At 64.0% G+C, this 115343-nt stretch carries 93 protein-coding genes, 2 tRNA genes and 14 pseudogenes (2 of these 109 only partly in view); 48 read left to right on the top strand and 61 right to left on the bottom strand.

What is annotated here, in order from left to right; genetic code table 11:
- The 7 genes and pseudogenes from fdhF to mobB all read right to left on the bottom strand — a co-directional run.
- A pseudogene (gene fdhF, locus ACVWW3_RS38935) lies at positions 1-2252 on the bottom strand (formate dehydrogenase subunit alpha) (it extends 518 nt beyond the left edge of the window).
- Positions 2249-3958 (bottom strand): NADH-ubiquinone oxidoreductase-F iron-sulfur binding region domain-containing protein, encoded by a 1710-nt coding sequence (locus ACVWW3_RS38930; protein ID WP_456651196.1) that lies wholly within the window; start codon positions 3956-3958, stop codon positions 2249-2251. The pseudogene fdhF and the gene ACVWW3_RS38930 overlap by 4 nt, the downstream one beginning before the upstream one ends.
- A gap of 236 nt (positions 3959-4194) precedes the next feature.
- Positions 4195-4479, bottom strand: a complete 285-nt coding sequence (locus ACVWW3_RS38925) for a hypothetical protein (RefSeq protein ID WP_456651197.1) — start codon at positions 4477-4479, stop codon at positions 4195-4197.
- A 91-nt stretch (positions 4480-4570) separates the two neighbouring features.
- Positions 4571-6223: an OFA family MFS transporter gene (locus tag ACVWW3_RS38920; protein ID WP_456651198.1), complete on the bottom strand. Its 1653-nt coding sequence runs from the start codon at positions 6221-6223 to the stop codon at positions 4571-4573.
- 317 nt (positions 6224-6540) lie between these two features.
- Positions 6541-6804 (bottom strand): sulfurtransferase TusA family protein, encoded by a 264-nt coding sequence (locus ACVWW3_RS38915; RefSeq protein ID WP_456651199.1) that lies wholly within the window; start codon positions 6802-6804, stop codon positions 6541-6543.
- A 77-nt stretch (positions 6805-6881) separates the two neighbouring features.
- Complete coding sequence (locus ACVWW3_RS38910; RefSeq protein ID WP_456651200.1) at positions 6882-8138, bottom strand: molybdopterin molybdotransferase MoeA; 1257 nt, start codon at positions 8136-8138, stop codon at positions 6882-6884.
- A 9-nt stretch (positions 8139-8147) separates the two neighbouring features.
- A complete protein-coding gene (gene mobB, locus ACVWW3_RS38905; protein ID WP_247347475.1) occupies positions 8148-8675 on the bottom strand; it encodes a molybdopterin-guanine dinucleotide biosynthesis protein B in 528 nt (175 codons plus the stop codon).
- A 118-nt stretch (positions 8676-8793) separates the two neighbouring features.
- Between mobB and fdhD the strand changes: the two genes are divergently transcribed.
- Both fdhD and mobA read left to right on the top strand, forming a co-directional pair.
- A complete protein-coding gene (gene fdhD / locus ACVWW3_RS38900) occupies positions 8794-9684 on the top strand; it encodes a formate dehydrogenase accessory sulfurtransferase FdhD (protein WP_456651201.1) in 891 nt (296 codons plus the stop codon).
- Positions 9671-10306 carry a molybdenum cofactor guanylyltransferase MobA gene (mobA, locus tag ACVWW3_RS38895; RefSeq protein WP_456651202.1) on the top strand — a complete coding sequence of 212 codons (636 nt, stop codon included), beginning with the start codon at positions 9671-9673 and terminating at the stop codon, positions 10304-10306. The genes fdhD and mobA overlap by 14 nt, the downstream gene beginning before the upstream one ends.
- A 7-nt stretch (positions 10307-10313) precedes the next feature.
- On the opposite strand, the gene ACVWW3_RS38890 is transcribed toward mobA, so the two are convergent.
- The 3 genes from ACVWW3_RS38890 to ACVWW3_RS38880 are packed head-to-tail and all read right to left on the bottom strand — an operon-like array spanning position 10314 to position 14271.
- The gene (locus tag ACVWW3_RS38890; protein WP_456651203.1) at positions 10314-12263 is read right to left on the bottom strand and encodes a molybdopterin biosynthesis protein; all 1950 of its coding nucleotides are present in this window, start codon (positions 12261-12263) and stop codon (positions 10314-10316) included.
- 13 nt (positions 12264-12276) lie between these two features.
- The gene (locus ACVWW3_RS38885) at positions 12277-13383 is read right to left on the bottom strand and encodes a molybdopterin-binding protein (RefSeq protein WP_456651204.1); all 1107 of its coding nucleotides are present in this window, start codon (positions 13381-13383) and stop codon (positions 12277-12279) included.
- 54 nt (positions 13384-13437) lie between these two features.
- Positions 13438-14271, bottom strand: a complete 834-nt coding sequence (locus ACVWW3_RS38880; protein WP_247347360.1) for a substrate-binding domain-containing protein — start codon at positions 14269-14271, stop codon at positions 13438-13440.
- 95 nt (positions 14272-14366) lie between these two features.
- Here ACVWW3_RS38880 and ACVWW3_RS38875 point away from each other — a divergent pair.
- A pseudogene (locus ACVWW3_RS38875) lies at positions 14367-14742 on the top strand (substrate-binding domain-containing protein); the annotation flags it as partial.
- A gap of 101 nt (positions 14743-14843) precedes the next feature.
- On the top strand, positions 14844-16073 hold the full coding sequence (locus tag ACVWW3_RS38870) for an ABC transporter substrate-binding protein (protein WP_354106906.1): 1230 nt from the start codon (positions 14844-14846) through the stop codon (positions 16071-16073).
- 125 nt (positions 16074-16198) lie between these two features.
- Here ACVWW3_RS38870 and ACVWW3_RS38865 read toward each other — a convergent pair whose 3' ends face one another.
- Positions 16199-17176 carry a TAXI family TRAP transporter solute-binding subunit gene (locus ACVWW3_RS38865; protein ID WP_456672379.1) on the bottom strand — a complete coding sequence of 326 codons (978 nt, stop codon included), beginning with the start codon at positions 17174-17176 and terminating at the stop codon, positions 16199-16201.
- 107 nt (positions 17177-17283) lie between these two features.
- Here ACVWW3_RS38865 and ACVWW3_RS38860 point away from each other — a divergent pair, with 107 nt between their 5' ends.
- Together ACVWW3_RS38860 and ACVWW3_RS38855 are read left to right on the top strand one after the other, a co-directional pair.
- A complete protein-coding gene (locus tag ACVWW3_RS38860) occupies positions 17284-18261 on the top strand; it encodes a Bug family tripartite tricarboxylate transporter substrate binding protein (RefSeq protein WP_456651205.1) in 978 nt (325 codons plus the stop codon).
- Positions 18262-18611: 350 nt separating this feature from the next.
- A tRNA-Ile gene (locus tag ACVWW3_RS38855) sits at positions 18612-18687 on the top strand.
- 208 nt (positions 18688-18895) lie between these two features.
- Here ACVWW3_RS38855 and ACVWW3_RS38850 read toward each other — a convergent pair.
- Positions 18896-19528 (bottom strand): TetR/AcrR family transcriptional regulator, encoded by a 633-nt coding sequence (locus ACVWW3_RS38850; RefSeq protein ID WP_354047461.1) that lies wholly within the window; start codon positions 19526-19528, stop codon positions 18896-18898.
- 370 nt (positions 19529-19898) lie between these two features.
- Between ACVWW3_RS38850 and ACVWW3_RS38845 the strand changes: the two genes are divergently transcribed.
- The 5 genes and pseudogenes from ACVWW3_RS38845 to ACVWW3_RS38825 form a co-directional block, all read left to right on the top strand.
- Complete coding sequence (locus ACVWW3_RS38845) at positions 19899-20519, top strand: isochorismatase family cysteine hydrolase (RefSeq protein WP_354047462.1); 621 nt, start codon at positions 19899-19901, stop codon at positions 20517-20519.
- Positions 20520-20587: 68 nt separating this feature from the next.
- A complete protein-coding gene (locus ACVWW3_RS38840) occupies positions 20588-21679 on the top strand; it encodes an HlyD family secretion protein (protein ID WP_354047464.1) in 1092 nt (363 codons plus the stop codon).
- Positions 21680-23268 (top strand): annotated as a pseudogene (locus ACVWW3_RS38835) (MFS transporter).
- Between the two features lie 44 nt (positions 23269-23312).
- Positions 23313-23933, top strand: a complete 621-nt coding sequence (locus ACVWW3_RS38830; RefSeq protein ID WP_354068809.1) for a cysteine hydrolase — start codon at positions 23313-23315, stop codon at positions 23931-23933.
- A gap of 251 nt (positions 23934-24184) precedes the next feature.
- A pseudogene (locus tag ACVWW3_RS38825) lies at positions 24185-24337 on the top strand (SOS response-associated peptidase); the annotation flags it as partial.
- 505 nt (positions 24338-24842) lie between these two features.
- On the opposite strand, the gene ACVWW3_RS38820 reads toward ACVWW3_RS38825, so the two are convergent.
- A complete protein-coding gene (locus ACVWW3_RS38820; protein ID WP_247441105.1) occupies positions 24843-25226 on the bottom strand; it encodes a PLDc N-terminal domain-containing protein in 384 nt (127 codons plus the stop codon).
- 155 nt (positions 25227-25381) lie between these two features.
- On the opposite strand from ACVWW3_RS38820, the gene ACVWW3_RS38815 reads away from it, so the two are divergent.
- Positions 25382-25507, top strand: coding sequence for a hypothetical protein (locus tag ACVWW3_RS38815; protein ID WP_256467604.1), 126 nt, complete (start codon positions 25382-25384; stop codon positions 25505-25507).
- Between the two features lie 131 nt (positions 25508-25638).
- Here the strand turns inward: ACVWW3_RS38815 and ACVWW3_RS38810 are convergent, their stop codons facing one another.
- The gene (locus tag ACVWW3_RS38810) at positions 25639-25848 is read right to left on the bottom strand and encodes a DUF3551 domain-containing protein (RefSeq protein ID WP_456652086.1); all 210 of its coding nucleotides are present in this window, start codon (positions 25846-25848) and stop codon (positions 25639-25641) included.
- A gap of 357 nt (positions 25849-26205) precedes the next feature.
- Between ACVWW3_RS38810 and ACVWW3_RS38805 the strand changes: the two are divergent.
- The 3 genes and pseudogenes from ACVWW3_RS38805 (at position 26206) to ACVWW3_RS38795 (ending at position 27224) form a co-directional block, all read left to right on the top strand.
- Positions 26206-26683 (top strand): annotated as a pseudogene (locus ACVWW3_RS38805) (universal stress protein).
- Positions 26684-26755: 72 nt separating this feature from the next.
- Positions 26756-26884, top strand: coding sequence for a hypothetical protein (locus ACVWW3_RS38800; RefSeq protein ID WP_007600646.1), 129 nt, complete (start codon positions 26756-26758; stop codon positions 26882-26884).
- Positions 26885-27029: 145 nt separating this feature from the next.
- Positions 27030-27224 carry a hypothetical protein gene (locus ACVWW3_RS38795; RefSeq protein ID WP_456672378.1) on the top strand — a complete coding sequence of 65 codons (195 nt, stop codon included), beginning with the start codon at positions 27030-27032 and terminating at the stop codon, positions 27222-27224.
- A 22-nt stretch (positions 27225-27246) separates the two neighbouring features.
- Here the strand turns inward: ACVWW3_RS38795 and ACVWW3_RS38790 are convergent, their stop codons facing one another.
- The 7 genes and pseudogenes from ACVWW3_RS38790 to ACVWW3_RS38760 all read right to left on the bottom strand — a co-directional run bounded on the left by ACVWW3_RS38790 (position 27247) and on the right by ACVWW3_RS38760 (position 33744).
- Entirely contained in the window at positions 27247-28044 is a 798-nt protein-coding gene (locus ACVWW3_RS38790) for an adenylate/guanylate cyclase domain-containing protein (protein ID WP_456651207.1), read from the bottom strand.
- Positions 28045-28203: 159 nt separating this feature from the next.
- Complete coding sequence (locus ACVWW3_RS38785) at positions 28204-29394, bottom strand: adenylate/guanylate cyclase domain-containing protein (protein ID WP_456651208.1); 1191 nt, start codon at positions 29392-29394, stop codon at positions 28204-28206.
- A gap of 114 nt (positions 29395-29508) precedes the next feature.
- Complete coding sequence (locus ACVWW3_RS38780; RefSeq protein WP_456651209.1) at positions 29509-30093, bottom strand: HutD/Ves family protein; 585 nt, start codon at positions 30091-30093, stop codon at positions 29509-29511.
- Positions 30094-30137: 44 nt separating this feature from the next.
- On the bottom strand, positions 30138-30653 hold the full coding sequence (locus ACVWW3_RS38775; RefSeq protein ID WP_456651210.1) for a hypothetical protein: 516 nt from the start codon (positions 30651-30653) through the stop codon (positions 30138-30140).
- 195 nt (positions 30654-30848) lie between these two features.
- Positions 30849-32003: an ABC transporter substrate-binding protein gene (locus ACVWW3_RS38770; protein ID WP_456651211.1), complete on the bottom strand. Its 1155-nt coding sequence runs from the start codon at positions 32001-32003 to the stop codon at positions 30849-30851.
- A 26-nt stretch (positions 32004-32029) separates the two neighbouring features.
- Positions 32030-32875 carry an amidohydrolase family protein gene (locus ACVWW3_RS38765; protein WP_456651212.1) on the bottom strand — a complete coding sequence of 282 codons (846 nt, stop codon included), beginning with the start codon at positions 32873-32875 and terminating at the stop codon, positions 32030-32032.
- 25 nt (positions 32876-32900) lie between these two features.
- Positions 32901-33744 (bottom strand): annotated as a pseudogene (locus tag ACVWW3_RS38760) (shikimate dehydrogenase).
- Here ACVWW3_RS38760 and ACVWW3_RS38755 point away from each other — a divergent pair.
- Entirely contained in the window at positions 33701-33925 is a 225-nt protein-coding gene (locus tag ACVWW3_RS38755; RefSeq protein ID WP_456672476.1) for a hypothetical protein, read from the top strand. The pseudogene ACVWW3_RS38760 and the gene ACVWW3_RS38755 overlap by 44 nt on opposite strands.
- 384 nt (positions 33926-34309) lie before the next feature.
- Positions 34310-34609 carry a hypothetical protein gene (locus tag ACVWW3_RS38750; protein ID WP_354047485.1) on the top strand — a complete coding sequence of 100 codons (300 nt, stop codon included), beginning with the start codon at positions 34310-34312 and terminating at the stop codon, positions 34607-34609.
- 60 nt (positions 34610-34669) lie between these two features.
- Here ACVWW3_RS38750 and ACVWW3_RS38745 read toward each other — a convergent pair whose 3' ends face one another.
- The 3 genes from ACVWW3_RS38745 to ACVWW3_RS38735 are packed head-to-tail and all read right to left on the bottom strand — an operon-like array spanning position 34670 to position 36756.
- Positions 34670-35515 (bottom strand): SDR family NAD(P)-dependent oxidoreductase, encoded by an 846-nt coding sequence (locus ACVWW3_RS38745; protein ID WP_456651214.1) that lies wholly within the window; start codon positions 35513-35515, stop codon positions 34670-34672.
- Between the two features lies 1 nt (position 35516).
- Positions 35517-36077 (bottom strand): carboxymuconolactone decarboxylase family protein, encoded by a 561-nt coding sequence (locus ACVWW3_RS38740; RefSeq protein WP_456651215.1) that lies wholly within the window; start codon positions 36075-36077, stop codon positions 35517-35519.
- Positions 36055-36756 carry a TetR/AcrR family transcriptional regulator gene (locus ACVWW3_RS38735; RefSeq protein WP_456651216.1) on the bottom strand — a complete coding sequence of 234 codons (702 nt, stop codon included), beginning with the start codon at positions 36754-36756 and terminating at the stop codon, positions 36055-36057. The genes ACVWW3_RS38740 and ACVWW3_RS38735 overlap by 23 nt, the downstream gene beginning before the upstream one ends.
- 106 nt (positions 36757-36862) lie before the next feature.
- On the opposite strand from ACVWW3_RS38735, the gene ACVWW3_RS38730 reads away from it, so the two are divergent.
- From ACVWW3_RS38730 to ACVWW3_RS38710, 5 genes and pseudogenes are all read left to right on the top strand, one after another.
- Positions 36863-38065, top strand: a complete 1203-nt coding sequence (locus tag ACVWW3_RS38730; RefSeq protein WP_354106927.1) for an ABC transporter substrate-binding protein — start codon at positions 36863-36865, stop codon at positions 38063-38065.
- Between the two features lie 4 nt (positions 38066-38069).
- Positions 38070-38963: an MBL fold metallo-hydrolase gene (locus ACVWW3_RS38725; protein ID WP_456651217.1), complete on the top strand. Its 894-nt coding sequence runs from the start codon at positions 38070-38072 to the stop codon at positions 38961-38963.
- Positions 38964-38973: 10 nt separating this feature from the next.
- Positions 38974-39942: a Bug family tripartite tricarboxylate transporter substrate binding protein gene (locus tag ACVWW3_RS38720; protein WP_354047495.1), complete on the top strand. Its 969-nt coding sequence runs from the start codon at positions 38974-38976 to the stop codon at positions 39940-39942.
- Positions 39943-40165: 223 nt separating this feature from the next.
- Positions 40166-40706 (top strand): annotated as a pseudogene (locus ACVWW3_RS38715) (VOC family protein).
- Positions 40707-40801: 95 nt separating this feature from the next.
- Entirely contained in the window at positions 40802-41614 is an 813-nt protein-coding gene (locus tag ACVWW3_RS38710) for a class I SAM-dependent methyltransferase (RefSeq protein ID WP_456651219.1), read from the top strand.
- Positions 41615-41639: 25 nt separating this feature from the next.
- Here the strand turns inward: ACVWW3_RS38710 and ACVWW3_RS38705 are convergent, their stop codons facing one another.
- Together ACVWW3_RS38705 and ACVWW3_RS38700 are read right to left on the bottom strand one after the other, a co-directional pair.
- A complete protein-coding gene (locus ACVWW3_RS38705; RefSeq protein WP_456651220.1) occupies positions 41640-43202 on the bottom strand; it encodes a L,D-transpeptidase family protein in 1563 nt (520 codons plus the stop codon).
- A gap of 283 nt (positions 43203-43485) precedes the next feature.
- Positions 43486-44922, bottom strand: a complete 1437-nt coding sequence (locus tag ACVWW3_RS38700; RefSeq protein WP_456651221.1) for a lipopolysaccharide biosynthesis protein — start codon at positions 44920-44922, stop codon at positions 43486-43488.
- A 320-nt stretch (positions 44923-45242) separates the two neighbouring features.
- Between ACVWW3_RS38700 and ACVWW3_RS38695 the strand changes: the two genes are divergently transcribed.
- Complete coding sequence (locus ACVWW3_RS38695; RefSeq protein WP_354047502.1) at positions 45243-46310, top strand: endo-1,4-beta-xylanase; 1068 nt, start codon at positions 45243-45245, stop codon at positions 46308-46310.
- A gap of 12 nt (positions 46311-46322) precedes the next feature.
- On the opposite strand, the gene ACVWW3_RS38690 is transcribed toward ACVWW3_RS38695, so the two are convergent.
- From ACVWW3_RS38690 to ACVWW3_RS38675, 4 genes and pseudogenes are all read right to left on the bottom strand, one after another.
- Positions 46323-47276 (bottom strand): DUF6492 family protein, encoded by a 954-nt coding sequence (locus ACVWW3_RS38690; protein WP_456651222.1) that lies wholly within the window; start codon positions 47274-47276, stop codon positions 46323-46325.
- A gap of 109 nt (positions 47277-47385) precedes the next feature.
- The gene (locus tag ACVWW3_RS38685; protein ID WP_247441127.1) at positions 47386-47988 is read right to left on the bottom strand and encodes a DUF6036 family nucleotidyltransferase; all 603 of its coding nucleotides are present in this window, start codon (positions 47986-47988) and stop codon (positions 47386-47388) included.
- A 472-nt stretch (positions 47989-48460) separates the two neighbouring features.
- A pseudogene (locus ACVWW3_RS38680) lies at positions 48461-49253 on the bottom strand (protein-L-isoaspartate O-methyltransferase family protein).
- Positions 49250-52721, bottom strand: a pseudogene (locus ACVWW3_RS38675) (ATP-binding protein). Before ACVWW3_RS38675 ends, ACVWW3_RS38680 begins: the two co-directional pseudogenes overlap by 4 nt.
- 142 nt (positions 52722-52863) lie before the next feature.
- Between ACVWW3_RS38675 and ACVWW3_RS38670 the strand changes: the two are divergent.
- The 4 genes from ACVWW3_RS38670 to ACVWW3_RS38655 all read left to right on the top strand — a co-directional run bounded on the left by ACVWW3_RS38670 (position 52864) and on the right by ACVWW3_RS38655 (position 61570).
- Entirely contained in the window at positions 52864-59316 is a 6453-nt protein-coding gene (locus tag ACVWW3_RS38670) for an amino acid adenylation domain-containing protein (RefSeq protein ID WP_456651225.1), read from the top strand.
- Between the two features lie 142 nt (positions 59317-59458).
- Entirely contained in the window at positions 59459-59629 is a 171-nt protein-coding gene (locus ACVWW3_RS38665; RefSeq protein WP_247348931.1) for a hypothetical protein, read from the top strand.
- A 232-nt stretch (positions 59630-59861) separates the two neighbouring features.
- Positions 59862-60593, top strand: coding sequence for a 4'-phosphopantetheinyl transferase family protein (locus tag ACVWW3_RS38660; RefSeq protein ID WP_456651226.1), 732 nt, complete (start codon positions 59862-59864; stop codon positions 60591-60593).
- A complete protein-coding gene (locus ACVWW3_RS38655; protein WP_456651227.1) occupies positions 60590-61570 on the top strand; it encodes an LLM class flavin-dependent oxidoreductase in 981 nt (326 codons plus the stop codon). Before ACVWW3_RS38660 ends, ACVWW3_RS38655 begins: the two co-directional genes overlap by 4 nt.
- Before the next feature lie 2 nt (positions 61571-61572).
- On the opposite strand, the gene ACVWW3_RS38650 is transcribed toward ACVWW3_RS38655, so the two are convergent.
- The 3 genes from ACVWW3_RS38650 to ACVWW3_RS38640 are packed head-to-tail and all read right to left on the bottom strand — an operon-like array spanning position 61573 to position 64622.
- A complete protein-coding gene (locus ACVWW3_RS38650; RefSeq protein ID WP_354047514.1) occupies positions 61573-62406 on the bottom strand; it encodes an ABC transporter ATP-binding protein in 834 nt (277 codons plus the stop codon).
- Positions 62407-62419: 13 nt separating this feature from the next.
- Positions 62420-63220 carry an ABC transporter permease gene (locus ACVWW3_RS38645; RefSeq protein WP_456651228.1) on the bottom strand — a complete coding sequence of 267 codons (801 nt, stop codon included), beginning with the start codon at positions 63218-63220 and terminating at the stop codon, positions 62420-62422.
- Positions 63221-63224: 4 nt separating this feature from the next.
- Positions 63225-64622 carry an ABC transporter substrate-binding protein gene (locus ACVWW3_RS38640; protein ID WP_456651229.1) on the bottom strand — a complete coding sequence of 466 codons (1398 nt, stop codon included), beginning with the start codon at positions 64620-64622 and terminating at the stop codon, positions 63225-63227.
- A 48-nt stretch (positions 64623-64670) separates the two neighbouring features.
- On the opposite strand from ACVWW3_RS38640, the gene ACVWW3_RS38635 reads away from it, so the two are divergent.
- The gene (locus ACVWW3_RS38635; protein ID WP_456651230.1) at positions 64671-64862 is read left to right on the top strand and encodes a hypothetical protein; all 192 of its coding nucleotides are present in this window, start codon (positions 64671-64673) and stop codon (positions 64860-64862) included.
- 88 nt (positions 64863-64950) lie between these two features.
- Positions 64951-65790 carry a Crp/Fnr family transcriptional regulator gene (locus ACVWW3_RS38630; protein ID WP_456651231.1) on the top strand — a complete coding sequence of 280 codons (840 nt, stop codon included), beginning with the start codon at positions 64951-64953 and terminating at the stop codon, positions 65788-65790.
- 12 nt (positions 65791-65802) lie between these two features.
- On the opposite strand, the gene ACVWW3_RS38625 is transcribed toward ACVWW3_RS38630, so the two are convergent.
- The 3 genes from ACVWW3_RS38625 to ACVWW3_RS38615 all read right to left on the bottom strand — a co-directional run bounded on the left by ACVWW3_RS38625 (position 65803) and on the right by ACVWW3_RS38615 (position 69925).
- Positions 65803-66828, bottom strand: a complete 1026-nt coding sequence (locus tag ACVWW3_RS38625) for a histone deacetylase family protein (protein ID WP_247348938.1) — start codon at positions 66826-66828, stop codon at positions 65803-65805.
- 126 nt (positions 66829-66954) lie between these two features.
- A complete protein-coding gene (locus ACVWW3_RS38620; protein WP_456651232.1) occupies positions 66955-67896 on the bottom strand; it encodes an SMP-30/gluconolactonase/LRE family protein in 942 nt (313 codons plus the stop codon).
- Entirely contained in the window at positions 67853-69925 is a 2073-nt protein-coding gene (locus tag ACVWW3_RS38615) for a PQQ-dependent sugar dehydrogenase (protein ID WP_456651233.1), read from the bottom strand. Before ACVWW3_RS38615 ends, ACVWW3_RS38620 begins: the two co-directional genes overlap by 44 nt.
- Before the next feature lie 205 nt (positions 69926-70130).
- On the opposite strand from ACVWW3_RS38615, the gene ACVWW3_RS38610 reads away from it, so the two are divergent.
- From ACVWW3_RS38610 to ACVWW3_RS38600, 3 genes are all read left to right on the top strand, one after another.
- Complete coding sequence (locus tag ACVWW3_RS38610; RefSeq protein ID WP_247348940.1) at positions 70131-70364, top strand: DUF6894 family protein; 234 nt, start codon at positions 70131-70133, stop codon at positions 70362-70364.
- Positions 70365-70373: 9 nt separating this feature from the next.
- The gene (locus ACVWW3_RS38605; protein ID WP_456651234.1) at positions 70374-70550 is read left to right on the top strand and encodes a hypothetical protein; all 177 of its coding nucleotides are present in this window, start codon (positions 70374-70376) and stop codon (positions 70548-70550) included.
- A gap of 268 nt (positions 70551-70818) precedes the next feature.
- Positions 70819-72408: a gamma-glutamyltransferase gene (locus ACVWW3_RS38600; protein WP_456651235.1), complete on the top strand. Its 1590-nt coding sequence runs from the start codon at positions 70819-70821 to the stop codon at positions 72406-72408.
- 2 nt (positions 72409-72410) lie between these two features.
- Here the strand turns inward: ACVWW3_RS38600 and ACVWW3_RS38595 are convergent, their stop codons facing one another.
- Genes ACVWW3_RS38595 through ACVWW3_RS38580 form a run of 4 tightly spaced genes read right to left on the bottom strand, consistent with a single transcriptional unit; the run spans position 72411 to position 75881 of the window.
- Positions 72411-73697 carry an NAD(P)/FAD-dependent oxidoreductase gene (locus tag ACVWW3_RS38595; RefSeq protein WP_456651236.1) on the bottom strand — a complete coding sequence of 429 codons (1287 nt, stop codon included), beginning with the start codon at positions 73695-73697 and terminating at the stop codon, positions 72411-72413.
- A 12-nt stretch (positions 73698-73709) separates the two neighbouring features.
- Positions 73710-74441, bottom strand: coding sequence for an amino acid ABC transporter ATP-binding protein (locus ACVWW3_RS38590; protein ID WP_456672377.1), 732 nt, complete (start codon positions 74439-74441; stop codon positions 73710-73712).
- Positions 74438-75091: an amino acid ABC transporter permease gene (locus tag ACVWW3_RS38585; RefSeq protein WP_247348947.1), complete on the bottom strand. Its 654-nt coding sequence runs from the start codon at positions 75089-75091 to the stop codon at positions 74438-74440. Before ACVWW3_RS38585 ends, ACVWW3_RS38590 begins: the two co-directional genes overlap by 4 nt.
- Before the next feature lie 31 nt (positions 75092-75122).
- Positions 75123-75881 (bottom strand): ABC transporter substrate-binding protein, encoded by a 759-nt coding sequence (locus ACVWW3_RS38580; RefSeq protein ID WP_247441150.1) that lies wholly within the window; start codon positions 75879-75881, stop codon positions 75123-75125.
- 181 nt (positions 75882-76062) lie between these two features.
- Between ACVWW3_RS38580 and ACVWW3_RS38575 the strand changes: the two are divergent.
- A pseudogene (locus ACVWW3_RS38575) lies at positions 76063-76720 on the top strand (helix-turn-helix domain-containing protein).
- 271 nt (positions 76721-76991) lie between these two features.
- Here ACVWW3_RS38575 and ACVWW3_RS38570 read toward each other — a convergent pair.
- Both ACVWW3_RS38570 and ACVWW3_RS38565 read right to left on the bottom strand, forming a co-directional pair.
- A complete protein-coding gene (locus ACVWW3_RS38570; RefSeq protein ID WP_456651238.1) occupies positions 76992-78257 on the bottom strand; it encodes a D-amino acid dehydrogenase in 1266 nt (421 codons plus the stop codon).
- Positions 78258-78327: 70 nt separating this feature from the next.
- The gene (locus ACVWW3_RS38565) at positions 78328-79662 is read right to left on the bottom strand and encodes an aminotransferase class III-fold pyridoxal phosphate-dependent enzyme (protein ID WP_456672376.1); all 1335 of its coding nucleotides are present in this window, start codon (positions 79660-79662) and stop codon (positions 78328-78330) included.
- A gap of 161 nt (positions 79663-79823) precedes the next feature.
- Between ACVWW3_RS38565 and ACVWW3_RS38560 the strand changes: the two genes are divergently transcribed.
- On the top strand, positions 79824-80372 hold the full coding sequence (locus ACVWW3_RS38560) for a cupin domain-containing protein (RefSeq protein ID WP_247348952.1): 549 nt from the start codon (positions 79824-79826) through the stop codon (positions 80370-80372).
- A gap of 140 nt (positions 80373-80512) precedes the next feature.
- Positions 80513-80665 (top strand): hypothetical protein, encoded by a 153-nt coding sequence (locus tag ACVWW3_RS38555; RefSeq protein WP_247348953.1) that lies wholly within the window; start codon positions 80513-80515, stop codon positions 80663-80665.
- Positions 80666-80703: 38 nt separating this feature from the next.
- On the opposite strand, the pseudogene ACVWW3_RS38550 reads toward ACVWW3_RS38555, so the two are convergent.
- The 3 genes and pseudogenes from ACVWW3_RS38550 to ACVWW3_RS38540 all read right to left on the bottom strand — a co-directional run bounded on the left by ACVWW3_RS38550 (position 80704) and on the right by ACVWW3_RS38540 (position 84513).
- Positions 80704-82970: pseudogene (locus tag ACVWW3_RS38550) on the bottom strand (xanthine dehydrogenase family protein molybdopterin-binding subunit).
- A pseudogene (locus ACVWW3_RS38545) lies at positions 82963-84019 on the bottom strand (FAD binding domain-containing protein). The pseudogenes ACVWW3_RS38550 and ACVWW3_RS38545 overlap by 8 nt, the downstream one beginning before the upstream one ends.
- Positions 84016-84513, bottom strand: a complete 498-nt coding sequence (locus tag ACVWW3_RS38540) for a (2Fe-2S)-binding protein (RefSeq protein ID WP_354106953.1) — start codon at positions 84511-84513, stop codon at positions 84016-84018. Before ACVWW3_RS38540 ends, ACVWW3_RS38545 begins: the two are co-directional and overlap by 4 nt.
- Before the next feature lie 240 nt (positions 84514-84753).
- On the opposite strand from ACVWW3_RS38540, the gene ACVWW3_RS38535 reads away from it, so the two are divergent.
- Both ACVWW3_RS38535 and ACVWW3_RS38530 read left to right on the top strand, forming a co-directional pair.
- The gene (locus ACVWW3_RS38535) at positions 84754-85392 is read left to right on the top strand and encodes a TetR/AcrR family transcriptional regulator (protein WP_456652087.1); all 639 of its coding nucleotides are present in this window, start codon (positions 84754-84756) and stop codon (positions 85390-85392) included.
- Between the two features lie 52 nt (positions 85393-85444).
- The gene (locus tag ACVWW3_RS38530; RefSeq protein WP_456651241.1) at positions 85445-85852 is read left to right on the top strand and encodes a DUF4864 domain-containing protein; all 408 of its coding nucleotides are present in this window, start codon (positions 85445-85447) and stop codon (positions 85850-85852) included.
- Here ACVWW3_RS38530 and ACVWW3_RS38525 read toward each other — a convergent pair.
- On the bottom strand, positions 85849-87036 hold the full coding sequence (locus ACVWW3_RS38525; protein ID WP_456651242.1) for an MFS transporter: 1188 nt from the start codon (positions 87034-87036) through the stop codon (positions 85849-85851). The genes ACVWW3_RS38530 and ACVWW3_RS38525 overlap by 4 nt on opposite strands.
- A 658-nt stretch (positions 87037-87694) precedes the next feature.
- Here ACVWW3_RS38525 and flhA point away from each other — a divergent pair.
- The gene (gene flhA, locus ACVWW3_RS38520; RefSeq protein ID WP_247441161.1) at positions 87695-89836 is read left to right on the top strand and encodes a flagellar biosynthesis protein FlhA; all 2142 of its coding nucleotides are present in this window, start codon (positions 87695-87697) and stop codon (positions 89834-89836) included.
- Positions 89837-90130: 294 nt separating this feature from the next.
- On the top strand, positions 90131-90331 hold the full coding sequence (locus ACVWW3_RS38515) for a hypothetical protein (RefSeq protein WP_247348961.1): 201 nt from the start codon (positions 90131-90133) through the stop codon (positions 90329-90331).
- Between the two features lie 979 nt (positions 90332-91310).
- Here the strand turns inward: ACVWW3_RS38515 and ACVWW3_RS38510 are convergent.
- The 6 genes from ACVWW3_RS38510 to fliI form a co-directional block, all read right to left on the bottom strand.
- Positions 91311-92531, bottom strand: coding sequence for an NAD(P)/FAD-dependent oxidoreductase (locus tag ACVWW3_RS38510; RefSeq protein ID WP_456651243.1), 1221 nt, complete (start codon positions 92529-92531; stop codon positions 91311-91313).
- A gap of 141 nt (positions 92532-92672) precedes the next feature.
- Complete coding sequence (locus tag ACVWW3_RS38505; RefSeq protein ID WP_456651244.1) at positions 92673-93632, bottom strand: AraC family transcriptional regulator; 960 nt, start codon at positions 93630-93632, stop codon at positions 92673-92675.
- A gap of 157 nt (positions 93633-93789) precedes the next feature.
- Positions 93790-94854 carry an anti-sigma factor gene (locus ACVWW3_RS38500; protein WP_456651245.1) on the bottom strand — a complete coding sequence of 355 codons (1065 nt, stop codon included), beginning with the start codon at positions 94852-94854 and terminating at the stop codon, positions 93790-93792.
- A gap of 81 nt (positions 94855-94935) precedes the next feature.
- On the bottom strand, positions 94936-95481 hold the full coding sequence (locus ACVWW3_RS38495) for a sigma-70 family RNA polymerase sigma factor (RefSeq protein ID WP_247348965.1): 546 nt from the start codon (positions 95479-95481) through the stop codon (positions 94936-94938).
- Positions 95482-95661: 180 nt separating this feature from the next.
- On the bottom strand, positions 95662-96081 hold the full coding sequence (gene fliJ / locus ACVWW3_RS38490; RefSeq protein WP_007606301.1) for a flagellar export protein FliJ: 420 nt from the start codon (positions 96079-96081) through the stop codon (positions 95662-95664).
- A 120-nt stretch (positions 96082-96201) separates the two neighbouring features.
- Complete coding sequence (gene fliI / locus ACVWW3_RS38485) at positions 96202-97527, bottom strand: flagellar protein export ATPase FliI (RefSeq protein WP_247348966.1); 1326 nt, start codon at positions 97525-97527, stop codon at positions 96202-96204.
- A 452-nt stretch (positions 97528-97979) separates the two neighbouring features.
- On the opposite strand from fliI, the gene ctrA reads away from it, so the two are divergent.
- The 4 genes from ctrA (at position 97980) to ACVWW3_RS38465 (ending at position 100820) form a co-directional block, all read left to right on the top strand.
- Complete coding sequence (gene ctrA, locus ACVWW3_RS38480) at positions 97980-98681, top strand: response regulator transcription factor CtrA (protein ID WP_007600544.1); 702 nt, start codon at positions 97980-97982, stop codon at positions 98679-98681.
- Positions 98682-98848: 167 nt separating this feature from the next.
- A complete protein-coding gene (locus ACVWW3_RS38475) occupies positions 98849-99253 on the top strand; it encodes a DUF350 domain-containing protein (RefSeq protein ID WP_456651246.1) in 405 nt (134 codons plus the stop codon).
- A 1-nt stretch (position 99254) separates the two neighbouring features.
- On the top strand, positions 99255-99656 hold the full coding sequence (locus ACVWW3_RS38470; protein WP_456651247.1) for a hypothetical protein: 402 nt from the start codon (positions 99255-99257) through the stop codon (positions 99654-99656).
- 3 nt (positions 99657-99659) lie between these two features.
- Positions 99660-100820, top strand: coding sequence for a glutathionylspermidine synthase family protein (locus ACVWW3_RS38465; protein WP_456651248.1), 1161 nt, complete (start codon positions 99660-99662; stop codon positions 100818-100820).
- A 43-nt stretch (positions 100821-100863) separates the two neighbouring features.
- Here the strand turns inward: ACVWW3_RS38465 and ACVWW3_RS38460 are convergent, their stop codons facing one another.
- From ACVWW3_RS38460 to chpT, 6 genes and pseudogenes are all read right to left on the bottom strand, one after another.
- Positions 100864-101736, bottom strand: coding sequence for a CheR family methyltransferase (locus tag ACVWW3_RS38460; RefSeq protein ID WP_456651249.1), 873 nt, complete (start codon positions 101734-101736; stop codon positions 100864-100866).
- Positions 101733-102932 (bottom strand): protein-glutamate methylesterase/protein-glutamine glutaminase, encoded by a 1200-nt coding sequence (locus ACVWW3_RS38455; RefSeq protein ID WP_456651250.1) that lies wholly within the window; start codon positions 102930-102932, stop codon positions 101733-101735. The genes ACVWW3_RS38460 and ACVWW3_RS38455 overlap by 4 nt, the downstream gene beginning before the upstream one ends.
- Positions 102933-103007: 75 nt before the next feature.
- Positions 103008-103374 (bottom strand): annotated as a pseudogene (locus tag ACVWW3_RS38450) (response regulator).
- A gap of 71 nt (positions 103375-103445) precedes the next feature.
- Entirely contained in the window at positions 103446-103916 is a 471-nt protein-coding gene (locus ACVWW3_RS38445; RefSeq protein WP_354047561.1) for a chemotaxis protein CheW, read from the bottom strand.
- A 108-nt stretch (positions 103917-104024) separates the two neighbouring features.
- Positions 104025-106845 (bottom strand): annotated as a pseudogene (locus tag ACVWW3_RS38440) (hybrid sensor histidine kinase/response regulator).
- 195 nt (positions 106846-107040) lie between these two features.
- Complete coding sequence (gene chpT / locus ACVWW3_RS38435) at positions 107041-107694, bottom strand: histidine phosphotransferase ChpT (RefSeq protein WP_247344761.1); 654 nt, start codon at positions 107692-107694, stop codon at positions 107041-107043.
- A 171-nt stretch (positions 107695-107865) separates the two neighbouring features.
- On the opposite strand from chpT, the gene ACVWW3_RS38430 reads away from it, so the two are divergent.
- Positions 107866-108699 carry a 3'(2'),5'-bisphosphate nucleotidase CysQ family protein gene (locus ACVWW3_RS38430; protein WP_456651252.1) on the top strand — a complete coding sequence of 278 codons (834 nt, stop codon included), beginning with the start codon at positions 107866-107868 and terminating at the stop codon, positions 108697-108699.
- On the opposite strand, the gene ACVWW3_RS38425 is transcribed toward ACVWW3_RS38430, so the two are convergent.
- Positions 108689-109174 (bottom strand): YHS domain-containing (seleno)protein, encoded by a 486-nt coding sequence (locus ACVWW3_RS38425; RefSeq protein WP_354107978.1) that lies wholly within the window; start codon positions 109172-109174, stop codon positions 108689-108691. The two genes, ACVWW3_RS38430 and ACVWW3_RS38425, sit on opposite strands and share 11 nt — an antisense overlap.
- A gap of 139 nt (positions 109175-109313) precedes the next feature.
- Between ACVWW3_RS38425 and ACVWW3_RS38420 the strand changes: the two genes are divergently transcribed.
- From ACVWW3_RS38420 to ACVWW3_RS38410, 3 genes are all read left to right on the top strand, one after another.
- Positions 109314-109919, top strand: coding sequence for a DUF1134 domain-containing protein (locus tag ACVWW3_RS38420; RefSeq protein WP_247344767.1), 606 nt, complete (start codon positions 109314-109316; stop codon positions 109917-109919).
- 118 nt (positions 109920-110037) lie between these two features.
- Entirely contained in the window at positions 110038-111336 is a 1299-nt protein-coding gene (locus ACVWW3_RS38415) for a hypothetical protein (RefSeq protein WP_456651253.1), read from the top strand.
- A gap of 166 nt (positions 111337-111502) precedes the next feature.
- Positions 111503-111577: transfer RNA gene (locus ACVWW3_RS38410), tRNA-Val, on the top strand.
- Between the two features lie 523 nt (positions 111578-112100).
- Here the strand turns inward: ACVWW3_RS38410 and ACVWW3_RS38405 are convergent.
- Positions 112101-113186, bottom strand: a complete 1086-nt coding sequence (locus ACVWW3_RS38405; RefSeq protein WP_456650221.1) for an IS5 family transposase — start codon at positions 113184-113186, stop codon at positions 112101-112103.
- Between the two features lie 215 nt (positions 113187-113401).
- Entirely contained in the window at positions 113402-113725 is a 324-nt protein-coding gene (locus ACVWW3_RS38400; RefSeq protein WP_456652088.1) for a glycosyltransferase, read from the bottom strand.
- Positions 113726-114608: 883 nt separating this feature from the next.
- Here ACVWW3_RS38400 and ACVWW3_RS38395 point away from each other — a divergent pair.
- Positions 114609-115343, top strand: partial view of a S8 family serine peptidase gene (locus ACVWW3_RS38395; protein ID WP_456651254.1) — the start only. It continues 1125 nt past the right edge of the window; only the first 735 of its 1860 coding nucleotides appear in the window; its start codon is at positions 114609-114611; its stop codon lies beyond the right edge, outside the window.

Here is a 115343-nt window from a genome sequence, read left to right as displayed (position 1 = left end):
CCAGCCGTTCCCAGCTGATGTTCTTGAGCGACGGCATCAGCTCCGCCATCTCGGTGTAGACGTCGCCGGGACCGGCGTAATTCCAGGGCAGGCCCATGCGCTTGCCGATCTCCTGGATGATCCAGAGATCCTGCCGCGCATCGCCCGGCGGCTTGATCACCTGGCGCGCCAGCTGCACGCGGCGATCGGTGTTGGTGAAGGAGCCGTCCTTCTCCGCGAAGGCCGAGGCCGGCAGGATGACGTCGGCGTGGAAAGCGGTCTCCGTGACGAAGAGATCCTGCACGACGAGATGATCGAGCATCGCGAGTGCTCCGCGCGCATGCTGCAGATCCGGATCGGACATCGCGGGGTTCTCGCCCTCGATATACATGCCCGTGATCTCGCCGGCATGGACCGCGTTCATGATCTCGACCACGGTCAGGCCGCGAACGGGATCGATCTCCTTCTGCCAGACCTTCTCGAAGTTCACGCGCAGATCGTCACGATCGACCGGCTGATAATCCGGCAGGAACATCGGGATCAGACCGGCGTCGGAGGCACCCTGCACGTTGTTCTGACCGCGCAGCGGATGCAGGCCGGTGCCGGGGCGGGCCGACCTGGCCGGTGATCAGCGCCAGCGCAATCAGGCAGCGCGCATTGTCGGTGCCGTGGACATGCTGGCTGATGCCCATGCCCCAGAAGATGATCGACGATTTCGCTCGCGCATAGGTTCGCGCGACCTCACGCAGGGTCTGCGCAGAGATGCCGCAGATCGCCTCCATCTTCTCCGGCGTGAACTCCTTGATCTTCTCCTTGAGGTCCTCAAAACCCTCAGTGTAGCCGGCGATGTATTGGTCGTCGGTCAGCCCCTCGGTGATGATCGTGTGGATCATCGCGTTCAGCATGGCGACGTCGGAGCCCGGCTTGAACTGCAGATGCTTGGTCGCATGGCGCGACAGCGACTGCCGGCGCGGGTCCATGACGATCAGCTTTGCGCCATTCTGCTTGACCGCATTCTTGATGAAGGTTGCGGCGACGGGATGATTCACAGTCGGGTTGGCGCCGATCACGATGATCACCTCGGCGTCCATCGCCGCCGAGAATGGCGCCGACACCGCGCCAGAGCTCAGGCCTTCGAACAGCGCCGCGACCGACGAGGCGTGGCACAGACGCGTGCAATGGTCGACATTGTTTGAACCGAAGCCGGTGCGCACCAGCTTCTGGAACAGATAGGCCTCCTCGTTGGAGCCCTTCGCCGAACCGAAGCCGGCCAGCGCCTTCACGCCCTTCTCGTCGCGGATCTTGACCAGGCCCTTGGCCGCGATGTCGAGCGCTTCTTCCCAACTCGCTTCGCGGAAATGCGTGAAGGGATTGGCCGGATCAACCTGGTCGTTGGAATCCTTCTTCGCGTTCGGCAGCCGCACCAGCGGCTTGGTCAGCCGATGCGGATGGTGGATGTAGTCGAAGCCGAAGCGGCCCTTGACGCAAAGACGGTTGCGGTTGGCCGGGCCGTCGCGGCCCTCGGCATAGATCACCTTCTCGTCCTTGACCTCATAGGTCACTTGGCAGCCGACGCCGCAGAACGGGCAGAGCGAATCCACTTTCTTGTCCGCATAGGTGACGCGGGTCTGCTTCTCGTCCAGCATTACGGCCGGCATCAGTGCCCCGGTCGGACAGGCCTGCACGCATTCGCCGCAGGCGACGCAAGTGGACTCGCCCATGGGATCGTCGAAGTCGAAGACGATTTTCGAACCATGGTTGCGATAGGCCATGCCGATGACGTCGTTGACCTGGACCTCGCGGCAAGCACGCACGCACAGGCCGCACTGGATGCAGGCATCGAGATTGACGCGCATCGCCGGATGGCTGGCATCGGTCGCCCAACGCTCGGCGGCGGGGAAGCGGCTTTCGGTGACGCCGGTGGCCTCGGCCCAGTGCCAGAATTTGGACTCCGGATCGTGCGAAGTCTCGCGCGCCGGCTGATCGGCGACCAGCAGCTCCATGACCATTCTTTGCGCGGAAACCGCGCGCGCGCTCTCGGTCTTCACCTTCATGCCGACCGACGGCGTGCGCTTGCAGGACGCCGCAAGCACGCGCTCGCCCTCGATCTCGACCATGCAGGCGCGGCAATTGCCGTCGGGGCGATAATCCGGTGCCGGCGTATAGCACAGATGCGGAATCTCGCGGCCCTGGCGTTTCGCGACCTGCCAGATCGTCTCGCCGGCGTTGGCCTCGACCTGCTTGCCGTCGAGCTCGAACGTAATCTTCGTCATTCGGCCGCTTCCTTGAACTCGTCAGGGAAATATTTGATCACGGTGGACAGCGGATTCGATGCCGCCTGACCGAGACCGCAGATCGAAGCATCGCGCATCGCCTGGCTCAATTCTTCCAGAAGGGCGCGGTTCCAGACCGGTTTCTGCATCAGCTGCACGGCCTTCTGGGTTCCGACGCGGCACGGCGTGCACTGGCCGCAGCTCTCGTCCTCGAAGAATTTCATGAGGTTCAACGCGGCCGCGCGCACGCTGTCCTTTTGCGACAGGATCACGATCGCGGCCGAGCCGATGAAGCAGCCGTATTTTTCAAGCGTGCCGAAGTCGAGCGGGATGTCGTCCATCGCCGCCGGCAGGATGCCGCCGGACGCACCGCCCGGCAGGTATGCGTAGAACTGATGGCCGTCGGCCATGCCGCCGCAATATTCGTCGATCAGCTCGCGCACGGTGATGCCAGCAGGCGCGAGCTTCATGCCGGGGTTCTTGACGCGGCCCGACACCGAGAAGCTGCGCAGGCCGTGCCGCTCATGGCGACCGTTGCCCTTCCACCAGTCGGCGCCCTTCTCGACGATGTCGCGCACCCACCACAACGTCTCGATGTTGTTGATCAGCGTCGGCAGGCCGAACAGGCCGACCTGGAACGGGTACGGCGGTTTGTGCCTGGGCAGGCCGCGCTTGCCCTCGATGCTTTCTAGCAGCGAGGATTCCTCACCGCAGATATAGGCGCCGGCGCCGCGGCGCATGTGCAGCGTCGGGCCGCCCGGCGGGAGCTTTGCGATCTCGCGCTCGATGATCTCGCGCGATGCCGGATATTCGTCGCGCAGGTAGATGTAGATATCCGAGGCCTGCACCACATGCGCACCGATCAGCATGCCCTCGAGGAAGCGATGCGGATCGCTTTCGAGATAGACGCGATCCTTGAACGTGCCGGGCTCGCCCTCGTCCCCGTTGATCGCCATCAGCCGCGGACCGGGCTCGCCGAGCACTGCGCGCCATTTGCGTCCCGTCGGGAAGCCGGCGCCGCCGAGACCGCGCAACGAGGCGTCATCGAGCGCCTTCAACAGATCGTCTGTCGGCAGTTCGCCCGAGCGCAAGCGGTTGAGCAGCTTGTAGCCGCCGTCCGCAACATAGGCGTCGTAGCCGATATATTTGGGCAGATGCGCGTGGGTGTCGCCGGCCTTCGCGGCCGCCATGACATTGGCGACGGTCGCGTGATCGACGAAGTTGTGGCCGACTTCCGCGGCCGGTGCGGTGTCACAACGGCCGACGCAGGGCGCACGCACCACGCGGATGCTGGGACCCGACGCGTCTTGCAAATCGGCGAGCAGCTTCTCGGCCCCGAGCATCGCGCAGGTCAGCGAATCGCAGACGCGGATCGTCAGCGGCGGGATGTCAGGCTCGCCTTCCTTCACCACGTCGAAATGCGCGTAGAACGTTGCGGTCTCGAACACTTCGGCGAACGCGAGCTTCATCTCGTCGGCGAGCGCGGCGAGATGCGCGGCCGAGATCTGGCGATACTTGTCCTGGATCAGATGCAGATATTCGATCAACAGGTCGCGCCGCCGCGGCTTGTCGCCGAGCAGCTGCTCGATCTCATGGGACGCGGTGGGATCGACCTGCCGTCCCTTGGGCGTGGATTTAGCGCGCTTCCGTCCCTGGCCGGGATGTTCGAACTCGCGAACCTTGTGAACGTCGTCGTTGCTGCTCATGGAGACGTCGCGTTCTCCTCAAATGCGCGATGAGTTTAGGCCAGATCGCCAATGCGATCCGCCTTCATTCCCGACTCGATCAGCGAAACCAGTTCCCGCTGACCAAGCCAAATTCGACTCAACTCTAATCTCTGGTATGCCAGATGCAAGACAATTTAGAACGTGCCTAGAATGATTTAGGAGGCAGGCGGTCGCCCGCCATGCCCCTTTACCCAAGCGCCAGGCGGAACCCGATCTCAGGTCTTGCTCATGCACTCTTCGATGTAGAACCAACGGTCGTCGCCAGCGAGGCCCTTGGACTTTACCTCGGCGCGGCAGGCCTTGAGCTTTGGCTTGTTGGCTGCCCATTTCGCCTTCATGTCTTTCAGCTTCTGCATGGAGAGCTTGATCTTGCCAGCCGGCTTGGCATTGGTCGTCGCGGCGGGCGCTGTGGTGGCAGGCGTCGTGGCGGTTTGCGCGGACGCGGTATGAAGGCTTGCGGCCAGCAGCATGGCGGCAAGGCCGATACGAGTGCTAAGCATAAAGAATCCCCCTAGATCCCATTCTTGACTTGAAAGACGAGCATCGCGGGATGCTGAGCAGTCAGCATCCCGCGACGATGTGGGTTTGCGATTACAGGATCTTAACCGCGCTCTCGAGCGTCTTGTACACGCCCCACGCCAGCGGGACGCCGACGAACAGCCAGAACAGCGCAGCCTTGATATCGAGGCCGCCGGTTCCGATCCCGAACGAGCCCGTCTGAACCGTATTGGCGCCGGCGCCCGCCGCCTGCAGCTTCGCGACTTCGGCTTCGCTCATGTACCATTTCGAGTCGACCGGCTTGATCAGGTAGTTGCAGATGATGCCGGCGATCAGCATCGCACAGAGAATGTACATGGTCGTGTTGTAGAGCTGGTCACGCGGCACGCCCGCTGCGAGCTGGAACTCGCGGATGTAGTTCACGACAACGGGGCCGATGATGCCCGCGGTGGACCACGCCGTCAGCAGCCGGCCGTGGATCGCGCCGACGAACTGAGTGCCGAACATATCGGCCAGATAGGCCGGCACCGTGGAGAAGCCGCCGCCATACATCGACAGGATGACGCCGAAGCCGAGCACGAAGAGCATCTTCGAGCCCATCGCCGCAAACGTCGGCGCCAGTGCGTAGAGCACGATGCCGAGGATAAAGAACGTGTAATACGTATTCTTGCGGCCGATATAGTCAGACAACGACGCCCAGACGAAGCGGCCGCCGATGTTGAACAGTGACAGCAGGCCCGCGAAGCCCGCCGCGATCCCGGCGATGACAGTCTTCTGCTCGACCGAGAGCTGACCAAAGGCGAGCTCCGGATGGCCGATCAGCTTGCCGGCGAAGATCTCCTGCAGCATCGGAGAGGCCATGCCGATCACGCCGATGCCGGCCGACACGTTCAGGCACAGCACCCACCAGATCAGCCAGAACTGCGGCGTCTTGTGCGCGTTGTCGAGATGGACGTGATGCTCGGAGATCATTGTCTTCTTCTCGCTCGGCGGCGTCCAGCCGTCAGGCTTCCAGCCGGCCGGCGTCACGCGGTAGGCGAAAGCGCCGATTGTCATGAAGACGAAATAGACGATGCCCATCACGAGGAAGGACTTCCACACGCCGACATCGGTCGGTGTCTTGAAGTAGTTGATCAGGATGTTGGCAAACGGTGCGCCGATCATGGCGCCGCCGCCGAAACCCATGATCGCCATGCCGGTCGCCATGCCGCGGCGATCGGGAAACCATTTGATCAGCGTGGACACAGGCGAGATGTAGCCGAGGCCAAGGCCGATGCCGCCGATCACGCCGGACCCCAGCCACATCAGCCAGAGCTGGTGGGTGTAGATTCCGATCGCACCGAGGAACAGGCCACCGCACCAGCAGATCGCCGCGACGAAACCGGCCTTGCGCGGACCAGCCCGTTCGAGCCAGCCGCCCCAGACAGCAGCGGAAACGCCGAGCACGACGAAGAACAGGGTGAACATCCAGCCAAGGCTTGCGACCTTCCAGTCGCAACTGGTGGTGAAGAGCTCCTGCCACAGCGACATGTCCGGACAGGCTTTCGGCGCCGTGATGCCGATCGCGCGCGACAGCGGCAGCCAGAACACCGAGAAGCCGTAGGCCATGCCGATGCAGAGATGAATGCACAGCGCGGCCGGCGGTACCAGCCAGCGATTGAAGCCGGCCTTGGCGATCGTGCGCTCGCGATCAAGAAAACCCGCGCCGGCGCCTGAAATCGTTCCAGCGCTCTCGATTGTCGTCATGCGTTCCTCCCCTGCGGACGCCCTTCTGAGCGGCCCGCCGCTAGATCCTGTTCCTCAGCCCATTGCGGTGCAGCCTGTCCCTGCTGCTCCGCACAATCACACGATGCGCGCCAGGATTGTCACGCACATCCAAACGTTAACCCCTCAACCCCGAGATCTATGCCCGACGCCGCGTTCAGGCTTCATGCGATGTCCCGTTGCTCCGCGTATCGCGGGCAAGACTCGACCTCCGCGTCTCGGCGGAGGAAGTCAATTGGGGCAGAAGTGATGAGCGATGTCGATAGACAAAAGGTAGGTATCAACTGCGTGACCGTTGGCTAAGTGGGCGGCGCACCATTAATTTTTTCTATCGGCCTATCGGTCTTCTCTATCAAAAACACGATGCGCGCGTCGTTGCGCTCCGTGATCTCCACCGTGCCGCCGGTCTCGCGGATCAGGTTCGGGATGTCAATCACCGACAATGGATCCGTGCAGTACACCTCGAGCTGATCGCCCGCCTGCAAGGGTTTCAACGCCCTGCGCGTCTTCAGGGCGGGGAGCGGGCATTTCAACCCGGTGAGATCGAGCGTCGTTCTGGTCATGGGCGCAACATGGAGGGCTGGGTTGATGGCGTCAACGCCAAGACAATGCCAAGACAACGCCAAGACAACGCCAAGCCTCAGAGCAGATCGGCATAGGATAGGAAACCTACACCCTGCCCCGGCTCGACCTGGGTGATGTCTTCGCCCAGTTCAATGAGACCGTCGGTCTCGACCAGCGACGACAACAGGCCGGCGCCTTCGCGCGGGAACTTGATAGCCTCGAGTGCGCCGTCCTGTCCGCGCCGCAAGGACGCCCGAACATATTCGCGCCGCCCGATCTTTTTCTTGTAGGTGAATGCCGCGCGCACCGGGATCGGCAACAGCGGCTCGGCCAGGCTGCCCGCGAGCGCCAGCACCGTCGGCCGCACCACATGCACGAAAGTCACGAAACTCGCGACGGGATTGCCCGGCAATCCGATCAGCGGCGTGCCCTCGATGATGCCCATCGCCACCGGCCGTCCCGGCTTGATCGCCATCCGCCACAACACCAGCGAGCCGATGCTTTCGACCGCCGCCTTGACGTGATCCTCCTCCCCGGTCGAGACGCCGCCGGTGGTGAGGATCAGGTCGTGGCTGCTTGCCACCTGCTTCAAGCCATTTGCGAGCGCGTTGCGCTCGTCGCGCAATATGCCGAGATCGCTGACCTCGCAGCCGAGCCGGCGCAGCATCGCCATCAGCATGAAGCGATTGGAGTCGAAGAGCTGCGAGGTCGCGCGCGGCTCGCCGGGCGAAGCCAGTTCGTCGCCGGTCGAAAACACCGCGACGCGGATGCGCCTGACGACGTCGAGCCTGACAAGGCCGAACGCCGCGGCGAGCGCGACATGCTGCGGCAGCAACCGCTGGCCTGCGCGCAGCGCGATGTGCCCTTCGGGAATGTCCTCGCCCGCAGGCCGGACATTGGCACCCGGCTTCAGTCCCGGCGGCAGCACAATCTGGCCGGAATCATCGATGCGGACATCTTCCTGCATGAAGACGGTTTCGGCATCCGGCGGCATCGGCGCGCCCGTAAAGATGCGCGCGGTGTGGCCGGCCTTGATCTGCGCCTGCGCAAGGCCGCCGGCCTGGATGCGGCCGTCGAGCGGGAGCGCCCGTTCCGCGCTGTCCGGAACATCTGCGTTGCGCACGGCGTAGCCATCGACGGCAGAGTTGGTGAACGGCGGCAGCGGCAGAGGCGCCGCGATGTCGCGCGCCAGCACACGCCCGTCCGCATCGACCAGCGCCACGGTTTCGAGATCGGCAATCGCGCTGACGCGCGTCGTGATCAGGCCAACGGCCTCGCCGACCGACATCATCGGTCCACCGAAGGCAAAACAATCGTCGGACAATTGCGCCATGGTGCCTCGTCAACGCATCGCAGCGCTTTTCGCGACCGCTTCCTCGACCGGCATCGCCGCGCGGAGCAGCAGCGCCGCAGCAGCCTCGATATCATCGAGATGGACGGTGGGCAGTCGCGTTTCAATGGCGACATCGGCCGCGATCCCGAAAATTCCGGGATCATCGGGAAACAGCAACGGCTTGTCGTTGGCGGCGCGATGCACCTCGATCTTGCGATGCGGCTCGCGCTTGAAGCCTTCGACCACGACGAGATCGACCGCGGACAGCTTGCTCAACAGTTCCGGCAGTCGCGGCTCCGCCGCGCCGCGCAACTCATGCATCAGGACCCAGCGATTTGACGAAGCCACCAGCACCTCGGCCGCGCCGGCCTCGCGATGGCGCCAGGAGTCCTTGCCGGGCACGTCGACGTCGAACTGGTGATGCGCATGCTTGATGACCGAGACGCGCAAGCCCTGCGCGTTGAAATGCGGGATCAGCCGCGTCAACAGCGTGGTCTTGCCCGCACCGCTCCAGCCTGCAAGGCCGATGACTTTCATCACAACGTGATCTCCGCCAGCCGTATCTGCGCCCGCAATGACGAGAAGAGAGACATTTTCGCTTTCCACCGCCATGCTTATATCGGCTTGACCCGAATGTCATGCTAACGTCACGGCCATGATGAAGATCGACAAAGCCCCGGTGCCCCTTATCGCGCCGAACCCGGACGACCCGCGCCTGACCCAGACCGTGACCGGGACCGACCAGTCCGGCGCCAGGATCGAGATCAAGGTGCCGATGGAGCGGCCGCTGACGCTCTACCTGAATTCGCAGGAAATCGTCACCATGATGACGATCGGCGACTACCCGGAATATCTGGCGCTGGGCTATTTGCTCAACCAGAACATGCTGAAATATAATGACGAGGTCACCGAGGTCGAATACGACGACGACCTCCAGGTGGTCGTGGTCCGCACCGAACACCACACCAATTTCGAAGCCAAGCTGAAGAAGCGCACGCAGACTTCGGGCTGCGCGCAGGGCACCGCCTTCGGCGACCTTCTCGAAGCGGTCGAGAGCGTTGCGCTGCCGAAGGCCGAGTTGCGCACCTCCTGGCTCTACCAGATGACCCAGACCATCAACACGATGCCCTCGCTTTATCTGGAAGCCGGTGCGATCCATGGCTGCGTGCTGTGCAGGGAGGGCGAACCGCTCTGCTACACCGAGGACGTCGGCCGTCACAACGCCGTCGACAAGATCGCGGGCTGGATGTACCGCCACGGTGTCGATGCATCCGACAAGATCCTCTACACCACGGGACGGCTCACCTCGGAGATGGTGATCAAGACGGTGCGCATGGGAATTCCGATCCTGGTGTCGCGCTCCGGCTTCACGGCCTGGGGCGTCGATCTCGCACGCCAGGTCGGGCTGACGCTGGTCGGACGCGCGCGCGGAAAACGCTTCATCGCACTCGCGGGCGAAGAGCGCATCGTCTACGACCAGAACCTCGCTTACATCGAGGAGGAATCGGCCAAGCACAAGCGCAAGGGTGAAGGTGGTGGAGACTAGCTTTCCGACGACGCAAGGCGTGCTGCTCGCCGGCGGCCTGGCGCGGCGCATGGGCGGCGGCGACAAGCCGATGCGGACCATCGGCGGGCGCACCATCCTGGAGCGGGCGATCGCACGCCTTGCGCCCCAATGCAGCGGACTGATCCTGAATGCCAACGGCGATCCCGCCCGCTTTGATTCATTCGGATTGCAGGTCGTCGCCGACGATGTCCCCGGCTTTCCCGGCCCGCTCGCCGGCATCCTTGCCGCGCTCGACTGGACCGCAGCGAACCGGCCTGAGGTGGAGTGGGTGCTCAGCGCCGCCGGCGACTGCCCCTTCCTGCCGCGCGATCTGGTCGCGCGCTTGCATGAAGAGCGCATCGCGGCGAATGCCGAGCTCGCCGTTGCGGCGTCAGGCGACCAGTCGCATCCGGTGATCGGATTGTGGCGCGTTGGCTTGCGCGACGAACTGCGTCACGCGCTGGTGGTCGAAGACCTCCGCAAGATCGACCGCTGGACCGCGCGCTACCCGCTCGCGACGGTGACGTGGTCGACCGAGCCGCTCGATCCGTTCTTCAACGCCAATACGTTCGAGGATATCGCGGAAGCCGAGCGGCTGGCCGCGCTGGATGCGGCGTCTTAATCCAGCTCTACGCTGGCCGGAAACCGGCCCGCTCCAGCGCGGCGCGCGCCTCGTCCGAACCGAGTGCGGCGAGAAAGGCCTGCACCGCCGGCCGCTGCTTGCGCACTGTCACCAGCGCCAAATCATAATGCTCTTCCGCGAGCGGAATGAAACCGAGGCCGACCGCATGGGCGACCGGCGCAATGGTCATGCCCCAGTCGGCGCGGTGCTGTGCGACGGCCGCGGCCACCGCATTATGCGAGCGCGGCTGGTTCCAATACCCTTCCGGGCGCGCACCACCGAGCAGCCGGTCGATCAGGATGCGCGTGCCGGCGCCCTGGTTGCGATTGACCATGATGCAGACGGGATCGGAGAGCGCGGCGGCGACGGCCTGCTTCGCGTCCAGGCCTTCGAAACGCTTGTCGCCCTGGCGAAACACGATGCCCTGCATCCGCCGCCATCCCGGCACGAGCTCGAGTCCTTCGACGAGGTAAGGCGTATTATAGGTCTCGCTCTTGTCGTCGAACAGATGGATCGGCGCCAGATCGCATTCGCCGCGCCGCGCCGCTGCAAGCCCGCCGAGACTGCCGACCGCGATCGAGCGCACGGTCAGGCCGGCGTGCGCGAGTTGCGCGGTGACGAGATCGAGGCCGGTGCAATGGCTGCCGACGATGACGAGATCGGGCACCCGCACATGCGGCGTAAACAGCGTCACCTCGGCCTCGGTCTTGGCCGGCATCTGCTCGGCAAGCGCGTCGATGCGCAGAAAACCGTCGGCCTGCGCGAACGACGTGATCGCACCGGAGCCCTTGCCCGAGGGATAGGCAATCAAGCCGTCCTTGCCTTCGACCAGCGACACCATGACGAATTCGGTGCGGCCGAGCTCGGAAGCAATGCGCACCGGCACAGTCGCGTTCACCTTGGCATCGGAGCGTGGTGGCAGCCCGGCCATCTTGCGCAGCACCGGCACGATCATGTCGTGGAAGGTGAACATCGCCGAGGTCGGAAAACCCGGCAGGATCACCACCGGCTTGCCGTCGCAGACCGCAAGGCACAACGGTTTGCCGGGCTTGAGCGCAATACCATGCGCGACGATGCCGGGCTGGCCGAGCCGGCCGATGATGCGATGAGAGAGATCGCCCGCGCCTTTCGACGTGCCGCCGGAGAGCACCAGCATGTCGGCATCCGCAAGCGCGCGGCGCATGGCGGCTTCGAGTCTGGCTTCGTCGTCCGGAATCGCGCCGAGGAAAACCGCATCGCCGCCGTTCTCGTCGATCGCAGCGGTGACGATCGCGCCGTTGGTATCGTAAATCGCGGCGGGCGCGAGCACCTCGCCGGGCTGGACCAGCTCGTCGCCGGTGGAGATCACAGCAACCCGCGGTTTGCGCGCGACAGTCACGTCTGCAATGCCGCAGGCTGCCAGCATGCCGATCTCGCGCGAGCCGATGATCGTGCCGGCGCGCAGCAGCGCCTCGCCGCGCGCGATGTCGGATCCCGCATAGGATACGAATTGCCCGGGGGACACCGCACGACGGACGTCGATCGCATCAAGGCCGGCCGGCTGGGTGTGCTCGACCATGACGACGGCATCGGCACCGCGCGGCAGCGGACCGCCGGTGGCAATCGGCGTTGCGGTTCCCGCCGCCACTTGCAGCGCCGGTGCGGTACCGCAGTGGATGATCTCACCATTCAACCCGAGGCGAACCGGTGCGCCTTCGCCGGCCGCTGCAAGGTCCGCCGAGCGCACCGCAAAGCCGTCGACATTGGAACGGTCGAACGGCGGCACGTCGATCGGCGCGGTGATGTCTTCGGCGAGTGCCGCACCGAGCGCATCGGCAAGCTTGCGGCTTTCGCTTGGGATCGCGCGCGGGAACAGCGCGGCCTCGAAGCGTGCCAGCGCCTCCTCGCGGGACAGGATTTTGAGGAACTGCTCCTGTTCGAGGGCGCTGCGGACTTGCGATTGCGGGATCATCGTCATGCCAAAGACCGTATCATTCCCGCATCAGATAGGCATCGACCGGCGCGCCCGCTGCAAATCCCTCGTGGCTGGCGGGAACAAGCAGCCATGCATCGGCACGGGCAATTGCCTGGAGCGGCCATTCGCCTACCGCAAGCGGCACCCACGCATGATGTTCCTCGGCCAGCAGGCCAATTTCGGCGATGCCGACGCTGGATGCGATTTTTCGCGCGAGCGGCAAGGTTATCCGTCGGCGCGGCAGCCGCGCCGACAGCCGGTCTACGAGCGGCAGCACGAGCGCGAGCCAGACCGCAAGCGCCTGATCGGCCGAGCCGGGCAAGGCGACGACGGGAACCTGTCCGAGCCGCCCGGCCGCCGCGGTGCGTCCGGGCTGGAGCGCAAGACCATGCGCGATCACATCACCACGCTGGGCCAGCGCCGTGACAGCTGCATCCTTGCGACCGACGCCGCTGCCGCCGACCGTCAGCAGGAGATCGCAGGTGGGAGCGCCGAACGCCCCCGCGATCGATGCCACATCTCGCGCACCGGCCTCGTGAGTTTGCACATCCAGCCCTGCGGCGCGTGCGATGTCCGCAATCAGATGCATGGTCCCCGTTGCGCCTGGTACATTGACAATGCGCAGCCGCGGGCGGCGCACGCTCAGTCGGTCCAGTCCGGCGGCGCGCGCGAGCAGCAGAGCGGCAGGACCGACCGGATACCCCTCTGCCGCGGCAGGCGTGCCTCCGTCGATGTCACCTCCGGCGCGCCTGATGCCCTGCCCCGGCACGCCCTCCGCCAGCACCTGGGCGAGCGGACCGGACAGTTCGACTGCGTCGGCATCGAGCACACAGTCGCATCCCGCCGGCATCGCGTCCCCCGCATCGACCCAGGCGGGCGCCGTTGCGAGAGGCAGCGGTGAATAGGAGGACGCGCCGACCAGATCATTGGCGCATAATGCCCAGCCGTCCGCGGCAGCGACGTCGCGAGGCGGATGGGCCGCAAGCAGCGGCGTGCCCGCCGCGATACAGCCGGCCGCTTCAGTCAGTGGCAACTCCACCGGCGCGAGCGGATCAAGCCCCTTCAGCAACGCAGCGAGCGCGGTGTCGAGCGGCGTCAGCGATGGCGGCAGGCGCTGGGTCATGCGCCATGATGGACCATGCATCGCCAGGTTTGGCAACCGTTGGCGATACGAACGTCAGCCGCCTGACTTGTCCGCATTGGGGAAGAACAGCTGTTGTCCGTCGACCTTGTATCCGGCGATCGCCGCCTGCCCCTCCGGCGAGGTCAGCCAGTCGATGAAGTCTTGCCCGAGCTCCTTATTCACGTTCGGAAACTTCGCGGGGTTCACCAGCATCGCGCCGTATTGGTTGAGCAGCCGCTTGTCGCCTTCGACGAGGACGTCGAGATCGCCGCGCTCCCGAAATGCGATCCAGCTGCCGCGGTCGGACAGTACATAGGCGTTCGCCGTGCGCGCTGCGTCGAGGGCGGAGGTCATGCCCTGCTTGAACTCGCGATACCAAGCGCCCTTGACGCTCGCGATGTCGATACCGGCGACGATCCAGAGCGCGAGCTCTGCGGCATGCGTGCCCGAGCGGTCGCCGCGCGTCACGAACGGCGCACCCTTGGCCTCGATCGCTTTCAGCGCGGTTGCGATGTCCTTGCCTTTCACGCCGGCGGGATCGCTCTTCGGCCCGATCAGCACATAGTCGTTGTACATCACGTCAAAGCGCTTCACGGCAAAACCGTCCGCGACGAATTTCTCCTCCTGCGGCCGTGCGTGCATCAGCACGACGTCGACTTCGCCCCTCCGCGCCCCGTCGAGCACCTCGTCGGCGCGCCGCGCGATCACCGTCACGTCGATGCCGGTCTTTTCGCGGAAGATCGGCAGCAGATAATCGAGCAGGCCGGACTCCTGCGTCGCCGTGGTCGTGGCCAGCACGATCGCGCGGTCCTCCGCGGATGAGGCCGCAACGCCCGCGGCGAGGCCGCAGAGAAGCGCGAGTGCAACGGACAGGCGGCGGACGGCCATGATCGGGTTCCAATTGGCTATGACGCGAGCATGATGATGATGGATTGCGCCGCACTCGTGACGCGTTTGCTCGTTCCGGCGCCCAATCGCTGCGCGCACGCGGGCTGGAGCGCCTGCAGCGCGACGAGGTGACGGCCGTGGCAGTGCACTTCCACAGCCTCGATGCCGACGGCAATCTTGCCGCTGCCGCCAGTGCTGCGTGACGCTCCGGACCTACGTGATGCATTGCTGGTCGCGTTCGTGCGCCGCGAGCAGGGTCTCGTGCTGCCGCCGGGCAATCCGAAACGGCTGCGCGGCCTCTCCGACGTGCTCGCGCTCGGTGCCAGAATGGCGATGCGGCAGCGCAGCTATTTCCGCCCCACCATGTAGGCCTTGATCCGGTTCCTCAGCGAAAAACGGTTGCGGCAGCGCGCCGAGGAGCTGACCGGCTACGATCCCTCGCCGGCCGGACAAATCCGCTTCGCGGCCTGACGTTGACGCCCGCCCCCAAATAGTTGCAAAAGAAACCAATTCAGCCGGGCCATACCCGGGAAGCAACACCGGCCAACGCGCCGGATCAGGGGAGGACACGCGTGAAGCCAACGAGATTTGGACTGCCGGTCGCTGCCGGCTTTGCAGCGACGTTCCTGGCGGCAACGCTGCTGCCGGGCGCCGCAATGGCGCAGGTTTCCGACGACATCGTCAAGATCGGCGTGCTCACCGACATGAACGGCCCGGCCTCGGCACCGACCGGCCAGGGTTCGGTGACGGCGGCGCAGATGGCGATCGACGATTTCGGCGGCACCGTGCTCGGCAAGCCGATCAGCATCGTCGTCGGCGACCACCAGCTCAAGGCCGACATCGGCGGCGCCATCGCGCGGCGCTGGTACGACGTCGACCAGGTCGATCTGATCGTCGACGTGCCGGTCTCCGCGGTCGGGCTCGCGGTGCAGAACATGGCCAACGAGAAGAAGCGGCTGTTCATCACCCACTCCACCGGCACTGCGGATTTCCACGGCAAGTTCTGCTCGCCCTATGCGATCCAGTGGGTGTTCGACACCCGCGCGCTTGCGGTCGGCACCGCGGACGCCGTGGTCAAGCGCGGCGGCGACAGCTGGTTCTTCATCACCGACGACTACGCCTTCGGCCATTCGCTGGAGCGCGACGCCTCGGCGGTCGTGACCGCCAACGGCGGCAAGGTGCTGGGCTCGGTGAAGCCGCCGCTGGCAACGCCCGACCTCTCCTCGTTCGTGCTGCAGGCGCAGGCCTCCAAGGCCAAGATCATCGGCATCGCCGCCGGTCCGCCCAACAACATGAACGAGATCAAGACCGGCTCGGAGTTCGGCGTGTTCAAGGGCGGCCAGCAGATGGCGGCATTGCTGGCGCTGATCACCGACATCCACGGCCTGGGCTTGCAGGCTGCCCAGGGGCTGTTACTGACGACGTCGTTCTATTGGGACATGGACGACAAGACCCGCGAATGGTCGAAGCGCTACTTCGCCAAGATGAACAAGATGCCGTCGATGTGGCAGGCCGGCGTCTATTCGAGCGTGATGCACTATCTCAACGCCATCAAGGAAACCGGCACCGACGATCCGCTCAAGGTCGCCGCGAAGATGCGGGAAAAGCCGATCGAGGATTTCTTCGCCCGCAACGGCAAACTGCGCGAGGACAATCTGATGGTGCACGACCTCTGGCTGGTGCAGGTGAAGACGCCGGAGGAGAGCAAATATCCGTGGGACTATTACAAGATCCTCGCGACGATCTCCGGCGACAAGGCGTTCGGTCCGCCGGACCCGGCGTGTGCGATGGTGAAGAAGTGACGGTGTAGTGAGAGAGGTCATCATGCCCGGGCTTGTCCCGGCCATCCACGATCTTTCAGACGGCACCAAGAACGTGGATGCCCGGGACAAGCCCGGGCATGACGGCTGTGGGTGTACTGCGCGCCCTATTTCACCACTCCGATCTCGCGAAAATACTTCATCACGCCCGGATGGATCAGCTCCGGCTTCGGCGCGGCCGCGACCGTGTTCGCGGCCGTGGTCTCGCAGGCTTGCGCGAGCTGCTTGCAGAAATTTGCCTCGACGCCGTGCAGCGTCTTCGCCAGCCGGTAGGCGACATCGTCCGGCAGGTCTTCGCGCGTCAGGACAAAACTCCAGGAGCCGAGCGAGGCGATCGGCTCGGATTGTTTTGGATAGCTGCCCGCCGGCACGGTCAGCGGCTTCAGGAACGCATGTTTGGCGCGGATGCGCGCGATCTCTTCGGCACTGGGCGCGATGAAGCGCGCGCCTGACGCGCTCGAGGCCACGGCCGCAAAGCCGGGCCAGCCGATGCCGGCGCCCCAGAGTGCTGCGACACGTCCATCCTCGACCATCGCGGGACCGTCGCCGGCGCGGTCGAGATAAACAGCCTTGAAATCCGCGTCCTGCTTCAGGCCGAGCCCATCCAGCACGTAGCGCGCCAGGATCGGCAGGCCCGAGCCTTTTGCGCCGAACGCGACGGGCTGACCGACGAGATCGCGAATCGTCTTGTAGGGACTGTCCGCGCGCACCACGAACATGCCGGGGTTGGAATAGATCGCAGAGAGAATCTTCAGCCGGACCGGCCCGCGGCCGATGCCGGCAAAGGCTTCATAGGCCGGCTCGCCCGCGACCAAAGCGAGATCGAGCTCGCCTTTCTCCAAGAGCGGAATGTTCTCGTTGCTGCCCTTGGTGTTGCGCGGGACGATAATGGCTTGCGGATCGGCCGCATTCATCGCTTGCGCGAAAGCGTTGCCATAGAGGGGAAAGCCGCCGCCGGGCGTCGCGGTGCCCAGGCTAATCGTAGAGCTGATTGTCGTGGTCGAAATGGGCTTGCCTCCGGTTTGAGCAGCGGCGGGGCTTGAAAGCAGCGCCGCGCCGAGAACAATGGTGATTGCGAATCTCATGGTCGGTCCCGGCGGGCCCGCGTCAACATCGACTTGCGACGATGTAGGCAGCGCCCCGATTTTGTGAAAGCATGCAGCCCAACGACAATAGAACAATGGGAGACTTCATGTTGCGAATTTTGCGTAACAGTATTTTCGGGCTGGTTTTAATTTCAACGCTTTTTAGCGCCGCACCTCCCGCCTCCGCAGCCGGATATCCCGATCGTCCCGTGCACTGGATCATCGGCTTCTCCGCCGGCGGCCCGGTCGATATCGTCGCGCGAATCATGGCGCAATGGCTGTCGGACCGTCTCGGCCAGCAGTTCATCGTCGAGAACCGCACCGGCTCGGGCGGCAACATCGCCGCCGCGGCCGCGATCAGCTCGCCGGCGGACGGCTATACGCTGCTGTTCGTCGCGCCCAACAACGCGATCTCGACCTCGCTGTACAAGAAGCTGCCGTTCGACTTCCTGCGCGACACCGTGCCGGTCGCGAGCATCATGCAGCTCACCAACATGCTGGTCGTCTCCAACGCGTTCCCCGCGAAGACGGTTCAGGAGTTCATCGACTACTGCAAGGCCAATCCCGGAAAAATCTCCTTCGCCTCCTCCGGCAACGGCACCTCGGTGCACATGTCGGCCGAGCTGTTCAAGGTGATGACCAAGTGCGACATGGTGCACGTGCCCTATCGCGGATCTGCGATCGCCTTCCCCGACATCATCTCAAACAAGGTGCAGCTGATCTTCGACAATCTTCCGTCCGCGCTGGAGCAGGCCAAGGGCGGCAATGTCCGCGCACTTGGCGTGACCTCGCCGCAGCGCTGGCCGAGCGTGCCCGATGTGCCCGCGATCGCCGAGACCGTGCCGGGCTTCGAAGCGGTCGGCTTCTACGGCATCTCCGCGCCGAAGGGCACGCCGCCGGACGTGATCGATATCCTCAACAAGGCCGTCGGCGAAGCGCTGAAGGACCCGAAGCTGATCGCCCGTCTCGCCGAGACCGGCGGCATCCCCAAGCCGATGACGCCGGCCGAGTTCGGCAAGCTGGTCACCGACGAGACCGAGAAGTGGCGCAAGGTGGTGGAGTTCGCCGGGGTTTCGGTGGATTAGCGCCGTCCCGCGGACAAGAGGCTGTAGCCCGCCGGCAAAGACGTCAGGGGGAGCCGCGGGCCCCCCTGAAAACAAAACTCGCGAAAACAACCCCATGCACAGTAGAAAGATCAAGTGATCACAAGGGGTTACGGCAGCGAAAAAATCGAGCCCTAGGCATGGCAATTTGACTTGTCGGGCAAAACAGGAGCATAAGTGCATCGTCGCAAGTTTCGGGTATTCAAAAATTTACCAGCGATGCTGCGCCGACGTTTCCATCCGCCAGAGCCAGCATTGCACCCCCGGCTCCATCCCTGTAAACGAACCGCGCACCGTTGCCGGCCACGCTTTCTCGCGGCCGTCTCGCGGCGGGGCCTGTAGCTCAATGGTTAGAGCCGGCCGCTCATAACGGTCTGGTTGCAGGTTCGAGTCCTGCCGGGCCCACCAATGAAGTCAATCGGTTATCGATTCTCTTCCTCCTCGGTGTGGGGACGCCGCACCAGTTATCCGAAGAGGTGCCGCTGACCGCACTTATTAGCCAGGAACACAATATGTGATGGGCGAAATGACAAAGGTTTGTTTGCCCCGGATCGCAAAATTAGAAAGCGTGGCGTACAAAAATGTTAGATCGGCGAAGATTGGAGGAACGCGTACTTCACCGTCCGGACTTCGACTTGGCCTTCAAGATATTCATCGCGAACCGTGCTAACGCCTTGCCAAACTCCTGGTCCAGCGGCAAATGACCTAGAATCAGGCGGAAGTAGATCGCGCCATAGAGAGTATCCAGTGCGATCTCGACATCAAGCTTGCTGTCGAACTCACCACTTTTGATTCCACGCTCGATGACTTCGCGTATCGCGACGCGGCGCCCGGCAAAAAAGCGCTGGCGAAAATCTGCGAGCATTTCGGGCTCCGATTGTCCTTCCGCGAGCAGTTCGGCAACGATCCGCCCAAGCTTTCCATTATATCGTCGCACCAGAAGTGAAAGATGGTTGCTGATGTCTTCGCCGGCACTCTTGGTGTGCGGGACCGGCGTATTTGGAAGCATGACGTCAATGAAGGCCTCAATGGCAACTGCCGTCTTGCTGGGCCACCATCGGTAGATCGTTGTCTTACCGACACCCGCCTTGTGCGCGATAGCTTCAATGGTGAGCTCGCGAACAGTCGTGGAATTCAAGAGCGAAATTGTCGCTTCCAGAACCGCCAGCCTCGAGGCTTCGCTGCGCGGGCGCCCAGGTGAAGCTGTCTCGGAAGGCGGTCCATTTCTTACCATGTCCAGGCTCGTCATTTATGATACGACCCGTATCGTTATCACACCTTGCCTGCGCAGGGAAAGACAGGCCCACGCCGCGACTGACTTTCCCCCGACTAAATGTCCTCGGAATTGACCCGAGCCCAACGTCGACCGCCGCCCGGCATGGTCCGTTGCCCCGTAGCCGCACCCCGCCACTGCTCTTGACCGACGGAACCAGAGCAACATCGCCCCGGCTCCCAGGAACGCCCGAAAATAAATCACTACGTATCGTATCGAATCTATTGCAATGACGTTCGTAATATAATACGTCACGTATCGAAATTAAACTCTATCGACCCATCCCGCTCAGTGACCGGTGCCGGGATTAATGCTCCCCCGGTCACAACATCGGAAAGAAGCTGCCATGAAAGAGAACTACTCAACCAAGGACACGGCCCTCCTGCTGGTCGACCTGCTCAACGACTTCCTCGACGACAAGGGCAAGCTGGCCGGCCGTATCGGCCCGATGCTCAGGAAGACGGACCTCAAGGCGCATCTCGCGCGCCTCATCAAGGGAGCGCGCGCTGCGGGCGTCAAGATCTTCTACGTGCCGCATGGCCTTCACGAGCACAGCTTCGACGACGTCCGTCACGTGCATCCGAACTGGCAGTGGGCGATGGAAAACAAGGTCTTCTGGAAGGGCCAGTGGGGCGGGGATTTCTACGAAGCCTTCGCGCCCCGTGACGGCGACACGATCGTCAGCAGACACCGAAGTTTCGACAGCTTCGTCAATACAGACATGCTGGCCAAGCTACGGGAGGCAAAAATCGAGAAGGTCGTGCTTGCGGGCCTGACGTCCCACACCTGCGTCGAAAGCGCCGGTCGCCACGCCCTGGAGGAAGGCTTTCACGTGACGTTTCTGACCGATGCGGTCGCGGAGTTCACCGAAGAGGCTCACAACGCCGCTCTTAAGCTTTCGTATCCAACCTTCGGGCACGAAGTTACGACGATCGACAGCTTCCTCGCGGCCATCGAGCTCGCCTAGAAGGTCACTCGGCGGCGAAGCGTGGCTTTTTCGCCGACGCTCCGCCGCCGTCCAGCCAAGTGGACGAAATGACCCGGACAAACACCATTGGTCGTTCAGGAATTCCAGCCCTTCACACGTGGCGCCGTCTGGTTATTCCGTTGGCAGCGATTGCCGTCGCGACTGGATTTGTTGCGCTGGCAACTCTTCGATGGGATTCCTGGATGGCGAGCCTGTCGCTTCAAACCACGAACGACGCCTATGTGAGAGCGGAGATGACGCGCTTGAGTAGCCGGGTAGCCGGAGCAGTCAAATCGGTCGACGTCGTCGATTTCCAGCGTGTGAAGGCTGGCGATCTTTTGATTCGAATTGATCCCGCCGACTACGACGCTCAGGTCTCCCAGGCCGAGGCAGCCGTCGTGAGCGCAAGAGCCGCCCTCGATAATCTCGGCAATCAGGTCGAGCTTCAGAATGCGACCATCGCCCAGGCGGGGGCCCAGCGCGCGTCGCTGCAGGCGCTCGAGCTCGCGGCTCAGCAGGAGGAAGAGCGTCAGCAGACCCTCTCGCAGACATCTTCGGGGACTCGACAGAAGCTTGAGCAGGCGATCGCCGCCTATGCCAAGGCCCAAGCCGACGTCAATGCAAGCACGGCCCTCGTCTCCGCCCAGCGTCATCAACTGGAAGTGCTGGCAGGAACCAGGCAGCAGCGCGCGGGCGACCTGCTCGGAGTTCAAGCGGCCCTGGAAGCAGCCAAGCTTCGGTTCGGCTACACGACCATCGTGGCTCCCTTCGACGGCGTCGTCAGTGAACGACAGGTGCAGCCGGGGGATTACGTCACGATCGGCAGCAGCCTGATCAACGTGGTTCCGCTGCCTAACGTCTACGTCATGGCGAATTACAAGGAGACCCAGCTCAGGCGGGTCCGAGCCGGTCAGAACGTCGACATTATCGTGGACACCTTCGGAGACCAGACCCTGCATGGCCGGGTCGAGCGCATCGCGCCGGCAAGCGGATCACAGTTCGCGCTGCTTCCACCAGACAACGCGACGGGCAACTTCACGAAGGTAGTGCAAAGAATCCCGGTGCGGATCGAACTGGACGCGGGTCAGCCTCTCCTCGCACGGTTGCTGCCTGGCATGTCGGCCACGACCCGAATCCATATCGAAGGGATCGGTGAATAGATGTCACGAACTAATGTCATCGAAAGCGGCCCGATTTCCGTCGGAAAAGTCTCGCAGAGACCTCTCGTTGCGGTTGCGGCTGTCATGCTCGGGGCGTTTCTCGCAAGCTTCGACACCCGGCTGTTCTCGCTGGCGCTCCCCGATATCCGTGGCGCCATGGCCATGAGCTTCGACGAAAGCGCCTGGTTCAACACGGCTGGTACCGCGCCACAAATCCTGATCGCTCCCGCCGTAGCTTGGTTGGCGACAGCCTTCGGCGTGCGCCGGGTTCTCGGAATTCCGAGCTTGATTTACGCCGTCGTGTCACTCCTTATCCCCTTGGTCCGCGACTTTCACGCGCTTCTGGCGTTGAATATTGTTCACGGATTTCTTCTCGGCATCTTCGTTCCAGCGACGCTCCTGGTAATCATCCGTGCGCTCCCGATCCAATGGTGGGTGCCGGCGCTGGCGATCTATTGTATCCGCGTCGGGTTCTCAATGAATTCGGGCGTTGCGCTAGTCGGTTTTTATCTGGAGCACGCCGGCTGGGAATGGATCTATTGGCAAGGCGCGCTGATAGCTCCTTTGATGGCGCTGCTCACTTATTGGGGCACCCCACACGAGCCCGTCAACGAGGAATTCGTAAAAGATGCGGATTGGGGCGGAATGCTTCTGCTAGGTTGCGGAACGGCCATGATATTCGCCGGTCTCGATCAGGGAAACCGTCTCGATTGGCTCAATTCGGGTACGGTCGTTTCACTGCTGGTGAGCGGTGGCGTATTGACTGTCGGATTCTTCGTCAACGAAGCGCTCGTCGAGAAGCCGTGGGCGTACGCCAACGTCCTCTTGTCCCGCAACATCGGGCTCGCCTTGCTAACAGTGCTGCTGTTCACGCTGACGAGCCTTTCTAATTCCTCCCTGGCGCCCGGCTTCCTCACAAACATAACGCAACTACGGCTGGATCAGTCAGGTCCGCTGTTCCTGATCTACGCGACGCTGCCAATGCTGGTGCTCGTGCCCCTGTCGGTCTACCTGGTCAAGACACACGACCTGCGGATCACCTTGATCGTCGGGCTTGCTGCGTTTGCGGCGGCTGGCCTCCTTGGCACGCAATTGACGCACGAGTGGTCGCTTGCCGACTTCATTCCGATGGCGTTGCTGCAATCCGTTGGGCAGTGCTTTGCCCTGTTTACCGCCGTCATGTTCGCCCTGGCCAACTCGAACCCTGACCGCTCCACAGCCTTCGCCGCATATATTCAAGTGATGCGCCTCTGTGGTGCCGAATTTGGCGTTTCCTTGATGGCGACCTGGCTGAGGATACGCGAACAAGTCTCGTCCAATCTGCTTGGCTTGAATGTTGCCCGCGGAGACGCGGACCTCGTTTACACGCTGTCGCAAATGGCAGCCCCCTTCGTCTCACACGGCGCGCGTCTGCCACCGCAACGCGCGCAACAAGCACGCTCGCAGCCGCCATGCAGCGGGAGGCCAACACCTTGGCCTATATCGACGCATTCTGGCTCACGACCTGGTTTGCTATTCTTGCCCTGGTCTGCGTTGCCTTCATGAATCCGCCGCCCGTCGGACCGTTCTCTCCCAAATCGGGCACCTAGCAAGCCTGTCGCACCAACAATCATGATGAAAGAACGAGGACAATATGACAACCCACACCTACGCCGCCGACCGCACTGCGCTTCTCGTCGTCGATCCGTATAACGACTTCATGAGCGAAGGCGGAAAGCTCTTCAATGCCATCAAGGAAACTGCCGACGCGTCAGGAATGTTCGGAAATCTCCGCAGGTTGTTGCCTAAAGTGCGTTCAGCCAAGATCCAGGTTTTCATTGTGCCGCATCATCGCTCACATCCGCACGATTTCAACGGCTGGGAGCACATCAACATGTTCCAGAAGGCAGGCTTGCCAACCAAGGCGTTCGAAGCCGGGACGTGGGGCGGAGAGTTCAATCCCGAATTTGGCCCCCAGGAAGGAGATGTAGTTGTCAAGGAACATTGGGCGCAAAGCGGCTTCGCAAATACGGATCTCGACCTCCAGTTGAAGCAGCATGGAATCCAAAAGATCATCCTCGTGGGCCTAATTGCGAATAGTTGCATCGAGTCGACCGGCCGCTTCGGCATGGAGCTCGGGTATCACGTCACGCTTGTGAAAGATGCGACAGCCGCATTCAGCGCCGAAGGCATGAAGGCTGCCGAAACTAACGCCCCAATGTTTGCCCATGCGATCCTGACGACGAAGGAGCTACTGGAACGGCTGCCTTCGTGATGAGGTACCGCACCCGTTTCGCACCAGAAACGACCTCGACAAAGCGCGCCGAATGCGATTGATCTCAAACGAACGCCCAGCAAAATCAACAACCACGTCCGTTATTGCTCATAACGGTCTGGTTGCAGGTTCGAGTCCTGCCGGGCCCACCAGCGCTTTCAAACATTTAGCTAGAAATCCGCGGCCCTTAGCAATCGACCGCCTCGGTTACCGCCACAAATGCGTGCCCATCTGTTCAACCGCGCTATCGCAAGCAATTGCTCCGGATGCGGCCCGACGGCGGCACGACCAACATCCGCAACGTGAACAGCAAGCACTGAACGCGCTGGCTGGGTCCGCAGCACCGCTGCGTGGTGCCGCTCAACAGCTTGCGCGAATTCAACACGGCCAAGGACGGGGACATCTGATTCGCGATGCGAGAGCGATCCGGTGGGCAACCTGCAAACCTGGAAGACAAAAATCTGCCTTCTAATTCCCTTTGGGCCCGGGCGGTCCGATCGGGCCTGCAGGTCCGGCCGGCCCTGGGGGACCCGCCGGTCCGGGGAGGCCGCAGTTCTGTATCACCACGTCCCTCGTATCCGGTCCGGACGTGATCTTTACGATACAAGTGGACGGAAACTCCGGTCCAATCCACCGAAACCCTCCGGTCGAAGTGCTCTCGACTTTCACGGTTTTGCTTGGATCGATCCTGATCTCCACGCTGGGCTCGCGGGGTCGTCTTACTCTTCCGACGATGACCAGCTCGCCCTGCGATATGGTGGCGGTTGTTATGGATATTTCCGCATGCGCGCTTTCAGTCCACGCAATCGCAAAGCCAGCTATAAAAGCTCCAACGGTGCCAAAAGGCTTTGCGAGCATCATAGGCCTCCGTGCTTCCCTCACCGCTTCGCATGCGTCGCGCATCGACGGTTAAGAGACCAGCTTGGTGCGAAGGCGCCCGTACTCGATATCGGTTATGGATCCCGATTGTTTGAGCTGATCGAGCTTGGAAAGCTCGTCGGCGACACTAAAGCCGACGACGTGCCGTAATTCCTCGCGCGCCCGCTGAGCCTGCTCGGCGCTGCGTTCCGCCATCCCCCTGCCTTGGGTGATGAGATAGGCAAAGATGCCCAGATAAGAGGTTAGAACCAGCGCGAGCACCCACAGTGCCTTGCCCCATCCGGAAATGTCGTGGCGCCTGAACAGGTCGCCATAGATGACGATGAGCAGCCAGAACCAGACGACAAATGCGAATACGGCAATCATATCCATCAGAAAATTTCGATATGTGAATCCTTCCTGAGCGAAGAACATTGCGATCCCCTATTGAGTTGCCGTTCTCGATCTTTGCCGCACGCCAGTCGCGCGACCCACTCCGCGCTGGCTCAACGGCAGTACCGATGCGACACACGGTGCGACCTTCCGCTGGTCGAGCGATGCCAGCAGCTGCCGTTCCTCCAATAGTATCGATGCCAATGTTGATGTCGCCGGTGGGCGCCAGCGATGGCTCCGGCCGTAGCTCCTATGGCAGCACCGCGGCGACCACCGACAGCACCACCAATGACGGCACCTCGAAGCGCACTCTGAGCAAATGATTCGCTGGAAGGAACCATTCCTGCGAACGAGAGCAGGATGACGAACAGTGCAAGTTTTCGCATCGGGGGTTTTCCTTGATTGACCGCTTCTGCCATGCGGTAGCGCCGAATGGCTTAGCTCCGAGCGGTTATTAGCGTCGCCGCGAAGTGGCATAGCGCGGATTGATGCCGCAATATGCGTTCGTGCCAGAAGCGGCAGCCAGGCATTGCGAGCGGGTGGCGAACTGACAATTGCCCGGAAAGCCCCAATTGCGACCTCGCAGGCAGTATCGATCTGCCTCGGCAGCCCGGACCGGCTCCAAGAAAGCAAGGGATATAGCGGTGGTGAGTAACGCCAGCATCGGAACGACGCGATGCATCTCGACCTCCATGGATAGATGAAGATGAATATACCGGCGACGCGAGGGCAATCCAGCCAGTAAAACCCCTTGCCAGACGCTGGGGCGTTTATTGATGCTGCCTGGCGCGAAAAGTGCTCGGGGCGACGGCGGCCGGCGAATTGACGCGCCTGGACGATGCAAAGCGCATGATGGCGGCGCTAGCGAAGTTGAGCCTGTAAGGTTTCAATAGCAATTCATGCGGCGGCAGCCACCCCGGCATCGCCGGCGCAAGCCAAAGAAAACGCGCGTGGACCCACGGCGCGTACCGAACCATATTGGCCAGGCATCACTTTGTTCGAGGAGTAAGGGAGCCACCAAATGTACGCCAACATTCTCTTGAGCACGGATGGATCGGACGTCGCGAGAAAGGGCGTTGAGCATGGCATCACCCTGGCGAAGGCCTTGAACGCCAGGCTGACAATCATCACCGTGACGGAAGCGCTGCCGGTCGACTATGGCGGCGGGCACGACTCGGGATGGATTCCGAGCCGGGACGAGATCGATAGCTTTGACGCCGCCTGCAAGGCCCGTGCGGGCAAGGTGCTCGACGAAGCCCGCGCGATGTCGGAGCAGATCGGCACGCCTGCAGAATTCTTGCATGTTCCGAATGCGCACCCGGCGACTGCGATCATTGAAACCGCAAAGTCCAGGGGCTGCGACCTGATCGTCATGGCCTCCCATGGGCGTCGCGGCCTCAGGAAGCTGTTTTTGGGCCGACTGGGGCAGCCAGACATCCGAGGTCCTGGTGGACGGAAGCGTACCCGTGCTGGTGGTGCCGAAGCCGGCATCAGTGTAGGGCTTATCCGAGCCCGCTCAGCTGTCCGCTGAACGACCGCACAACACCGCCCTCTGGCGGCAGGAGAATTTCATGACGAGTGAAAAAGGCCCGAACATCAAGAAGAAGCAGAAATGCAAAAACTGCGAGGGCAAAGGCTTGCTCAAGAAGGGCGACAAGGTGGTGAAGTGCCAGCGCTGCAAGGGCACGGGGGTGCGGTGATGTTGAGTTGCTGGCCTCTGTACTGTCGAGGTGAGGTCGATTGACCAATAGCCTGGGCTCCCCGGCCGGGCTCTCTCGAAATGCTGCGGCTGGTCCTGCGCCGGGCGGGCGCCATCTGCACGGGAGATTTGAAGCTGGCGCTCGTGTGCCGAAACTCAATATCGTCGTCATGTCCGGCAGCCTCACCGGTCCCCTGCCCGCCCATACGACGTTCCTGCACAAGCGGTTTTCTCCGGTCTCCTTTCTCCAGGCCGTGCGGAAACTGCGCCTCGCGACCGTGCTGAGTACGGGACAGCGTGTGTATCAGTGCGTCGAATGCGATCGTGTTGAAGTGGATTGACGCCGACCCTCGCGCAAGCTCCTCACCCTTCCACCCTATAGAGCCTCCACCTTTCCGGCACGCCCTTGAGCTGGTGCACGCCGTGATCCCTGAAGCGGATCTCGGGCTGCGACACCAGTAGCTCCTTGACCGCGCTCGAGACCAGCACCTCGCCGGCGCGCGCTTTGGCGGCGACGCGCGTGCCGATGTGGAAGGCGAGGCCGACCGCCTCAGTGCCGCTCACCGTGTATTCGCCGGCATGCAGACCAACCCTGATCTCGAGGCCGAGCGTGCGCACCGCCTTCTGGATCGCGGTCGCGCAAGAGATGCCAGCGGCGGGCTTCTTGAAGGTCGCCAGCACGCCGTCGCCCGTCGTCACGACTTCCTTGCCGCGCGAACTCTTCAGCTCCTTGCGGACCGACGCGTAATAATGGCCCATCACCTTGGTCCAGCGGATATCGCCGAGCTTTGCCGCTTTTGCGGTGGAACCGACGATATCGACGATCAGGATTGTGGCGAGGGCTTGCTTGAGTTCGGTGTTGCCCCCCGCGGGTCGGCGCCGGAGCACGATCGCGCCAACCAGCGGCTCATAGCGATGGTTGCGGCGCCGCGCGATCGCGGCCTTTGCATAATCCTGGGCACGCTGCGCGCTGCCGCAGCGAATTGTTTTCTCCTGCGGCAGACGCGTCCAGTAGACCTTCCGGCCGTCGCCCGCGCCCTGGACCTCAACGGCGCCCCATTTCAGGAAGATTGCCGTGCCCACGCGCCGGACACACCACGCCTTCGACGTGTATCCGGATATGTTCGACTGATGGAGTCCGATGCGAAGGAATTTTGGCATGAACGTGCGGCCGATCGATCAAACGCTTGGGCGGGCCTGGCGCCAAGCGTAGTCACACAATCCTGCGTTGGCAACAGGACGCGCTTGGCGCGTGCGGCGAGACCAGCAAATCTTGCTTCCCGCGATTGGGGACACCTGCGTGGCCGCGGGCATCCCGCCTCAGCCGTGATACGCAAACAGCTCGATCGGCTCACTGAAGCCGCGCACCCCGTGCTCGCCCAAGCGCTCCAGATCGAACTGGCGATCGACCAGATCGGCGAAGTCGCGCGACAGCAGCACCGTCTTTCCCAATTGCTTGGTCAAAGCTTCGAGCCGCGAGGCCATGTTGACGGCGGGGCCGATCACGGTGAAGTCGAGCCGGGTGCTCGATCCGATATTGCCGTACATGACGTCGCCGACATGGACGCCGATGCCGTAGTTCAGCGGTGCGCGGCCGGTGCCGTTGTTGCGTTCGTTCAGGACGACCATGGCGCGACGGGCTTCGGTCACGGCATGCAGCAGGTTTGCGCAGGCGTTGGGCTCGCTGAGCGGGAAGATGGCGAGCAGGCCGTCGCCGATGAATTTCAGGATCTCGCCGCCGTGCCGCGCGATCGGCTCCGACATCGCGTCGAAATAGTCGTTGAGCAGATCGATGACGTCGTCGCGCGGCCAGTTGTCGGAGATTTTCGTGAACTCGCGCAGATCGCAGATCATGATCGCGGCGCGTACCGTCGTGCCGGTGCCGCGCCTGGTGGCGCCGGCCAGGATGAGCTCGCCAGCGTGGGAGCCGACATAGGTCTCGAGCAGCGTCCGCGCCAGGCGGTTCTTGATGCGGATTTCGCTGACCAGCGACAGCACCGGCAATATGTTCTTGAGTGCGGCGATATGCGCGGCGTCGAAGCCGCCGGACCGGTCGGTCGCGAAGGTGACGAGATGGCGCTTGCCGAGCGTGTGATAGAGCGGCCAGGCCACGTATTCGGTCAGGCCTTTCGCGCGCATCTCGTCGTAGAGGGCGTGCTTGCGGCCGAGCGAGGGGTCGCGTTCGAGATTCTCGCGTACCTCGGTTGCGCCGTCGAACATTTCGTTGGCGGGACTGCCGATAAATTCGGACCGCTCGCGAACGTCATAGTCGACCCGCGCGATCTCCGCCTCGCGCATGCCGTCGGACCACATGAAGCGGGCCCCGAGCCATTGCGGGTGCTGGATCAGCACGTGAAGCGTCGACCGCGCCAGCGGAATGCCGGCCTGCTGCAGCCGGATGCACATCTCGGCAAAGATGTTGTCGATGAAGCGCTGGTCGCGCGTGCCGTTGGTCAGCCAGTCGACGACGCCGTCGGACAGCGTGGCGGAGTTTTTGTCTGGCGCGGTCATATCCTGCCCTTCAGCGGCGGTCTGCATCAGGCCAGATATCGTGCTCCGACGCTGCGGCGTCAACCTGGCCAGATGCACGGATTGTGCGCATCGCTCGGTGGGCAGGATCGCCGTTCAACCGACGATCCGGATAGACCCCAGCACGGCCAGCCCCGAAACGAGCACGAGCGTCGATGCCCCGGTCAGTTCGACCTTCAACGTATTTTCGTGCGAAATCGCAAAACCCACACTGTCGAGACGAATGCTGCAATCGCCGGACACCGCATGGATGAGATGCGTGCCGGCGGGCAGTTGCCGCTCACCGGGCTCCCGGAGTGCCAACAGCTCGATCTCCGCCGCACCGCGCCGCGCCATCAGATTGACGACCTCGACCGGGCCGGCCTCGAGATCGGTGACGATCTCCATCTCGCCGGTGAAGCGCACGGTCGTGAACGGCTCGCGCTCGTCGAACTCCCGCTCCGGGGCTTTGAGCACCAGCCCGCGCCCGCCGATCACCATCTGCAAGCGGTCGATGCCGGACATATGGGAGAACGGCCCGGGCGCCACGATCGGCGTGGATGCGAAGCGCCACAGCAGGCTGTCCCAATCCTTCACCGGGCTGCCTGGGCGATGCGCATCCGCGATATCGGTAAAGATGCCGCCGCCGTTCTTCCAGGGCGAACGGGCGTAGTCTTCGGATTTCAGCAACGTGGTTTTCATGGTATGGGCGTCCGACGGGGATCACCCGCACATCATTAATCGTCTCACGCCTTCGCGTCGAGCCTGCTGCTCAGCTCGTTGACGAGCGAATCCACGAACTGGTTCTGATAGGCCGAGATGCCGCTGAAATAGACGGGGCCGCCGGCTTGCACCAGCATGCCGCCGCCGGAGATGGCGGCATCCTTGGCGCCGCCTTCGGACTTGGTGTCGAGCTGACCCATAGCGTCGTTGAGCTGCGCGGAGGTCTTGTCGTCCATCTCACCATTGGCCTGAAGCGTGGCAAGCAGCGACCGATAGGCACTGCCGAGATCGGCTCCCGTAACTGTCTCGGCCGTGGCGGAGAAGGTGCCGTTGGTCTTGCCGGAATAGCTCTTGTAGGTCAGCGTCTCCGTGCTGGTGCCGTCGGCATTGGCTTTGCTGTCGAGCATCAGCTCGAACGCGCTGCCATAGACGCCCGTCGTCAGCATGTTCGGATCGTTCGGATTCTTGTTCTTGCCCGCGCCTGATTTGTCGGAGCCTGCGGTCCAGTTCGGCGGGACGGTGTAGCTGACGCTGGTCACGTCGTCATTCCTGTGTTCATTGCGCGGAAACATTTAGCAATTTTTGTGCCAGCGAAGGATCAGTTGATTTGCCTCGACTTTCTTCTCCGGAGCTGGCGGGCAGACGTTGCCGCGTCGTGCAACGCTGCAAAAAATGCCCGGCAGTTTGATCCCACCGCGCGATTGCCCGAGGCTTGCGTCATTGCAGCGGGCTGCTCACTCGCCCTTGCCGCTCTTCAGCTTCGGCAGCGTCTCGACGATCTTCTGCTTGCCGTCGACGATCTCGGCGAGAAAACTGGCGCGGTCGATGTCGCCGTTCTGGTCCCAGCTTGCCTCCATCAGCATGCCAGGCGCCTTGTCCGGCGCCAGCGTCAGGCCCTTCATCGCGGCGGCAAACGCCTTGCTGTCGAACTTGCCGATTTTCTCGGTGACGTATTTGACGAGATAGACGGCGGTGTAGCCCTTGATGCCGTTATGGTCGGGCCGGTATTTGTAGCGCTCGCTGAACTTCCTGGTGAAATCCTCAATCGCCGGCACCGGTGCATCGGCGGAAAGGCCGACATGGCCGCGCACGCCGTTGGCGGCGGGACCGGCGAGCTCGACCGCCTTCTGGCTGAGCAGCGTGGTCTCGCCGAACAGCGGCGTCGAAAGACCCTGCCGCTTCGCCTCGATCAGGAAGCGGGCGCTCTCCTCCTCGTTGATGTAGACGAAGACGGCGTCGGCCTTGGCGCCCTTAAGCTTGATCACGTCGGAGCCGAAATCGACCTGGCCCTGCTCGGTGGAGATGTCGGCCGCGATCTCGATGTTGCGCGCCTTCATCTCCTTGGCGAAATTGTCGTGGCCGCCCTTGCCGAAATCATTGTTGACCCAGACCAGCGCAACTGTCTTCACCTTGAGCTTGTCGTGCAGATAGTTGGCGATCTTCGGCATCGAGAATTGCTGGCCGAAGGCGGTGCGGAACACCCAGGGGTTTCCTTGCGTGGTGATGTCGGCCGCCTCGGCGCCGACGATCTGCGGGATCTCGGCTTGTTGCGTCAGCGCCATGTTGACCTTGACCGAGCCGGAATAGATCGGCCCGAGCACGACATAGGGATCCCTGTCCAAAACCTTCTGCACCTGCGCACGCGAGACGCCGGGGTTGCTCTGGGTATCCAGATGCTCGGTCTGGATCTTTCGGCCCAGGATGCCGCCGGCAGTGTTGATCTCGTCAACGGCGAGTGCGACCCCGTCGCGCCAGTTGGTGCCCGACACCGCGCCGGGGCCGGAGAGCTCGATGACATCGGGGATGTAGACCGTGCTCTGCGCCTGCGCGCCATTTGCGCCTAGCGCTGCCGCGATCGCCACGACGGCCGTCCCTGCAAGGTGCCTCATGATGTCTCCTCCCCTTTGTTGTCTTGTTATGCTTGATCTGCCGCGCCGTCGAAGCCGAGCAGCCTTGCCGGCGTGCGCCAGAGCAGGCGGTGCTGGTCGTCCGGATCCGGAAACAGTTTTGTCAGCACCGCGAGCAGCGGCCCGTAGTCAAGCCGTTCGGCTGCGCGCAGGAACGGATAGTCCGAGCCCCAGACGCAGCGATCGAGCGTGATGGCTTCGACCAGTGCGGCGATGAACGGCCAGGTGTCCTCATAAGGATGTGCCTGCTGCGAGAACTTGTAATAGCCGGACAGCTTGACATGCGCGTCGCGCTCGCGGCCGATCGCCAGCAGCGCCTGGAATGCTTTGCCCCTCACGCCCTGCGCGACCGAGGGACGACCGCAATGGTCGAACACCAGGCGCACATGTGATTTTTCGATCAGCGGCAGAAGGTCGAGCAGCTGGTCCTGCTCGACCTGGATCTGGAGGAACAGGCCGAGGCTGGTCAGCTTCTCCAGCAGCGGCGCGGTGTCGCGATAATAATCGGCGCCGTGGAACGGCACGTTGAAGGCGACGCCGATCACGCCGGCCGCCTTCAAGCGTTCGAGCTCGCTGATACCGACGTCGTTCTCGACCACGGCGACACCCTTGAAGCGGCCGCCGCCCTGACTCAGGGTGTCGATCAGGATTCGGCTGTCGCTGCCATAACCGGTGTTGGTGGCGACGATCAGCGCGTGCCTGACGTCGAAGGCGTCGAACACGCGGATGAGCTGTGACGCGGGCGCGATCTCCTGCCCGCTCGGACGGTATGGCGTGTCGCCCGAATAGGGAAAGCGGACGGGATCGATGGCGTGGACGTGGCAATCGATCCTGGGGGACGCCGGCAGTGTCATGGCGCAGAACTCCCCATTGTGCGTGTCAGAACGTCGCTTCGATCGCCTTGATCAGCGCGGGCGTCACGTCGGGCATCACGCCGAACCATGCCTTGAAGGCGAGCCGGGCCTGGTTGAGCAGGAGGCCGAGCCCGTTCACGGTCACGCAGCCGCGCGCACGGGCGGCAGACAGGAACGGCGTCTCCAGCGGCGTGTAGATGAGATCGGCGGTGAGCGTTTCGGGCCTCAAGCGCGACAGGTCGATCTCCAGCGCGCTCTTGCCGACCATGCCACGATCGGTGCAGTTGACGAGGAGGGCGACATCGCCGAGCGCCGCGTCGCGATCGTCCCAGGCAACCGTGCGGATGGCGGAACCGAAGTCGTTTGCAAGGGCCTGCGCCTTCTCCGCCGTGCGGTTGGCGATGCGTATCTCGCGCGCGCCGTTTTCGAGCAGCGCCACGACCACGGCACGCGATGCGCCGCCGGCGCCCAACAAAAGAATCGGCCCGGCGTCGCCGCGCCAGTCGGGCCTGGCATCGCGCAGGCTCTGGACAAAACCGTTGCCGTCATTGTTGAAGCCGGAGAGCGTGCCGTCTTCTTCGACGACAATGGTGTTGACGGCACCGATGCGCTTCGCGGTCTCGTTGACGCGGTCGAGCAGCGGCATCGCCGTCTGCTTGTGCGGCATCGTGACGTTGCATCCGCGGAAGCCGAGCGCGACAAGTCCGCGGAGCGCATCCTCCAGCCGCTCCGGCGCCCACCGCGAGCGGGACATAGGCGCCGCGCATGCCGTGGGCCTTCAGCCAGTAATTGTGAATGACGGGCGAGCGCGAATGCGCGACCGGCATGCCGATCACGCCCGCCAAACCAAACCCATCCGCCTGCGGCATGCTGCGCTTCCACCCAAACCGCGCCCTTCGGCGCGCGACCATTTTATTTGGTCAATTGTACAAATCATTAGAGGGAATGGCTATCGCGCGCAATCTGAATCTCGAGATGGCGGTACGGATGGAAACTGACGTCGGCCAACTGAGGGGCCGCCTCCTATTGCCCTTGTCCGGCGGAATTTAGGTCAGAAATGCACCCCTTTTTGGTGCCTTGCACGAAGTTCGGAGTACCGTAATAATCCATACATTGGGTTATCCGTTCGCGCTTCGGCTAAGCAATTGCGTAACGCGCTCCTTTCAGTGGGAGAATTGCAATGCCCGTGTTGGACTTGCCGCACTGGTTGATGATTGCAGGCTCCGCGTTGGTATATGGGCGGGCTCATTGGCTTAGGGGTTAACCGCAACAAGCAAGTTGAGAGCGATCCCATTCTGCTCCCGGGCGACTTAACGGCATGGAGAGCCGAGGGATCAGAGACCTCGGGCATTGCGGCCGCTCGGGATTCGCACAGGTGAGCACTGACGACTTGCGCCCGTGGCCAATTCCGCGGAGCAAACTCTGGAGAGTCATATGGCCCTGCACTTTGCTCGCATCGATACTCCGGTGAATGAGCTTGAAATCTGGATGGCATGCAGCGGCGGATTTTCGTTTGTGATCAGTAACGAAAACCGCACCGGTCCTGGCCTTCACGGAAAGCCGGGCCTGGTCGCCTCATGGCGACCCGTCCAGGTGAACAAGTCCGCAATCAAACTTGGCGGCTCCCCCTTCAATACTTTCGCTGAAGCCGAGAAGGCGTGCGAGGCTCTCCTGAAAGCACTTGAGCAGATGAACGCATTGCAAACCCGGACGATTGCGGCCCCGCCGCAATGAAGAGAGGCCTCTGCTTCGGCGGGTGCGTCCAATTCCGCGGTGCAGGATTGCGCTTGCGTCTTACATTCCGCTCAAACCACTATCCACCGCAAGCGTTTGCGCGGTGACGTAGACGCTCTCGTCCGACAGGAAGAACAGCACGGCGTAGGCGATTTCCCAGGCTGTCGCCTGGCGGCCGAAGGGGACGTGGCCCTTGCCGCGGTTGGGTCGGCCGGCGCCGGCCTCGCGGCCGTTCGGCGTGTCGACGAGGCCGGGATAGACAAGATTGGCGCGGATGCCGCGGCGCGATCCGAGATGGGCGATGTTGCGCATCAAGCCGCCGAGCGCGGCTTTGGACGAATCATACACCGCCATCTGCGAGCCGGCCTTCAGCGCGGCGATCGAGGAGATGAACACGACGGCGCCGCCATCGTCGAACTTCGGCATCGCGGCGCGGCAGCACAGCATCGGGCCGCGGACGTTGACGTCGTAGATCCTGTTCCACTCCTCGGGGCTGACGGTATCGAGGCCGACCTTGCCGAAGGTGCCGATGTTGAGCACCATGCCGTCGAGACCGCCCATGGCGCGATGCGCCTCGTCGATCATGCGCACGACGTCGGCCTCCGACGTGACGTCGGCCGCAATCGTAAAGGCTTCGCCGCCGTCGTCGGTGATGCGCTTCACCGTCTGCCCGGCCGAGGTGTGGTTGAGATCGGCGACCGCGACCTTCGCGCCTTCGCGGGCGCAAAGAATGCTCATGGCGCGGCCATTGCCGATCGGATCGGTGGCGGCGTCGAACACGCGTTGTCCACCGCCGACGATCAGGATGCGGTGCCCTTTGAGACGTCCCCTGCCCGGCGCTTCGCCCAATGACTCGGCGCTTGGCGGGCGGACGTAACGGTCCGGCTTGCTATCGGTATCCGTCATCTCAGGCGCCCGGCTTCTTGCCGCCGTCGTAGACTTTCATGCCGGCGGCAGGATCGAGATCGGTCTCGGTCGCCTCGGTGAGACGCGCCATCATCATGTAGAAGCCGAGGGCGACGATGGATTCGACGATCTCCTGGTCGCTGAAGTGTTTTCGCGCGGCAGCGAACGTGGCTTCGGGAACGCGGACGTTCTCGACCACCTCGCGGCCGAGCTTCAGCAGCGCGCGCTGGGCATCGCTTAAGCCGGCGGCATCGTAGTCGGCGCGTTCGACCGCATCGATCTGTGCTTGCGTGCAGCCGACGCCAAGCGCGATCGGCACGTGCTGGTGCCATTCATAGGCGCCGCCTTCGAGCTGCGCGGCCTGCAGGATCAGGAGCTCGCGGTTGACAGCGCTGAGCTTCTGCTTGTGCAAGATCGAATTGCCGAGCCGCATCGCCGGGATCATGTTGGCCTCGGCGTGGGCCATCATGCGGAAAATATTCAGCTTGACCGGCATGCGGTCGAACGAAGCGCGGATGTCGCCGCTCGTCGTCTCCGGATCAATCAGGGGCAGCCTTGCCACGATTCTCTCCCTTGGCTTTTCGTTTCTTGTTGTCCTGCGCCCCGCCATCCGCCGCGATCAGCGACAGGAAGAAGGCGAGATAGCGGTCGATCGCCTCGATCACCTTCGACCGCGGCGACGGTGCCGCGCCCATCACGTAATGTTCGAGACGGATGTAGATGAGCCCGGCCGCGAACAGCCGCGCGGTCTCACGCGGATCCGGCGTCGAGACCAGGCCGGCGAGCGCAAAGCCGCGAAAATAATCCGTCATCATGCTCTGCTCGCGCGCGTAAAAATGATCGGCGAATTTGGCGCGGATGCCGGGCACGCGGTTGCGCTCGGCGGTGATGACCTTCTGGAACTGGTGCTCGCGCGGATCGGACCATTGCTCGACGAGGTCCAATGCAAACTGCCGGCAAAACGCGGCGGGCTGACGCGCGAGCTGCTTGTAGCGCGGCTCCTCCAGCCTGCTCGCCGAGCTGGCGGGACCGTGCTCGCTGACGATCGCCTCCAGGATCGCGGCCTTGCCGGCGAAATGGTTGTAGAGACTGCTCTCGCGGATGCCGACGCGACGCGCGAGCTCGCGCATCGAGGCGCCGCCATATCCGCTGTGCGCAAACAGATCGAGCGCTTCGGCGAGGATGCGCTCGCGGGTGGTGGGCGCAGCCGCTTCTGCCGCGCTGGTGGTGTGGACAGCCATGATGGCTTGACTAACGAACGATCGTTCGCTAGTCAACCGTACGAACGATCGTTCGTTTCAACTCCGCGCCTTGAGAAGCGGAGAGCAAATTTGGGGAGACGACGTCATGGCGCGCTTCGCCCGCCTTCGCGCGGCCTGCATCCTGTTGCCGATGCTCGCAACAAGCACCGCTCAGGCCCAAAGCAAATACGATCCCGGCGCCGACGACAAGACCATCAAGATCGGCACCACCGCGCCGCTGAGCGGCCCGGTGTCGGCCTTCGCGCAGATCGCCAAATCGGCGGAGGCGTATTTCCGCAAGGTGAACGACGACGGTGGCGTCAACGGACGCCGCATCCAGATGATCATCGCGGATGATGCCTACAGCCCGCCGAAGACGGTGGAGCAGACGCGGCGGCTGGTCGAGAGCGAGGAAGTGCTGCTGATCTTCGGCGGCGTCGGCACACCGACCAACAGCGCCGTGCACAAATATCTCAACGACCGCAAGGTGCCGCAGCTCTTCCTAGGGTCCGGCGCCGCCAAGTGGGACGACCCGAAGAACTTTCCGTGGACGGTCGGCTGGCAGCCGACCTATCGCGACGAGGCGATCGCCTACGCCAGATACATCAAGGCCAGCCATTCCGGCGCGAAGATCGGCGTGCTCTATCAGAACGACGATCTCGGCAAGGATTATCTGAGGGCGCTGGAGGAAGGGCTCGGCAGTGGCGAGGCGATCGTGGCGCGCGCGGCCTACGAGACCTCCGCGCCGACGGTAGACACCCAGATCCTGCAACTGAAGACCGCCGGCGCAGACGTGGTGCTGGTGGCGGCAACGCCGAAATTTGCCGCGCAGGCGATCCGCAAGATCGGCGAAATCGGCTGGAAGCCTGTCACCATCATCTCCAACGTCTCGGCCTCGATCAGCGGCGTGCTGGCGCCAGCGGGCAAGGACAATTCCACCGGCGTCATCTCCAGCCAATATCTGAAGGACGCGACCGACCCGGCGTCAAAGGACGATGCCGGCTACAAGGAATGGCTCGCCTTCATGGACAAATACCTGCCCGACGCCAACAAGAGCGACTGGCTCAACGTCTATGGCTACACCATCGCGCAGACGCTGGTCACCGTGCTGAAAGGTGCCGGCAACGACCTCACCCGCGCCAATGTGATGAAACAGGCAACGACCATGAAGGACGTGCGCCTACCGATGCTGATCAACGGCACCGCGGTCAACAATTCGCCCGAGCATTATACGCCGATGACGAGTCTCCAGCTGATCCGTTTCGACGGCACGCGCTGGGTGCCGTTCGGCGATCTCCTGAAGAACTGAGCAAATGCGGCAGGTCCGGATCGGCAGCATGCGGATCGATCTCGTCAGCGAGATCCCCGCGCTCGCGTTCGACAAGACCTGGCTGTTCGCGAACGTCACCGACGAGGTGATCGCGGCGAACCGGAGCTGGCTCGATCATCGCTATATCGAGCCGGAGACCGGCCGCTTCATCCTCAGCCACCATTCGTATCTCGTGCGCACGCCGCGCTGGACTGCCATCGTCGACACCTGCTGCGGCAATCACAAGCAGCGGCCGCGCGTCCCGGCTTGGAACAACCTCAACCAGCCCTATCTCGAAAACATGCAGGCGCTCGGCGTCAAGCCCGAACAAGTCGACTTCGTGATGTGCACGCATTTGCATGTCGACCACGTCGGCTGGAACACGCGCCTCCTCGACGGCCGCTGGGTGCCGACCTTCCCCAACGCGCGCTATCTGATGGGCCGAGACGAGTACCGGCATTTCGAAGCCGCGCACAATGCCGCGCCGAACAACCCGGTGAACCACGGCTCGTTCGAGGATTCGGTGCTGCCGGTAGTCGCGGCCGGCCTTGCCGAGCTCGTCGAGACCGATCATCGCCTGTTTAGCGATCGCGATGCCGCCTTGCGCTTCGCGCCGGCGCCGGGCCACACCGCCGGCAACATGCAGATCCATCTCGATGGCGGCCACGATCACGCGGTGATGTCGGGCGATGTCATCCATCATCCGATCCAGTGTGCTGCGCCGTGGCTGTCGAACGCCGCCGATGTCGATCCGGCCGCTGCGATCGCAACGCGGCTCGCGTTGCTCGAAGAGCTCGCGGATACGCCGAGCTATCTGCTCACCGGCCATTTTCCGGCGCCGACCGCCGGGCGCGTGATACGGCATGGCGAGGCATTCCGGTTTCGGTTCGAGGATTAGGGGAAACACCATGAAGCTGCGCACGATCACGCTCTCATTGCTCGCATTGCTCTCGGCGGCGCTGCCTGCGCGCGCCGAGGATCCAGCCGCCTATCCCACGCACAAGATCAGGATGCTGCTGCCTTATGCGGCCGGTGGCGGCGGCGACGTGATCGGGCGGCTGCTCGGCGACAAGATGGGCAAGACGCTTGGACAGAGCGTCTATATCGAGAACCACACCGGAGCTGCCGGCACGCTCGGCACGCAGATGGTCGCGGCGTCGGCGAATGACGGCTACACCATCACTGTCGGCGGCATGACCACGCACGTGCTGGCGCCGGCGATCTATCCAAAACTGCCCTACGATTCGATCAAGGATTTCACGACGATCGGACGCATCGGGACGTCCTCGATCATGCTGGTGGCGACCAAGGACTTTGCCGCCAACGACATCAAGGGTCTGATCGCGCTCGCCAAGAAGGGCGAACCGATCCAGTATGGAAGCTGGGGCGTGGGCTCGACCGGACAATTCTGCGCGGAAATCCTGATGCAGCAGACCGGAATCAAGATGGATCACGTGCCGTTCAACGGCATCGCTAAACTGGCCGGCGATTTGCTCGGCGGCCACATTTCGCTGGCGACGCTCGACATGGCGACCGCGACGCCGTTGGTGAAGGACGGCTCGATCAAGGCGCTGGCCGCCTGCGGCGAGCGCTCGCCGAGCCTGCCGGATGTCGCAAGCTACAAGGAACAGGGCGTGCCGTTCGACCGCAGCCTGTCCTGGGCGATGTATGCCCCCGCGGGCCTTGCTCCGCCGATCGCACAAAAATTGTCCGCGGCGTTGAAGGACGCACTCGGCGATGCCGAGGTGAAGCAGAAGCTTCTCGGCCTCGGTATCACGCCGCAATTCGTGCCCGGCGACGAGCAGCGCGACATCAACGCCCGCGATATCGCGGCCTGGAAGCAGGTTGCCAAGGATGCGGGCATCGAGGTCAAGTGAGCAAGGAACGTAGCGGAAAGCTTGCGTGCGGCCATCCTTCGAGACGCCCGCCTGCGGCGGGCCCTCAGGATGAGGTCCCGTTTCGCGGCAAGGTATCAGACCCTCATGGTGAGGAGCCCGCAAAGCGGGCGTCTCGAACCATGCAGGCCGAACTCGCCCGACAGCGTCCCGCTGTCATGTGCGATAGTGCTGACGTGATTGGACTGACAAGGGGAGCGCGGGCATGAGCCGCATCTTCGGCGCCGTGCGCCAGAACGGATATGTGGTGCGGGACATCCACGCCGCGATGAAGCACTGGATCGAGGTGATGGGCGTCGGTCCCTGGTACTACATGGACCGCGTCAAGACCGACTGGTTCCGGCATCGCGGCGAAAATTCCGCTGTCGAGATGAGCATTGCGCTGGCCAATTCCGGCGATCTCCAGATCGAGTTGATCCAGCAGCGCAACGACGCGCCCTCGCTGTACAGGGAGTTTCTCGATTCCGGCCACGAAGGCCTCCAGCACATGTCCTACTGGAGTCACGACTACCAGGCGCTCTACGACAGGGCGTTCGGGCTCGGCTACAGGATCGGCCATGAGGGCCAGATCGGCGGCAACAAGGGGCGCTTTGCCTATTTCGACACCCAGGCGCATCCGGGCACCGTGATCGAAATCTCCGACATCAGCGGGCACCAAGGGGCCGTTCTTCGAGCGTGTCAGGCAGGCGGCGATGAACTGGGACGGCACGCGGCCGATCCGCGAGGTCGGCGGGACGAAATCGTAGGGCAGGTCACCGACCGGGTCCACCTCGCTGCTGGCGCGGTAGACGGCAATCCATGGTAACATGAGCCTCGTGTCCGAACCTTCAGCGAGGCAAGCATGTCCAACACTGACAAGGTTTTCGCCGGCTCGATCCCAAAACTCTACGACGAATATCTGGTACCGATGATCTTCGCCGTCTACGCGGAGGACATCGCAAGACGTGTCGCGGCCCGCTCTCCCTCCGTGCTGCTCGAGATCGCGGCAGGCACGGGCGCAGTGACGCGCGCCGTGGCGGCGGCGTTGCCGCGCGGCGTCCATTATGTCGCGACCGACCTCAACGAGCCGATGCTAGCGGTCGCGGCGCAGCGCCAGGCAGATGACAATCGCATCTCATGGCGCCAGGCGGACGGGTCGGCCCTGCCCTTCGACGACGCCGCCTTCGACGTGGTCTGCTGCCAGTTCGGCGCCATGTTCTTTCCGGACCGCATCAAGGCTTACGGCGAAGTCAAGCGCGTCCTGAAGGGCGATGGCACATTCGTGTTCAACGTCTGGGATCGCATCGAGGACAATGTGCTGACGCATGAGGCAACGGTCGCGCTCGAAAAGCTGTTTCCCGATGACCCGCCCCGCTTCATGGTCCGGACGCCGCACGGCTATTACGACAAGGCCCTGATCAGAACGGACCTCGAACGCGCAGGCTTCCATGACATAGCGATCGAAACGCGACCCGAGATAAGCCGCGCGCCGTCGCCCGAGTACGTCGCAATCGCCCTCTGCGAGGGCACGCCGCTGCGGAGCGAGATCGAGGCAAGGGATGCCAGCAAGCTTCAGGCTGCAACCGCCATCGTCGCCGAGGCGATCCGGACACGCCATGGGTCCGGAGCGGTCGAGGGCAAGATCCAGGCTATCGTGATCGAAGCGCGCCGGTAGCGGCGGGCTTCGGTCTGGCGCGCCTTTACCAAAAACTCCGCTGCATCGGCTGTGCGGGCTGATAATACTGATACTGCCCGCCGCGCTGGCGGCGCGGATTGACCGGTTGCGGGGCCGGCTGCTGGAAAAAGAAACCAAAACCGTTGCCGCCATTGTCCCAGCCGTCGTCGCTTGCCATTTCCATCGGCGGCGCCGCAGTCGGCTTGCGCGTGATGAAGCCGCCCTGCGGATGGTTGCTCAGCACGGCAACGAACTCGGTTCGGTAGTTGGTCTCGGCGCTCAGCGGCTCGTCCGAGATGACGATCGACGAGCGCGGCAATGCCGTCGGCGCGATGCGATCCCACACCTCCTGCGGGATGGTGATGCGGTCGAGCGCGTCCTTGGCGTCGTCGCCGCTTTCGATCGTGACCACGCTCCAGCGCAGGCCCGTGTCGTTCTTCGCCATCGCCGTGAAAATATGCGTGCCGAGCGGCAGGTCCGGATTGCGGATGGTGACGGGAACCTCGATGCTGGTGTCGAACACCTCGCCGCCGCCATCCGGCGCCGGCTTGTGCGTGTTCCGCCGCACGTAGAGTTTCTGCGTCGCACGGCTGATGTAGACCGAGACCGGCTCGAGCGCGAGTTTTGCGTCGGTCGCAGCCTTCACGGCATCCGCCTTCTTCGTCGCCGCGACCTTCGCGGCTTCCTTGGTGGCGGCGACGGCGTCGCGCTTCGGCTGCGCGGCGGCCTTGGCAGCATCAAGCGCCGACGTGGCGTCAGCAGCCTTGGTGGCAACCTTCTGCTTCAGCTCCTCGGCCTGCGCCCGCGCCTGATCGGTCTTGGCAGTCGCGAGCTTCTTGTCGGCGAAGGCGAGTTCGGCGTCGGCGCGGGTCTTCTGCTGTTCTAGCTTGCGCAGCGATGCCGGGAGCGAGACGGCGTCTTTCGCGGCGGCCGAGGCGGCCTTCTTGGCATCATCGGCGGCGCGGGTGGCCTCCTCGGCCTCGCCGGAGAGCTTGTCGATCCGGCCGGGCGCGGCCGTGATGGCCTCCCGCTTCGGTACGAACAGCGAGGGGTGGGAGAAATCGACCGGGGCGGCGTCGTTCGGCGAGATGATCACCCGCATCCCGATGTTCGTCTTTTCGAACAGGCCTTCCGCGAAGCCAAAGGGCATGCGCACGCAGCCGTGCGAAGCGGCATAGCCGGGCAGCGGCCCGCCATGCAGCGCGATGCCATTCCAGGTGATGCGCTGCATGTTCGGCATCCAGGCATCGTCGTACATCGTTGAATGGTGGTCCTTGTCCTTCTCGACGATGGCGAACACGCCGGCAGGCGTCTCGCGACCCGTGGTGCCCGTGGACACCGGCGCGCGAAAAATCCACCCGTCGGCGTCGTAGAAGGTGACCTGCTGGCTCTTGATCGACACGATTGCCATGATCGGCTCGCCGGCCGCGCGCTGCGCCACCGCTTCGGCCGGCTGACGCGCCTGCTTGGCCGCGATGGCCGGGGACGCCGCCGCCAATGCGACAATCGCCGCCAAGATCGCAATTCCGGGAGGCCCCCAACGCCGCATCGTCATGGCGGATTGCGTCGTTGTCAGTCGGTTTTTCATGCCATCCTCGGTCGAAATGCCAGTCCGTTGTGCCGTCACGTGTCAGATTGCGATCTTTACATTAAGAAATCGCAGCCGCCTTACGTTCCGTCTGTGGCGAGATTCGGCACGTTCCGGCGACAAAATCTCTCATATAGGACGGCTCGCGCAGGCGGAAGGGCGGCGTGCAGCCGTGGCTGGCCCGAAGCTGGCGGTCTAACTCGGCGGCAGAATGTCCGGGGTTCGGTGACGCAGCTGCCGCCAAGGCCTGGCGTCGGGCGCCGAGGCCTCCGACGGACGCATGCTAAACGCCCAGCGCCTTACGGTTGAAGGTTCGCAGGAAACGCAGCGACAGCGTCCGGACATTTGCGACATTCAGCAACCAGGCGCCAGCCGCATAAGCGAGCCCGCCGGCGAGGCTCACGACGAAGAGCGGGACGAAGCCGGAGCCATCGACCTGCGATCGTGCAACGAGAATGGCAACCGCCATCGCCGCAGCGGAGGCGGCAACACCGGCGAGGCGGTGGAGATCGAACGGGAGCGGGTGGGCGCGATGCATCAGGACGACGGCAACAAGGAGGCCGATCGCCTCGGTCGCGAGCGTCGCCAGTGCCGCGCCGTAGAGGCCGTAGCCGGCCACCAGCGCGAACATCAACGCCACGCTGACGACCAGCGTGAGGAAAGACTGCGCCGCCAGCATGAACGGCCGTTCGGCAAGCTGGAAGCTGATCTGCACGTAGAATTGATTGGCGATGCCGAAAAAGCGCGCGAGCACGAGCGTCGGCAGCAGCGCCGACACGCCGGCGCGGAAATCGACGCCGACGAGCGTGCCGGCGACCTGATCGGCTGCAAGCGCGAGCCAGACGGCGACGGGCGCGACCACGACGAGCAGCAGCTCGAGGCTCTCGCTCAGCCGCTCCCGCGTCGTCTCGTTGTTTTTCTCCGACAATGACCGGAACACCAGGGGCACGGTCGCCGCGGCGACGCTGGAGGCAATCATGACCATGAACTGGCGCGGCAGATCAGCGGCGACGCCAAAGATGCCTGCGGCGTCCTTGCCGAGCAAATAAGCGACAATGAGCCGGTCGCAGGCCGAATAGACCGCAACGGACAATCCGGCCAGCGTCAGCGGCAGGCCGTAGCGCGCAAGCTGCATGAACTGGCTGCGCTGGAACCGCGCGATCCTGCTGCGGTCGCCGACGAGGTTGAGGATGATCCCGGTGAGCGAACCCAGGCCGAATGCAGCGAGCAGCCCCAATCCACCCCAGCCGAGCCAGACGCCGAGCAGGCCAAAGCCGACGCTCGACACGCTACGCACGATCGAGATCGCCGCAAACCTATAGGGACGCAATTTGGCGCGCTCGAACTCCTGGCCGACATCGACGGCATTCGCCATGATCGCGACGAACATGCTGGCAAGCAGCAGCCCGACGCTGAGATCGCTGCGAAACAGGAAGACCAGCGGCGTCGTGGCGCAGAGGACGGCCACGGTGAGCCCGAAAGCAACCATCGCCGTGCCGCGGAAATCGATCTCGGCCGACATCGCCTGATAGCGCGACACCGAGAGCTTGATCCAGGCGAAGAAGATCGCGCCCAGAATGCCGGCCAGGCTGATGCCGACGACATAGACGCCGTACTCCGCCGGCGTCAGCAGCCGTGTGTAGGCCGTGACGGCGAAGAAGCCCACGGCCGCAGGCAGGATGTAGGCGACCAGATAAATCGAGAAATGGCGATTCAGCATGCGAGCACGGGACCGGCAACGATGTTGATAATGTGACGGCCGTTAATCAATCGGACCTTGGCGGGGCGAACGAACTGCGCCGCAGCATCTCTCAAGAGTGTCACATAAGTCTGGAGATCGGGCGGCAAATGAGGCTTTGAGGCCGCTTTCGCGCGGTAGCGTTAAATTTGCCCTTCCCGGAACGGGAGCGCGCGACCTCAAAAGGAACCATGTTTCGTAGATGGCAAAGTTAACCCAACGAAGGAAAACCCCGGCGTTGCAAGGCACCGCTTGGTACGATGGCACGTGAGCTCGATCGCGTGGGCTCGATAAGGAATGCCGTGACCAGGCTCGACAGACGCGAATTTCTCCTCGGCAGCGCCGCAGCACTCGCGGCGGGCACATCGGCATCCGCAGCACCGGCGTCGAAACTCGCCCAGCGTCGTCCGGGATTTGGCGCCGCGGCCACGCTCTGGGACCTGCAAGCCGATCCGAGGCTCGGCGAAGCCATCAGCACCTATTGCACGCAGGTGGTTCCGGTGCTCGAGCTGAAATGGCCGATGCTGCGCCCGGACGCGCACACCTTCGCCTTCGAACGCGCCGACGCGATCCTGGACTTCGCCCGGCAGAACGATCTGACGATGCGCGGCCACGCGCTCGCCTGGTATTACGACATTCCGGACTGGACCAAGCAGATCAAGGATTCCAAAGGCGTCGAGCGCGCCTATGTCGATCACATCGGCACCGTCGTCTCCTATTATAAAGACAAGCTGACGTCGTGGGACGTCGTCAACGAGCCGATCCCGGACAATCCCCGCAGTCCAAAAGATCGGCGCGACACGTTCTGGACCCAGCACCTGGGCAACGGCTGGATTCCGCTGGCGTTCCGCACGGCGGCCGCTGCAGATCCTTTCGTCAAGCTCGCGATCAACGAATACGACATCGAGTCCGCGAAGGACTCGTTCATTGCCAAGCGCGCGGCGTACCGCAATCTCATCATGGACCTGCTCGACCAAGGCGTGCCGTTGCACGCCGTGGGGCTGCAATCGCATCTGCACGCCGAGCTCGAGATCGACACCCATGGGCTCGCGGAATTCGTCACCGAGCTGCGCTCCTGGGGCCTTGAGGTGCTCGTCACCGAACTCGATGTCGACGACCAGAAGCTGACGGGAACGCCGGCAGAGCGCGACGCCGTCGTCGCCAAGCGCGTCAATGACCTCCTGACCGCGATCTCGACCAGCGGTCCGGTGCGCTCGATCCTGACCTGGGGACTCTCGGATCGCTATAGCTGGATCAACGGCACCTTCGCCCGTGCCGACAAGCAGCCGAACCGTCCCCTGCCGCTCGACGGCGAGTTCAAGCCGAAGCCATTCATGGACGTGATCAGCAAATTTACGAGAGACGCTTAAGGGCGCCGTTCTTCAGCGCGTCTTGGTCGGTACTTCAAATTCAACCGCATCGCCCATGTGATCGGGCGACAGGCTCGGACCGCGACGGTCGCGCGAGTTCAGCCGGAACACATCGCGGATGTCGTCGATCGAGGTCGACGAATAGGACTGGATGCAGAGCGCGACCTGGTCGGGCGAAGCGGCGCGCATCATCGCTTCGATCGCAGGGCGGTCGAGGCGCGTGTCGTCCCAATGCGAGACCGCGATGCTGTCTTCGGTGACCCGATGGGTGGCCAGATGCGCGGGCGAGTTCGCGACGAAATGGCCGTACATGAGATATTCCGAGAACTTCTTCTTCCGGCACAGTGCCAGAACCCAGTTCAATCCCGTTGCCGACTTGATCGCGTCAGTCATCGCGCGCGCGGTGTCCTTGTCCCAGACCAGCGCGTTGCCGACATAGTCGTCCGCGGGGAAGGACCGCTCCTTGATACCGAGGAGCTGATCGACGGTGCGCAGCCACAGGACATGCAAGGGGTGGTCGGCGTCGATCCCCTTGCGCGTGACGAACAGCGGCGTCTTCTCGGCGCCGGCGTATTGACCGACGTCAAATTCTCGGAAGAACAGATTGTCCGAATCCAGGATGCAGACGCGCTGCTCCGGCGCGTTGAGGACGCCGGCGATCTTGAGGATCTGCTGGATGTGCCAGCCATGGACGGGTGACGACAGCAGCGACAGCCAGACGCGCCGTTTGCTGATGAACTGGAGAGCCGGCGGCAGCGCCCAGAGCCATTTTGGCAAATAGCGCGAGGCCGGAACGATGACGCGCTTGTCGGAAGCGAACCGCGCGAACAACGGCAAATCCTCATCGTTAACGAGAACATAATGCCGCGTGTAGCCCGTCAACCAGGTGTCGATGCTCTCGCTGAGCAGCGAAAAGCGCTCGATATCCTTGGCGTAGCTGGCAGTCAGCAGGGCAACGGAATGCATGGGCATGCTCGAATGGCGATCAGGCCGTAGTCATAGCTGCATTGCGAGGTGCTGGAAACTCACGATTCAAATCAAGGTAAAGTGAAACAAAGCGCGACCGCGGAAAAGACTAGCCTCGAGATTTCAGGCTTCTGATGTAGGCGATCGCTCGCTCCGCTACAGCGGGATCAAGGTCCGTTTTACGGATCCTTTGCTCAATCAGCTCCAGGTCCAAAGGCCGCGCGCCATGGATCGCGCTGACGAACCGTTTGTCCCTCTCATCCAATCTGGCGACTTTGGACACGACGAGGTCTTCCGGCGCAGGCACTACGCCGGTCACCGTCCGTCCCGCGACCTCGGTTTGTACTCTAAGCGCTCGGCTCTGCCAGCCTCTCGGGAGCTTGGCCGTCGTCTCGTCGACACCATCGATGTAGAAGCCATAGGTGCGATGAAAGGGGCTTTCCGACCCGAAGAGGCCGTCAATATGTTCGGACGCTATCGGCTGCACTCCGTCACGCGTTCGCTTGGCTTCCGTCAATTCCCAGATTCTCGCATTTGCGGGAAATGCGTCGATTTCCGGCGATTCTCTCGCGGCCTCGGGGGCATCCGGCATAGAAGCCAGAATCGCCTGGCTACCCACCACAAACACGGTGTCGGTTTCGAATTCGTAGGCTAGAGCCCTTACGACCCTAAGCAGATCATCCAAGGTACGCCGCGGGCTGCCCTCGGACATCACGGCCCTCTGGAGGAAAGAGCGCGAGTGCCTAGGGCTCGTTCGGCCACACGTCTCGCCGCTCTCCTCAATCGAATTCTTGCGTCATAGTCGCCGAAATGAACACCTTCGACGAGATAGAACGGGGACGAGTTGCGCAGCCGCACCATCTCGCGATCGCGACTGGTCAGTCTTGACGCAAGTTCCCCGGTCGGAAGAGCAAGCAGTTCCTGCCATTCGCGTACGAATGGCCAATCGTAGAATTGGTCGGCCTGACGCGCGTGAGCTGCCTTGGCCTTTTCCACGAGAGATGGGTCGCGACGAAGTCTCCGCACGATCAGCCGATGCATCATCAGCTTCGCGGTGTCGCCAACCAGGCCCTCGTTTAAGCCATCCTTCATGCGTTCATCCAGACCCAGCTCGAATATAAACGACCTGCCAGGAACAAAAAAGGGCGCAACTTCCCGATAGTTACCGCTTTGGCTCGGCGGACCTAATCCGATGGCAGCCCCTGCTCGATGCCGCAAAAGCGCAGCGGCGCCAGGGCGGAGGCCCGCTGCCACCAATCGGCGACGCGGTCGTCGAGCGCGGTCACACCTCGACCCTGGCCGGGGAAGATCCGGATCTGCTGCACCGCCTCGGCCTTCGAACCCCTTGCCCTTGCGGGTGATCTTGAGGGCAGCGCCTTCGCGGTCCCGCTGGGTCAGCGGCACCAGAAGGCGGCCGCGCGGGCGAAGCGACTGAAGCCAGAGCGGATGCGGCTGAGAGAATCCGGCATGCACGATGATCACGTCGGCGGGTTCGCCGATGTCCTCGCATCCGTCACCATGGACGACCACGACGTTGCGATAGGCGCGAAGATAGGTCGCGGCGCGCGCCGCAAGCCGCGCGTCGCATTCGATTGCATGCACCCTGCCCTTGGGGCCCACGATCTCCGAAAGCACTGCCGAGAAATAGCCGAGCCCGCAGCCGATCTGGACCACGCGGTCCTTCTCCCCGACGTCGAGCAAATCGATGAAGTGCGCCCACAGGCTCGGCAGTCCGGTATCGAGCTTGCGGCGCGCATCGATCGCGACCAGCACATTGTCCTGGAGATGAACGGGATCGGCATCCGGCGTCAGTCGATAGCCGCGCGCCGCCTCGCTCTTGACGCGCCAGGGTCCCTTCGCCAGAAACCTTTCGCGCGGAACGATGGCGAGGGCTTCGAGCAGGCGCTTTGAGGAGATCCGCTCGCGCTTTGCGATCAGCTCCACGTAACGCGCACGCGCGGCGGCGAGATCGTTCATCGCACGGGGTCGGCCTGTTCACGAACGGGCGCGTCCGCGCCGAGCTCGTTGACCAGTTGCAACGCCTGTTTCAGGTCCGGGGTGTAGAACCCCTCGTTGAACTTGCCGACGATCGGCGCGAGCAGCAGGCTTGCGTGCTCGCGCTTGCCGGCTTGGTGCGACAGCCGCGCGAGGCTGACGGCGGTGCGAAGCTCCCAGGACAGCGCGCCCTGCTTGCGCGCGATCTCCAGCGACAGGCCGAACAACTCCTCGGCCTCCTGCACCGAGGCCGGATTCCCGTCCGACAGGGTGATCTCGCCTTGCAGGCGGTAGACCTCGGCGAGGTAGGAATGATCGCCGGTCCGCCGCGCGGTCGCGAAGCGCACCGTCCAGCGCGCGCAAGGCGGCGTCGCGCATCCCGACCTTGGCGTAGGCCTCCGCGAGCAGGCAGCGGAACCAGCAACCGGCGAGCCAGGAATCCATCGCCTCGTATTCGTCGAGGCCGAAGCGCATCTGGCTGAGGCCTTCGTCGGCCTCGCCGAGCTGCGCCAGCGCCCAGCCGCGCAGGATCGCCGCCTGCTGCTTCCAGTGCAGGAAGTTGTGCTCGGTGGCGATGATCATGGCGCGGTTGGCGTGGTCGCGCGTGCCCTCGACATCGCGCAAATGCTGGCAGAGATAGGCGCCGAACACGAGCGCGAAGGCGAGCGTGAAGGGGTGGCGGATCTTCTCGGCGTTCGCGATCGCCTGCTCGCTGTGCTGGCGCGCCGCGTCGGGCCGGCCGAGGAACCACAGGAGATAGCCGAGATAGGACAGCGAGACGACGCCGGGATCAGTGCCGTGCCGCTCCATCAGGTCTGAGTGCAGATCGGGGCTGTAGAGGTTGATGCAACGGTGCAAATGATGCTGGGACGCGGCAAAGCGCCCGCGATAGAGCATGGTCATCGCGATCGAGCGGTGCGCCTCGATCAGATAGCCGGTCTGCTGCGCCGGCTGCGTCCGCTCGTTCAGCCGCTCGCGCTTGGCGAATTTCAACAGCTCGACACTGAGATCGTGCGCGCGGGTGAGATCGGCGCGGATGAAATGACAGACCCAGAGCCCGCGCGTGGCGGCGAAGGCCTTTTCGTCGTCATCGAGCTGCTGGCCGAGTTCGAGGGCGCGGATGTAGTTCTCCTCGACCTCCTGCACGGCATAGCCCTTGGCGGCGATCAGTGCGTTGCCGAGCGCGATGCGCAGCTCGAGCTCCATCTCGTCGGCGCCCTGCATGCGCGCATTGGCCTGGACGACGCTTAAGCCCCGGCGCAGATGGCCGATCGCCTCCAGATTGGCGCCGCTCTTGGCCGCTTGCTTGCCGGCCTTGAGCCAGAAGCTGGCGGCCCCCTCGCTCTGGCCGGATTCGGTCAAATGATGGGCGAGCAGCTCCGGTTCGCGCTCGGTCTTCTCCGGATACATCTCGGCGAGCACCTGGGCGATCCGGGAATGCAGCTTGCGCCGCTCGCTGTGCAACAGGCTCGCATGCGCGGCGTTCTGGATCATCACGTGCTTGAAGGAGTAGAGCGCGTCCGGCGGATGGCCGCGGCGCATGATCAGCCCGGCCTCCTCCAAATGATTGAGCGCGGCCTCGATCTGCTCGGCGGGCGTATTGGCGACCGCGTGCAGCGTCTCGTAAGAGAATTCGCGGCCGATGGTGGCGCCGATCTGCGCGATCCGCTTGAACGGCCCCATCCGGTCCAGTCGCGCCATCAGCGAGTCCGTCAGCGTCGCGGGGATCGCGAGCTGCCGCCACGGGCCCGACAGCACGTAGCGCCCGTGCCGCTCGGTCAGGAGGTTGGATTCCAGAACCGTCTTGGTCAGCTCTTCCAGAAACAGCGGCACGCCGTCGGTCTTGACGATGATCTCCTCGACGACCTCCTTGGGAAGCTCGCGTCCCGCCACGCGCTCGACCAGCGTCGCGCGCAACTGCCGGCTCAACCGGTTCAGCACCAGCGTCGTAATGTGCGAATGGGCGCTCCAGCTCGGCTGGAATTCGGTGCGCGCTGTCATGATCACCAGGATCGGCCGGTTCTGTGCCCGGTCGACCAGGAGATCGATCACCTCGCGGGAAGTCGGGTCGATCCAGTGCAAATCCTCGAATGCGATCACCAGCGGCTGCTCGCGCGCAAGGCCGAGGAAATGATTGACCAGCGCGGCGACGGTCGCATCCTTTTGCTGCTGCGGCGACAGCTCGAGCGGCGGATAGCGGTCACCGATCGGAATGGACAATAGCGCGGCAAACAGCGGCGCAACCTGCTCGATGTCGCCATGAGCGGCGGAGATCGCGATCTCCAGGTTCGCCAGCGACTGCGCGGACGCATCCTCACGATCGAGGCCAAGGGAGAATTTGAGCTGCTCGGCGAACGGATAGAACGCTGTGGAGGTGTAATAGGGCGAGCACTGGAACGAGACCTGTCCATGGCGGTCGCCCGCGATCCGCTCGAAGATTTCCTGGATGATGCGCGACTTGCCGATGCCGGGCTCGCCGAACTTGACCACGACCTGGCCGTCGCCCTCCTTGACCTGCTGCCAGCGGCCCATCAGTAGCGCGATCTCTTCCTCGCGGTTGACGAGCGGGGTCAGCCGCGTGCCCATGGCAGCGGCGAAGCGGGTCTCCACCCGCGACGCCCGCATCACGTGCCAGGCCTGCGCCTTGTCCGAGATACCCTTCAGCGCGTGGACGCCGAGATCGCGGTAGTCGAACTTCCCCTTCAGCAGCGACTGGGTCGAGGCGGAAATCACCACACCGTTGGGCGGCGCCAGACCTTGGAGGCGCGCGGCGAGATTGACGGTTTCTCCGACCGCGGAGTCGCGCTCTTCGGTGCCCTGTCCGACGAGGTCGCCAACCACGACGAGACCGGTCGCGATGCCGATGCGGACGGCGGGTGAGTGGCTGAGCGCACCACGCGGCTCGACCGCGCGCGCTGTCGATAGTACCCGCACGATCTCGAGCCCCGCGCGCACCGCGCGCTCGGCGTCGTCCTCATGTGCGGTCGGATAGCCGAAATAGACCAAAATACCGTCGCCGACGAAGCGAGCGGCAAAACCCTCGTAGTGCTTCACCACGCGGACACAGGTTTCGCGGAAGCTCGCGATCATGTCGCGCACGTCTTCGGGATCGAACTGCACCGACAGCGAAGTGGAATCCACCATGTCGCAGAACATGGTGGTGAGCTGACGCCGCTCGGCCCCGACTTCCGTGCGGGGTTGAGGGCGAGCCGCCGCGTCGGACTTCTCCGCTGTTTCGGCCCGGAACAACGCGGTCATGGCCCGCTGGAGCCGCTTCCGATCGCCGAGCGGCAATCCGAGCTCGACCAGATCGGATTCGGTCAGATCTCCCATGACGTCGAGATCGAGACGGTGCTCTGCGAAGAGATCGGTATAGTGGCCGAGACCGACGCCTTCGAGCCAGCGCTTCAGCCCGCCTTCCCTTCCCGTGACCGGCTCATTCTCCAGCATGGTGATTTCTGCCCGACCATCACTCCGTCGAAGCGCTAAGGGCCCCTCAACCACAGATTTTGGGACCAAAACTTCACCTCAGACTGGACGCGTTCCCTTACTTCTTGGAAGAATAGCCCAATCGGATCAAAAGGGAACGGAATTGTCGGACGTCACATTCCCAGCGCCGCAGGGGTCAGCCAGCATAACGGCCGAAACGAAGATATTCGCGGATATCGGCGGCCTTCTCGTTTTCCATGCCCGCAAGACGCCGGCGGCGCCCGCCCTCCTCGCCCCTGGCCGGCCGGCCCTCAACTACGGCGCGATTGGCGACCGGACGCAGGATCTCGTCCGTACGCTGCGCGGGCTCGGCATAGTCCCTTCCGACCGGGTTGCGGTTGCGCTGCCGCGTGGCGCCGACAGCGCACTGGCCCTGATCGCGGTCGCCTCGAGCTGCGCCTGCGTTCCCGTCAATCCCGACCTGACGGCGGACGAGCTGCAACGCTATTTCAGCGAATTGAAGTTGACGGCGCTGATCACCCGGGCTGATACGAACTCGGCGAGCCGTGACGTCGCGAAAGCGCTCGATATCGCTGTGATCGATTTCGTGCCGGGGCCGCAAGACGATCTCGGCGGCTGCACGTTTGTCGGACCGCCGGTTGGGCCGGCAAACAACGGCGGCGCCTCGCGCGGCGACGACGACGCGTTCATCCTGCTGACATCGGGCACGGCAGCGCGGCCGAAGATGGTGCCGCTGACGCACCGCAATGTGTGCCTCTCCGCTTACAACGCCGGCCGCGCGCTGTCGCTGACGTCGCACGATCGCCTGCTCAACGCGCTACCTCTGTTTCACGCCCATGGTCTGATTTCCGGTCTGCTCACGGCGCTGGCTGCGGGCTCCAGCGTGATCTGCACCGACGGTTTCGACGCATCATCCTTCTTCGGCTGGATGCGGCAGCTGCAACCCACCTGGTACACGGCAGTGCCGACCATCCATCGCGCGCTGCTGACGGCGGCGGAAGCGAACCCGGACCTTGCCCGATCGTCGCCGTTGCGCGTGATCCGCTCGGCCTCCGCCTCGCTTGCGCCTGCGATCCTCGACGGGCTGGAGGCGACGTTCGGCGTTCCCGTGCTCGAAACCTACGGCATGACGGAGGCGGCCTCGCAGATCGCGGCTAATCCGTTCGAACTGCGCAAGGCCGGATCGGTCGGCCGCGCCGCGGGCCCCGAGATCGCGATCATGGATGAGACTGGCCGTACGCTCGCGAGCGGCGAGCACGGCGAAATCATGCTTCGCGGACCGAATATGAGCCGCGGCTACTATAATGACGAGGCGGCAACACAGGCGGCCTTCCGCAACGGCTGGTTCCGGACCGGCGATCTCGGCTACCTCGACTCCGACGGCTATCTCTTCATCGTCGGCCGTATCAAGGACGTCATCAACCGCGGCGGGCAGAAGATCTCGCCGCTGGAGGTCGAAGAGGTCCTGCTCAGTCATCCTGCGGTGCTGGAGGCCGGCGTGTTTGCCGTCCCGCACCAGAAGCTCGGCGAGAATGTCACCGCGGTCGTGGTGCTGCGGCCGAATTCCGAGGCGACCTCGGATCAGTTGCGCCAGTTCGCGCGGAAACGGCTCGCGGCCTACAAGGTGCCGAGCCTGATCCGCAGCGTCGCCACGCTGCCGAAAGGCGCCAGTGGCAAGGTCAAGCGCAATGCGCTCGCCGAGCTGGTCGTGACAGTGGACGGCGGCGACGGGACGCGGCTGCCACGAACCGAACTGGAGACCCAGCTCGCGGGGATTTGGGCCGGGCTGCTGGAGCTGCCGCAGATCGGCGTCGATCAGGACGTGTTTGCGCTCGGCGCGGACTCGCTCGCGGCCACACAGATGCGCTCGCGCCTGCGCGAACGTTTCACCGTCGATTTCTCGTTCGAGGACATCTTTGATTGCGCCACGGTCTCAGCCCTGGCGGCCCGGGTCGAGACCGCCACAACCCATCGCGAAACGATGCTGCCGGCCTGGCGCAAAGCCGCGGAAACAGACGCGCCGCTGTCGTTCCAGCAGCAGCGGATGTACGTGCTCTCGCGGCTCGACCCAACGCGCTACAATTATAACGTCGTCGAAGTCGCGCTCCTCAAGGGCCAGGTCGACGTCGCCGCGCTTTCTGCTGCCCTCACTGCGGTCGCTGCGCGCAATGAGGCACTGCGGTCGGTCTTCGTCGAACGCGAGGGTGAGCCGGCGCAGCTTGTGCTGCAATCGCCGCCGCGGTTCGAGCGGATCAAGCTCAAGCCCTGCTCCGCGGACAAGCGAACGGCTGTGATCAGGCGCGAGGCCCTCAAGCTCGCGCAATATCCGTTCGACCTTGCGCGCGAGCCGCCGCTGAAGGTCACGCTGCTGTCGTTCGACAAAATCAGCCACGCGCTGGTGGTCAACGTCCATCACCTCGTCACCGACGGCTGGTCGCAGCGGCTGTTCTGGGAAGAACTCGCCGCCCATTATTCGGCAGCGCGCAAGAACGACGTGATGGTACTGCCTTCGCCCGCCTTCCAGTACCGTGACTTTGCGCTCTGGCAGCAGAGCTGGGCGCAGACGCCTGCGGCAAAGGAGCAACTCGATTACTGGCGGGCGCAGCTCGACCGCGTCACCACGCTGCCGCTGCGGACCGACCGGTCAAGGCCGGAGGTCTGGAGCGGACACGGTGCCCGTCGCTATCTCGAGTTCTCCAGGACTCTGTCGGCCGACCTGCGTGCGCTGAGCCAGAACCAGGGCGTCACGCCCTTCATGACCCTGCTCGCGGTGTTCCAGTGCCTACTGTTCCGCCACACCGGACACGAGGATGTCGCGACGGGATCGCTGATCGCCAACCGCAACCAGATCGAGAGCGAGCGGCTGATCGGGCTCTTGGCAAACACCCTGATCCTGCGCAACGATTTCAGCGGCGATCCGAGCTTCGGCGACATGTTGCGACGGGTGCGGCAGGTCACGCTCGATGCCTACCGCAACCAGGACCTTGCGATCGAGGAAGTCCTGCGCGCGCTTCAGATCGCGCGCCGGAGCGATGGCAATCCGCTGTTCCGGATCATGTTCATCCTCCAGAACGCATCGATCGAGGCGGCACGTTTCTCCGGCCTGTCGACGCGGCGGATCGAGATCGATCCAAAGGTGGCACGATTCGACATCACGCTCGAACTGGTCGAGGCCGGCGGCCGTTTCACCGGATTCTTCGAATACGCTACCGATCTGTTCGACGCAGCGACGATCGAGGGCATGGCCGCTCAGTTCAAGACTCTGCTCAAATCCGTCATCGCCGATCCGGAGCAGCGCATCTCGCACCTGCCACTCCTGACCGCGGCCGAACGCCGGCAGCTGCTGGCGCAAGGCCGCGGCGTGCGGGCCAATGTCACCTCGCGCGACAACCTAAGCGAACGCTTCGACCGTCAGGCCAGGAAAACGCCGAACGCGATCGCGGTGTCGGACGGCAGCACATCCCTGAGTTATCGCGAGTTGGCGCGCCGCAGCCAGGCGGCCGCGCGCTGGCTGGCCCGGGAGGGCGTTGGTGCCGAGGCCGTGGTCGCCTTGCTTGCGGATCGCGGGCCCGACCTGCTCGCCGCGATGATCGCCGTGCAGCGGGTGGGCGCGGCCTTCCTCAATCTCGATCCCGACCAGCCGCCGGCGCGGATCGCGACCATCCTTGGATCGAGCTGTGCCCGCATGCTGCTGACCGGACGCGCGCAGTCATCCATGGTCGAGGCGCTGCTCGAACCACTGGTCGAGCGCATCCAGGTTGCCGCGCTCGAAGACGCGATCACGCCAGGACTGACCAAGCCAGCCCGCGCGGCGCGGCGCACGGCTTCCAGCCTCGCCTATCTCGTCTATACCTCCGGATCCTCCGGCGCGCCGAAGGGCGTCATGATCGAGCAGCGCGGGCTTTCGAATCATCTGGCCTCGCTCATCTCCGAGCTCGGCCTCTCGTTCCGGGACGTGATCGCGCAGACCGCGCCGCAGAGCTTTGTCATCTCGGTGTGGCAGTTCCTCGCGGGGCCCATGGTCGGCGCGCGCGTTCATGTCTGCGGCAGCGCGACGGTGCGGGACCCGATCTTGCTCGCGCGGGAGATCGAGCGCGAGGGCATCACGGTGCTCGAGATCGTCCCGTCGCTGTTGCGGGTGATCCTTGATCGCATGGACGAGGCACCGATCCGACGCGCCTTTGCGAGGCTGCGCCTCCTGATCTCGACTGGCGAGCCGCTGCCGGTCGATCTCTGCAAGGCCTGGTTCGCGCGCTGTCCGAAAGTGCCGCTGATCAATGCCTATGGCGCGTCGGAATGTTCCGACGACGTCTCGCTGCATCGCCTGACCAAGGCGCCGGCGACCATGACGGGCAACGTCCCGGTCGGCACGCCGCTGCCGAACACCCAGCTCTACGTGCTCGACGCAGGCCTGCAGCCGCAACCGGTCGGCGTGACCGGCGAGCTCTGCATCGGCGGCGCCGGTGTCGGCCGCGGCTATGTCAACGACCCCGCACAGAACCGGCAGCGCTTCCTGCCCGATCCGTTCTCGCGCAAAGCAAGCAGCCGGCTGTACCGGACCGGCGACCTAGCCCGCCGCCGCGCCGACGGCACGATCGAATGCCTCGGCCGCGCCGACCATCAGGTCAAGGTTCGCGGCTACCGTATCGAACTCAAGGAGATCGAGAACGCGCTTGCCGACCATCCGAGTGTGCGCGCCGGCATCGTCGAGCCGCGTCGCGAAGCAAGCGGCGATGTCAGGCTGATCGCCCATGTCGTCGCAAGGTCAGGCAGCCGGAGCAGCGCCAGCGAGTTGCGCGAATTCCTGAAGAGCCGGCTGCAGGGCCATGCCATCCCGTCCGCGTTCCTGTTCCTGGATCAGGTACCGCTCAACGCCCATGGCAAAATCGACCGGACCGCGCTGCTGGCGCCGGCGCAGCAGGAAGCGCCCGAACCTGATGCGGCCGTGCCGGCGCGGGGCTTCACCGAAAAGGTGCTGTCCGACATCTGGATCGACCTGTTGAAGGTCGAGAGCCTCGGCGTCACCGACAATTTCTTCGACCTCGGCGGCCATTCGCTGCTGGCGGGCCAGGCGATGGCGCGCGTCGCCCGTGCGCTCGGCGTGTCGCTGCCGATCAAGACCATCTTCGAGGCACCGACGATCGAAGAGCTTGCCCGGCGGATCGACGAGGCCGCGGCGGCAAAGCCGCGCAAGCCGGCTGCAAGCGCAGCAAGATTGGCGAGAGCGAGCCTGGCCGAAAGCGGCCCTCCCGCGCTCTCGATCGCGCAGGACCAGATGCTCCGGATCGAGCAGAATCTTCCCAGACTGCCGCTGTTCAACCTGCCTTTCGCCTTTCGTCTCCAGGGGCCGCTCAATCTGGCCGCCCTGGCGCAGGCGATCGACGATGTCGTGCACCGGCACGAATCGCTGCGAACCAGTTTCGGCTGGAGCGGCGGGGAGCCCGTCAGCCGCATCGCCGCGCCCGGCACCTTCGGCCGCGTTCTGACTGTCGAGACGATCGGCGATGGTCAGCCCCACAACAACAAGCGGCGCAAGGCGCTGGAGCTCCGCAAGATTGATCTCCTGATCGAACAGGAGACCTATGCCCCGATCGACACCACGCGCGCGCCGCTGCTGCGCGCCCGGCTGTTGCGGCTCCACGACGGCGATCATGTGCTGCTGCTGACGTTGCACCACGCAATCGTCGACGGCTGGTCGATCGGCGTGCTGTTCGAGGAATTGTCCCACCGCTATGCGGCGCTGGCCGGCTATCCGTCGGTGCCGCTGCCGAAACTGCCGCCGGCCTTTTCGAACGTCGTGCGCTGGCAGCACTGGTGGTGCGGCACCGATGCCGCCCGCCGTCAGGCGGCCGAATGGACGGAGAATTTGCGCGGGGCGACACCCGTTTTCGACCGGGGATCAAGCCCGGGCGCGTCCACGGGACACCGTCCGGTCAGTCTCGAACGTGAGCTGATCGGCCGGCTCACCGCGTTCGCCGGCCAGCACAATTGCACGCTGTTCATGTGCCTGCTGACCGGCCTGAAAGCCCTGCTGCTGGCGCGGACCGGCCACAACGACATCTCGATCGCCACCGCCATGGCCAATCGCGCCCAGCCGGACACCGACCGGATCGTCGGTCCGTTCGAGAACACGGTGATCGTTCGCACCAAAATCACGCCGGAGCTATCGTTCGTGCAGGCCCTGGCCCGGGTCCGTCAGAGCGTGCTCGATGCGTATGCGCGCCAGGAGCTGCCGTTCAACATCCTGGCCGATCATCTGGAGCAGGAGGGGGTCAATCCGGCCTCGCTGCTCCAGGTCTATTTCACGCTGCAAAATCCGCTGCGCCAGCCGCTCGATCTGCCCGATCTCACGACAGCGTCGATCGGCAACATCGCGCGCGAAGGCCAGCCGGTGCTGCCGATCGACCAGACCTGGCTGTCGCTGATGCTCAAGGAGCGGCCGACCGGAATCACCGGTTCATGCAATTACAAGAGCGAGCTGCTCGATGGCGCTACAGTCGGCCTGTGGATGGAGGATCTCGTCGCGCTGCTCGGGGCCGCCGTCGCTCAACCCAACGCGCCGCTCGGCCGATTGCTCAATCGCAGGGCGGGATGACCGGCCGCAAAGCACGGGCGAATACGGGTTCACTCGCCATAGCTGTGAATGACCAAGTTGCATCTTGATTATTTGGCGCCACCGCGCAAGATTATTCTCGCGTTTTGATTTGGACGATTATTTTCAACCGGGAGCGTTAGTTATGGGTTTCATCAAATTTACCAAGGGCGCCTCGTTGAGCGACAAGGACCGCAAGGCCCTGCAGAAGCTGCTCGGCGCCGAGAAGAAGAAGCTGCAGTCCGCGCTGAAGGACGTCGACGCCAGCATTTCGATGCTCGGCAGCTCCAAGAAGGCCAAGAAGAAGAAGAAGTAAGGCTCGGCGGCCCGGACGCCGCTCGAAATCTTCAGGCTTCAGTTTCGGAAATGGGCCGCTCGCTTGCCGAGTTGGTGTCTCGCACAAGCTTGCGCCCGTAAACCGACCAGCAATCGACAAGGATTCGCCCGAGTGGACCGCTAGAAGCGGTCCGCTCAGTTGATTCTTGCTCAGTTGATTCTTCCGTCATGGCAGGGGATTTGGCCCCGGCCTGACGCCATGGGCCCAATTGATGGCAGACGACAGGATTGAACTGTTTGTCGGACTGATCGAGACTTTTGACGCGCCCGGTGCGGTCGATACGTGCCGGCGTTTGCTCTCGGTCGACGAACGGGTACGAGCCGACCGCTTCAAGTTCGAACGGCACCGGCGGCAGTATATTTTCGCGCACGCGATGTTGCGGCTTGCGCTCTCGCACGTCGCGCCGAATGTCGCGCCCACCGAATGGTCATTTGCGGCCGGGCGTTACGGAAGGCCGTTTGTCGCATCACCCAAGATCTCGAGCGCGCTGCATTTCAGCCTGTCCCATGCCGATGGCTGCGTTGCCTGCGTCGTGTCGCGGCATGAGACCGTCGGCGTCGACGTCGAGACCGTGTCACGGCGCGTCGCGCCGCTGTCCACCGCGCTTCGGTTCTTCGCGCCGGAAGAAGTCGAAACGCTGCGTGGACTTCCGGAGCCCGCCGCGATCGAGCGCTTCTTCGACTACTGGACGCTCAAGGAGGCTTATTTGAAGGCCAGGGGTTTCGGCCTCAATTTGCCGCTCGACGCTTTCGCGATGCAGGTGTCGCGAGAGGCGATCGAGATCAGCTTCAAGCCCGATATCGCCGACGATCCGCAAGGGTGGCGATTCCAGCTATTCTCGCCGTCGCCCTCGCATCGCCTCGCGATCGCCGACGGCTCCCGCGCCACCGGCGGGCTGCCCATTACCCGCAATGCCTGGCCGCTCCAGGAAGCGGCTGAATGACGCCGCGGCGGCTGCGCGTCTTTCCGGCGATCTCGCGCAACCGCGATCCCGAGAAATATGTCGGTGAGCTGATGCGGGTGGCCCAGTTTGCCGACCGCAACGGCTTTGAAGGCATCCTTCTGTTCGAAGGCAACGACGTGTTCGTCGAGCCCTGGGCGATGGCCCAGCACATCATGGCAGAGACGACGCGGTCCTCGCCGCTGATCGCGGTCAATCCGGTCTACATGCACCCGTTCACGGCGGCGAAATTCGTCTCGTCCTTTGCGCAGCTCCACGGCCGCAAGGTCTATCTCAACATGATCACGGGCACCGCGGTCAGCGATCTGCAGGGGTTGGGCGACGAGCAGTCGCATGCCGACCGCTATGTCCGGCTCGGCGAATTCGTCGCCTTGATGCGCCAATTGCTGGCAAGCCCGCGGCCAGCGACTTTCGAGGGCCGGTTCTACCGCGCAAGCAATCTGCAACTGCGGCCGCGCCTGCCGCCGGAGCTGATGCCGGAATTTCTGGTCGCCGGCCAGTCCGAGCCGGCACAGCGCGTGGCGAAGGAGACCGGCTGCATCAAGATGCAGATGCTGCCGCCCGATCTCGAAGGCGGCCTCGATGTATCAGGCATGAATTTTGGAATTTTTGCGCGCGAGGGACGCGACGAAGCCCGGCAAGCGGCGAAGGTGCGTTTCCGCGACAACCCCGACGATCGTGAGTTGCTCGCGCTCACCGTGGAGAACAGCGATTCCGTGTGGAAGCGGCGCCTGTTCGAGGGCCAGAGCGGCGAGCTCGCGGACAATGGCTACTGGCTGCTGCCGTTCCTGACCTTCCAGGCCGATTGCCCCTATCTCGTCGGCAGCTACGCCGAGATCGGCGCGAAGCTGAAGGAGTTTGCGGCGAAGGGGCTGACCACGATCATGCTCGACATGGTCGCAGACGAGACCGAGATGCAGCACGTCTGCAAGGCGCTCGCGGCGAGCGGGATGTTTTGAGGTCAGACGCCGAGCGGACTGAGCCGTGCCAACGGCTCGCTGCCTTCCGGCCGCCGTAGAAGCTGCATGACATGCCGCTTCAGGCGCACGAACTCGGGCTCGGTCACAAGATCGTGGCTGCGTGGCCGCGCGAAAGGCAGCACGACATCCTCAATCACCCGGCCGGGCCTCGCACTCATCACAACGATGCGATCGGCGAGGAACAATGCCTCGTCGATATCATGGGTGACGAAGACCGTGGTGGTCGGGATCTTGCCCCAGATGTCGAGCAGGACCTCCTGCATCATGGCGCGCGTCTGCGCGTCCAGCGCACTGAAAGGTTCGTCCATCAGCAGCACCCGCGGCTGGTTGATCAGGACCCGCGCGATTTCGACGCGCTGCTGCATGCCGCCCGACAGTTGCGCCGGATAGAACGCCTCGAAGCCGGAAAGGCCGACCAGCTTCAGGATGGTGTCGGCGGCGCGGTCGCGCTCTCTTCTCGCCAGGCCCCGCATCTTCGGGCCGAAGGCGACATTGTCGCGCACCCGCTTCCAGGGAAACAGCGTGTGCTGTTGAAACACCATGCCACGGTCCGGACTCGGTCCCTGGACCTTCTGCCCATCGATCGCGAGTCGGCCGGCCGTAATCGGCAGATGTCCGGCCAGTGCGCCGAGCAGCGTGGACTTGCCGCAGCCGGAGGGACCGAGGATGCAGACGAGCTCGCCCGGCGCGATGGCAAAGTCGAGACCACTCACCGCCTCGAACGCATCGCTGCCTTCGCCGAGCGAGATCGAGACATCAGCAATGTCGATGCGACCGACACTCTTCGCGTCGACATCCGCGACCCGAATATTCATCGCGCCGCGCCTTTCATCGTCTAACTCTTGAGCTGCGCCAGGGCATCAGAAGCCGCCCGGCGGTCGTCAGCAGCCAGCTGGAGCCCATGCCGAGCAGGCCGATGATCAGCATGCCGACGATGATGTCGGCATAATTCTGCAGCGTGTAAGCCTCCCAGGTATAATAGCCGATCCCGAACTGACCGGAGATCATCTCCGCGGTGACGAGACAGAACCACGACGTCCCCATACCGATCGCAAGCCCGGTGACGATGCTCGGCGCGGCGTCCGGCAACACCACTTCCGTGAGAATCGCAAAACCGCCTGCACCGAGGCTCCGGGCGGAGGCGACCAGCCGGCGGTCGACATTCGCAACACCATGGACCGTGTTCAGCACGATCGGAAACAGGGCACCGATGAAGGTAATGTAGATCATCGACAGTTCGGACGACGGGAACATCAGGATCGACAGCGGTATCCACGCCACCGCCGGTATCGGCCGCAGCAATTCGAGCGGCGGCAGCAACAGGTCGCTCGCGGCGCGCGACCGGCCAATCGCAAAACCCAGGATCACGCCGATCACCACCGCCGCACCGTAGCCCGCTAACACGCGCCAGAGACTACTGGTGATATGCGCTGTCAGTTTTGGCGACCGAAACAAGGCGACGGCGGATTGAACGACCTCGACCGGCGGCGGCACGTTGCGGAAGGTGACGATCCCCAGATTGAGGTGGGTCGTCGAAGCGACCTGCCACAGGGCGATGCAGGCAAGGATCGACAGGCCGCGGATCACCCATCGGATGCCAGCGGGCCGCGCCTGGATTACGATGGCCATCGCTTCACCGGCTCGCAATGAGCGACTCACGCGCCGCCGTGAAGTCGAGCACCGCGCCGCCATGCTGCTTCGACCAGCGTTCGGCCGCGTCCTTGAGCAGGAACGCGCTCAGTTCGCCGCTGGACGATCGCACGAACCAGGCCTGGTTTGCGAACAGCTTGATGCCGCTCTCACGATCCTGAGCGTAGACGACGCGGATGGTCTTGCCGTCCTTCTCAAGGCCGGCGAGCGCCTTGAGCGCGTTCTCGGGCGACGCGTAATGGCGCACATGAGCCTCATCCCTGACCCAGATCTGCGCAACGCGGGTGACGTCGCCGATCTCGGCGCCCGTCGCCGCGTCCTTGGCCCGAAGCGGAAGCTGCGCATAGTTCTTCAGCTCGGAGTCGTAATCCCGCCCCGCTTGAGCGGCCGCCACGCGGATGAACTTGTCCGTGACGAACTGGTCAATATCGAGATCGCTATCCGCCCGCTTGAGCAGCTTCAGCGTCTTGATCGAGGTTGCGACTGCCTGGCGGTATTCCGGCTTCCAGGTCACGTCGCGGGTCTGAAGACCGAGCGGGCCGTGGAAGAGATAGTCGACCTCGGCGTCAATGCCGGTCACCTTCGCGATCAGCTCACTGTACTTTTCTGGTTCCTCCGCGATCAGGCGATCCGCCTCGAGCGCAGCGCGTAAATAGGCGACGACGATCTCCGGGTATTTTTCGGCATAGTCGGCGTCGACCAGTCCGCCGTGGAACGTCGGCGCGTTTGCCTGCGCGCCGTCAAAAATCTTGCGCGCAAAACCGCGCCACGGAAACAGTTCGGCGAACGGGACGAAATCGGCATGCGCCTCGATCTTGCCGGTCTGCAAGGCCGGCCCTGCAACTTCGGGCGCCTGCGTGATGATGTTGACATCGGTCTCGGGATTCCAGCCCTTGGCCTCGATGGCGCGGAGCAACATGCCGTGCGAGGTCGAGGCAAAGGGTACGGAGATGGTCTTGCCTTTGAGCTCGTCGAGCGACTGCACCGGCGAATTTAACGGCACCACGATTCCGTTGCCGCTGCCCTTGGTGCTGCCGGACAGCACGCTGATGAAGAGGCTGCGGCGCCCCGCCTTCTGGAACGCAACGCCGTTCAGCGATCCTGGAAAATCCGCCATCGCGCCGAAATCAAGCTTGCCTGCGACCATCTCGTTGGTGAGCGGCGCGCCGCTGGTAAAGTTCTTCCACTGGATGTCGTAGGCCACATCCTTGTACTTGCCGTCACGGGGTAGGAATTTCTCCAGCAGCTTCAGCTCGCGAATGAGCAGCCCGCCGGTCGCGCAGTTGATGGTCGTATCCTGCGTGCCGACCGCCACCCGGATCGTCTCGGCCTGCGACGGACCCAACATGGCGACGGTGATGGCCATGACGGCTGCACTCATTCTCACAGAGCTCAAATCGACCATCAAACTGTCCTCGGAGGCCGGCCCATGCCGGCGGCGACGCGAGCTGGGACTATCGAAGGCGTGGCGCCAGGGTTGAAGCAATTACTTGCATCGCTGTCGCAGACCGCTCACGTCGTGATTTTCGTCATGCAGCGGCGCAAAGGATTTTCTCAAGACAAAGCCATCGGCAGAGGAAACGTTTCGCGGTCGATCGTCGCGCGTATCAGGCTTTGCTAAGTGATTTGGAACGATCGCAAAGAGATGGACATCGCACCACCGCCGCTCTTACCTGTTCGCAAGACCTCTGAGACCTAAACGGATTGCGATGACCATACTCAAGGAAGCTGCCGCGATCGAGCCTGCCGCTTTCACCGACCAGCCTCACCCAGGCGTTCAGTTCGACTGGACCGACCGCGAGAAGACGCATGCCGTCCGCGGCACACGTGCGAAGACGGCGAGTTCGGCGCTGTTCATGAGCGAGACAATCGACGGATTGAATGCTGGTGCGCATTTCCTCGGCCGTTTGTCGCCGCTCGAGCAATCGCGCGTTCACGCGGCCGGCCGCACGATCACGGTGCCCCAGGGCGGGATGGTATTCAGCCAGGGCGACGGCCACGACGGCATCTTCATCATCCGCGGCGGTCAGGTGCGGGTCTACTATACAGCGCCGTCGGGGCGCGAAATCACACTCGCCTACTGGACGCCTGGACATTTCATCGGCGGTCCGGAGATTTCTGGCGGCGGCATTCACATGTGGTCCGGCATTGCGATCGAGGCCTGTGAGATCACGGCACTCTCCGGCCCTGCGCTCGAGAAGTTGTTGACCGCCATGCCGAGCTTCGCGCTGGCGCTGATCGACGGCCTGATTGCCAAGGGCAAGTGCTACTCCTCGATGGCGCAGATCCTCGGCACGCGCTCGGTGATCGAACGGCTGGCGCAGTTCCTGCTCACTTTGTCGGAGCTTCATGGCGTTGCCGATGGCGACAGCATCGTCATCAACCGCAAGATCACCCATGACCAGATCGCGGCCATGGTCGGCTCGACCCGGCAATGGGTCACGATGATGCTGAAGCGCTTCCAGAACCGCCGCATCATCGCCATCGACGGCAGCAGCATCCGGATCAGGCGGATCGATCTGCTGGAGCAGATTTTGTTCAAGGATTAGAGGGCGCCCCCCTCACCGCGCCTCTTCGAATCCCGCCAGCACCGAAGTCAGGTTCGCGCCCAGAATATCCGAGAGATAGCCGCCCTCCTGCACGAACACGGTCGGCAGGCCCATCTTCGCGATGGCCTGGCCGATGCGGCGGAAGCCGGGCGTGGTGACGGCCAATCCCTTCAGCGGATCGTGCTCGGAGGCATCGAGGCCAAGCGCGATGACGAGGGCGCCGGGCGCAAAGGATTCGATCGCCTTGCGCGCGACGTCCATGGCCTGGATGTAACCGTCGTCGCCGGTGCCGATCGCCAGGGGGATATTGAGGTTGGTACCGAGGCCGGGACCTTCACCGCGCTCATGGGCGTAGCCCCACACGTAAGGATAATACGCGACGGGATCGGCATGGATCGAGACCGTGTAGACATCGGGCCGCGCGTAGAAGATGCCTTGCGTGCCGTTGCCGTGATGGACGTCGACGTCGAGGATCACGACACGCTCGTGCCTCTGCCGCAGATGCGCCGCCGCGATCGCGCTGTTGTTGAGGAAGCAGAAGCCGCCGGCCATGTCGCGATAGGCGTGATGGCCGGGCGGACGGCAGAGAGCATAGGTCGCATCCTCGCCGTCCAGCACCATCTGTGCCGCGGTGACCGCGACGTCGGTGGCTGCGCAGGCCGCAGCCCATGTGCCCGCCCCGATTGGCGCCGCGGTGTCGGCGGTGTGCCAGCCGAGCCGGCCTATGATGTGAGTGGGATAAGTCGCGGCATGGCGCACCGGATGGATGTTGCCGATCATCTCCGGACCGGAATCGCCGAGCGCGGTCCAGGCCTCCCAGGCTTCGCTCAGGAACGACAGATATTCCGGGCTGTGAATGCGCGCGCGGGGCCCCTGCCCGAATGTGGTCGGTTCGACCAGCTGGTGCTTGCCGTCCTTCAGCCCCTTGAGCAGGCGGTCGGCACGTTCAGGCTGCTCGGTGGTGCGCTTGACGACACCGCGGACCAGGAAGAATTGCGGATCGTGGCTGCGATGCAGTTCGGTATGGACGGCTTTCACTCAGACACTCCGTGGTCGCTTTGATGGTGCCACAGTGGTCTAAATCCCTGCGGCGGCCAGACGCAAGCAAGAAGAATGCCGCCCCCGTCGCACCGCCCTGCGCCGGAAGCAGATCGCCTCTGATGCTCAGCAGCGCCCGCGCTGAAGACAGTGCTCGCGGCCCTGCTGGTCGGTGCGGAAGGACTCGACGAAGCCGCCCTGACGCTGGGTGACGAAGACGGTCTTCCCGTCGCTGCCGCCGAAGGCGAGGTTGGTCGGCTCCTTGGCCCTCAACGCGATCTCCCGCTCGACCGCGCCGTTGGCCTTCATCAACGTGATCGTGCCCTTGAGAATGCGCGCGACATAGAGGCGGCCGGCCATGTCGGTGCGCAAACCATCGACGGTGTCGGGCTGAAACGCCTTGACGAGTTTTGCGCCTGTCAGCTCGTTGCCGCTGATGGTGTAGGACCAGATTTGGCCGTTGCTGGATTCGCCGACATAGAGCGTCTTGCCATCAGGGCTGAGATCGATGCCGTTGGTGGTGCCCATCGCGCGCGGCGCCGACATGACCTGTCCCTGCACCGTTCCGTCGGCAGCTTTCGCAATACGCCAGATGTGACCTTCCCTGCCCTTCCAGTTCGGATCGCTCGCATAGATCGTGCCGTCGCGGGCGATCGTGATGTCGTTGGGCTGGTTCATCTCGTCGGAATGAAACCAGATCGCGGGGTTGGTTGATCCCTTCGGGATCGCGAAGATGTTGTGCTTCTTGTAGTCGGCGATGAACATGGTGCCGTCGCGCGCGAAGCGGATGGCGTTGCCGACACTGCCCTCGGGCAGCACCGTGAACGGCTCCGACGTCGCCCTGCCCGCGGGCAGCTTGCCGATGGTGCCGGGCTTGCCAAAATTGACGACGAAGAGATTGCCGTCGAGGTCGGCGGCCGGCCCTTCGATGCCGAAGGTGTATTCGCCCGGTGGCGTCACCTGCACGCTTTCGAACAGCTTTGTTTCCGCTCGGGCCGGCGCCGTCGCAAGGACGAGAAGAACGCTACTGCACAGGCAACAGAAATTCCTGCCGGATGTAATAGCCATCGTCGTCGCTGCACTCGCCATTCAGATAGGGATCGGCCGGCCGAAAGAAGCGGCTGAAGCCGGGTTTGTCTACAACGTTCCTTTGTGTCACGACGACGACCTTGGCGGCCGGTATTTCGCCGCATTCCTTGTTCGTTTTCCCAAAGAACTTGCGCTGCGGCGGGCCGGACTTGATACGCATCCGGGTGCCCGGAACCATTTTCGCCACCAGCAGATCCGCCGTGTCGCGCAGGCCCGCATAGCCGGGCTCGGTCTTCGGCAATTTTTCCCCGCCCGGGGGCATCAGCTTCTCCGCGCCTAACCCACGAAGCCGCATGCGCAGCTTGCCGGAATCGGGATCACCCGGATAGATCCAGCCGTCCTGCGACAGCATGAAGCGAAGCACCGTCGCGTCCTTCTGTGCGTCCGATTGGCCAGGCTTCAGCCCGAAATCCGAGTGACAGCCAACGCAGTGCTTCTCGACGAGGCCCTTGCGCAACGTCGTGAGGCGGACACCGTTCTGCGCGTCCCCGGCAACGAAGTTCGCGAGTTGATCGATCAGCGCCTGGCTGCGCATGTCGCAGGGCAGCGGCGGCGTCGCATCACCCGCGGCACGGTCGATCCGGATCACGGTCTGGTTCTTGTCCTCGACCAGCCAGATTGCGCCGTCTTCCGCGACCGTCATGCCGACCGGGGCGCCCTGCGGCCGCGCGCCGTTGACGCGATACCAGCCGGCGATCAGTTCCTCGAACGGCGCGGCGGCGACGTCGCCGGCCTCGGTCTGAAAGCTGTGGGTCGGATCGGCCGCGCAGCTGACATGGTAACGCACCGGCGCCGGGGCGGGCTTCGGGAAGCCGTGGTCGTCAACGTCGTAGACGAGGACACGGCTGCCGGTCGGACGATAGCCATGCAGGCCGACCAGCAGCTTGCCCTCGAGCTCCGGAAATTTCGCGCCGTGATAATAGAGCATCGCGAGCGGCGCGCCGTGCGGCGGCAGCAGCGAGAACGGCGCCTTGTAGAGGGCGTTGGCGGTGCACAGCGATCTGTAGACCCCCGACTGCAATACGATCCTGAACTCGGGGCTCGGCGTCGACAAATCGTAGCAATAGGGCCAGCCATAGTGCCGGCCCTGCTCGATCGCGTTGATCTCCTCGTTCGGCTTGAAGACGTCAGGCAGGTCGCGGCCGTTCTCGGCTTGCAGGAAGGCATAGCCGGCATCGGGAAAGTTCGGGTGCAGCGCCAGCGCCATCGAATTGCGCAGGCCACGCGCATAGACGCTGTGCGGCGGGTCGGTATCGCCAGGCTTCAACGCCGGGAAGACGCCGCCCGGGGGCGGCGTGAACAGCCAGATCGATGCCATCGCGGAAGCACCCTCGGCCGCTGCGCAAGGCTTTGTGATCGGTGCCGGCGTGATGCAGTCGTCGCTGTGCGAGCCGACATTGACGAACAACCGGCCGTTCCTGTCGAACACAAACTGCTTGAGCGGATGCGCGCTCTCGTCGAGCCTGGTGCCGTCGGGCAATGTGATCCGGCGGCCCGGCATGTGACGGATGACGGTCTCGACCGTGTCGCGCGGATTGGCGGCGAGCGGATCGAACCGGAAGATCGTCTCGGCGGTCGAGGCATAGAGCTTCTTGTCCGGGCCGATCACGGGGCCGAACGGATACTCAACACCGGTCAGCAATTCCCTGAACCGCTGGCCTTGGGGTGCATGCGGGTCGAGCAGCAGCAGCCGGCCATCGGTGTGGCCCCAGCCGGCCATGTCGGCGACCACGAACAGGTCGCGGCCGGGCACCTGGATGATCGAGCGCGGGAATTTCAGCCGATCCTCCTCGCTGGCGACGAGACCGGCGCAAAATCCCGCTTTCATGTCGATCTGGATTTTTGGAAAGGCGAGATCGGCGCTGCCGCAGGTCTCCGGACCGATCGCATAGCCGCTCTTGCGGACCGGTTCTGATGAGCCTACCGAGGCGAGGGGCAGGAGGACCACCAAGGCGCCCGCGCATGCGCGCAGGCTTCGGCGCTGACGCGAGAATGTGAGGTAGTTCACGGCGCCTCCCGGGCTTTCCGTTCAAAGTTGTTCCATGCTGCGGCAACGCCGTCCAGTTGATCAACACCCCCTTGTGATCAAACCCGCAGGGGTCTTCGTCCCGACCAATCTCCGTAAATTCCCTTACCGGGCTCGGCCCGAATGTTTCGCGAATGCTTCGGGTGGTATTGCTTTGCCGTCCCAATGGATTTCCGAGGAGGCGTGTATGGTTCAGATGTATTTCCATTGTTCCAATGCCGAAGGCACGCTGGTCGATCGGTACGGCACCCCCGTCGCCAATCTGAACGAGGCCCGTGACCGTGCTGCTCAGATCATGCGCTCGATGATCCTGACGCCCGGCACTGAGGACTGGCGTGACTGGGTGATCCATATCAGCGGCGACGACGGCGAGGAGATCTTCGACCTCCCCTTCACTGCCATGCTCGGCAAGCCGCACTGAGGTGATGCCATGTTGTCCCCGTCACTGAGCCTGCTCCGCCAGCCCCTGAACTTCGTCGCCGCCAAATGGCAGACGTTGATCCGGGTCGCGGGCGATCCCTACCGACCCGAGCTTCACTACATGCGCGGGCCCGGCCCGAAATGGCACGCCAAGTATCAGGCCAGCCGGCTGGATCGCGCCCGCTGAGCGCTGCGGCTTCTGTTCCCCACTGATCGGTCTCTCAATTCGTCATGCCCGGGCATAGCCGTCCGAAGGACGGCGTCGCTTCCGCTCGCCTATGCCCCGGGCATTCGCGTCTTGGCGCCTCCCCCGCCTGCTTCACACCAGCCATGTCGCGCCTCCCTTTCGATGTTCTCGTTGGGGGCGATGTGCCATTGTCCGAGCACTCCGCCAAATTGCGGAGCTCAGCGCAACGAAGCCCAGACAATTCAAGCCAAGACACACAGACATCATCATGCCGCACCAGTTCAGCCTCGCCCAAACCGTCCGCAAGCCCGCCGTCACATCCAAAGGCGGCATCGTCGCCTCGCAATCCCGGCGGGCGGCCGAAGTGGGGGCACAAGTGCTGGCCGCGGGCGGAGATTGCGTGGACGCGATCGTCGCGACCACCTTCGCGCTCAATGTGCTGGAGCCCTGGAACAGCGGCATGGGCGGCGGCGGCGCGATGGTGCTCTACCGCGCCGCGGAAAATCGCTATGAGGTGATCGACTACGGCATGTGCGCGCCGCAAAGCCTGCGCGCCGCCGACTATCCGCTCAGCGGCGAAGGCGCGGCCTCCGATCTGTTCCCTTGGCAGCGGGTGAAGGACGACCGCAACATCCATGGTCCCGGCGCGATTGCCGTGCCCGGCGTCGTCGCCGGCATGGAGGAGGCGCATCGCCGCCACGCCACCCTGCCGTGGAAAGATCTGGTCTCGCCGGCAGCGGCCCTCGCCGGCGAAGGCCTGCTGGTCGATTGGTGGACCACGCTGATGATCACGGCATCGGCGGCGGACCTTCGACGCTATCCCGCGAGCGCGGCAACATTTCTGAAGGACGGCCTGCCACCGAGCGCGCCGTGGGGCATCAAGTCCGAGACGCGACTGCCGCTGGACACGCTGAAGGCGACGTTATCGCATCTCGCAGCCGCCGGTCCGCGCGATTTCTACCAGGGCGACCTGGCCAAAAGCATCGCTTCCGACATCAAGGCCGACGGTGGCTCACTGTCGGTAGAGGACCTCGCCGCGTTCCGGGCCCATCTGCGCGAGCCGCTGGCGATTCCCTATCGCGGCGGCAAGGTCTTTGCGACGCCCGAGCTCACGGCCGGACCGACGATGGCTCATGCGCTGCGCCTGTTGCAACAGAATTTGGAGCCGGCGAGCGCGCCGGATGCGGCCGCCTATGCCGAATATGCCGTGGCCCTGCAATCGGCCTATCGCGAGCGGCTCAAGGACATGGGGGATGCCGACGGCAAGCGCTCGCTCGGCGCGGAATATCTGGCACCCGCCTGCACCACCCATTTCTCCGTGGTCGACCGCCACGGCAACATGGCGGCGGTGACGCAGACGCTGCTGTCATCCTTCGGCTCGAAATACGTGACGCCGCACAGTGGCATCGCCATGAACAACGGCATCATGTGGTTCGACCCGACGCCGGGCACCACCAACTCGCTCGTATCAGGCAAGCGCTGCCTCACCAACTACACGCCCATCATCGCCGAGACCAAAGACGGCAAGCGGCTCGCGGTCGGCGCTTCCGGCGGTCGCCGCATTCTGCCCTCGGTGATGCAGCTCGTGTCCTTTGCGATGGATTTTGGCATGGACCTCGATACCGCCATCCATCAGCCGCGCATCGACGCCAGCGAAGGCGCGATCGTGATCGGCGATATCAGGCTGCCGGCGGACATACGCGAGACACTCGCGGCGCGCTTCGACTATGAAGAAGCGCGGGTGCAGTCCTTGCCGCAAAAATTCGCCTGCCCGAGCGTGGTCATGCGCGATCGCGACACGAATTTTGGCGCGGTCGAGATTTTCCAGCCCTGGGCCGATGCAGTGGCGGAGGGCTGAGCTTAGATCCCCAGCCGGTCGCGCACCCGGCCCGCGATTACCGCGGTCGTCACGCCCACAGGCCAGAACGCGTGCATCGGGATCGGCTTGATGCCGGTGACGGGCATGTCGATCTCGGCCTTGGCGCCGCCGATCAGGCGGCGCGCGAGCTGCGCGCCCATCGCGGTCGAGAGCGCGACGCCGCGACCATTGCAGCCGAGCGAGATCAGGACGTTGTCCGCCGGCTCGTGCACATGCGGATAATGATCCCCGGTGATGGCGAGCCGGCTGTTCCAGCCATGGGTCCAGGCAATGCCCCTGAGCTGCGGCCATAACCGCTCGGCGTAGCGCATGAGATAGGCGACGTCGGTGGGCGAGCTGATCCAGCGCATCGGGCCACGGCCGCCCATCAACAGCCGATTCTGCTGATCGATGCGGTAATAGACGGTGATGTGGCCGCTCTCGTAGAGGACAGGGCGCGTCGGCATGATCGAACGCGCGACCTCATCCGAAAGCGGCGCGGTGGCTGCGATCGAGGAAAACACCGGCACGATGGTGCGGCGGAGCGCCGGCCAGAGATCGTCGGTGAAACCGTTGGTCGCGAGCAGCACCTTGTCGGCATGCACCACCGCACGCGGCGTTTCGATACGCCAGCCGCTGCCCTCACGGCGCAGCGACAGCGCCGGTGTCTCACCATGGACCTGCGCGCCTGCCGAGATCGCGGCGCGCGCCAGCCCGCGGGCATAGCTGAGCGGATGCAGATCGCCGCCGCGGGTGTCCAGCATGGCACCGATGTAGCGATCTGTACCGGTCAACTCGCGCAACTGCTCGCGATTCAGGTACGACACCGGCATGCCCCGGCTGATGCACTGCTGCGCGGTTGTCTCGATCGCAGCGGCGCTGGCCTCGTTATAGGCCGCGCGCAGCGTGCCGTTCTGCCGCGCCTCGCACGGGACCTGGTAACGGCGGATCAAATCGTGGGTGAAATTCGTCGTGCCGTAGGAGAAATCGATCATGCGGCGGCCAAGCTCAACGCCGAAATCGGCCTCGATCTGATCGGGGTCGTGCTTCAGACCGGGATTGGTGTGGCCACCATTATTGCCGGAGGCGCCCCAGCCCGGCTCCTGCGCCTCCAGCACCAGTGCCTCGACACCCTGCTCCGCCAGATGCAACGCCGTAGACAGACCGGTGTAGCCACCGCCAATGATGGCGACCGAGACCGTCTTGTCGACGTCGAGCGGCGGCGTGGCAACCGGCGCGACGGCAGTATCGGCATAGAGCGAGGGCGGCAGAGGCAGGCGCGCGTTCATGGCGAAGACCGGTCAGAGCGGATGCAGCACGCGGCGCAAAAAGTCCTGCGTGCGCGGATGCTGGGGTTGATTGAGCAGCGCCTTGGCCGGACCCTGCTCGACGATGACGCCGCCGTCGATGAACAGCACGCGGTCGGCGACGTCGCGAGCAAAGCCCATCTCGTGGGTGACGACGACCATGGTCATGCCGTCGTCGGCGAGCTTGCGCATCACGCCGAGAACGTCGCCGACCAATTCAGGATCGAGCGCCGAGGTGGGCTCGTCGAACAGGATGGCCTTGGGCTGCATCGCCAGCGCGCGCGCAATCGCGACGCGCTGCTGCTGGCCGCCGGAGAGTTGCGGCGGATGTGCGTCGGCCTTCTCGGCGAGCCCCACTTGCACCAGCAGGGCACGGCCGCGCTCGAGTGCCTGCGCACGCGGCTCCTTCTTCACATAGAACGGACCTTCGATGACGTTCTCCAGCACCGTCCGGTGCGGAAACAAATTGAAGCGCTGGAACACCATCGAGACCTGGGTGCGGATTTTCACGATCGACGGCGCGTCGCGGTCGACCTTCAATCCCTCGACGCTGATCTCGCCGCGGTCGTAGCTTTCGAGCCCGTTGATACAGCGCAAGATGGTGGACTTGCCGGAGCCGGACGGACCGACGATGCAGACCACCTCGCCCTTCTGCACCGACGCCGTGATGCCCTTGAGCACCTCGTTCTCGCCAAAACTCTTGTGGACGTCGGTAAGCTCGATCATTTCTTGCCGGCCCGTTTCTCGAAGTGACGGACCAGCAGGATCAGCGGAATACTCATGGTGAGATACATCAACGCAACAAGGGTGAACACGTTGGTGTTCTTGAAGGTCGAGGACGCGATCAGCTTGCCTTGCAGCGCGAGCTCGGCGACCGTGATGGTCGAGGCCTGCGACGAATCCTTCAGCATCATGATCATGACGTTGCCGTAAGGCGGCAGCACGATGCGCACCGCCTGCGGCAGCACCACGCGGCGCATGGTGAGCCACCAGCCCATGCCGATCGACTGCGCCGCCTCGATCTGCCCTTTGTCGATGGCCTCGATGCCGGCGCGGAAATTCTCGGCCTGGTAGGCCGAGTATGCGATGCCGAGCCCGAGAATCGCGGCCTGCAATGCGGATAGCGTGACCCCGAGATCGGGCATCACGAAGTAAAGATAGAACAAGAGCACGATGATCGGAATGCCGCGGATCACATTGATCAGGCTGGCGCTGAGCATCGACAGGACGCGGATGCCGGAGACCCGCATCATCGCCCAGACGAGGCCAAGCACTGTCGAGAGCAGGAGCGAGCCGATGGTGACGACGATCGTCAGCACGACGCCGCTCATCAGAATCGGGAAGAATTCAGCCGCGTCGTGCCAGAAGCCTTTCATCGATCAGCTTTCATCGAATTGGCTCTGTCGATCAGCCCTGTGCCTTCAGGCCCCATTTATCGAGGATCTTGTCGATGGTGCCGTTGGCCTTCAGCTTCGCGAGCGAGGCGTTGATCTTGCCGAGCAATGCTGTCTCGCCCTTGCGCACGCCGATGCCGACCGAACCGACAGTGACGGGCTTGTAGCCGTCGACGAGACGCACCTCGGGGAAACCGCCCTGCTTGAGATTATAGGCGAGGATCGGATAGTCGGCGTAGCCGGCCTTGAGGCGGCCGGTGTTCACGTCGCGCAGGATGTCGGGGATGGTGTCGTAGGCCTTGACGTCGGCGAACAGGCCGGACTTCTTCAGCGCGTCGACGAAGGCGGTGCCGACCTGGGCGCCGACCGTCTCGCCCTTCAGATCATCCTGCGTGGCGTAGGTCTTGGTGTCGCTCTTCGGCACCACGAGGCCTTCGCCATAAGTGTAGATCGGGTCGGAGAAGTCGACGACTTCCTTGCGCGGCGCCGTGATGAACATCGCGGCAGCGATGATGTCGATCTTGCTCGAAGTCAGCGACGGGATCAGCGTCGAGAATTGCATCGGCTCGATCTGCACGTTGAAGCCGGCATCCTTGCCCACTTCAGTGACGAGATCGACCATGATGCCCTGGATGGTATTGGTCTTGGTGTCGAGGAAGGTGAAAGGAATTCCAGTCGGCGTCGAGCCGACCTTCAGCACTTGCTGCGCCGAAGCCGGCAACATTGCTGCAATCGCGAGTGCCGCGACCGCGGCCAGACCAAAACGCTTCATCGCATTCCCCTTTGGGTCCGGCCGATGGCGGCGCTCGCGCGTGTCATAATCTCAGACGTTGCGGGCCAAGCCGTTTCGGCCTATTTTCACCAATATGAAAATTTGGTCACACTTTCACGACCGATGCAAGCGGTTTTCATGCACATGAAGGAAGCGGTTTGACGTGAGCGGTGGCAAAAGAATGCGCAGACCGGCCGCCGCAAAGCCGGCAAAGAAGGTGAAGGCCAAAAGCCAACACCAAGGCTATCGCCAAAGCGGCCGAGCCGGCGATGGACGTTGCGGTCGGGCGTCGTATTCGCGATCTCAGGCGCATCCGGCAATTCTCGCTCGAGACGGTCGCTTCGCGCACGGACCTGTCGATCGGCTTCCTCAGCCAGATCGAACGCGGCTTGTCGTCGCCGTCGCTGCGCGTGCTGGCGACGCTTTCCGACGTGCTCGGCGTCGGCATCGCGGCGCTGTTCGGCGCGAGCCCGAACGCCGACGGTGCATCCAACCAAATCGTCACGCGCGGGCTTCAGCGGCCCGAACTGAAACTCTGGCGCACCGGCGTGTCGAAGCAATTGCTGAGTCCGGCCGGTGCCGACAACCGGCTCAATCTGTTCCTGGTGCATCTGGAGCCCGGCGGCTCCACTGGTGATGAGCTCTACGCCCATGACGGCGAGGAAGCCGGCCTCGTGCTCGAAGGCGAGATGATGCTGACGGTGGACAGCGAGACATGGTCGCTGAAGACGGGCGACAGCTTTAGATTCGCGAGCCGGCGGCCGCACCGGTTTTCAAATCCGGCTGAGGATGCGAAAGCCGTGGTGCTGTGGGTGAATTGCGTGACGGGGGCGGGGTAGTTTCTTTTCGCTCCGCGAGCACGATCTCAGTCCCGTCATCCTGAGGTGCGAGCAAAGCGAGCCTCGAAGGATGCACGGCCCCGATAGAGCCGGGCCGTCGCCCTTCGAGGGCCGCTGAAGAAGCGGCCACCTCAGGGTGACGGTGATGGATGGAACACGCGGAGCCTCCACGCCGTCATTGCGAGCGAAGCAAAGCAATCCAGACTCTCACCGCGGAGACACTCTGGATTGCTTCGTCGCTTCGCTCCTCGCAATCACGAGAGGATAAGCTCTAGCCGAACCGATACTTGTATCGATCCACCGTCAACGCGCTGACATCGACGTCCGGCTTCTTGCCCGAGAGCATGTCCGCGAGCACGCGGCCGGAGCCGCAGGACATGGTCCAGCCGAGCGTGCCGTGGCCCGTGTTGAGATGGAGGTTGGCGTATTGCGTTGCCCCGATCACAGGCGGGCCGTCCGGTGTCATCGGCCGCAGACCGCTCCAGAACGTCGCCTTGGAGAGATCGCCGCCGCGCGGGAACAGATCGGTCAGCGAATGATCGAGCGTGGCGCGCCGCGCATCATAGAGCTGGCTCGAGAAGCCGGAGATTTCGGCGGTGCCACCGACGCGGATGCGATTTCCCAAACGGGTGATGGCCACTTTGTAGCTCTCGTCCATCACGGTGGATTCCGGTGCGCCGGAGGCGTCCTTGATCGGCACCGTGATCGAATAGCCCTTCACGGGATAGACCGGCAGCGAGATGCCGAGCGGCGCGACCAGACGCGACGACCAGCTTCCGAGCGCGAGGACATAGCTATCTGCCTGCAACATTCCGGCGCTGGTCGCGACACCGCTGACGCGCGCGCCGTCGGTGACGATGCGGTCGATACCGGTGTTGAACATGAAGCGCACGCCGAGCGCTTCGGCGTGCTTGGCCAGCGCCTGCGCGAACATGTGGCAGTCGCCGGTCTCGTCCTGCGGCAAGCGAAGTCCACCGGCGAACTTTTGCTTCACGCTCGCCAGAGCCGGCTCGACCGCGACGCAGCCCTCGCGGCTCAGCACCTCGTAAGGCACGCCATATTGCTTGAGCACGGCGATGTCCTCGCCAGTGCCGTCGAGCTGAGCCTGGTAGCGGAACAGCTGCAGCGTGCCCTGCGAGCGCTCGTCATACTGGATGCCGATGTCGCGGCGCAGGTCGCGCAGGCAATCGCGGCTGTACTCCGCGATCGGGATCATCCGGCTCTTGTTGATCGCGTAGCGCTCGCTGGTGCAGTTGCGCAGCATTTTAAGCAGCCAGACCCACATCACAGGGTCGAGCTTCGGCCGGATCACCAGCGGGCCGTGCTTCATCAGCAGCCATTTGACTGCCTTCACCGGTACGCCGGGGCCGGCCCAGGGCGACGAATAGCCGGGCGACACTTCGCCGGCGTTGGCAAAGGAGGTCTCGAGCGCCGGCTCGGGCTGACGGTCGACGACCGTTACCTCATGACCGGCACGCGCGAGGTAGTAGGCAGAGGTGACACCGATGACACCGCTGCCGAGGATCAAAACTTTCACGCTTCGTCAAACTCCCGCGGCATTACGCTCGCCGCTGCAAGAGGACACTCCGCAACGGCGAGAGCAATTATCAGGCCACCCGCTTGATGGCGTCGCCAAGGATCGAGACGATATCGTCGATGTGGCTCTTCTCGACGATCAGCGGCGGCGACAGCGCAAAGGAGTCGCCGCTCATGCGGAAGTACAGCCCGCGATTGAAGCAGTCGACCATGACATCGTAGCCACGCGCACCGACGGTGCCGTCACGCGACGACAGCTCGACCGCGCCCATCAGGCCGCAATTGCGGATGTCGACGACGTTGGGCAGGCCCTTCAGCGAATGCAGCGCATCGCGCCAGTATTCGGCGATCGACGCGCCGCGCGTCAGCAGGCCTTCGTCCTTGTAGATGTCGAGCGTGGCGATACCCGCGGCGCAGGCGACCGGATGCGCCGAATAAGTGTAGCCGTGGAACAGCTCCATCGCGTTCTCCGGGCCGACCATCAGGCCGTCATGCACCTTGCGGCTTGCGAACACCGCGCCGCAGGGAACGGTGCCGTTGGTGATGCCCTTGGCGGTCGTCATCATATCAGGCGTGACGCCGAAGAAGTTGGCTGCGAACGGGGTGCCGAGGCGGCCGAAGCCGGTGATGACCTCGTCGAAGATCAGGAGGATGCCGTGCTTGTCGCAGATCTCGCGCAGGCGCTGGAGATAGCCCTTCGGCGGCGGCAGCACCGCGGTCGAGCCCGGCACCGGCTCGACGATGACGGCGGCGATGGTCTCGGCTCCGTGCAAGGCCACCAGACGTTCGAGATCGTCGGCGAGCTCGGCGCCGTGTTCCGGCTGGTCCTTGGCGAAAGCGTTGCGGGTGAGATCGTGGGTGTGGCGGATGTGGTCGACGCCCGGCAGCAGGGTTGCGAAGGCGCGGCGGTTGGCGACCATGCCGCCGACCGAGGTGCCGCCGAAGCCGACGCCGTGATAGCCGCGCTCGCGGCCGATCAGGCGGGTGCGGCTCGCCTGACCGTTAGCCCGGTGATAGGCGAGCGCGATCTTCAGCGCGGTGTCGACCGACTCGGAGCCGGAATTGGTGAAGAAGATGCGGTCGAGGCCCTTGGGCGCGATCTCGGCGAGGCGCTCGGCGAAATCAAACGCCAGCGGATGGCCCATCTGGAACGACGGCGCGAAGTCCAGCGTCATCAGCTGCCGCTCGACCGCGGCGGCGATCTGCTTGCGGCCATGGCCGGCATTGACGCACCAGAGGCCGGCGGAGGCGTCGATCACCTTGCGGCCGTCCACGGTGGTGTAGTGCATGCCCTCGGCCGAGGAAAACAGGCGCGGCGCCTTCTTGAACTGCCGGTTGGCCGTGAACGGCATCCAGAACGAATCGGTCTTGATGGTGTTCGGAATCTGATTCTGATGAAGGGTCACGGGCCACGCTCCTTTGCTGACAGGATACCAGAGCCACGGCTGCGAAAGCGCAACAAGTCCTTTTCTGATGGCCGGCAAGCCATTGATTTGACTAGGGCTGCCGGGCCATATTTGCGCGATCCGCAACACCTGCAACACGGGACCAGGGCAAGGACCAGGACATGAGCGTCGATATCGGTGGACGGCTGCGATTTATCCGGGCGCGCCAGAAGCTGTCGCAGCGCGAGCTCGCCAAGCGTGCGGGCGTCACCAATTCGACGATCTCGCTGATCGAGTCCAACCAGATGAACCCGTCCGTGGGGGCGCTCAAGCGCATCCTCGACGGCATTCCGATGGGGCTCGCCGAGTTCTTCGCGCTGGAGCCGGAGAGCCGGCGCAAGATCTTCTATCGCTCGGAAGAGCTGACCGAGGTCGGCAAGAAGCCGATCTCTTATCGCCAGATCGGCGACAATCTGTTCGGCCGCAGCCTTCAGATCCTGAAGGAGCGCTACGAGCCTGGCGGCGACACCGGGCGCGTCCATCTTGTTCATGACGGCGAGGAAGGCGGCATCGTGATCTCCGGAAAGCTCGAAGTCACCGTCGAGGACGAGCGGCGCATCCTCAATCCTGGCGATGCCTATTATTTCGAGAGCCGTCGTCCGCATCGTTTTCGCTGCGTCGGCGGCAAACCGTGCGAAGTGATCTCGGCCTGCACACCGCCGACGTTTTGAAGCTATCCGCAATCCTACGGAGCCACCGGCATCTTACGGAGCTTGAGCCATCTCAATTTCCGCAGCCTGATCCTCTATATGTTTCGAGCCATAGCCAAGCAGCCTCCACTTTCCGGAGCCGCTTCGTAACAGGGCTCGCTATGAAGATCACGCTCGCAAATGCAGAGGCTGCACTCGATGAAGTGCAGCGCGATAGCGACAAGCTCCATTCGGAGGAGCTGCGCAAGGCCATCGCGAACTACATCGAGTCGCAGCGAGAAGCGCTCAAGGCTCTTCGCAAGAGGCTGCACTAGCACGCGGCGCAACGAGACGGCCTCGCCCGCCCGCGGCCTCAAAGCTTCGTCAGCAGCTCCTCGATCCGGATCGGGAAACGACGCACACGCACGCCGGTCGCATGCCAGACCGCGTTGGCGACCGCGCCTGCGCTGCCCGTGATGCCGATTTCGCCGACGCCCTTGATGCCGAGCGCGTTCACATGCGGATCGTGCTCCTCGACCATGACCACGTCGAGCGGCGGCACGTCGGCATTCACCGGGATGTGGTACTCGCCGAGATTGGCATTCATGATCCGGCCGCTGCGGCGGTCGGTGATGGCCTCCTCGTGCAGCGCGAACGACATGCCCCAGATCATCCCGCCGAACAGCTGGCTCTGCACCATGCGCGGATTGACGATACGCCCCGCGGCGAAGGCGCCGACCATGCGGGTGACGCGGACCTGGCCGAGTTCGGGATCGACTCAGCCTTTACCTCCGCGAACACGGCGCCATGGGCGTGCATCGCATACTCCTCCATCGCCGCCGGATTCGGCGCGCCGGTGCCGCGCGCCTCGACCTCGGCAACGCCGGCGCGCGCGAGAATCTCGGAATAGCCCTCGCCGCGGCTTTCGTCGTCGCGTCGGATCAGCCTGCCATCGCGCGCGATCACGCCGGCATTGCCGGCACCGAACAGCGGCGAGCGCTCATCGTTGGTGGCGAGATCGGCGAGCTTTGCGATCACGGCCGCGCCGGCGCTGTGGATTGCAGCACCTGCGGTCGCCGTATGCGCGGAGCCACCGGCAATGCCGGCATCGGGCAGGTCGGATGAACCCGCCTTGAACTCGACGCGGTCGATATCAAGCCCGAGTTCGTCGGCCGCGATCTGCGCGAGCGCCGTCCAGGCGCCCTGCCCCATGTCATGCGCGCCGATCTCCATCGCGCCGGAGCCGTCGCGGCGAAGCACCGCACGCGCTTCGGCCTGGAACATCAGCGCCGGGAAGGTCGCGGTGCCCATGCCCCAGCCGACCAGGAGGCCGGCATCGTCGCGCGTCTGCCGCGGCTGAAGCGGTCGCTTCGCCCAGCGGAACCGCGCCGCGCCCTGCTCGTAACAGGCGCGCAGCGCCTTGGACGAGAACGGCTTGCCGGTGATCGGCTCGACCTCGGCATAATTCTTCAGGCGGAAGGCGAGCGGATCGATGCCGCAGGCCCAAGCCATCTCGTCGATCGCGCTCTCCAGCGCGATCGATCCGGTCGCCTCGCCGGGCGCGCGCATGAATAGCGGCGTGCCTGTGTTGACGCGCACGGCGTCGTGCGAGGTGCGGATTGCAGGCGCTGCATAGAGCGTGTGCGAGGCATCCGCCGCGGGCTCGTAAAAATCGTCGAACGTGCTCGACACGGTCCTCGCATGGTGATCGAGCGCGGTCAGGCGCCCCTCGCCGTCGGCGCCGATGCGCAGCCGCTGCCGCGTCGGCGCGCGATGACCGACCGGGCCGTACATCTGCTCGCGGCGCAGCACCAGCTTGACCGGTTTGCCGACGAGCTTTGCCGCCATGATGCCGAGGACCGGAGGACCAGCCATGAGCCCCTTCGAGCCGAAGCCGCCGCCGAGGAACGGGCTGCGGATGTGGATCTTGTCGTGTGCGATGCCGAACAACTCGGCAACACGCGCAAGCGACAGCATGAGACCCTGGGTCGGCATGTCGATCTGCAGACTGTCGCCATCCCAGCTTGCCACGATCGCATGCGGCTCCATCGCGTTGTGATATTGCGGCGGCGTTTCGTAAACCGCGTCGATCCGCTTCTCGGCCGCGGCAAGGCCGGCCTCGACATCGCCGCGATGATTTTCGGTCGGGTTGCCGACGCCGACGACCGGCGGCACGAAGCTCTCGCCTGCATCGAGACCGACGAGCGCGGGCAGCGTCTCATAGCGCGGTGCCAGCAACGCCGCGCCTTCCGTGGCGGCCTCCAGCGTTTCGGCGATCACGACGGCGATCGGCTGGTTGGCGTAGCGGACCTCATTGCTCTGCAACACCTCCATCCGGAATACGAATGGATTGGTCTTGATCTCGGGGTCGATCGCGAGCTCAGGCTTGTGGTCTGATGTCATGACATCGATGACGCCGGGATGGCGCTTGGCAGCAGTGACATCGAGCGACGTCACGTGGCCGCGCGAAATGCTGGCGACGGCCATCACCGCAAACAGCATGCCGGACGGATGATTGTCTGCGGCGTAGGTGGCTTGCCCCTTGACCTTGAGGACCCCGTCGCGGCGGGTCAGAGGCCGGCCGATATTCGAGCCGTGGCGCAGATGAGCAGGCGCGCTGGTGAGATTTAGCTCAGGCATGAATGGCTCCGGACGTCGAGGCAAAGGGAGAGGCCGGCAGCGCGGGGATACGCGCGGGCGTACCGGCAGTGGCGAGGGTCAGCGCGCGCACGACGATGCGGCGCGCGAGCTCGATCTTGAAGGCGTTGTCGCCCGACGGCTTTGCGTCGGCGAGCGCGCGCCGGGCGGCTTCCTGGAAAGCGTCCACCGTAGGCGCAACGTTTCTAAGCACGTCCTCCGCGGCGCGGGCGCGCCAGGGCTTTGCGGCGACGCCGCCGAGCGCAAGCCGCGCCTCCATGATCTTGCCGTTCTCGATCTGCAGCGCAGCCGCAGCGGAGACGACGGCGAAGGCGTAGGAGGTTCTATCGCGGACCTTGAGATAGCGCGCATGCGCGGCAAAGCCGCGGGCCGTGGGCGGCAAACGCACCGCGACGATGAGGTCGCCGGGCTCGAGTGCGGATTCACGCTCGGGCGTATCGCCCGGCAGACGGTGCAGTTCGTCGAGCGCGATCTCGCGCCGCCCGTTCCTGCCCTCGATCTCGACGACGGCGTCAAGCGCGACCAGCGGTACGCAAAAGTCGGACGGATGCGTGGCGATGCAGTTTTCGCTCCAGCCAAGCACGGCGTGGGTGCGATTCTCGCCATCGCGCGCGTCGCAGCCGCTTGCCGGCCTCGCGCTTGTTGCAGCGGCTGGCCGTGTCGTAAAAATAAGCGCAGCGCGTCCTTTGCAGCAGATTGCCGCCGACGCTCGCCGCATTGCGCAGCTGCGCCGATGCGCCGGAGAGCAGCGCTTCAGCGACGGCCGGATAGGACCTTGCAAAGTCCGCGTCATGCGCGAGATCAGCATTGCCCACCAATGCGCCGATACGCACACCACCGTCGGCGAGGCGCTCGATCTGATCGAGCCCGTCGAGATGCGTGACGTCGACCAGACGATCCGGACGGCTGACGCCGCCCTTCATCAGATCGAGCAGATTGGTGCCGGCAGCGAGATAGGCCGCACCCGGCTGCGCGGCGGCAGCGACGGCCTCGGCGACCGTGACAGGCCTGACGTAATCAAATTGCTTCATGCGGAGCGCCTCTGATTGGATTCGTCCATACCCGCCTGGGCGTCGAGCACGGCATCGACAATGCCGGCATAGGCGCCGCAGCGGCACAGATTGCCGCTCATGCATTCACGGATGCGCTCGGGATCGTTGCCGGCCTGCGCCTCGCTCATCATGCCGATGGCGCTCATGATTTGGCCGGGCGTGCAGAAGCCGCACTGAAAACCGTCATGGGCGATGAAGGCGGCCTGCACGGGATGAAGCTGGTCGCCGCGCGCGACGCCTTCGATGGTGAGAATATCGGCGCCGTCATGGCTGATGGCAAGCGCGAGGCAGGAGTTGATGCGCTTGCCGTCGACGAGAATGGTGCAGGCGCCGCATTGGCCGCGGTCGCATCCCTTCTTGGTTCCGGTCAGATGCAGGCGCTCACGCAGGAGATCGAGCAGCGTGACGCGCGGATCGTCGAGGACGAATTCGCGCCGCGCACCGTTCACGGTGAGGCTGATGGAGTGGTTCATACAAGGCTCCGATCAGATAGGACATGAGTGATCGCGCGGCGCGCCACCGCCGTGGCCGCCGTCGATACGCGCCGCCCGAACATTATCCGAGCCAACGTCTTTCGGCAAAGATACGGAGGCAGCCTCCGCTTAACAAGGGCCGGCAGGAAATATTTGGAATTCGTCAAAAGCCCGTGCGCATCAACGCGATGCAGCTAGCCAAGGGTTCAATCTAACCAATTCGTGATCTACATTGCGTGGATGGACGAGCACACCGCCCAGATCCGGAAGCCCCGCGCCGATGCCCTGCGCAATCGCGAGCGCGTGCTCGAGGCGGCGAAAGCCGTGTTCAATGCGGGCGGCCCCGAGGCGAGCCTGGAGGCCGTCGCAAAACGCGCCGGCGTCGGCATCGGCACGCTCTATCGCCATTTCCCAACGCGCGAGGATTTGTTCGAGGCGGTGTACCGGCGCGAGGTCGAACACCTCAGCGAGCTTGCCGAGCAGTTGAAGAATGCGAAGGACCCGGTCGATGCGCTGCGGCGCTGGCTGCGCTCCAACGTCGAATTCGTTGCCACTAAAAAGGGCATGTCGGCCGCGCTGGCGCTGACGTTCCAGAGTTCGTCGGACCTGGCTGCCTTCTCGATGGACCGTCTGACCAAGGCAATCGGCTCGCTGCTCGACCGCGCGGTCGCGGCGGGCCAGATGCGCAGCGACGTCAGTCCGGAGGACCTGCTGCGGGCCCTCGTCGGCATGTGCTACATGCACGATCAGCCCGGCTGGCAATCCTCGGTGCTGCGGATGCTCGACGTGTTCGTCGACGGCTTGCGCGTGCAGCCGGTCGCGAAAGCCAAGGCGCCCGCCGCCAAAGCGGCGAAGCCGGTCGCGAAACGGAAGCGATAGCTGCGCAGATGTGCTAGGATCGGCGCCGCCGGATATCAACGCGGAGCCTGTCATGCGCATCGCCGCCTTGCTCGTCTGTCTCATTGTCGCCTTCAGCTCTGTCTCGGCACGCGCCGACGATGTCGCAACGGGGCAGGGCGTGATTCGCGCCCAGGAGCAGGCGTTCGGCCGCGGCGATGCGGCAGCCGCCTATTCCTACGCCGCCCCGGCGGTCAGGGAGTTATTCCCCGCGCCCGATATCTTCATGTCCATGGTGCAAAACGGCTACGCGCCGGTTTACCGGCACAAGAGCTTTGAATTCGGTGACAGCAAGAGCGAGGGCAATTCGATTTCCCAGCGCGTTCACATCGTCGATGCCGATGGCGAAGCCTGGGAGGCGCTCTACACGCTCGAACAACAGGGCGACGGCAGCTACAAGATCACCGGCTGCTCGCTGCTGAAGGCAGGGCGAGAGGTTTAGGTTGCGAAACCCGGTCTCGTCCTGACCGCGTTCATCCGCGACCGGATCAGGAGCGTCAGAACGATGCCGATATTGAGCGCGTTCCACGCCACGCCGTTCGCGAACGCTGCGGCGTAGGAGCCGGTGGCATCGAAGATCATCCCGGACACCCAGCCGCCGAAGGACATGCCGAACACCGAGGCGAAGATCACGATGCCGACGCGCGTTGCGGCCTGGCTCGCCGGCATCGCCTCACGCACGATGATGGCGTAGCTCGGTACGATGCCGCCCTGGAACAGGCCGAACATCGCGGAGATCAGGTAGAGAGAGGCGAGGCTGTCGAAGAACAAATAGAACACCAGCGCAAAGCCTTGCGCCAATGCTCCGATCAGCAACGTGGGGATGCCGCCGATCTTGTCGGCAAGGAAGCCCGAGCCGATCCGGCTGACGATGCCACAGGCCATCATCAACGACAGCATCTCGGCGCCGCGTGCCACGCCGTAGCCGAGATCGCCGCAATAGGCGACGATATGCACCTGCGGCATCGCCATCGCCACGCAGCAGGAGATGCTGGCGATCGAGAGCAGCACCGTCAGCGTGTTGGTCGAAAGCTTGAGATCGACCCGCGGCGGCGGAGCATTGGCATGATTGCGCACCTTGTCGTCGCCCATCTGCGTGCGCAGGACCAGCACCAGGATGGTCATCAAGCTCACGCAGACGAGGCCGATGCCGATATGCGTGTAGCGCCAGCCGATCGTCTGCATGCCCCAATTCACCATCGGCGGCCACATCGTGCCGGCGACGTAGTTGCCGCTCGCAACGATGGTCACGGCAAGGCCGCGATAGCGCTCGAACCAGTGCGAGGCCTCAGCCATCAGGGGCGCGAAGGTTGCGGAGGTGCCGAGCCCGATCAGGAAATACGCCGCCACGAACTGCCAGAGCTGGGTCGACAGACCCGCGAGCACATTGGCGACGCCGAGGAAAGCGATGCTGATCGCCATCGCCCACACGATGCCGAAGCGATCCGTGATCTTGCCGGCGATCACGCCGCCAAGCCCGAAGCCGAACATCATGAGAGTGAACGCCAGCGACACCGCGCCGCGCGTGGCGGCGAATTCGGTCTGCACCGCGGGAATCATGACCACGATGGCCCACATGCCGACGCCGCCGATCGAGCCGATCAGAAGCGCAATGACGAGGCGCATCCAGGCCTGACGGGAATCAGGGCTGAATGTCTCAGGCGTTTGTCCTGAATGATTTGGTGCGTGCACGGGCGGACCATGGTCGCGGATCACCACAGGGTCAAGCATTGTGGCGCGATATTGGGCATGCACGGTGCACTGCGGTAAGAAGGAGCTTGGCGAACGCACGGCTGCCATTAATTTGCAATCAGCGCGTGGCATCAGAAGATGCAGACGAGCCATATGCATGGCGATTCCTCGCACGACCATGCGGGGCACATGCGCATCACCAGACCGCCGCGCAGGACGCGCCCGCTCCGCATCATCACCACGGTAAGGCTACGTCAGGACGAGCGCGCATCTGCGCGCGGACCTCTGGTCTTCAAACAGATCAGGGATGAATTGCCCGGGCTTGTCCGGACCAGCCCGGGGCATGACGATTTTCGTCCCTGACCTGCCGCGAAATACCCCGGTCCGGCCTCCTGCCGCACCCTCTGTTAACACTTTGCTAACCATACACCCGGCAAGAATTGCCGAGTGGAGTCGAGTGTCGTCAGCCGCGTAGAACGGGGAGTTCCCTGTGGACGCCAGTGCGGTGCCTCACTTTCGGAACGGCGGCCCTTCGGCCGCCGCGCAGACGTTTGGGGCGCGCGGACGGCAGTCGCGCGGAGAGGCAGCTACCATGGTCGATGTCACCGCGGGACAGGGCGCAGGCAGCACGAATGCCGGCTTCCCCACCCTTGCCGAGATCGGCAACATCCTCAGGCGCGGCGATATCGCGCTGGCGCTCGGCGTCCTCACCATCCTGGTGGTGCTGATCCTGCCGCTGCCCGCGATCGTGCTGGACCTGTTCCTGGCGATCTCGATCACGCTTTCGATCCTGATCCTGATGACGTCGCTGTTCATCCAGACGCCGCTGGAATTCTCCGCCTTCCCGACTGTCCTGCTGATCTCGACCATGTTGCGGCTGTCGCTCAACATGGCCTCGACCCGCCTGATCCTGTCGCACGGGCATGAGGGCACGGACGCGGCCGGTCACGTCATCGAGGCCTTCGGCAGCTTCGTGATGGGCGGCAATTTCGTCATCGGCATCATCGTGTTCGCCATCCTGATCATCGTCAACTTCGTCGTCATCACCAAGGGTTCGGGCCGTATCGCCGAAGTCGCGGCCCGCTTCCACCTTGACGCCATGCCCGGCAAGCAGATGGCGATCGACGCCGATCTCTCCGCCGGCCTGATCGACGAGAAGGTCGCCAAGGAGCGGCGCAAGGAACTGGAGGACGAGAGCGGCTTCTTCGGTGCCATGGACGGCGCCTCCAAGTTCGTCCGCGGCGATGCCATCGCCGGCCTCTTGATCGTCTTCATCAACGTCGTCGGCGGCATGATCATCGGCGTGGCGCAGCAGGGCCTCTCCTTTGCCGACGCCGGCCGCAGCTACACGCTGCTGACCGTCGGTGACGGCCTCGTCACCCAGGTGCCGGCGCTGATCGTTTCGACCGCTGCGGGCCTGCTCGTCTCCAAGGCCGGCGTTTCCGGCGCCGCCGACAAGGCGCTGATGAAGCAGTTCTCCGGCTATCCGCAGGCGCTCGCGATGTCCTCGGCGGTCATGCTGGTGCTGGCCGCGCTGCCGGGCATTCCGACCATCCCCTTCCTGGCGCTCGGCGCCGGCGCCGGCGCACTTGCCTGGAACGCGCGCAACCGCAAGCGGGCGACCGCCAAGGCCGACGAAGCCGCCAAAGCTGCGCCCGCGCCGGGAACGCCGGGCGCATCGGGCTCCGCTGCGGCGGAGGAGCCGATCTCCTCGGCGTTGAAGATCGACGACCTCAAGATCGAGCTCGGCTATGCCCTGCTGCCGCTCGTCAACGGCCCCGACGGCACCGACCGCCTCACCGAGCAGATCAAGGCGCTGCGCCGCTCGCTCGCGATCGAGATGGGCTTTGTGATGCCGGCCGTGCGCATCCTCGACAACGTCCAGCTCGAAGCCAACACCTACATCATCAAGATCAAGGAGGTCGACGCCGGCACCGGCAAGATCTGGCCAAACCAGTTCATGGTCATGGATCCCGGCGGCAGCCAGGTGCAGGTGCCCGGCATCCACACCACCGAGCCGACCTTCGGCCTGCCCGCGACCTGGGTCGATGCCAGCCTCAAGGAGGAGGCCTCGCTCAAGGGCTACACTGTCGTCGACGCCGCGACCGTGCTCTCGACCCATCTCACCGAGTTGCTCAAAGCCAACATGTCGGACCTGCTCTCTTATGGCGAGGTGCAGAAGCTGCTCAAGGAGCTGCCGAAGGAGCAGGGCGAGCTGGTCAAGGATATCGTGCCGGGACAGGTCACGGTCTCCGGCATCCAGCGCGTGCTGCAGCTGCTGCTCGCCGAGCGCATCTCGATCCGCGACCTCTCGACCATCCTCGAAGGCATCGCCGACTCGCTCGCCTTCTCGCGCAATCCCGCCACCATGGTCGAACACGTCCGCGCCCGTCTGGCACGGCAGATCTGTGCGCAGAACACCTCCTACAACGGCTACCTGCCGCTGATTGCGCTGTCGGCCCGTTGGGAGCAAGCCTTTGCCGAATCCATTATCGGCCAAGGCGAAGAGCGCAGCCTCGCGATGCAGCCCTCAAAGCTGTCGGAGTTCATGACCGGCGTGCGCGAGGCCTTCGAGCGGGCCGCGCGCGAAGGCGAGGCCCCGGTGCTGGTTACCTCTGCGGCAATTCGTCCCTTCGTGCGCTCCCTGGTCGAGCGGTTCCGTGCCCAGACGACGGTGCTGTCGCAGGCCGAAATCCACCCCCGGGCGAGGTTGAAAACAGTCGGAAGCATCTGATTTGCCTTAAGAAGCCGTGTGTTTTTTGGCCACAGGCAAATGGTTTTTTAGTTTCGGGCGCCTTGTCGACGAACGGCTGGCAAGGCACCGGACAGATACATTACCGCTTTGAAATAATTGCGAAATCGCACGAACAAGGGCCGTTTTTGATCGCGGTTCTTCACGTCTTGTCACGCTCTTGTGATCGCCTCTTGGGAACGAATCCGCCCAATACTAGGTTGTTGGGCACCGGGAGTATGAACCTGTCCAAACAAGCGGGCGACTACTTCGGGTAGATGGCGGCAGGAGCCTTCCATGAACCACTCGATTTACAGCGCAGATCGGTCGACCCACCTCAAGATCGTGGTCGTTGCGCTTGTCGCCGGCATCGTGGTGGCGGGTCTCGGCATCACGGCGCGTACGAGTTCAGACGAAGGCCTGACCCAGACCGCGCGCGTCATGAAGGCCGGCAAGCCGGTCGCTATCACCAGCTCGAACGTTTCGCTCGTTCGCTAAGGAGATTTGAGTTTCAGGAATTCACGCGGCTCTTTATCAGCCCCCCAAAGTCGCCACGTGGATATGTAGACGACCCCAACCCCAAGTCGACTACAGAAAGCGCCCGCCCCCCACGGGCGCTTTCTCATGTCTGGAGGTACCTCCGTCGCGTGACTGAATTCATCTCTCCTGTCCCGGACGCGCTGCAGCGTTCTTACGCTGCTGCGCAGAGCCGGGACCCAGAAGGCCACGCAAACCGCAAATGCATGGGCCCCGGCTCTGCAGCGCATCACTTCGTGCTGCGCAGCGTCCGGGGCACGAGACCTCTCTTCAGTAGACACACCTTCGCCCTCTCGCGGCGCATTTCGCCCGAGCTTTGCTTCATCGCCTTGCCCTCGATTGAGGGCGCAGGGAAGACCGGGTGCCGGCTGGCACCCGCGGTCCACTGTGCGAAGTTGTCGTAAGAAAATTGCACAGCGGCATACAGGTGAAGCCAAACAACCGGCCTTCCCTGCGCAGCGGTTTTACGGCTTATGCCGTGCTCTCCTCGGGGAGCGATGCACTATTGCCCCCGTCGCCTTGCGGATGGCTGATGTGCGGACCCGGTTGGGCCGCCACATCACCGCAAGACTTGGCGCACAGACCCCGGGCGCCAGGACCACACGATTTTGCCGTACGCCGATCACACCGGTCGTGTGCGCGAGGCCTTCGCTCACGGTTGCCCGCCCTGCGAAGCCGTTCGCACCGATGTTATCAGCGTCCGCCGCCGTCCGGCCCGCGTTCGTGACGATCGCGATACGCCCCTCTTCCTTGGGCCGGAGTGAGGCGAGATATGCGCCGTTTCCGAATTTCGGTAAAGTGGAATATTATCGGCGATGGTGTTGACCCACCGCTGGCGTGTTTTGCCCGTCGCGCAACGCAAGGGCTTGTAGATGCAGTAACGGGCTGGCCATGACGGAGGTGCCCGGCCGTCGTTCGCTGACCCGCCACCGATCAGATACTACCGCGCCCCATAGGTCGGCGGCGGCGCCTGCACGGTTGGCGCTGCCGCAGCGAAGAGCTCGTCCTTGCGCCCGGTGAGCGGCGGATAGATGCGCTTGCGGTTGATGGTCTGTTTGGTTGCCTTCGCGGCCGCGCCTGTGCTGCGCACCTCTCGGTCCCACCCCTCGGTATAGAGCGCGCCCCAGCCGCCGAGATCGAGCACGGTCACGTACCAGTCGATGCGCAGCGGCAGCATCGGCAGGCCTGCGAGATCGGCGACGACATTGTGGCCGGCAAAGCGGCCCATGGGGCGGGCGAACTGGCAGGACATCACGGTCGGATGCAAGCCATCGACCACGCTCGAGGCGACGTCGCCGGCGGCGAACACACCGCCGACATCCGCAACCCGCAACAGGGGATCGACGAGAAGGCGCCCGAGGCGATCGCGTGCGTCCGGAAAGCTCGCCGCCAGGGGGCTCGCGCGCATCCCGGCACACCAGATCACCGTCCGCGTCGGAATGAACTCGCCCGAGTTCAGGCGCAGGCCGGCGGCCTCGACGGATACGACGCGGACGCCGAGCCGTGTCTCGACGTCGAGCGAGGCCAACGCCGTCTCGATCACGGGACGCGCGTGCGCGCCGATGGTGGCGCCCACCGCCGGATTGGGATCGACGAGGATGATACGGCGGCTGCCGGTGATGCCGGCGCGCGCCAGCCTGTCGGGCATCTCGGCCGCGACCTCGATGCCGGTGAAGCCGGCGCCGACCACGACGACCGTCGAGCGCCCCGGCGAAGGCGCGCTGCGTCCGAGCGAAGTGAGATGATCCTCGAGGCGGAGCGCCGCAGGATAGGTGTCGACATCGAAAGCATGCTCGACAAGGCCGGGAATGGCGGGACGCATCACTTCGCTGCCGAGCGCCAGCACCAGCCGGTCGTAAGCCAGCGTCTCGTCGCCGCTACCCGTGACCAGCGAAATCTCGCGCCGGGCCGGATCGATGGCTTCGACCTCGCCGATCCCGTGACGGACGCCGATCGGATCGAGCAGTTGCGATAGCGGAAGCGCGACCTCGCTGAGGTCGGCCTCGTAATTGCGAACGCGGATGTTGTGATAGGGATTGCGATCGACGACACAGATCTCGATGTCACGACCGGCCGCACCGATCTCGTCGCGCTTGCGTGCGGCACCGATGGCCGCCCACAGACCTGCAAACCCGGCGCCGAGCACGACAATACGCGCCATGTCCGTTGACTGCATTCCCAAGAGAGCGCCGACGAAGCGACGAACGATCAAGCCGTCTGACCATTCAGACAGGTATAGCTCATCCGGCCGGGCGGACCAACTGCGGTGGCACCGGCGCGCAGCACAAATTCTCAGCGCGGCTCAGGCCTCGCGCAGTTCCGACGGCGTCGCGCCAAAGCGCTTGCGGAAGGCACGGTTGAAATAGGACAGATCGGAGAAGCCTGATGAGTGCGCGATGTCGCTGATCTTGCGGGCCCTGGCGCGAGGATCGCCGAGCAGCTTGCGCGCTTGCAGCAGGCGCTGCTCCAGCACGAATTCGGTAAAGGTCGTTCCGGCCTGCTCGAACAGGCGCTGTGCCTGGCGCGGGCTCAGGCCGGAGCGCGTGGCGATCTCGGACAGGCAGAGATCGTTGCGGCCAAGCGCAGCCATCACGTCGGCGCGCATGAGATCGAGGCGGGCCGCCGCCTGCCCGCGGCCGCGCGCGAGACTTGCATGTTCGGCGTCGGTGCCGAGCAGGAGGCCGACGAGATCGACCATGTGCTGCGCGGTGAGGCGCTGGCCGACGGCATCGAGATGCGGCGCCTGATGGGCGGCAAGGGAATGGTAGCGGAAGATCGTCTCGGCGACCGCGCCGTCCGAGAGCACTTGCGACAGCTTGTCCTCGGCGCGCGGATTGATCTCGAGCAGCGCGCGACGCGGCATGCGGATGGTGGTGAAGCGATCTTCGTCGGTATGGCCGACGGTGCCGGTGATGCCCATGTCGACGAGCACCATCTGCGCGGGCGCAAGCTCCACGGCATGGCCGTTCTGCCCGACGCGGACGAGGCCCGCATGGCCCGCGATCAGGACGAGATCGTCGCTGCCGTCGGCAAGGTGGCTCTGGGTGCGTGAATATTGCGCGGAGGCACCTTCGGGAATGGCGAGCGCGATATTATCGACCACGCTGACCTGGAGCCGGCAATCGATGCTGTCGCCCCGGCTCGGCCCGATATCCAGGCCGCAGCAACCGAAGGTCCGCTCGTGCCAATGCTCGAAGGCCGGGCCGTGTGGCAGCCCTGCATATTGGTGAACGAAGATGCCCGACGTTTTCGCTGCATCCATCTGATTTCTCGCCCCTCTCCGGCACCATGATCGGCGGCGCCGACTGCAAATTCCGGGCATTTGACGCGGCGAAATGCGCAGAGGTTCAAATCGAGGGCGGATTCGGCGGGACTTGTCGGGATGCGACGGCGGGACGGACCGTGGCGACAGCGCGCGTCTACTTCTTCGCGGGCGCCTGCGGCTGGGACGGCGGCACGGTCTCGATCAGCTTGCCGGAAAATACCGGCGCCGAGGTCGGCTGCCCGTTGGGCGAGCCGCCCGTCTGCTCGACAGTGACGGCGTAGGTCGCGCCGTTGACGACGTCGGCATCGTACGAACCGAGCACCGGTCGTGCGGTGAAATCGCCTGCGCCGATCACGCCCAGCGAGCGCGGGCCCGGCAGCCTGTCGGAGATCAGCCAGAGCTCGAAACTCTTGCCGGGCTCCGGCGTCGCGCCGACCTTGCGCACGGTAAAATTCCTGGACGCACCGTCGATGGTGAGGATGAAGGCGGGACCGCCGCCCTGGCCCTGCAACAGCGCGACGTATTGCGACGAAGGCGGAAGCGACGCCGGTGTCTTCACCTCGACCGTCTGGATGCGCACGGGCGGACGCAAGCCGCCCGGCAGCGCCTCGGGCCGGAATATCTGAAGCGACAGCGTCACGAGCAGCGCGGCCGCGAGTGCACCGACGGCGGATGCGATGGTGCGCCAGCGCTTCACACGGCCCTCGAGCCGGATCACATTGCTGTTGTCGGCGACCGGCGCCGGCGGCACACGCGCGACCTGCGGGTCTGGCGCATGGACCTGCGGCATGAATATCGGCACGACGTCGGGAATCGCATCGCGCTCGGAGCGCGCCGTTTCGCCCTGCTCCGCTTCGGGAGGCTGCGGCCCCGGTTGTTGCATATCCTGCGACGGCAGCTCCGGAGGCACGGTGTCGAGCGAGGAAAATTCCGGCACAGGTGGTGGTAGCGGCGGCGCGACGTCCTGCAACGCCGGCGGCTCCTGCGCAAAGTCCGTCCGCGCGAGCTCGGACCTGATGTTCTCCCACACGATCGGACGCGGCTCGATCGAGCCGACCATCTGGTTGAGCACGCCGATCCGGTACGCCCACGCCTGCACGATCTCGGCGAACGCCTTGTCCACCGCCATCATGGTCTCGACCTGCGCGCGCTCGTCGGCGTCGAGCGTACCGAGCGCATATTCCGCGGCGAGCGCGATATGGTCCTCCGTATAGGCCATCACTTGCGGTCCAGACCCACCCTCACAGTATGAGCTCTCATAGCCCAAGCCCTCATAGCCCAAGCCTCATAGTCCAAGCCCTCATAGTCCAAGACATGCGCGAATATCCAACATGCTGCGGCGGAGCCACGTCTTCACCGTGTTGACGGGCACCGCGAATTTCTCCGCCAATTGCTCGCGGCTCCAGCCGTTGTAATAGGCGAGAAGCACGAGCCTCTGACGGTCCGGCTCGAGCCGGCCGATACATTCCAGGAGCCGCTTCAATTCCTCGGTCATCTCCCTCCGCGCCAGCGGATCGGGGCTGTCGCCTGCGACTTCCATCGCCTGCGGCTCTTCCTCGATGGAGACTTCCGTCTTCTTGCGCACGATGTCGATGGCGCGGTTGCGCGCGATCGACGCCATCCACGTAATCGGCGACGACAGAGCGGGATTGAACTGGCCGGCGCTGTTCCAGATCTTGACGTAGGTCTCCTGAATGACCTCCTCTGCGATATCCTGTCGGCGTAAGATACGGAGCACGACGCCAAAGAGTTTCGCGCGCGTGGCGACGTAGAGGCGTTCGAACGCGGCCTGATCGCCCTGCGCTACCGCCCCAATCAGCCCGACCAGCTCTGCTGGCGTCAGCATTCGGCCCCCCAATGCGCGGCCCGTCGCGTTCCGCGCAGGCTCTGGCACTCCGCCACCATAGCGCGCGACAAAGCCGACCACCAAGGGGGCGCGTCGCCGCGCTGTGGACAGCACATGCGAAAACCCGGCCCTTGCGGGTCCGGGTTCTGCAAAATTCTCGCAGGTCTGGCGGCTAGCGCCTCAGGCAACGGCGCCCATGCGGGCACGCATCAGGCCGATGCTGTCGAGGTCGGCCTGCTCGCGGGCGTTTTCCTCGGCGCGTTCGCGGGCCTGGTCCCGCTCGTCAAGGAGCTCGACCTTCTTCAGTTCCTCAAAGGCTTCGGCCAGCGCGGCCTTGGCTTCGTCGAGCTGGCCCTTCAGCTCGTCGGCCGAACGGGTCAGGTTCTCGCGGCGCTGGATCGCCGCCTTGGCATAGGTCGGATAGGCGAAGTGCGAGGGATCGTTGATCCCGGCACGCTCCTGCTCGGTCGAGATCTCGCGTTCGAGATCGGTCGACATCCGCTGGAAGTCGGCAATCATGGTCTCGATCTGGGTGACCCGGCGGCGCTTCTCGTCGACCTGAAATTTCTTCAGGCGAATGAGGGTATCACGTGACTTCATCGACTCGTACTCCCCAGAAGTCCCTAGCTGCACGTGGGACAACACCGGTCTCCCCACGGGCCCGACTGGGGCCAAGACCGGCTCTGCTACTCTGTGGGATGGGATGATGACGGGACAAAGTTAGCGTTCCGTTTCCAAATTGCCGAGGATTAGCGCCAACTGGCGGTAGCCGTCCGCCAGTGATGCATTTTCGTCCTTGCGCTGGCGCAGGAAGGCCTCCAGCGGCTCGTGCAGGCGGATCGCCTCGTCGACCTCGGGGCTGGAGCCGGCGCGGTACGCGCCCAGCCGGATCAATTCCTCCATGTCGGCATAGGTCGCCATCACCTGGCGCGCCCGCTGGATGGTCGGCCAGAATTGCGGGTCGGCCGATTTCGGCATGGTGCGGGAGACGGATTTGAGGATGTTGATGGCGGGGTAGCGGCCGCGCTCGGCGATTGAGCGCTGCATCACGATGTGGCCGTCGAGGATGCCGCGGACGGCATCCGCGATCGGCTCGTTATGGTCGTCGCCGTCGACCAGCACGGTGAAGATCGCGGTGATGGCGCCCTCGCCCAGGCCCGGTCCGGCGCGCTCCAGAAGCTTCGGCAGCTCGGTGAACACGGTCGGCGTGTAGCCCTTGGCGGTCGGCGGTTCGCCGGCGGACAGACCGATCTCGCGCTGAGCCATGGCAAAGCGCGTCACCGAATCCATCAGGCACAGGACGTCCTGCTCCTCGTCGCGAAAATATTCGGCGACCGCGAGCGTGAGATACGCGGCCTGGCGACGCATCAGCGCCGGCTCGTCGGAGGTCGCGACCACGACGACGGAGCGCGCCAAGCCCTCCTCTCCGAGGTCGTCCTGCAAGAACTCCTGCACCTCGCGGCCACGTTCGCCGATCAGTCCGATGACGCTGACCGCGGCATCGACATTGCGCGCGAGCATCGACAGCAGCACCGATTTGCCGACGCCGGAACCTGCGAAGATGCCCATGCGCTGGCCGCGGCAACAGGTGAGAAAGGTGTTCATCGCGCGCACGCCGAGATCGAGCGGCGCGCCGACGCGCTTGCGCGAGTGCGCCGGCGGCGGCGAATTGCGGTACGGCATTGGCGCCGGGCCCTGCGGCAGCGGCCCCTTGCCGTCGATCGGCTCGCCCAGTGCATTGACGACGCGGCCGAGCCAGGCCGCGCAAGGCCGCACCTGATTTGCGGAATTGGCGATGACGGCCTTGCAGCCGCGCCGCACGCCGTCGAGGCCGGCGAACGGCATCACGACGGCATTGTTGCCGGAGAAGCCGATCACCTCGCAGGGGATGGAACGGTTGCCGCCGGTCTCGATCACGAGCCGCGCGCCGACCGACATCGCGTGGATCGGGCCGGCCACCTCGACCATCAGGCCGCGCACGCCGACCACACGGCCATAAATATTGACGCCGTCGATATCGCCGATCTGTTCGGCCAGCGCCTTCATTCGGCAAGAGCTTTCATTAAGAGAGTGCCTTCATAAGAGGGCCTTGATGGGGTGATCGCCTGCGTGATCCCGGGGGTGTTCGTGGCGAAAACCTTAAATTTCGCCATATTTCTGAACGGCGCTTAACTTCGTGTTTACCCGCATCGTTAATCATTGCGTCACTGTCTTTGTGACTGAGCGTGACTCCCCTTCAGAAGAAGGTTGAGTCGCGGGAGTCGGTTAGGCCCGTCTCTTAAAGTGGAACTTGAACGCAACCGGATAACGAAAGCTGCTTCGCGCACAAGACCTTAGGGCGATTCGACCAAAATTGCATCTACAGGGCTTGCGTTCCAGAATCAGAATTTGTTAACCATCTGTTGTCAGGATCCGAATCAGTTGTTCAAAGGCGTTTTGTTGTGTGCCGCGAATGCGGCCGACCTGACGCCCAGGAGCGGCGACTATGGGGAACTGGCATGCGCGTTTTGCTGATTGAAGATGACAGCGCCGTCGCGCAGTCGATCGAGCTGATGCTGAAGTCTGAGAGCTTCAACGTCTACACGACCGATTTGGGGGAAGAAGGCGTCGATCTCGGTAAATTATACGATTACGACATTATCCTTCTCGACCTCAACCTGCCCGACATGTCCGGCTACGACGTGCTCAAGCAGCTCCGGGTCTCCAAGATCAAGACACCAATTCTGATTCTCTCCGGCCTCGCCGGCATCGAGGACAAGGTCAAGGGTCTCGGCGTCGGCGCCGACGACTACATGACCAAGCCCTTCCACAAGGACGAGCTGGTTGCCCGCATCCACGCGATCGTGCGCCGTTCCAAGGGCCACGCCCAGTCGGTCATCCAGACCGGCGACCTCGTCGTCAACCTCGACACCAAGACTGTCGAAGTCGGCGGCCAGCGCGTGCATCTGACCGGTAAGGAATACCAGATGCTGGAGCTGCTCTCGCTCCGCAAGGGTACGACCCTCACCAAGGAAATGTTCCTCAACCACCTCTACGGCGGCATGGACGAGCCGGAGCTGAAGATCATCGACGTCTTCATCTGCAAGCTCCGCAAGAAGCTCGCGAATGCCTCGGAAGGCCGCAACTTCATCGAGACCGTGTGGGGCCGCGGCTACGTGCTGCGCGAGCCGCACGAGGTCGAAGAGCGCATTCCCGCCTGATCAGTTTACGTCGCAAGCCCCAGGGGCTTGCTCCTCCCAGCCTGGACCCCGCCGCAAATGGCGGGGTTTTTGTTTTTTGAGGACACGAACGCGGCCTCATCGTCCGCCCGCCATTGAACCGCTATCCTTCCCCCGCCGACGAATGGTCGCTGCACGATGGGGGAACGATGATCCTGCAATCACTGGCCGGCTTGCCCGCCTTCCTGGTCTATTTCTGCACTGGGCTGGTCGCGATCGTGGCGTATCTGTTCGTCTACACCCGCATCACGGCGCACAACGAATTCCAGCTGATCCGCGACAACGATCCGGCTGCCGCGATCGCGCTCGGCCTCAGCCTGCTGGGCTTCGTGGCGCCGCTGGTTAGCGCCATCGCGCATTCGGCCAATGTGCTGGACTGCCTGATCTGGGCGATGATCGGGCTGATCGTTCAGATCGTCGTGTTCTTTCTGGTGAAGGTGCCGGTGCCGAACCTGTCGGCGCGGATCGCCGCCGGCGAACTCGCGCCCGCGATCTGGCTCGGGCTGTCGTCGCTCGCCGCGGGCCTGCTCAACGCCGCCTGCATGATCTACTGACATGGCCGACAAGCCCTCCAAAAAGGAGTTCGGCAAACGCCGGCCGGCGGCGGGACCGCCGCCTCCGCAACAGCCGGGGAAGCGCTCCGGCCATGTCGCGCTGCTGGTGATGGGCACGATCGCGGTCGGCGCCGCCGCCTACACGCTGATACCGCGGCAGAATTGCGAGCCCTCTGCTCCCGGGGCGACAGTCCCCGGAGCCGCGCCGGTGCAGGCAAGCGCCGCGTGCAGCAGCAGAAGCGGTTCGTCAGGCGGCGGCTCGCGCTGGTCGTCGCGATCGAGTTTCTTCAGCAGCGACTCCTCGAGCCATTCCTCGTCGGGAACGTCGTCCGATTCAGGCTCCGGCGGCGTGAGCCGCGGCGGCTTCGGCTCGTTTGGTCACGGCTTTTCGGGTGGCGGCTGATCCATGCGACGCATCGTCTGCCCCGAGCGCGACGACTGGCGGCAGACTGCCGAACAATACGGCTTCGCCTTCCACACCATCGACGGCGAGCGCTATTGGGACGAGCGCGCCTACTACGCCTTCACGCTCGACGAGATCGAGCGCGGCATCGAGACGCCGACCGGCGAGATCGACGCGATGTGCCTGGAGCTTGCCGGCCGCGTGATCGGCGACGAGCGCCATCTGCAGCGCTTGAAGATACCGGACGCGTTCTGGAGCTTGATCGCCGAAAGCTGGGCACGAGACGACCGCAGCCTCTATGGCCGGCTCGATCTGAAATTCGACGGCAAGGGGCCGGCAAAGCTGCTCGAATACAACGCGGATACGCCGACCTCGATTTTCGAAGCCGCGGTGTTTCAATGGACCTGGCTCGAACAGGCGATCGATCGCCAAATCATCCCGTCACGCGCTGACCAGTTCAACTCCATCCACGAGCGGCTGATCGAAGCGTGGAAGCAGATTGCCGCAGGCCGCCATGTCCATCTCACCGGCACCACAGGCAATGACGAGGACGCCGGCACGCTCGCCTATCTCGAAGACACGGCGCGCCAGGCGGGACTGACGACCACACTGCTCGACATCGAGGCGATCGGCTGGCGCGACCAGGCCGGCGGCTTCGTCGATATCGACGGCCGCGACATAGCGCTCGCCTTCAAGCTCTATCCCTGGGAATGGATGTTCCACGACGCCTTCGGCGCGAAGCTCAAGGACGCAACGACGCGCTGGATCGAACCGCCGTGGAAGGCGGTGCTCTCCAACAAGGGCATCCTGCCGCTGCTCTGGGAGATGTTTCCGAACCATCCCCATCTGCTGCCGGCCTTCTTCGAGGACGATCCGCGGGCGGCCGAGCTCGGAAGCTCCTATGTGCGCAAGCCGCTGCTGTCGCGCGAAGGCGCCAATGTCACGCTGGTGTCTGGCGGCATGCCGCTCGACGAGCAGGCCGGCCCTTACGGCGCCGAAGGATTTGTGCGGCAGGCATTGTCACCGCTGCCGAATTTTTCAGGCTTCTATCCGGTGGTGGGAAGCTGGCTGGTGAATCACGAACCCTGCGGCCTGTCGATCCGCGAGGATGAAAGCCCGATCACCGGCAACGGCTCGCGGTTTCTGCCGCATGCGATTTTGTGAGTTACGCTCTTCCCCCTCACCTTGTGGGGACAAGGAAGACAGTTTACCGCGCCGCGGCGACCTTCAACGACGGCGGCATCAATCCGCCCATCGGGCGGCCGGAGCGCGTCGGGTTGAGCTGATAGAGACCGCGGCGGTCGGCGATCGGGCGGAACGCGTCGGTGATGCCGACGACGGATTCGGCGGCGCCAAGCAGCAGCGTACCGTCGACTTCCAGTCCCTTCGTCATGCGCTCGAAGATCACCGCCTTGGTGTCCTGGTCGAAATAGATCAGCACGTTGCGGCAGAAGATTACGTCGAACGTGCCGAGATGGGAGAAGTCCTGCAACAGATTGAGCTGGCGGAACTGCACCATCGCGCGAATGTCGGCATTGAGCTGCCAGATGTCGCCCGATTGCGTGAAGTATTTCATCAGGTGCTGGATCGGCAGGCCGCGCTGCACCTCGAACTGGCTGTAGACGCCGGCCTTGGATTTCTCCAGCACCTCCTGCGACAGATCGGTGGCGACGATCTCGATGCGCCAGCCGGCGAAGGCTGCGCCCATCTCCTTTACGCACATCGCGATCGAATAGGGCTCCTGCCCCGTCGACGACGCCGCCGACCAGATACGCAGCGATCTGCGCGCCGCGCGCGCCCGAAGCAGACCCGGCAGGATGGTTTCGCGTAAGTGGTCGAATGGAATTTTGTCGCGGTAGAAGAAAGTCTCGTTGGTGGTCATCGCTTCGACCACGTCGGTCGCAAGCCGCCCGTCGCCGTTCCTGATCTTCAGCACGAGATCGGGAATGCCGGGAAGACTAGCCTTGCGGGCCAGCGGCAGCAGACGGCTCTCAACCAGATACTGCTTGTCCGGGGAGAGATCGAGGCCGGAGCGCTCTTTCAGGAACTTGCGCAGATAGTCGTAGTCGACCGGCGTCACGAGCGGTCTCCTGCGAACAGGCGATTGACCCGGGCGCCGATCTGGTTGAGCGGCAGGATCGCCGCGCAGATGCCGGCATGGGCCGCCGCGCCCGGCATGCCCCAGACCACGCTCGTGGCTTCGTCCTGCGCGATGACGCTGCCGCCGGCGGCAACGATGTCCTTGCCGCCGCGCATGCCGTCCGAGCCCATGCCCGTCAGGATCACGGAGAGGATGGCGCCATGCCAGATGTCGATGGCGGAGGTGAACAGCGGGTCGACCGCGGGCTTGCAGAAATTGACGGCGGGGCCGTCGTCGAGCGCGATCGCCACGTCGGCGCCGCTGCGCACGACGCGCATGTGCTTGCCGCCCGGCGCAAGGTAGATGCGGCCCGGCTTTACCGGCTCGCCATCGACCGCCTCGGCCGCTGGCTTGCGGCTCGTGCGTGCCAGATGCTCGGCAAGGATGGTCGTGAAGGTCGGCGGCATGTGCTGGGTGATCAGCACCGGGAAGCGGTCGATCACCGGACCGAGCTCGGTGACAAGCGCCATCAGCGCCTGAGGACCGCCGGTCGACGAGCCGATCAGCAGCACCTTCGGCGCCTGGGTCGAGAACGGACGCGTGGTCAGCGGCCCCGACGACAGGGCATGTATGGCCGGAGCCGGTGAGGGCGTAACAGGCCGCGCGACAGCCGGTCCACGTGCGACTGATGCCGGGCTTGCGGGCGCCAGCGGCGGGCTCGCAACGGCGGGCTTCCGGCGCAGACGTGCGCCGAGGTGGCGGATCTTCTGGATCAGGTCGTGGTGGAAGATGTCCGCAGCCGACGCCTCGCGCGTCGATTCCGGCTTCGGAATGTAGTCGGCCGCGCCGAGCGACAGCGCCTTGAAGCTGATCTCCGCGTTACGGCGGGTCAGCGTCGAGGCCATGATGATGACGAGATCGCGCTTCTTCGCCAGCAATTGCGGCAGCGCCGAGATGCCGTCCAGCTCGGGCATTTCGATGTCGAGCACGGCAACATCAGGGTTGATGCGTTCGATCTGGTTGACCGCCTCGAGCCCGGTGCGCAGCGAGGCCGCGACCTCCATGTCGTGCTCGGCACCGATCCAGCGCGAGATCAGACCGCGGATGACGACGGAGTCGTCGACGATCATCACCCGCAACGGGCCGGCTTTGCGCGACGAACCCGTGGTCGAATTACCTGCGAACGCAACGCTCATTACTCACCAACTCGGACTGAAACGGTTCAGTTGAAAACAAACGCCGAAGGATCCGTTCAGCCTCCGGGCGGTCGCTCAGATAAGCCCGACTTCCTGGAATTTCGCCGTCACGATGTCTTTGTCGAACGGCTTCATGATATACTCGTTGGCGCCGGCGTGCAGTGCGCGCGCCGATGTGCGCGACGTCGTTCTCGGTGGTGCAGAACACGACCTTGGGCTGGTCGCCACCGGGCATGCGCCTGAGATGGCCGAGGAACTCGTAGCCGTCCATCACCGGCATGTTCCAGTCGAGCAGCACTGCGTCGGGCAGGCCGCGCTTGCAGGCTTCCAGCGCTTTCTCACCATCTTCCGCTTCGAGGATCTGGAAGTCGAGACCCTCCAGGATCCGGCGCGCAACCTTGCGGATGACGCTGGAATCATCAACGACGAGACAAGTTCGCATGTGAACCTCTGCTTCTCCCCCTTTGCGGGGGCACTTCCAATTGCAGGTACGTCGGCGGTAGTGCCGCCGTATCAGGCCGCCATCATCTCGGGCGCGAGCTCGAGGACGCGATCGACGTCGAGGACGACCATGAGCTGTCCGTCGAGGCGGTGGACGCCGCCGGCGAGCTTGGCCATGCGGGGATCGAGGTTGACGGGGTTTTCTTCCATGTTGTCTTCGGCAAGCCGCAGCACCTCGCCGATCTGGTCGATCAGCAGGCCGTAGGATTCGCCGCGCAGGTCGACGCCGACCGCCATCGGCGGCTTGCCGTCCTCGGGCCTGGGCAGGCCGAGCCGGGCGCGCATGTCGACCACGGTGACGATGCGGCCGCGCAGGTTCAATACGCCCGCGATCTCGCGCGAGGACAACGGAACGCGGGTGACGCGCTCGGGCATGAACACGTCCTGGACCCGGGAGATCGGCAGGCCGAACAGCTGGCCGCCGATCATCGCGGTGACGTATTCGACCATGGCGCCTTCGCCGGACTGGGTCTTCCTGGTCATGTGCGTATCTCCTGATCCATGCCGGTTTGTTGGAGCATGATCTCCGCGCAAACGCGTTCCGGGTTTGTCGCGAGGGAAAACCGCTTCACACTTTTCCGGATCATGCTCTTACGCCGCCGCCCGGCTCAGCTCGGAGGCGCCGGCGGCGCCCGCGGTCTGTTCCTTCAGCGCCGCGATCAGACCGGGACGGTCGAACTTGGCGACATAGTCGTGGAAGCCGGCCTGACGGCCGCGCTCGATCGCCGCCGGCGACACCAGCGCCGAGAGGCCGATGATCGGCATCGCGCCCAGATTGCTGTCGGAGCGGATAACTTCCGCGAACTCGAACCCGTTCATGTCGGGCATCTCGATGTCGGTCAGGACCACGTCGAAGGTCTGCGCGCGCAGCGCCGCGAGGCCCTCCTGCGCGGTCGGCGCGGTGCGGACCCGGTAGCCGGCGGCCTTGAGCACCGGAGCCAGCATGTTGCGGAAGAACGCGCTGTCGTCGACCAGCAGCACCGATTGCGAGTGCAGCGACGGCTTCATCTCCTTGCGGGTGAACCAGTCGGCGAACGCCATCGGCAGGAAGTGGCCGACGTCGATCACTTCGGTGGCCTGGCCCTTGATCACGGCCGAGCCGAGAATGCCCTGGCTGGAGCCGCCGACCTCGATGTTGAGCCGTTCCTCGACGATGTCGATGATCTCGTCGACGACGAGGCCCATGGAGCGGCCGTCGTCGGAGAACACCAGGATCGGCTGGGCGCCCTGGCTGGCAATGGTGACGCTCTCCATGGCAACCAGCGGCATCAGCTGCTCGCGGTACTGCACCATGTAGCGGCCGTTCGAGAACTCGATCTTGTCGGCGGGCAGCTCCTCCAGGCGCGTGACCAGCCCGAGCGGGACCGCCTTGGGCTGGGACGAGCCGGCGCGGAAGACCAGCAGCGAGGTGGTCTGCTCGCCCGTTCCGATGTGATGGGCCCCGTTCTCGTTGGCCATGTCATGGGCCGAGGCGCCGGCGGCGCCGAGCGCCTTGGCAATGCCGTTGGGGTCAATGATCATGATGACCGCGCCGTCGCCCAAAATGGTGTTGCCGGAGAACATGTCGATGTGACGCAGCTTCGTCGACATCGGCTTGACCACGATTTCTTCGGTGTGGAACACGCCGTCGACCACGATGCCGAAGGTCTGGCTGCCGACCTGGGTCACCACGATAAAACCGTTCTCGGGATCGGAGACGGCGCCGTCGTCGATCTTGAGCAGCTTCTTGAGGTGGATCAGCGGCAACAGCTTGTTGCGCAACCTGAGGACCGCGGTGTCCTTGATGCGCTCGATGCGGTGCTCGGAGTTGGCGCGGGCACGGACCAGTTCGACCACGGCGAGCTGCGGGATCGCAAAACGGTCGCCGGCGGCCTCCACGATCAGCGCGGAGACGATGGCCAAGGTCAGCGGGATCTTGATGGTGACGGAGGAGCCCTCGCCGGCCACCGACTTGATGTCGATGGTGCCGCCGATCTGGTCGATATTGGTGCGCACCACGTCCATGCCGACGCCGCGGCCCGACACCGAGGTGATGGCGGCCGCGGTCGAGAAGCCCGGGGCGAAGATGAACTTGTGGATCTGGGCTTCGCTCATCTTCTCGAGCTCGGCCTCGGTGGCCAGACCCGAGGAGATCGCCTTGGCCTTGATCCTGTCGGTGTTGAGCCCGCGGGCCGTTGTCGGCGATGCAGATGATGATGTGGCCGCCCTCGTGATAGGCGGACAGGCGGATGGTGCCCTGCTCGCCCTTGCCGCCGGCGAGACGCTCGGCCGGGGTCTCCAGGCCATGGTCGGCGGAGTTGCGCACCATGTGGGTGAGCGGGTCCTTGATCAGGTCGAGCACCTGGCGGTCGAGCTCGGTGTCGGCACCGTGCATCTCCAGCTCGATCTGCTTGCCGAGTTCGCCCGAGAGATCGCGGACGATGCGGGGCAGCTTCTGCCAGGCATTGCCGATCGGCTGCATGCGCGTCTTCATGACGCCTTCCTGCAGCTCGGCGGTGACGTTGGACAGCCGCTGCAACGGCACCTTGAACTCGGTGTCCTCGTTGCGACGGGAGATCTCCAGCAGCTGGTTGCGGGTCAGCACCAGCTCGGAGACCATGGTCATCAGATGCTCCAGCGTATCCACGTTGACGCGGATCGACTGGTTGGCGATGCGGTCGCCCTCGGAGGCCGTCTCGTCGGCCGCCGACTTCTTCGGGGCGGGCTTTGCCTTGGCGTCCTTGGCGTCCTTCGCCGCGCCCTTGGCAGCTTCCTTGGCCACAGGCGCCGGCGCCTCAGCGGCCGGCGCGGGCGCGGGCGCGGCCTTTACTTCAGCTTTGGCAACGGGCGCGGGGGCCGGGGCTTCGATCGCGGTCTCGCGGAAGGCGCGCTCGAGCTCGTCGAGCGACACTTCGCCCAGACGCAGCGGCCGCTCCAGGGTCTGGTCGGCCAGCGCACCGGAGGTCGGCGCGGCTTCAACGGCGACAGGTGCTTCCGGCACCAGCGGCGGCGCTTCGGCCACGGGAGCAGCAGCGACACCTGCGGACATCGCCGCCATGCCGTGCTCGACCATCGCTTCCAGCTTGTCGATCAGGTCGCGGTCGGTGCCCTCGGGCTCGGTTTCGGTCGCCTCGAGCCCGGCGAGGATTTCCTTGATGCGGTCGATCGAGGACAGGATCACCGTCACCGCCTGCCCGGTCACCGGCATGCCGTCACGGAATTTGCCCATCAGCGTCTCGCCGGCATGCGCCAGCGCTTCCAGGCGCGGCAATCCGAGGAAGCCGCAGGTGCCCTTGATGGTGTGGACCAGGCGGAAGATGTTATCCAGGATCTTGGCGTTGTTCGGCTCCTGCTCGAACTTCACCAGCTGATTGTCCACCGTGTCCAGGCTCTCGCCGGTTTCCGTCAAAAACTCCCGCAACAGATCATCCATGAAAACAGGCCTTCATACAGGGAGGGCGCGCACGTGACGTGATGCGCCATTTCGGAATGAGGCCAGCTTCACCGCAAAGCGTTTAATAATGGTTGAGTATGTGCAAAAGAACGGAACCAACAAAGAGATAAGGCGCTCCGGACAAGCCGAAGCGCCTCGTAAAGATTCGATTAACGTTTGAGAGCGGCTTCGTGCCTACGAAGCGATTATGGTGATGGCCTCGCCTTCGTGCGCAAGCCTCACGGTGAGCCCGCAAGCCTCTGCCAGCAGCCGCGTGTAATAAGGCTGGATCGCATGCGCATCCGCGGCCGGGCCGCGCTCGCCGCTCAGGAGCTCGGAGATGTTCTGCGGCAGGCGCGCATTATGTCCGGTCGCGGTGATGCGGAAGCTCATCGTCTCGCCCTCGCCGATCGGGTCGATCGTCAGCGTGCCGCCGCGCGGGATCGTGTGCTGCGAAACGACCAGCATGTTGAGTAGCAGCTTGACGCGATTCTTCGGCATCAGGATCCGCGGCAGATTCCAGGTGATCGAGCACTTGCCGTCCTCGATGTGGCCGCGCGCCATGGTCTGGGCATCGCCGAGATCGATCTGCGCGCCGGACGAGCCGGCCGCCCCGAAGGCGAGGCGGCAGAACTGGAGGCGGGCGGAGGCGGTTTTCGCGCTCTTGCGAATCAGGTCGAGCGCGAACTCGCGGTCGTCGGGCTTGGGGTTGTCGTCGAGCACTTCAAGCCCATTGACGATGGCGCCGACAGGGCTGATGAGATCGTGGCAAACCCGCGAGCACAGCAGCGCAGCGAGTTCGAGCGCATCTGGAGCGGTAGCGGTGGCGGGTGACGAAGCGTCAGACATAAAGGGTTCCTGGAATTGCACGGCGCGGACGCGGCGAATCACGCATGCTCGACGAATGCCGCGGGTTCTAACATTCGCAAGCCCGTGGCAGCTAGCTTGCGATCGGTTCGAAGCGGCCATAAAGCCGCGGCGAATCACTCGAGTAGGGATGGAATCGCCGATGAATGAGGCATGCAGGTGAAGCGGATCATCGACGGCGCGGCCGCCTCCCACCTGATGGAGCCGCTCACCGCCCTGGTGGTGAAGGCCGGCGAGGCCATCCTCGCGGTCAACCGCGCGGCGATGCGGGTCGACGGCAAGCAGGACGGCTCGCCCGTGACCGAGGCCGATCTTGCCGCCGACCGCATCATCGCGGACGGCCTGGCGCAGCTTGCGGGCGATATCCCGACGCTCTCGGAAGAGCGGACCCAGCTCGCCTCGCCGCCGTTCCACGACAGTTTCTTCCTGATCGACCCGCTCGACGGCACCAAGGAGTTCGTCGCCGGACGCGACGAGTTTACCGTCAACCTTGCCCTCGTGACATCAGGCGTGCCGCTGCTGGGCATCGTCAGCGCCCCGGCGCTGGGGCTGCTCTGGCGCGGCATCGTCGGCCGCGGCGCCGAGCGGGTGAGGTTTGGCGGCGCTACCATCGGCGCGGCCGAACCGATCCATACCCGCAAGCTGCCGACGCCGGGCGAGCCCTGGATCGCGGCGGTGAGCCGCTCGCACGGCGATCCCAAAAGCGAGGCATTCATCAATGGCCGGCCCAATGCCGTGCGAAAGACGGTCGGCTCGGCCGTGAAATTCGGCCGGATCGCGGAGGGCAGCGCCGACATCTATCCCCGCTTCGGGCCAACTTGTGAGTGGGACGTCGGGGCCGGCTGCGCGGTCGTGACCGCGGCCGGCGGCAGGGTGACCGACGGCAGGGGTGGCGAACTCCGCTTCGGCGAGCGGCACGATGGCGGCTTCATCATCCCGGCGTTCATCGCCTGGGGCGACCCGCAGGCGGTGGTTGCTACTGACTGAGCTTGTCCTGGAGGGCCGGCCAGCGCTTGCCCACCTCATGGAGGAAGCGCTCGGGATTGGCGGCGAAGGCGTCGCGATTGGATTCCCGGCTGAACAGATAAAGCCGCTGCGCCGCGATCACGAACAAGCGCGGATTGCCGGCGACGGTCACGCCGCGGGCGATATCGACCGGATCATAGCCGCCGAACTGCGGTCCGTAGATCTCGGGATGGGCCAGGAAAGAGGCCCGGTTGCCCTCGTTCCGGAACCGCCAGACAGCGTCCCAGAGGTTCGCTTCGAACTCCGCCGTGCCCTGCACGGCCGAGCCATCGACGAAATAGGCCACGGGGTCGAAGCCCTCGATCGCTACGCCGTTGAAACGATTGACGACGATCCGCTCGGTGGTGGCCGCCCGCGCCGGCAACCCCGGACAGATGATCCAGATGCCCGACAGCAGGCAGACCAGAAGGCCGATCAAGGCAATTCCGGGGCGCAAAGGGCTGGCTTCCTGCCGTTGTGCCGTCATAGTTGCTGCGGATAACATCCGAGTCGAGGGGACATTCGGCGCAACCTAGAGCCGCGCCTGTTGGCGTCAGGTTAAGGAAGCGACCGGTTTCGCTACCAGGGGTTCTTTTATGACTTTCGCATCACGCCTTGCTGCGTTCGCGCTTGCCGCGATGGTCGGCTTGATCGTGCCGGCCGCCGCCCAGCAGGCGGCGCCACCCAATTTGCCGCCGCCGCAGCGGACCCAGACGCCCAGCACCTATGGGCCGGACGAACTCGTGAACGCCGGCCATCGCTTCTTCGGCAACGTCTCGCGCGGTCTTGCCTCGATCATCGAGAAGGCGGTCAGCCAATGGGGCCTGCCCAACGGCTATATCCTCGGTGAGGAAGGCTCCGGCGCCTTCGTCGCCGGCCTGCGCTACGGCGAAGGCACGCTCTACACCAAGAACGCCGGCGATTTGCGCGTGTACTGGCAGGGCCCCTCGCTCGGCTTCGACTGGGGCGGCGACGGCGCACGCACCATGACGCTGGTCTATAATCTGCCCGCCACCAATGCGATCTATCAGCGCTTCGCCGGCCTCGACGGCTCGGCCTACATCATCGGCGGCTTCGGCATGACGGCGCTCACCGCCAACAACATCGTGCTGGTGCCGATCCGCTCGGGCCTCGGCCTGCGGCTGGGAGCCAATATCGGCTATTTGAAATTCACGCCGCGCGCGACCTGGAACCCATTCTAGGTTTCCCTCCTCCGGTCCAGTTCCGGATTCACGTTAACAACAGGGCGGGGCTGGCTTTTTGCCGGCCCGCCATGCATTGTCATTGGTAAATTTTTCCTTAGCTCTGGAGTTCTGGCCCATGGTCGAACCGATCATGTACCTGGCGATCGGTTTCCTGCTCTCGATGCTGTGCGGACTTGCGATCGTGCCGCTGGTGCATAACCGTGCCGTGCGCCTGACCACGCGCCGGCTCGAGGCGGCGACGCCCCTGTCGATGGCCGAGATCCAGGCCGACAAGGACCAGCTCCGCGCCGAATTCGCCATGTCGGCGCGACGGCTCGAGATGAGCGTCGACCAACTCAAGAACAAGACCACGAGCCAGCTCGCCGAACTCGGCAAGAAGAGCGACGCCATCAACCGCATGAAGATCGAGCTCGGCGAGAAGAACGCCACGATTTTCGCGCTCGAGGCGCGCGAGAAGGCGGTGAAGGAGCAGCTCCGCGCCACCGAAGAGGAATTCAACACCAAGACCGAGGCCCTGCGCGCCGCCGAGAATGCGCTGACCGACAAGCGGGGCGAATTGGCAAAAATCAATTCCGAGCTGTCCGACCGCTCGATGATGGCCGAGAGCCGCCAGGTCGAGCTGGTCGCGGTCCGTGCGCAGATCGAAGAGCTGAAAAACCGCGTCGGCGACGCCGAGAAGGAATTTGCCGCAACGCAGACGCGGCTGACGCAGGAACGCACCGAATCCGAGACCGCCTCGCGCGAGCTTGGCGACGCCCGCGGCCGCGTCGAAAATCTGAGCCAGCGCGTCAACGAGCTCGATCGGCAGCTCATCGTGCAGGTCAAGGAAGCCGAGATGCTGGCGGGCCGCGTCACCGACCTCGAAGGCCGCCTCGCCACGCAGGGCAAGCTGCTTGCCGAGCGCGACTACGAGAATAACCAGCTCCGCCAGGCCAATGAGGGCAATGAGCGCACCGTCAAGGAGTTGCGCGTCGAGATCGCAGCGTTGAGCGGCGGCAAATCGTCGGCCGCAACGGAATCGCTCCGCGCGGAAAAGACCGCGCTGGAGGAGCAGCTCCGCACCGCCCGCGACGAGCGCGCCAAGCTCCAGCGCGACATCAACGCGATCCAGCAGCAGGCTGAGAGCTCCTGGGCGACCGAGCGGATGGAGAACGCGCTGCTGCGCGAGCGCATCAACGACATCGCAGCCGAGGTCGCAAAGCTCGCGATGCAGCTCGAAGGCCCGAACTCGCCAATCGAGGCACTGCTTGCGGCCGAGGCCGGCCAGCCGCCGAGGCCCACGCCGCGCCCGGCCAATGACGCCGCCACCAATGGTACGGCCGCAGGCACCCTGCCCGAAGGCGGCGGAACACTCGCCGAACGCATCCGCGCGCTCCAGGCCCACGCCTCCCGCGCCCGCCAGCAGGGCGCGTAGGCGGCCCCAAAACGGTCTCACTGCCGGATTGCGCCGTCTCTGGAAGGTTTTCGGGCCGCTTTTAACGTCTTGGGGCGCCTCGAAACTTGACACCTTCGGTCCGCACTTCTAAATCGCGGGCTCCAATGCGCCGGCCGGCCGAAAATCCGGCCTGCATGATGGTCCCGGGTGCATAGCTCAGCGGGAGAGCGTTCCCTTCACACGGGAGAGGTCCAAGGTTCGATCCCTTGTGCGCCCACCATTTCTCCCGTATCTCCAATGATTTAGAAGCCTGCTTCCCGCACGGTGTGCCCCCAAAAGTCTGGGGCACAACTGGGGCACGCTGCAAAAAATCATCCCATCTATCTCACCCGCCGCTCCGATCTCGACGGCCAAACAAGAAGACTTAGTTGATCTGTTACGACGAGATCCACGTCGGCACAACGCCATGCGACAAGTGTCAATGGAGCTACAGGCAACTTCCTTGCCGGCGGCGCTCACCGACCCCATTGGATTTTTTACGTCAACAATAATCCACTTATTAGTAGCAAGCGGCACCCGATCATCAAGCTTGCATTGCAGCGAGCCACAGAACGCCTTGAGAGTACAGTTGAAGGCGAGTTGCCAGAGATACAAGAGACGACTGGACCAGGAAATCTGTCTAGCAGTCTGCTGAAAAACCTTGGAATGGAGGATTTTCATTTTCCGCCGGTCGTTTTTGGAGCGGCGCGGTAGAGTTGGATGTAATTTCGAGCTTGTTGTTGAGTGTGCCCGGCGCGGGGTGGCTATGCGGCGAGCAGTTTGGGAATTCGGATCAGGTTATAGGCGATCAGATTAAGCAGGAAGTCGGCGGCGACGCGAGCGATGCCCCGATGTTTGGTCTTGCGCATGGTGCCATGCTGCTTGCCCCATCCGAAAATGCACTCGACCATCGCCCGGCGCGATTGCGACATGCCGTATCCCGGATGCCGCGTGGTTCGTTCGTCGATCGCGCTGTTACGGTTGTTGCCGGTTTTGGTGATGGCCTGGTTCTGTGTCACATGCGGCGTCACGCCGATGGCGCGAAGATTGGCGACATGATCGGCCGTATCGTACGCCTTGTCCTCACCAGCCGTGATGCGGCGACCTGCGGCTTTGCGTCTCGCCTTCAGCATGACCTCCGCAGCCCGGCGTTCGGCGGTGCCATTGGCATGCGTGACCCTGCCGGCCACCGCCAGCCCATGCCGGTTCTCCATGGTGGCGTGGCCCATATAGCAAAGCTTGGCCTCCCGTCCGGCCGCCTTGCGATAAAGCCTGCTGTCCGGGTCACTGGTGCTCGCATGGGTGTCGTTCTTGCGTTTCTGGCCATGGAAGTTGGCGCCGTCATCATCGTCGCCGCTGCCGTCCTTGGGGCGAAAACTCTTCTGCGAAGCCCAGGCTTCGATCAGCGTTCCGTCCACCGAAAAATGCTCGTCCGACAATAGCGGCTTGACCTGAGAATGGTTCAGAAGCCTGGTCATGAACTTCGTGAACACATCGCCGTTCTGCAGCCGCTCCCGGTTCTTGGTAAAGGTGGTCGGGTCCCAGACCGGATCGTCCGGCGACAGTCCCACGAACCAGCGATATAAAAGATTGTAGTCCAGTTGCTCCATCAGCTGGCGTTCCGAGCGGATGCCGTAGAACACCTGCAGCAGCAAGGCGCTCAGCAATTGCTCCGGAGGGATCGAAGGACGTCCCTCGCTGGCGTATAGCTTTCCAAGGCTGCGGTTCAAATCATTCAAAACATCCCGGACAAGTTCCCGGACCTTCCGCAGCGGATGGTTCGCTGGCACGCGCTTATCCGGCGCGATGTACGAAAACAGGCCGCCCTGATCCGTAAACCTGCCGCGCATGATCGTCTCCGCCGATTCGAGATGATAAAGTGAATCATCAAGTCCCCTCCCTGGCGAGGGGTTTTTCAGCAGACTGCTAGATCGGATTCCGGAACTGGAATTTAAAGCGCTGCTTGCCGGATCGCGGACCACGTTCGATGCCTACGTTAACGTAGGTCTGCTAGCACCCGAATTGCACAGGCTCGTTCTACGCTACCCGTATGCAAAGTTCATTTTCACTGGAAGTGAAGTAGCGGGCGATACATATAACGAGCAGCTGCTGGAGGCTTTGAAGGGGGGCGATGTCGTTTGCTTGGAACGAGAAGATAAGCGCGATCACTACCGAGCGGCTGGCCTCCGGTTCGAGGATGGTCTTCGGTGACGATCTGAGCGATATTCACCATCCTTGCCGCAGCGATATCGTAGCAGAGTGGGTGAATTTTCAATCGGCCGTCACCGAAGAGCCAATCAATTTGGGAGCCAATGCAAACGTCATCGGCATCGACATAGAAACCACCTTCCACCAACAGGTAGCACAAGCGAAAGTAATCGGCTTGCATGGCGGGGTGGTAGCATCGATCGAAGGCATGCTCGTAGCGGCGACCTAGTGAGCCGCGAATACTCGCACCTGGCGCGTGCTGTGCGAACACTTGAGATTGTCCCCGCCTGTGGCGCCCTATCCGGTTATCCCAGAAATCGGACAACGTAAGTATCGGGAGACCGCAGATACGACTTCAAGAGTCCGAGCAAGGCGGCTTCGTTACGATCGCATGCCATGGATTGTAGAGCCGCGCGCGGGGTGGGATGGAATATCAGTGAACTCACGGAAAGATTACGTCACTGACCCGACCAATCGATCGGCTAGGCGAGACGTTCATTGGAGATGGCCGCCCAATGGTTCGAGCTGACCACTCATAACGGTCTGGTTGCAGGTTCGAGTCCTGCCGGGCCCACCAGCAAACTCATTGCGGCGACGGCGACAGAAACCCACCAGTGCTGGCACGGCATGACAAATCAAGCGGATCTCATCGACGCGAGCCGCCGATTCTAGACACTCGGCAATGGCGGCCTTCGACGACCTAGGGTCGTGTCGGCATGGTAAGATTACGACCCGAAAATCTACCCTTGCGGGAAATGCCGAAGTCATGCCAACCTGACGGCGTCGGATCGCGATCCTGGTAATCATGATCACGGCAAACTCACCGGCGACCCGGCCCCCCAGGGCACGACGACGGCCAGTCGATATTCGTCCTATAGATACCTGTCTTACTGATACTTGCCTTGTGCCGTCGTATCGCTCCGTAAGCGACGTCGGCATCCCGACGCGAGCTTTGTCGCTGCACAGCGATCCAGCGCAGCAATCGCACTTCGCGTGGCTTGGCGGACATTCTCCACGCCGAAGTGTCCTGATTTTGTGCAATTTGAGGATGTGTGAAGACCGCCATGCCCTTTGGCATCGACAATGCAAGCCCCGTCCTTACGGTCGCCGTCATCGATGGCCCGTTTGATGCGGCGGCTTTGTCCGGCGTGCTGGCTCGGGCGCCGGTACGCCTCGGCGGTGATGATTGCGATGCCAACCCGAAGGGCGCGTGCGAGCACGGTACCTTCGTCATGGGATTGCTGGGCGCTCGTGCCGATGCGCCGGTCCCGGGCCTGTGTCCCGGCTGCCGGCTGATACATCTGCCGCTATTTGCGGATACGAACGCGCCCTTCGCCGGCATGGATGGTCTAGCGGTTGCAATAGCACGGGCAGTCGATGCTGGCGCCCGGCTGATCAATCTCAGCCTCGCCATCCTGGACGAAGGGATCGAGGCCAACCGCCGGCTCGCGGCGGCGCTCGACTTCGCCCGTGTCCGCGGCTGCGTGCTAGTGGCGGCGGCCGGCAATCAGGGCCGCTCCGCAAGCGGACAGTTGCTGACGCATCCCGTGGTGGTCCCGGTCGTCGCCGTCGATGCGTCGCTGCGGCTACTGCCGGATTCCAATTTCGGCCCGGCGCTTGCGGCCCGCGGCGTCGCCGCGCTCGGACATATGTCGGGCTATGCGCCGGGCGGCGGCCTGACCACGATGGCGGGGACGAGCGTCGCGGCGACGGTTGCCACTGGTATGCTAGCGCAGCTCTGGTCGGCGCGCCCCGGCATCGACGGCGCCGCGCTGCGATCCGCGCTGGCGCACCTCGGT

The organism is Bradyrhizobium sp. LM2.9 (assembly GCF_054056555.1).
The sequence above is the reverse complement of the archived record's forward strand: the minus strand, read 5'-3'. Positions and strand labels throughout refer to the sequence as shown.

Coding starts and splice junctions, on each gene's coding strand:
- ACVWW3_RS38930 (WP_456651196.1), bottom strand. CDS start 3,958: ATGAGCAGCAACGACGACGTTCACAAGGTTCGCGAGTTCGAACATCCC.
- ACVWW3_RS38925 (WP_456651197.1), bottom strand. CDS start 4,479: ATGCTTAGCACTCGTATCGGCCTTGCCGCCATGCTGCTGGCCGCAAGC.
- ACVWW3_RS38920 (WP_456651198.1), bottom strand. CDS start 6,223: ATGACGACAATCGAGAGCGCTGGAACGATTTCAGGCGCCGGCGCGGGT.
- ACVWW3_RS38915 (WP_456651199.1), bottom strand. CDS start 6,804: ATGACCAGAACGACGCTCGATCTCACCGGGTTGAAATGCCCGCTCCCC.
- ACVWW3_RS38910 (WP_456651200.1), bottom strand. CDS start 8,138: ATGGCGCAATTGTCCGACGATTGTTTTGCCTTCGGTGGACCGATGATG.
- mobB (WP_247347475.1), bottom strand. CDS start 8,675: ATGAAAGTCATCGGCCTTGCAGGCTGGAGCGGTGCGGGCAAGACCACG.
- fdhD (WP_456651201.1), top strand. CDS start 8,794: ATGATGAAGATCGACAAAGCCCCGGTGCCCCTTATCGCGCCGAACCCG.
- ACVWW3_RS38890 (WP_456651203.1), bottom strand. CDS start 12,263: ATGACGATGATCCCGCAATCGCAAGTCCGCAGCGCCCTCGAACAGGAG.
- ACVWW3_RS38885 (WP_456651204.1), bottom strand. CDS start 13,383: ATGACCCAGCGCCTGCCGCCATCGCTGACGCCGCTCGACACCGCGCTC.
- ACVWW3_RS38880 (WP_247347360.1), bottom strand. CDS start 14,271: ATGGCCGTCCGCCGCCTGTCCGTTGCACTCGCGCTTCTCTGCGGCCTC.
- ACVWW3_RS38865 (WP_456672379.1), bottom strand. CDS start 17,176: ATGAGATTCGCAATCACCATTGTTCTCGGCGCGGCGCTGCTTTCAAGC.
- ACVWW3_RS38860 (WP_456651205.1), top strand. CDS start 17,284: ATGTTGCGAATTTTGCGTAACAGTATTTTCGGGCTGGTTTTAATTTCA.
- ACVWW3_RS38850 (WP_354047461.1), bottom strand. CDS start 19,528: ATGACGAGCCTGGACATGGTAAGAAATGGACCGCCTTCCGAGACAGCT.
- ACVWW3_RS38845 (WP_354047462.1), top strand. CDS start 19,899: ATGAAAGAGAACTACTCAACCAAGGACACGGCCCTCCTGCTGGTCGAC.
- ACVWW3_RS38840 (WP_354047464.1), top strand. CDS start 20,588: ATGACCCGGACAAACACCATTGGTCGTTCAGGAATTCCAGCCCTTCAC.
- ACVWW3_RS38830 (WP_354068809.1), top strand. CDS start 23,313: ATGACAACCCACACCTACGCCGCCGACCGCACTGCGCTTCTCGTCGTC.
- ACVWW3_RS38820 (WP_247441105.1), bottom strand. CDS start 25,226: ATGTTCTTCGCTCAGGAAGGATTCACATATCGAAATTTTCTGATGGAT.
- ACVWW3_RS38815 (WP_256467604.1), top strand. CDS start 25,382: ATGCCAATGTTGATGTCGCCGGTGGGCGCCAGCGATGGCTCCGGCCGT.
- ACVWW3_RS38810 (WP_456652086.1), bottom strand. CDS start 25,848: ATGCTGGCGTTACTCACCACCGCTATATCCCTTGCTTTCTTGGAGCCG.
- ACVWW3_RS38800 (WP_007600646.1), top strand. CDS start 26,756: ATGACGAGTGAAAAAGGCCCGAACATCAAGAAGAAGCAGAAATGCAAA.
- ACVWW3_RS38790 (WP_456651207.1), bottom strand. CDS start 28,044: ATGCCAAAATTCCTTCGCATCGGACTCCATCAGTCGAACATATCCGGA.
- ACVWW3_RS38785 (WP_456651208.1), bottom strand. CDS start 29,394: ATGACCGCGCCAGACAAAAACTCCGCCACGCTGTCCGACGGCGTCGTC.
- ACVWW3_RS38780 (WP_456651209.1), bottom strand. CDS start 30,093: ATGAAAACCACGTTGCTGAAATCCGAAGACTACGCCCGTTCGCCCTGG.
- ACVWW3_RS38770 (WP_456651211.1), bottom strand. CDS start 32,003: ATGAGGCACCTTGCAGGGACGGCCGTCGTGGCGATCGCGGCAGCGCTA.
- ACVWW3_RS38765 (WP_456651212.1), bottom strand. CDS start 32,875: ATGACACTGCCGGCGTCCCCCAGGATCGATTGCCACGTCCACGCCATC.
- ACVWW3_RS38755 (WP_456672476.1), top strand. CDS start 33,701: ATGCCGATCACGCCCGCCAAACCAAACCCATCCGCCTGCGGCATGCTG.
- ACVWW3_RS38750 (WP_354047485.1), top strand. CDS start 34,310: ATGGCCCTGCACTTTGCTCGCATCGATACTCCGGTGAATGAGCTTGAA.
- ACVWW3_RS38745 (WP_456651214.1), bottom strand. CDS start 35,515: ATGACGGATACCGATAGCAAGCCGGACCGTTACGTCCGCCCGCCAAGC.
- ACVWW3_RS38735 (WP_456651216.1), bottom strand. CDS start 36,756: ATGGCTGTCCACACCACCAGCGCGGCAGAAGCGGCTGCGCCCACCACC.
- ACVWW3_RS38730 (WP_354106927.1), top strand. CDS start 36,863: ATGGCGCGCTTCGCCCGCCTTCGCGCGGCCTGCATCCTGTTGCCGATG.
- ACVWW3_RS38725 (WP_456651217.1), top strand. CDS start 38,070: ATGCGGCAGGTCCGGATCGGCAGCATGCGGATCGATCTCGTCAGCGAG.
- ACVWW3_RS38720 (WP_354047495.1), top strand. CDS start 38,974: ATGAAGCTGCGCACGATCACGCTCTCATTGCTCGCATTGCTCTCGGCG.
- ACVWW3_RS38710 (WP_456651219.1), top strand. CDS start 40,802: ATGTCCAACACTGACAAGGTTTTCGCCGGCTCGATCCCAAAACTCTAC.
- ACVWW3_RS38705 (WP_456651220.1), bottom strand. CDS start 43,202: ATGAAAAACCGACTGACAACGACGCAATCCGCCATGACGATGCGGCGT.
- ACVWW3_RS38700 (WP_456651221.1), bottom strand. CDS start 44,922: ATGCTGAATCGCCATTTCTCGATTTATCTGGTCGCCTACATCCTGCCT.
- ACVWW3_RS38690 (WP_456651222.1), bottom strand. CDS start 47,276: ATGCATTCCGTTGCCCTGCTGACTGCCAGCTACGCCAAGGATATCGAG.
- ACVWW3_RS38685 (WP_247441127.1), bottom strand. CDS start 47,988: ATGTCCGAGGGCAGCCCGCGGCGTACCTTGGATGATCTGCTTAGGGTC.
- ACVWW3_RS38665 (WP_247348931.1), top strand. CDS start 59,459: ATGGGTTTCATCAAATTTACCAAGGGCGCCTCGTTGAGCGACAAGGAC.
- ACVWW3_RS38660 (WP_456651226.1), top strand. CDS start 59,862: ATGGCAGACGACAGGATTGAACTGTTTGTCGGACTGATCGAGACTTTT.
- ACVWW3_RS38655 (WP_456651227.1), top strand. CDS start 60,590: ATGACGCCGCGGCGGCTGCGCGTCTTTCCGGCGATCTCGCGCAACCGC.
- ACVWW3_RS38650 (WP_354047514.1), bottom strand. CDS start 62,406: ATGAATATTCGGGTCGCGGATGTCGACGCGAAGAGTGTCGGTCGCATC.
- ACVWW3_RS38645 (WP_456651228.1), bottom strand. CDS start 63,220: ATGGCCATCGTAATCCAGGCGCGGCCCGCTGGCATCCGATGGGTGATC.
- ACVWW3_RS38640 (WP_456651229.1), bottom strand. CDS start 64,622: ATGAGTGCAGCCGTCATGGCCATCACCGTCGCCATGTTGGGTCCGTCG.
- ACVWW3_RS38635 (WP_456651230.1), top strand. CDS start 64,671: ATGCCGGCGGCGACGCGAGCTGGGACTATCGAAGGCGTGGCGCCAGGG.
- ACVWW3_RS38630 (WP_456651231.1), top strand. CDS start 64,951: ATGACCATACTCAAGGAAGCTGCCGCGATCGAGCCTGCCGCTTTCACC.
- ACVWW3_RS38620 (WP_456651232.1), bottom strand. CDS start 67,896: ATGGCTATTACATCCGGCAGGAATTTCTGTTGCCTGTGCAGTAGCGTT.
- ACVWW3_RS38610 (WP_247348940.1), top strand. CDS start 70,131: ATGGTTCAGATGTATTTCCATTGTTCCAATGCCGAAGGCACGCTGGTC.
- ACVWW3_RS38605 (WP_456651234.1), top strand. CDS start 70,374: ATGTTGTCCCCGTCACTGAGCCTGCTCCGCCAGCCCCTGAACTTCGTC.
- ACVWW3_RS38600 (WP_456651235.1), top strand. CDS start 70,819: ATGCCGCACCAGTTCAGCCTCGCCCAAACCGTCCGCAAGCCCGCCGTC.
- ACVWW3_RS38595 (WP_456651236.1), bottom strand. CDS start 73,697: ATGAACGCGCGCCTGCCTCTGCCGCCCTCGCTCTATGCCGATACTGCC.
- ACVWW3_RS38590 (WP_456672377.1), bottom strand. CDS start 74,441: ATGATCGAGCTTACCGACGTCCACAAGAGTTTTGGCGAGAACGAGGTG.
- ACVWW3_RS38585 (WP_247348947.1), bottom strand. CDS start 75,091: ATGAAAGGCTTCTGGCACGACGCGGCTGAATTCTTCCCGATTCTGATG.
- ACVWW3_RS38580 (WP_247441150.1), bottom strand. CDS start 75,881: ATGAAGCGTTTTGGTCTGGCCGCGGTCGCGGCACTCGCGATTGCAGCA.
- ACVWW3_RS38560 (WP_247348952.1), top strand. CDS start 79,824: ATGAGCGTCGATATCGGTGGACGGCTGCGATTTATCCGGGCGCGCCAG.
- ACVWW3_RS38555 (WP_247348953.1), top strand. CDS start 80,513: ATGAAGATCACGCTCGCAAATGCAGAGGCTGCACTCGATGAAGTGCAG.
- ACVWW3_RS38540 (WP_354106953.1), bottom strand. CDS start 84,513: ATGAACCACTCCATCAGCCTCACCGTGAACGGTGCGCGGCGCGAATTC.
- ACVWW3_RS38535 (WP_456652087.1), top strand. CDS start 84,754: ATGGACGAGCACACCGCCCAGATCCGGAAGCCCCGCGCCGATGCCCTG.
- ACVWW3_RS38530 (WP_456651241.1), top strand. CDS start 85,445: ATGCGCATCGCCGCCTTGCTCGTCTGTCTCATTGTCGCCTTCAGCTCT.
- ACVWW3_RS38525 (WP_456651242.1), bottom strand. CDS start 87,036: ATGCGCCTCGTCATTGCGCTTCTGATCGGCTCGATCGGCGGCGTCGGC.
- flhA (WP_247441161.1), top strand. CDS start 87,695: ATGGTCGATGTCACCGCGGGACAGGGCGCAGGCAGCACGAATGCCGGC.
- ACVWW3_RS38515 (WP_247348961.1), top strand. CDS start 90,131: ATGAACCACTCGATTTACAGCGCAGATCGGTCGACCCACCTCAAGATC.
- ACVWW3_RS38510 (WP_456651243.1), bottom strand. CDS start 92,531: ATGGCGCGTATTGTCGTGCTCGGCGCCGGGTTTGCAGGTCTGTGGGCG.
- ACVWW3_RS38505 (WP_456651244.1), bottom strand. CDS start 93,632: ATGGATGCAGCGAAAACGTCGGGCATCTTCGTTCACCAATATGCAGGG.
- ACVWW3_RS38500 (WP_456651245.1), bottom strand. CDS start 94,854: ATGGCCTATACGGAGGACCATATCGCGCTCGCCGCGGAATATGCGCTC.
- ACVWW3_RS38495 (WP_247348965.1), bottom strand. CDS start 95,481: ATGCTGACGCCAGCAGAGCTGGTCGGGCTGATTGGGGCGGTAGCGCAG.
- fliJ (WP_007606301.1), bottom strand. CDS start 96,081: ATGAAGTCACGTGATACCCTCATTCGCCTGAAGAAATTTCAGGTCGAC.
- fliI (WP_247348966.1), bottom strand. CDS start 97,527: ATGAAGGCGCTGGCCGAACAGATCGGCGATATCGACGGCGTCAATATT.
- ctrA (WP_007600544.1), top strand. CDS start 97,980: ATGCGCGTTTTGCTGATTGAAGATGACAGCGCCGTCGCGCAGTCGATC.
- ACVWW3_RS38475 (WP_456651246.1), top strand. CDS start 98,849: ATGATCCTGCAATCACTGGCCGGCTTGCCCGCCTTCCTGGTCTATTTC.
- ACVWW3_RS38470 (WP_456651247.1), top strand. CDS start 99,255: ATGGCCGACAAGCCCTCCAAAAAGGAGTTCGGCAAACGCCGGCCGGCG.
- ACVWW3_RS38465 (WP_456651248.1), top strand. CDS start 99,660: ATGCGACGCATCGTCTGCCCCGAGCGCGACGACTGGCGGCAGACTGCC.
- ACVWW3_RS38455 (WP_456651250.1), bottom strand. CDS start 102,932: ATGAGCGTTGCGTTCGCAGGTAATTCGACCACGGGTTCGTCGCGCAAA.
- ACVWW3_RS38445 (WP_354047561.1), bottom strand. CDS start 103,916: ATGACCAGGAAGACCCAGTCCGGCGAAGGCGCCATGGTCGAATACGTC.
- chpT (WP_247344761.1), bottom strand. CDS start 107,694: ATGTCTGACGCTTCGTCACCCGCCACCGCTACCGCTCCAGATGCGCTC.
- ACVWW3_RS38430 (WP_456651252.1), top strand. CDS start 107,866: ATGCAGGTGAAGCGGATCATCGACGGCGCGGCCGCCTCCCACCTGATG.
- ACVWW3_RS38420 (WP_247344767.1), top strand. CDS start 109,314: ATGACTTTCGCATCACGCCTTGCTGCGTTCGCGCTTGCCGCGATGGTC.
- ACVWW3_RS38415 (WP_456651253.1), top strand. CDS start 110,038: ATGGTCGAACCGATCATGTACCTGGCGATCGGTTTCCTGCTCTCGATG.
- ACVWW3_RS38405 (WP_456650221.1), bottom strand. CDS start 113,186: ATGCGCGGCAGGTTTACGGATCAGGGCGGCCTGTTTTCGTACATCGCG.
- ACVWW3_RS38400 (WP_456652088.1), bottom strand. CDS start 113,725: ATGCAAGCCGATTACTTTCGCTTGTGCTACCTGTTGGTGGAAGGTGGT.